At 42.8% G+C, this 115343-nt stretch carries 107 protein-coding genes and 1 pseudogene; 31 read left to right on the top strand and 77 right to left on the bottom strand.

Translation table 11 applies throughout. From position 1 onward, the window contains the following. Positions 1–151: 151 nt before the first annotated feature. The 9 genes from N646_RS04325 to N646_RS04365 form a co-directional block, all read right to left on the bottom strand. A complete protein-coding gene (locus N646_RS04325) occupies positions 152–424 on the bottom strand; it encodes a nicotinamide mononucleotide transporter (RefSeq protein WP_005462157.1) in 273 nt (90 codons plus the stop codon). A gap of 147 nt (positions 425–571) precedes the next feature. Then, positions 572–1474: a DUF7014 domain-containing protein gene (locus N646_RS04330; RefSeq protein WP_017821988.1), complete on the bottom strand. Its 903-nt coding sequence runs from the start codon at positions 1472–1474 to the stop codon at positions 572–574. Positions 1475–1619: 145 nt separating this feature from the next. Further along, on the bottom strand, positions 1620–2717 hold the full coding sequence (locus N646_RS04335; RefSeq protein WP_017821986.1) for a hypothetical protein: 1098 nt from the start codon (positions 2715–2717) through the stop codon (positions 1620–1622). Between the two features lie 135 nt (positions 2718–2852). Next, positions 2853–3239 carry a hypothetical protein gene (locus tag N646_RS24680; RefSeq protein ID WP_017821984.1) on the bottom strand — a complete coding sequence of 129 codons (387 nt, stop codon included), beginning with the start codon at positions 3237–3239 and terminating at the stop codon, positions 2853–2855. 140 nt (positions 3240–3379) lie between these two features. After that, entirely contained in the window at positions 3380–4918 is a 1539-nt protein-coding gene (locus N646_RS04345; protein ID WP_017821982.1) for a hypothetical protein, read from the bottom strand. Positions 4919–6045: 1127 nt separating this feature from the next. Further along, positions 6046–7002: a hypothetical protein gene (locus N646_RS04350; RefSeq protein ID WP_017822019.1), complete on the bottom strand. Its 957-nt coding sequence runs from the start codon at positions 7000–7002 to the stop codon at positions 6046–6048. 294 nt (positions 7003–7296) lie between these two features. After that, positions 7297–7656, bottom strand: a complete 360-nt coding sequence (locus N646_RS04355) for a hypothetical protein (RefSeq protein WP_021033957.1) — start codon at positions 7654–7656, stop codon at positions 7297–7299. A 134-nt stretch (positions 7657–7790) separates the two neighbouring features. Further along, on the bottom strand, positions 7791–8132 hold the full coding sequence (locus tag N646_RS04360) for an SH3 domain-containing protein (RefSeq protein WP_021033958.1): 342 nt from the start codon (positions 8130–8132) through the stop codon (positions 7791–7793). 148 nt (positions 8133–8280) lie between these two features. Beyond that, a complete protein-coding gene (locus N646_RS04365) occupies positions 8281–8553 on the bottom strand; it encodes a nicotinamide mononucleotide transporter (RefSeq protein WP_005462157.1) in 273 nt (90 codons plus the stop codon). A 194-nt stretch (positions 8554–8747) separates the two neighbouring features. Between N646_RS04365 and N646_RS04370 the strand changes: the two genes are divergently transcribed. Then, positions 8748–9032, top strand: a complete 285-nt coding sequence (locus N646_RS04370; protein WP_005487956.1) for a type II toxin-antitoxin system TacA family antitoxin — start codon at positions 8748–8750, stop codon at positions 9030–9032. Beyond that, on the top strand, positions 9029–9307 hold the full coding sequence (locus N646_RS04375) for a type II toxin-antitoxin system RelE/ParE family toxin (RefSeq protein WP_005377065.1): 279 nt from the start codon (positions 9029–9031) through the stop codon (positions 9305–9307). Before N646_RS04370 ends, N646_RS04375 begins: the two co-directional genes overlap by 4 nt. Positions 9308–9452: 145 nt before the next feature. Here the strand turns inward: N646_RS04375 and N646_RS04380 are convergent, their stop codons facing one another. From N646_RS04380 to N646_RS04415, 8 genes are all read right to left on the bottom strand, one after another. Then, complete coding sequence (locus tag N646_RS04380; RefSeq protein ID WP_017820438.1) at positions 9453–9773, bottom strand: hypothetical protein; 321 nt, start codon at positions 9771–9773, stop codon at positions 9453–9455. Positions 9774–10395: 622 nt separating this feature from the next. Beyond that, positions 10396–11085 (bottom strand): hypothetical protein, encoded by a 690-nt coding sequence (locus N646_RS04385; RefSeq protein ID WP_017822012.1) that lies wholly within the window; start codon positions 11083–11085, stop codon positions 10396–10398. Positions 11086–11768: 683 nt separating this feature from the next. Beyond that, complete coding sequence (locus N646_RS24915) at positions 11769–12071, bottom strand: hypothetical protein (RefSeq protein ID WP_069508824.1); 303 nt, start codon at positions 12069–12071, stop codon at positions 11769–11771. Positions 12072–12957: 886 nt separating this feature from the next. Then, the gene (locus tag N646_RS04395) at positions 12958–13230 is read right to left on the bottom strand and encodes a nicotinamide mononucleotide transporter (protein ID WP_005462157.1); all 273 of its coding nucleotides are present in this window, start codon (positions 13228–13230) and stop codon (positions 12958–12960) included. A 144-nt stretch (positions 13231–13374) separates the two neighbouring features. Continuing rightward, complete coding sequence (locus N646_RS04400; protein WP_017822010.1) at positions 13375–13782, bottom strand: hypothetical protein; 408 nt, start codon at positions 13780–13782, stop codon at positions 13375–13377. A gap of 136 nt (positions 13783–13918) precedes the next feature. Continuing rightward, positions 13919–14419 carry a GNAT family N-acetyltransferase gene (locus N646_RS04405; protein ID WP_025594746.1) on the bottom strand — a complete coding sequence of 167 codons (501 nt, stop codon included), beginning with the start codon at positions 14417–14419 and terminating at the stop codon, positions 13919–13921. Between the two features lie 145 nt (positions 14420–14564). Next, a complete protein-coding gene (locus N646_RS04410) occupies positions 14565–15209 on the bottom strand; it encodes a glutathione S-transferase family protein (protein ID WP_017822007.1) in 645 nt (214 codons plus the stop codon). Between the two features lie 164 nt (positions 15210–15373). After that, positions 15374–15850: a GNAT family N-acetyltransferase gene (locus N646_RS04415; protein ID WP_017822005.1), complete on the bottom strand. Its 477-nt coding sequence runs from the start codon at positions 15848–15850 to the stop codon at positions 15374–15376. A gap of 194 nt (positions 15851–16044) precedes the next feature. On the opposite strand from N646_RS04415, the gene N646_RS04420 reads away from it, so the two are divergent. After that, positions 16045–16293, top strand: coding sequence for a type II toxin-antitoxin system Phd/YefM family antitoxin (locus N646_RS04420; RefSeq protein WP_005377003.1), 249 nt, complete (start codon positions 16045–16047; stop codon positions 16291–16293). Then, positions 16283–16573: a type II toxin-antitoxin system RelE family toxin gene (locus tag N646_RS04425; protein ID WP_005377002.1), complete on the top strand. Its 291-nt coding sequence runs from the start codon at positions 16283–16285 to the stop codon at positions 16571–16573. Before N646_RS04420 ends, N646_RS04425 begins: the two co-directional genes overlap by 11 nt. Before the next feature lie 136 nt (positions 16574–16709). On the opposite strand, the gene N646_RS04430 is transcribed toward N646_RS04425, so the two are convergent. From N646_RS04430 to N646_RS04445, 4 genes are all read right to left on the bottom strand, one after another. Continuing rightward, on the bottom strand, positions 16710–17039 hold the full coding sequence (locus N646_RS04430) for a hypothetical protein (RefSeq protein WP_017822015.1): 330 nt from the start codon (positions 17037–17039) through the stop codon (positions 16710–16712). A 306-nt stretch (positions 17040–17345) separates the two neighbouring features. Beyond that, the gene (locus N646_RS04435; protein WP_017822016.1) at positions 17346–17816 is read right to left on the bottom strand and encodes a GNAT family N-acetyltransferase; all 471 of its coding nucleotides are present in this window, start codon (positions 17814–17816) and stop codon (positions 17346–17348) included. A 135-nt stretch (positions 17817–17951) separates the two neighbouring features. Next, entirely contained in the window at positions 17952–18590 is a 639-nt protein-coding gene (locus N646_RS04440) for an EcsC family protein (protein WP_005483174.1), read from the bottom strand. A 787-nt stretch (positions 18591–19377) separates the two neighbouring features. Continuing rightward, on the bottom strand, positions 19378–19911 hold the full coding sequence (locus N646_RS04445) for a cysteine hydrolase family protein (RefSeq protein WP_017822000.1): 534 nt from the start codon (positions 19909–19911) through the stop codon (positions 19378–19380). A gap of 246 nt (positions 19912–20157) precedes the next feature. Here N646_RS04445 and N646_RS04450 point away from each other — a divergent pair, with 246 nt between their 5' ends. Further along, the gene (locus N646_RS04450) at positions 20158–21093 is read left to right on the top strand and encodes a hypothetical protein (RefSeq protein ID WP_017821998.1); all 936 of its coding nucleotides are present in this window, start codon (positions 20158–20160) and stop codon (positions 21091–21093) included. Positions 21094–21275: 182 nt separating this feature from the next. On the opposite strand, the gene N646_RS04455 is transcribed toward N646_RS04450, so the two are convergent. Then, positions 21276–21758 carry a DUF2314 domain-containing protein gene (locus N646_RS04455; protein ID WP_017821996.1) on the bottom strand — a complete coding sequence of 161 codons (483 nt, stop codon included), beginning with the start codon at positions 21756–21758 and terminating at the stop codon, positions 21276–21278. A 246-nt stretch (positions 21759–22004) separates the two neighbouring features. Here N646_RS04455 and N646_RS24220 point away from each other — a divergent pair, with 246 nt between their 5' ends. Further along, positions 22005–22328, top strand: a complete 324-nt coding sequence (locus N646_RS24220; protein ID WP_102949758.1) for a hypothetical protein — start codon at positions 22005–22007, stop codon at positions 22326–22328. A gap of 197 nt (positions 22329–22525) precedes the next feature. Here N646_RS24220 and N646_RS04465 read toward each other — a convergent pair whose 3' ends face one another. The 3 genes from N646_RS04465 to N646_RS04475 all read right to left on the bottom strand — a co-directional run bounded on the left by N646_RS04465 (position 22526) and on the right by N646_RS04475 (position 25521). Then, positions 22526–22825, bottom strand: a complete 300-nt coding sequence (locus N646_RS04465; RefSeq protein ID WP_017821992.1) for a hypothetical protein — start codon at positions 22823–22825, stop codon at positions 22526–22528. Between the two features lie 114 nt (positions 22826–22939). Continuing rightward, positions 22940–23761: an HNH endonuclease gene (locus N646_RS04470; protein ID WP_017821991.1), complete on the bottom strand. Its 822-nt coding sequence runs from the start codon at positions 23759–23761 to the stop codon at positions 22940–22942. A gap of 1154 nt (positions 23762–24915) precedes the next feature. Continuing rightward, positions 24916–25521: a hypothetical protein gene (locus N646_RS04475; protein WP_017822041.1), complete on the bottom strand. Its 606-nt coding sequence runs from the start codon at positions 25519–25521 to the stop codon at positions 24916–24918. A gap of 203 nt (positions 25522–25724) precedes the next feature. Between N646_RS04475 and N646_RS04480 the strand changes: the two genes are divergently transcribed. Continuing rightward, a complete protein-coding gene (locus N646_RS04480) occupies positions 25725–25973 on the top strand; it encodes a type II toxin-antitoxin system Phd/YefM family antitoxin (protein WP_005377003.1) in 249 nt (82 codons plus the stop codon). Further along, positions 25963–26253: a type II toxin-antitoxin system RelE family toxin gene (locus N646_RS04485; RefSeq protein ID WP_005377002.1), complete on the top strand. Its 291-nt coding sequence runs from the start codon at positions 25963–25965 to the stop codon at positions 26251–26253. Before N646_RS04480 ends, N646_RS04485 begins: the two co-directional genes overlap by 11 nt. A gap of 40 nt (positions 26254–26293) precedes the next feature. Here N646_RS04485 and N646_RS04490 read toward each other — a convergent pair whose 3' ends face one another. The 5 genes from N646_RS04490 to N646_RS04510 form a co-directional block, all read right to left on the bottom strand. After that, on the bottom strand, positions 26294–27025 hold the full coding sequence (locus tag N646_RS04490) for an IS3 family transposase (protein ID WP_431188248.1): 732 nt from the start codon (positions 27023–27025) through the stop codon (positions 26294–26296). Between the two features lie 47 nt (positions 27026–27072). Further along, on the bottom strand, positions 27073–27381 hold the full coding sequence (locus N646_RS04495) for a transposase (RefSeq protein ID WP_004413754.1): 309 nt from the start codon (positions 27379–27381) through the stop codon (positions 27073–27075). 213 nt (positions 27382–27594) lie between these two features. Next, positions 27595–28014, bottom strand: a complete 420-nt coding sequence (locus N646_RS04500; protein ID WP_017822044.1) for a GNAT family N-acetyltransferase — start codon at positions 28012–28014, stop codon at positions 27595–27597. Positions 28015–28170: 156 nt separating this feature from the next. Continuing rightward, a complete protein-coding gene (locus N646_RS04505) occupies positions 28171–28491 on the bottom strand; it encodes a hypothetical protein (protein WP_017820438.1) in 321 nt (106 codons plus the stop codon). A gap of 148 nt (positions 28492–28639) precedes the next feature. Continuing rightward, a complete protein-coding gene (locus tag N646_RS04510) occupies positions 28640–29182 on the bottom strand; it encodes a GNAT family N-acetyltransferase (RefSeq protein ID WP_017820439.1) in 543 nt (180 codons plus the stop codon). 239 nt (positions 29183–29421) lie between these two features. On the opposite strand from N646_RS04510, the gene N646_RS04515 reads away from it, so the two are divergent. Further along, positions 29422–30384 carry an integron integrase gene (locus N646_RS04515; RefSeq protein ID WP_017636093.1) on the top strand — a complete coding sequence of 321 codons (963 nt, stop codon included), beginning with the start codon at positions 29422–29424 and terminating at the stop codon, positions 30382–30384. Positions 30385–30427: 43 nt separating this feature from the next. Here the strand turns inward: N646_RS04515 and N646_RS04520 are convergent, their stop codons facing one another. The 8 genes from N646_RS04520 to N646_RS04555 all read right to left on the bottom strand — a co-directional run bounded on the left by N646_RS04520 (position 30428) and on the right by N646_RS04555 (position 38316). Next, the gene (locus tag N646_RS04520; protein WP_017820440.1) at positions 30428–30901 is read right to left on the bottom strand and encodes a DUF2947 domain-containing protein; all 474 of its coding nucleotides are present in this window, start codon (positions 30899–30901) and stop codon (positions 30428–30430) included. A gap of 13 nt (positions 30902–30914) precedes the next feature. Next, on the bottom strand, positions 30915–31502 hold the full coding sequence (locus N646_RS04525) for an HD domain-containing protein (protein ID WP_005376917.1): 588 nt from the start codon (positions 31500–31502) through the stop codon (positions 30915–30917). A gap of 1 nt (position 31503) precedes the next feature. Then, on the bottom strand, positions 31504–32088 hold the full coding sequence (gene rimJ / locus N646_RS04530; protein ID WP_017820441.1) for a ribosomal protein S5-alanine N-acetyltransferase: 585 nt from the start codon (positions 32086–32088) through the stop codon (positions 31504–31506). A 36-nt stretch (positions 32089–32124) separates the two neighbouring features. Further along, positions 32125–33669: a transcriptional regulator TyrR gene (gene tyrR, locus N646_RS04535; RefSeq protein ID WP_017820442.1), complete on the bottom strand. Its 1545-nt coding sequence runs from the start codon at positions 33667–33669 to the stop codon at positions 32125–32127. A gap of 100 nt (positions 33670–33769) precedes the next feature. Beyond that, complete coding sequence (locus N646_RS04540; RefSeq protein WP_005388274.1) at positions 33770–34810, bottom strand: YcjF family protein; 1041 nt, start codon at positions 34808–34810, stop codon at positions 33770–33772. Next, complete coding sequence (locus N646_RS04545) at positions 34807–36183, bottom strand: YcjX family GTP-binding protein (protein ID WP_017820443.1); 1377 nt, start codon at positions 36181–36183, stop codon at positions 34807–34809. Before N646_RS04545 ends, N646_RS04540 begins: the two co-directional genes overlap by 4 nt. A 255-nt stretch (positions 36184–36438) precedes the next feature. Further along, positions 36439–36624 carry a hypothetical protein gene (locus N646_RS04550; RefSeq protein ID WP_005376906.1) on the bottom strand — a complete coding sequence of 62 codons (186 nt, stop codon included), beginning with the start codon at positions 36622–36624 and terminating at the stop codon, positions 36439–36441. Positions 36625–36798: 174 nt separating this feature from the next. Continuing rightward, positions 36799–38316: a fumarate hydratase gene (locus N646_RS04555; RefSeq protein WP_017820444.1), complete on the bottom strand. Its 1518-nt coding sequence runs from the start codon at positions 38314–38316 to the stop codon at positions 36799–36801. Positions 38317–38586: 270 nt separating this feature from the next. Here N646_RS04555 and pabB point away from each other — a divergent pair, with 270 nt between their 5' ends. After that, the gene (gene pabB, locus N646_RS04560) at positions 38587–39951 is read left to right on the top strand and encodes an aminodeoxychorismate synthase component I (RefSeq protein WP_017820445.1); all 1365 of its coding nucleotides are present in this window, start codon (positions 38587–38589) and stop codon (positions 39949–39951) included. A gap of 365 nt (positions 39952–40316) precedes the next feature. On the opposite strand, the gene N646_RS04565 is transcribed toward pabB, so the two are convergent. Both N646_RS04565 and N646_RS04570 read right to left on the bottom strand, forming a co-directional pair. Continuing rightward, positions 40317–42017: an ATP-binding protein gene (locus N646_RS04565; protein WP_017820446.1), complete on the bottom strand. Its 1701-nt coding sequence runs from the start codon at positions 42015–42017 to the stop codon at positions 40317–40319. A gap of 7 nt (positions 42018–42024) precedes the next feature. Beyond that, positions 42025–42564: a heme NO-binding domain-containing protein gene (locus N646_RS04570; RefSeq protein ID WP_005388282.1), complete on the bottom strand. Its 540-nt coding sequence runs from the start codon at positions 42562–42564 to the stop codon at positions 42025–42027. Positions 42565–42795: 231 nt separating this feature from the next. Between N646_RS04570 and N646_RS04575 the strand changes: the two genes are divergently transcribed. The 5 genes from N646_RS04575 to N646_RS04595 all read left to right on the top strand — a co-directional run bounded on the left by N646_RS04575 (position 42796) and on the right by N646_RS04595 (position 48942). After that, positions 42796–43395, top strand: a complete 600-nt coding sequence (locus N646_RS04575; RefSeq protein ID WP_005376901.1) for a CoA pyrophosphatase — start codon at positions 42796–42798, stop codon at positions 43393–43395. Positions 43396–43740: 345 nt separating this feature from the next. Continuing rightward, a complete protein-coding gene (locus tag N646_RS04580) occupies positions 43741–44994 on the top strand; it encodes an aromatic amino acid transport family protein (RefSeq protein WP_005388284.1) in 1254 nt (417 codons plus the stop codon). A 97-nt stretch (positions 44995–45091) separates the two neighbouring features. Further along, complete coding sequence (locus N646_RS04585) at positions 45092–46453, top strand: L-serine ammonia-lyase (RefSeq protein ID WP_005376899.1); 1362 nt, start codon at positions 45092–45094, stop codon at positions 46451–46453. A 211-nt stretch (positions 46454–46664) separates the two neighbouring features. Beyond that, positions 46665–48380 (top strand): cyclic di-GMP phosphodiesterase TpdA, encoded by a 1716-nt coding sequence (gene tpdA / locus N646_RS04590; protein WP_017820447.1) that lies wholly within the window; start codon positions 46665–46667, stop codon positions 48378–48380. Between the two features lie 94 nt (positions 48381–48474). Continuing rightward, positions 48475–48942 (top strand): GNAT family N-acetyltransferase, encoded by a 468-nt coding sequence (locus tag N646_RS04595; RefSeq protein ID WP_017820448.1) that lies wholly within the window; start codon positions 48475–48477, stop codon positions 48940–48942. An 89-nt stretch (positions 48943–49031) separates the two neighbouring features. Here N646_RS04595 and queD read toward each other — a convergent pair whose 3' ends face one another. The 4 genes from queD to N646_RS04615 form a co-directional block, all read right to left on the bottom strand. Then, the gene (gene queD / locus N646_RS04600) at positions 49032–49367 is read right to left on the bottom strand and encodes a 6-carboxytetrahydropterin synthase QueD (protein ID WP_021033965.1); all 336 of its coding nucleotides are present in this window, start codon (positions 49365–49367) and stop codon (positions 49032–49034) included. A 625-nt stretch (positions 49368–49992) separates the two neighbouring features. Beyond that, on the bottom strand, positions 49993–50910 hold the full coding sequence (locus tag N646_RS23275) for a hypothetical protein (protein ID WP_017820450.1): 918 nt from the start codon (positions 50908–50910) through the stop codon (positions 49993–49995). Positions 50911–50930: 20 nt separating this feature from the next. Continuing rightward, entirely contained in the window at positions 50931–55718 is a 4788-nt protein-coding gene (locus tag N646_RS04610; RefSeq protein ID WP_017820451.1) for a PAS domain S-box protein, read from the bottom strand. Continuing rightward, positions 55718–56920 (bottom strand): EAL domain-containing response regulator, encoded by a 1203-nt coding sequence (locus N646_RS04615; RefSeq protein WP_017820452.1) that lies wholly within the window; start codon positions 56918–56920, stop codon positions 55718–55720. Before N646_RS04615 ends, N646_RS04610 begins: the two co-directional genes overlap by 1 nt. A 380-nt stretch (positions 56921–57300) precedes the next feature. Between N646_RS04615 and N646_RS04620 the strand changes: the two genes are divergently transcribed. Next, positions 57301–58926, top strand: a complete 1626-nt coding sequence (locus N646_RS04620) for a methyl-accepting chemotaxis protein (RefSeq protein WP_017820453.1) — start codon at positions 57301–57303, stop codon at positions 58924–58926. Between the two features lie 189 nt (positions 58927–59115). Then, on the top strand, positions 59116–60516 hold the full coding sequence (gene asnS, locus N646_RS04625; protein WP_017820454.1) for an asparagine--tRNA ligase: 1401 nt from the start codon (positions 59116–59118) through the stop codon (positions 60514–60516). 90 nt (positions 60517–60606) lie between these two features. On the opposite strand, the gene N646_RS04630 is transcribed toward asnS, so the two are convergent. Next, a complete protein-coding gene (locus N646_RS04630) occupies positions 60607–60831 on the bottom strand; it encodes a hypothetical protein (RefSeq protein ID WP_017636102.1) in 225 nt (74 codons plus the stop codon). Between the two features lie 98 nt (positions 60832–60929). Further along, entirely contained in the window at positions 60930–62321 is a 1392-nt protein-coding gene (locus N646_RS04635) for an aminotransferase-like domain-containing protein (protein ID WP_017820455.1), read from the bottom strand. A gap of 259 nt (positions 62322–62580) precedes the next feature. On the opposite strand from N646_RS04635, the gene N646_RS04640 reads away from it, so the two are divergent. From N646_RS04640 to N646_RS04650, 3 genes are all read left to right on the top strand, one after another. Continuing rightward, positions 62581–62820, top strand: a complete 240-nt coding sequence (locus N646_RS04640) for a hypothetical protein (protein WP_017820456.1) — start codon at positions 62581–62583, stop codon at positions 62818–62820. Positions 62821–63065: 245 nt separating this feature from the next. Further along, the gene (locus N646_RS04645) at positions 63066–63365 is read left to right on the top strand and encodes a hypothetical protein (protein WP_005376885.1); all 300 of its coding nucleotides are present in this window, start codon (positions 63066–63068) and stop codon (positions 63363–63365) included. A gap of 331 nt (positions 63366–63696) precedes the next feature. Continuing rightward, positions 63697–64887, top strand: coding sequence for an amino acid aminotransferase (locus N646_RS04650; RefSeq protein WP_017636105.1), 1191 nt, complete (start codon positions 63697–63699; stop codon positions 64885–64887). Between the two features lie 89 nt (positions 64888–64976). Here N646_RS04650 and N646_RS04655 read toward each other — a convergent pair whose 3' ends face one another. Next, positions 64977–65618: an outer membrane beta-barrel protein gene (locus N646_RS04655; protein WP_017820457.1), complete on the bottom strand. Its 642-nt coding sequence runs from the start codon at positions 65616–65618 to the stop codon at positions 64977–64979. 314 nt (positions 65619–65932) lie between these two features. Between N646_RS04655 and N646_RS04660 the strand changes: the two genes are divergently transcribed. Together N646_RS04660 and N646_RS04665 are read left to right on the top strand one after the other, a co-directional pair. Then, complete coding sequence (locus tag N646_RS04660; protein ID WP_017636107.1) at positions 65933–67822, top strand: DUF294 nucleotidyltransferase-like domain-containing protein; 1890 nt, start codon at positions 65933–65935, stop codon at positions 67820–67822. 8 nt (positions 67823–67830) lie between these two features. Continuing rightward, complete coding sequence (locus N646_RS04665) at positions 67831–68550, top strand: 3'-5' exonuclease (protein ID WP_017820458.1); 720 nt, start codon at positions 67831–67833, stop codon at positions 68548–68550. Positions 68551–68619: 69 nt separating this feature from the next. Here the strand turns inward: N646_RS04665 and N646_RS04670 are convergent, their stop codons facing one another. Further along, positions 68620–70503, bottom strand: a complete 1884-nt coding sequence (locus N646_RS04670) for a methyl-accepting chemotaxis protein (protein ID WP_005376880.1) — start codon at positions 70501–70503, stop codon at positions 68620–68622. Between the two features lie 231 nt (positions 70504–70734). Next, on the bottom strand, positions 70735–72306 hold the full coding sequence (locus N646_RS04675; RefSeq protein ID WP_005376879.1) for a BCCT family transporter: 1572 nt from the start codon (positions 72304–72306) through the stop codon (positions 70735–70737). A 387-nt stretch (positions 72307–72693) separates the two neighbouring features. Between N646_RS04675 and N646_RS04680 the strand changes: the two genes are divergently transcribed. Beyond that, entirely contained in the window at positions 72694–73170 is a 477-nt protein-coding gene (locus tag N646_RS04680) for a MarR family winged helix-turn-helix transcriptional regulator (protein ID WP_005376877.1), read from the top strand. Between the two features lie 40 nt (positions 73171–73210). On the opposite strand, the gene N646_RS04685 is transcribed toward N646_RS04680, so the two are convergent. The 6 genes from N646_RS04685 to N646_RS04710 all read right to left on the bottom strand — a co-directional run bounded on the left by N646_RS04685 (position 73211) and on the right by N646_RS04710 (position 79213). Continuing rightward, the gene (locus N646_RS04685; RefSeq protein WP_005376875.1) at positions 73211–73849 is read right to left on the bottom strand and encodes a response regulator; all 639 of its coding nucleotides are present in this window, start codon (positions 73847–73849) and stop codon (positions 73211–73213) included. After that, positions 73842–75197: a cache domain-containing protein gene (locus N646_RS04690; RefSeq protein WP_005376873.1), complete on the bottom strand. Its 1356-nt coding sequence runs from the start codon at positions 75195–75197 to the stop codon at positions 73842–73844. Before N646_RS04690 ends, N646_RS04685 begins: the two co-directional genes overlap by 8 nt. A 151-nt stretch (positions 75198–75348) precedes the next feature. Next, entirely contained in the window at positions 75349–76635 is a 1287-nt protein-coding gene (locus N646_RS04695) for a TRAP transporter large permease (protein ID WP_005376871.1), read from the bottom strand. 12 nt (positions 76636–76647) lie between these two features. Continuing rightward, the gene (locus N646_RS04700) at positions 76648–77187 is read right to left on the bottom strand and encodes a TRAP transporter small permease subunit (protein ID WP_005376869.1); all 540 of its coding nucleotides are present in this window, start codon (positions 77185–77187) and stop codon (positions 76648–76650) included. Positions 77188–77302: 115 nt separating this feature from the next. Beyond that, the gene (locus N646_RS04705; protein WP_017636112.1) at positions 77303–78394 is read right to left on the bottom strand and encodes a TRAP transporter substrate-binding protein; all 1092 of its coding nucleotides are present in this window, start codon (positions 78392–78394) and stop codon (positions 77303–77305) included. Positions 78395–78808: 414 nt separating this feature from the next. After that, positions 78809–79213 (bottom strand): hypothetical protein, encoded by a 405-nt coding sequence (locus N646_RS04710; RefSeq protein WP_005376863.1) that lies wholly within the window; start codon positions 79211–79213, stop codon positions 78809–78811. A gap of 273 nt (positions 79214–79486) precedes the next feature. On the opposite strand from N646_RS04710, the gene N646_RS04715 reads away from it, so the two are divergent. Further along, positions 79487–80152 (top strand): DUF2982 domain-containing protein, encoded by a 666-nt coding sequence (locus tag N646_RS04715; RefSeq protein ID WP_005386825.1) that lies wholly within the window; start codon positions 79487–79489, stop codon positions 80150–80152. Between the two features lie 18 nt (positions 80153–80170). On the opposite strand, the gene N646_RS04720 is transcribed toward N646_RS04715, so the two are convergent. The 15 genes and pseudogenes from N646_RS04720 to nrfB form a co-directional block, all read right to left on the bottom strand. Continuing rightward, entirely contained in the window at positions 80171–80827 is a 657-nt protein-coding gene (locus tag N646_RS04720; protein WP_005386824.1) for an MBL fold metallo-hydrolase, read from the bottom strand. A gap of 129 nt (positions 80828–80956) precedes the next feature. Then, entirely contained in the window at positions 80957–81505 is a 549-nt protein-coding gene (locus N646_RS04725; RefSeq protein ID WP_017820459.1) for a DUF882 domain-containing protein, read from the bottom strand. A 166-nt stretch (positions 81506–81671) separates the two neighbouring features. Continuing rightward, positions 81672–83234, bottom strand: a complete 1563-nt coding sequence (locus N646_RS04730) for a L,D-transpeptidase family protein (RefSeq protein ID WP_021033969.1) — start codon at positions 83232–83234, stop codon at positions 81672–81674. Positions 83235–83366: 132 nt separating this feature from the next. Then, positions 83367–84449 (bottom strand): DUF1513 domain-containing protein, encoded by a 1083-nt coding sequence (locus tag N646_RS04735; RefSeq protein ID WP_017820460.1) that lies wholly within the window; start codon positions 84447–84449, stop codon positions 83367–83369. Next, on the bottom strand, positions 84430–85467 hold the full coding sequence (locus N646_RS04740; RefSeq protein ID WP_017820461.1) for an imelysin family protein: 1038 nt from the start codon (positions 85465–85467) through the stop codon (positions 84430–84432). The genes N646_RS04735 and N646_RS04740 overlap by 20 nt, the downstream gene beginning before the upstream one ends. Positions 85468–85477: 10 nt before the next feature. Next, positions 85478–86859 (bottom strand): annotated as a pseudogene (locus tag N646_RS04745) (di-heme oxidoreductase family protein). Between the two features lie 92 nt (positions 86860–86951). Next, a complete protein-coding gene (locus tag N646_RS04750) occupies positions 86952–88214 on the bottom strand; it encodes an imelysin family protein (RefSeq protein WP_017820462.1) in 1263 nt (420 codons plus the stop codon). Positions 88215–88388: 174 nt separating this feature from the next. Continuing rightward, the gene (locus N646_RS04755) at positions 88389–88985 is read right to left on the bottom strand and encodes a GTP cyclohydrolase II (protein WP_025767283.1); all 597 of its coding nucleotides are present in this window, start codon (positions 88983–88985) and stop codon (positions 88389–88391) included. Positions 88986–89256: 271 nt separating this feature from the next. Next, the gene (locus N646_RS24785; protein ID WP_020480909.1) at positions 89257–89433 is read right to left on the bottom strand and encodes a hypothetical protein; all 177 of its coding nucleotides are present in this window, start codon (positions 89431–89433) and stop codon (positions 89257–89259) included. Between the two features lie 145 nt (positions 89434–89578). Continuing rightward, positions 89579–89989 (bottom strand): heme lyase NrfEFG subunit NrfF, encoded by a 411-nt coding sequence (gene nrfF, locus N646_RS04765; RefSeq protein ID WP_017820463.1) that lies wholly within the window; start codon positions 89987–89989, stop codon positions 89579–89581. Then, positions 89976–90509: a DsbE family thiol:disulfide interchange protein gene (locus N646_RS04770; RefSeq protein ID WP_017820464.1), complete on the bottom strand. Its 534-nt coding sequence runs from the start codon at positions 90507–90509 to the stop codon at positions 89976–89978. The genes nrfF and N646_RS04770 overlap by 14 nt, the downstream gene beginning before the upstream one ends. Continuing rightward, the gene (locus tag N646_RS04775; RefSeq protein WP_017820465.1) at positions 90487–92394 is read right to left on the bottom strand and encodes a heme lyase CcmF/NrfE family subunit; all 1908 of its coding nucleotides are present in this window, start codon (positions 92392–92394) and stop codon (positions 90487–90489) included. Before N646_RS04775 ends, N646_RS04770 begins: the two co-directional genes overlap by 23 nt. A gap of 9 nt (positions 92395–92403) precedes the next feature. Further along, a complete protein-coding gene (nrfD, locus tag N646_RS04780) occupies positions 92404–93375 on the bottom strand; it encodes a cytochrome c nitrite reductase subunit NrfD (RefSeq protein ID WP_017820466.1) in 972 nt (323 codons plus the stop codon). Then, positions 93372–94058: a cytochrome c nitrite reductase Fe-S protein gene (gene nrfC, locus N646_RS04785; RefSeq protein ID WP_017820467.1), complete on the bottom strand. Its 687-nt coding sequence runs from the start codon at positions 94056–94058 to the stop codon at positions 93372–93374. Before nrfC ends, nrfD begins: the two co-directional genes overlap by 4 nt. A gap of 1 nt (position 94059) precedes the next feature. Continuing rightward, a complete protein-coding gene (nrfB, locus tag N646_RS04790; RefSeq protein ID WP_017820468.1) occupies positions 94060–94662 on the bottom strand; it encodes a cytochrome c nitrite reductase pentaheme subunit in 603 nt (200 codons plus the stop codon). A 449-nt stretch (positions 94663–95111) separates the two neighbouring features. On the opposite strand from nrfB, the gene nrfA reads away from it, so the two are divergent. Further along, positions 95112–96539: an ammonia-forming nitrite reductase cytochrome c552 subunit gene (gene nrfA, locus N646_RS04795; protein WP_021033971.1), complete on the top strand. Its 1428-nt coding sequence runs from the start codon at positions 95112–95114 to the stop codon at positions 96537–96539. 126 nt (positions 96540–96665) lie between these two features. On the opposite strand, the gene N646_RS04800 is transcribed toward nrfA, so the two are convergent. The 3 genes from N646_RS04800 to gyrA all read right to left on the bottom strand — a co-directional run bounded on the left by N646_RS04800 (position 96666) and on the right by gyrA (position 100721). Further along, positions 96666–97220 carry a hypothetical protein gene (locus N646_RS04800; protein ID WP_017820469.1) on the bottom strand — a complete coding sequence of 185 codons (555 nt, stop codon included), beginning with the start codon at positions 97218–97220 and terminating at the stop codon, positions 96666–96668. A gap of 42 nt (positions 97221–97262) precedes the next feature. After that, a complete protein-coding gene (locus N646_RS04805; protein ID WP_017636127.1) occupies positions 97263–97886 on the bottom strand; it encodes a TPR domain-containing protein in 624 nt (207 codons plus the stop codon). Between the two features lie 123 nt (positions 97887–98009). Then, on the bottom strand, positions 98010–100721 hold the full coding sequence (gene gyrA / locus N646_RS04810) for a DNA topoisomerase (ATP-hydrolyzing) subunit A (protein WP_017636128.1): 2712 nt from the start codon (positions 100719–100721) through the stop codon (positions 98010–98012). A 475-nt stretch (positions 100722–101196) separates the two neighbouring features. Here gyrA and ubiG point away from each other — a divergent pair, with 475 nt between their 5' ends. The 4 genes from ubiG (at position 101197) to yfaE (ending at position 106186) form a co-directional block, all read left to right on the top strand. Continuing rightward, on the top strand, positions 101197–101904 hold the full coding sequence (ubiG, locus tag N646_RS04815) for a bifunctional 2-polyprenyl-6-hydroxyphenol methylase/3-demethylubiquinol 3-O-methyltransferase UbiG (protein ID WP_017636129.1): 708 nt from the start codon (positions 101197–101199) through the stop codon (positions 101902–101904). Between the two features lie 501 nt (positions 101905–102405). After that, a complete protein-coding gene (nrdA, locus tag N646_RS04820) occupies positions 102406–104688 on the top strand; it encodes a class 1a ribonucleoside-diphosphate reductase subunit alpha (protein ID WP_017820470.1) in 2283 nt (760 codons plus the stop codon). A gap of 83 nt (positions 104689–104771) precedes the next feature. Further along, the gene (nrdB, locus tag N646_RS04825; protein WP_005376818.1) at positions 104772–105905 is read left to right on the top strand and encodes a class Ia ribonucleoside-diphosphate reductase subunit beta; all 1134 of its coding nucleotides are present in this window, start codon (positions 104772–104774) and stop codon (positions 105903–105905) included. Continuing rightward, positions 105905–106186, top strand: a complete 282-nt coding sequence (gene yfaE / locus N646_RS04830; RefSeq protein WP_005376817.1) for a class I ribonucleotide reductase maintenance protein YfaE — start codon at positions 105905–105907, stop codon at positions 106184–106186. The genes nrdB and yfaE overlap by 1 nt, the downstream gene beginning before the upstream one ends. A 96-nt stretch (positions 106187–106282) precedes the next feature. Here yfaE and N646_RS04835 read toward each other — a convergent pair whose 3' ends face one another. Next, positions 106283–107515, bottom strand: a complete 1233-nt coding sequence (locus N646_RS04835) for a CinA family nicotinamide mononucleotide deamidase-related protein (RefSeq protein ID WP_017820471.1) — start codon at positions 107513–107515, stop codon at positions 106283–106285. A 191-nt stretch (positions 107516–107706) separates the two neighbouring features. Here N646_RS04835 and N646_RS04840 point away from each other — a divergent pair, with 191 nt between their 5' ends. Both N646_RS04840 and N646_RS04845 read left to right on the top strand, forming a co-directional pair. Continuing rightward, positions 107707–108609, top strand: a complete 903-nt coding sequence (locus N646_RS04840) for a DUF3943 domain-containing protein (RefSeq protein ID WP_031777259.1) — start codon at positions 107707–107709, stop codon at positions 108607–108609. Positions 108610–108830: 221 nt separating this feature from the next. After that, positions 108831–109343, top strand: coding sequence for a glycine cleavage system protein R (locus N646_RS04845; RefSeq protein ID WP_005376814.1), 513 nt, complete (start codon positions 108831–108833; stop codon positions 109341–109343). A gap of 77 nt (positions 109344–109420) precedes the next feature. On the opposite strand, the gene nspC is transcribed toward N646_RS04845, so the two are convergent. The 3 genes from nspC to N646_RS04860 form a co-directional block, all read right to left on the bottom strand. Further along, entirely contained in the window at positions 109421–110554 is a 1134-nt protein-coding gene (gene nspC / locus N646_RS04850; protein WP_017820473.1) for a carboxynorspermidine decarboxylase, read from the bottom strand. A gap of 103 nt (positions 110555–110657) precedes the next feature. Beyond that, on the bottom strand, positions 110658–111902 hold the full coding sequence (locus N646_RS04855; RefSeq protein ID WP_012841628.1) for a carboxynorspermidine synthase: 1245 nt from the start codon (positions 111900–111902) through the stop codon (positions 110658–110660). 18 nt (positions 111903–111920) lie between these two features. Next, entirely contained in the window at positions 111921–114797 is a 2877-nt protein-coding gene (locus tag N646_RS04860) for a pyridoxal phosphate-dependent class III aminotransferase (RefSeq protein WP_017820474.1), read from the bottom strand. Between the last annotated feature and the right edge of the window lie 546 nt (positions 114798–115343).

Below are 115343 nucleotides of genomic sequence, written 5' to 3' on the forward strand. Positions count from 1 at the left end.
CTTTGAAATGCAAGTAAACATAACGCCCTGTTAAGGGGTGAGCAACGCAATACAAAAGCCGCCGCATACCACCTTAACCACTAAACGCAACGCATATTGAAAATGCCACGCGTTGCGAATCCCTCTTGAACAGTTTGTTATGTGCGAACTTCTAGCTTGTAGATGACTGCTCAGCAACACTAACTTTAGGCTCTTTCTCTGGCGTCGACCATTTGATGATTGCTCTAAGGTTCATTGAGAAAAAGATGATATTTGCAATTATCATTGCCACACTGCCAGTAAGATAACCAACTGCTACCCAACTAGTGTTACCGCACATCATTAAGATGAAACCGATTTTGTTCTTATTTCCAATTTGCCAAATTGCAAGAAACGTAAGTACCATTGCAACCCAGTCGATTCCATAGTACTGAAAATATTCCATTTTTCCTCCAAGCACATAACGCCCGCTTAAGTGGTGAGCAACGCAATGCCGAAGCTACCGCATTCCACCTTAAACACTAAACGCAACGCATGGTAAAAATGCCACGCGTTGCGAATCCGTCTTGAAGCGTTTGTTATATGACGGTTTCTAGTATGCCTCGTCACATAGAAGCAAGATTGCTGAAGCCACAGCATTAATCGAATATTTGGCAACGTGTTCAGGGACATTCTTGTCGTCTAAACCAGCGCCATGCGAGTAGCTCAATCGATTTCGTATGGTTGCTATCAACATAATTGGCTGTTCCCAAAATGAATCGAGGTTCGAACTAGTGATAATAGTCTTAAGCAATACTCCAGCAGTATCTTTATCTGAAAATTTGTATTTATTTCTAGCACAAATTACTTTCATCGTACTTTCCAAAGCACTACAACACTTGGTAACACTATCTCGATACTTTCCTTTTCGATATTCATCTAATGCAAGCATGAATTCCTCATTAGCATTCAATAAGTCTGGCTTTCTCAACAATGCTAAGGCAGGCTCGACCGCTGTATTGTGAAGAACATCGCTATCTTTACGTATTATTTTTGGAAATTCTCTAATTTGTCTAGCTTTTGCAGGCGAACCATAAAAGTAGGTATCTACCTCTTCCCATACAGTATCCGTCAAGTAATATGGTAAATCATCAACTGCAAAGAACTCGTTAATGTGTTTTATAAAAACACATTCATCTCCTGACCGTTTGAAACTTTGAGTTTGAAATAGATACTCAATAGAATCTAGCAAATGAGCATCATCACATTGAAGTATATAGTTATATACATCATCTTCGATTCCAATACCTTGATATGCATTTGGGGACAATACTGATTTACCATGTAAATATGAAAGTTTCTTATGGAGCTCGCGAAGTACGTCATAAAATGAGTTATCAGTAAAATCTTTCACTAACATCACGAAACGTTGCCTAAAGGTCTCCGATATGGGTTTTAAAGGCTCTTTATCGCTGCGTTTTCTTCTTGAGAACACGTCAAAAATATTGCCTAGCACTGTTTTTCCTCTTAGTCATATAACGCCCAATTAAGGTGTGAAGCACGCGACCACAACACTTAATTTGACCACCGTAAACACTAAACTTACCCCCAAGAAAAAATGCCAAGCGTGCTGAATCACTCTTAAATTGTTTGTTATATCTCTACACCATAGTGATAAGACGCAACTTCTTGCTATCGGGCTGATATTCAAGCGATACCATTAGTCGTATTACTTCACCAAATGAGTTGGATTTCTCAACAAGAATATTAAATTTAGATACATTGTGCTCCTTCAGATAAGCCAGATTATAAAAATAGTTATAAACTAGTCGTTGTTTAATTAGAATTTCTAACTCACGCCTATCAAAGTGGAAGAGCTCCGACTTCTTCATCCGACCTTTCTTATGCTCTTTTAGATAACCAAGCTTGCTATCTTCGATTTCAATTTCAAGTTCATCAATTGGTAGTAAAGTGGTTGAGATAGCATTTATCGAAAAATCGGTGTCTCGAGCAAAAACACCTTGAACGGGACGTTCTATCTTATATGTAAGAAACACTCCATCTAGGTCTTCGTTAATGCTAACTACAGTATACCCATGTTCTTCAAAGGAGTAACCGAGTGTATTTATGTTTTCAGCATCGTCTTCATCTGCTGCATGGGATAATATAATTTTTTTCTTATGTTTGATAAATGACTTAGCTAAAGTAAAAGAAGCGTATGTTTTCATAAATGACGCATAAGTGACATCAATATAGCCAGTATAAGGCTTATATGTACTTAACCCTTCATCTAGTATTTTACGCATAGAGGGTGACAGATTATTTATATAAACGAAAAAGTATTGATTACCGTATTGGTAAGTAGAGTCATTTCTTTTTTTTATACTTGCCCAGAGTTCATGACACAACTTCGATTGACTAATCTGACCACCATGATCTAAATAGTCGCCGACTAAAACACTATGGCTACTTCTGGAATCAAAAAACGGTAAAACCTTATCGATCACATCATAACCATACCAATAGCTATCAATTTGCTCACTATCAAATACCAGTATAATTTCTTCTTTGTCCGTTGAAGGCGTTAAACAATTTCTCAGGTCTTTATAGTTAACGTTTTTAGACTTCAATATTTCAACAGTTTTACCCAACAGCCTGTTAATTTCACTATTTATAACCTTTGTATCTAGGTTAAAGGTTCTTTTCATGACTTCGAGCAGAACATGCTCTCTGGCATTTAATGTATGTATTGATTCCACTAAACCTCCCGTGAGATATAACGCCCTGTTAAGGGGTGAGCAACGCAATACCGAAGCTGCCGCATACCACCTTAACCACTATAACTAACGCATAGTAAAAATGCCTCACGTTGCGAATCCCTCTTGAACAGTTTGTTATGTACGTACTTTACTCAGTATCAGATACTTCTCGGCACATTCAGAAAACAAAGTATATGGATTCATACTATTCCCATAGTTTTGAAACAATAGATCCCCACTTTCTATCCGAGCACTTACCTCTCGCTTTGTAAGTCCACTCGCTTCAGACGCAGTTAACCCCTCAAAAATCACGTATTGCTCATCTAGTATATATTCTCCACTTAATAGACGTTTTTCGATCTTGACCTCAAAGTAGTTTCTACCCTGTTTTTCAAACAGCTTAACTTCTAAGTTACAAGATAACTTGTCGCTATTCAGATAAGTTCCAATAAGTCCGTCGTTAGGTTCAGCAAGTACAGATGTCGATAAAAGCCCCAAGAGAAGATAGCTTACTTTCTTCACATTACCTCCTAGTACATAACGCCCTGTTAAGGTGTGAGCAACGCAATACCGAAGCTACCGTATACCATCTTAAACACTAAACGCAACGCATCGTAAAAATGCCAAGCGTTGCGAATCACTCTTAAACAGTTTGTTATGTTTTAATTTTTGCGTGTATGTGATTTAATCGAAACCACCAATTGCCATATCAAAGTTGCATACATGATATAGAATAAAAGACTTATAAACTCAATACCTTTATGAAGAAATTTCGAGAACGGCATAAAGCTTATCGCGACATTATTAAAAAAACCAACCACGCTCGATATTTGCGAATTAAAGTCAGGGTAAATTTTATATAGGTAATTATTTTCATATGAAAATATGACAGCTTGAAATATTAAAGACAAGATAACAATTAAAAATGCAGGTCGAAAGTAACTTCTACCAAATTTGGATATTTTATCATTAAGGGAGAATACCAATTTCTCTTGAGACCATGGTTCTTCTTCCATGTCATTTTTATACCTTTCCATTTCTAAAGAAAAGTACTTATTTGCCTCTATATGGTTTCCCACTTTATCAAATGAGTGTTTTATTATTCTTAGCGTTTCTCTATTTGTATTATTGGATGAAAGACTTACATTTAAAAAGTTAGGCATTTCTTTCAAATTTGCGTTTTCTAAATCCAAACCAGAATTAAAAATTGCATTCCTAAAATTAACAAAGGACAAAAATGTAACATACTTGAATGTTGTAGGGTTTTCACTTTCATAACCTAACTTACAGCATTCAAAACCAGCAAAGTCGCTAAATATACTTTTAAAGAAATTAACTTCCTCTATTTCAGAGCGGTACATATCAAATATTTTACTAAAGTTTGAATTTATAACATTCAATTTCTTTATTTTATTTTCTTTGAATTCAAACTTAGAATCAAATTCAACATTTTCAATGGTAACTTCCTCAACAAAAAGGTTATTAAGTATAAACTTAGATTTTATCGTGCTATCAGCGATAGTTAACTTATTAACCCTCTGTTTAAATAATACCGAATTTTTAAATAGAGAGTTATTTACAACAATTCCATTAAGATTTATTTCATTATTAAACTTGCAATCGTGAAAGACAGAGTAGTTAGATTCATCAAATAAATTAAACTGATTACTAAAACTAACATCACCCTTAAAACTGCAATTTTGATACAACACTTGGTTTACATTACCCAGTATTTTCAATGGGAACACAGTCCACTCTTTAATAAAATCACAGTCTTGAAAGAATGATTCGAAATCCCCCAAATCAAAATAAATATACATAAACTGGCAGTAATTAAAATGTGCACCTTTCAACTTTTTTAACAGTTTAAAATAGTCAAAGTGGTCACGACTATCTCGCTCTGGAAACTTAATATGGTCAAACACTATGATTTGATCACGAACAAATTTCTCAACGACCTCAGACTCCAACTCATCTTTCAAAAAATCTCTAAAATCATCTCTCGACACAGCTGGTGCAGTAAATGAAAGATTATATACTTGGTCTAAAATGTAAGTGACAAGCTCGTCATAAAATCTTGATAATAAGGAATTATTATGGAAATCGGTACTATAACTATTTTTTCCACAATGTAGAGGACAGTCGGATTGTTCTTGCATAACAGAATTGTTACATCCATCAACTGCGCATTGATTATCCACAATTTTCTCCATACATAATTTTTAAAACATAACGCCGCATTAAGTGGTGAGCAACGCAGACCACTGAGCTTAAAGTATGATGCCGTAAACACAGAAACTAAAGCAAACCAAAAATGCCAAGCGTTGGGAATCCGTCTTAAATGCTTTGTTAGGCTTAAGCTTGCTACTTGTGTTGAGCTTTAATTAAAACAGGTAATATATGGCCATTTCGGTTGACACTAACCTGTTTGATGTTAAATTGCCGCTGTATTTTAGATTTTAGAGGAGGGTCTATGTTAACCCAACTTTTGGTCTGCCCTTTGTATTCTGTAATTGGGAATAGGGCCTAGTTTAACTAGTAAACATTGGCCGAGTAACCCTTTAGAATACTTACAGCATAAATACTCGGCCAACTTCTAAATCTACCTCGCGTTTCCTACGCTAGCACAATTCAAACAATAACCTTTTTAAGCCTAACGCCTTGCTAAGGTGTGAGTAACGCAATACAAAAGCTACCGCACAGCGCCTTAATCACATAAGCCACCGCAAAGTAAAAATGCCACGCGTTACGAATCACTCTTAAGCAATTTGTTAGTACATGCGCTACTTCTATTTATGCGCTCCAAGATATTGAAAACTGAGATGATATGAAAGGCTTTGAACACTGAAGTGAGACGGGCAGCTACAAAACTTTACCCCGATTGAAAGACGAAAGTTGGCTAGAAGAAAAACGCACTGAACTGCCCTACTTTCACTTGCTTCAAATTAGAAAAGGATTCTTTCCTCGTACTTCAACCGCCACAACAAAAGTAATCAAGGTTCTCTCAAAAGCCACCACGAAAATGAAGAAGCACCAAAGAAATAGGCTAAGAGTTAGAAGCCGTAAACGATGAAATCAAAGCGAACACTTCGCATATAGTGCCACCGGAAAGAACGTGAAAGGCACTAACTGAAAGGTGTAAATACGAGCGCCAAAACAGATAAACACCAAAACTTATGACCTTTGATGTCAAACCCGTACTAACGCCGCATTAAGGTGTGAGCAACGCTACCACGAGACCAAACCATACCACCGTAAACACAAAACCCAACGATGGAATGAAAAATGCCACGCGTTGCGAATCACTCTTAAATGCTTTGTTATGCATTTAGTCAAATAGGTCACCGTTGGTTTGTTCGAGCGCTTCCAAGTGGGACACAATAAGTTTTGGTCGTTTCGCTGCAATTCGACCTTTTTCATCTAAACGGCTAACGGTACCGACTAGCTTACAGCGCAAAAACAGAAGAGGTTTATATTTAACGACACTACCCACATCAGGATAAGCAGTAAGAATGTGCCCTAAATATTTAAAGCCTAAGGAGTTGGATGTTTTATTTTCCCTCGTAACTTCACCTTCAATCACAACCGTTGCACCGTGCACTAGCTCAGGTAAAACTAAAACTTCATCGTCATCTTCACTGTCATCCTTACAGAAGATTGCTTTGTCTTGTTTACCAATAGTAACTTCGTCCTTAATCCCATCGCTGTATGTCCCAATTTTTAACGAGCGTCCTTCAGCTATATTACGAGCTAATTCTTCTAGCAATTTTGAGTTGGAATCTAGATAAAGATCTAACGCAGGCTTTGGAACATATATGTACTCCCCTCTATTGTTGGGAATACCGATAAGTTCGTTATTATTTTTAAACTTAAGGTTGGACAGATCTTTTTTACCCGTTTCTCCTAGATGTTTGCTGATTCGTGCAAACCACTTTAACCCATCTAGTGCTTTCGAGAATATTGAGGTGAAGCCGAAGTTCTCAAAATCTTTCTCAGCCATTTTTGACGCAGCTTTACTAAAATAAGCGGTCGCAACAACCCCAAGTCCAGCTTGTGCCCACCCAGCAACTGTTTCTGGAACTAGAGCTTCCCAAGAACCCTTTTGGACCCTCATCGGAATTTCAAAATCAATATGCTTCAAGTCTGGTGCTTGTTTAGAAATAAGCTCTCTAATTGCTCCATCATATGCGAGTAGAGCTTTAGCTTGTCTTCTAGCATCCATTAACCCATTTTCTACTAACTCACCATCGTACTTTATATAACCTAAGTACTTTTCTTGTTCCATTGTTAAACCTCAAAGTCATACTGATTTGAGACTGATATAGCAACGAACCAAAGTAGCAGCTATACATCAGAGTCATAGAGCAAAATCGCCTTTATGATACTACTTTTGTATAAAATTGAGCGCAATAATAGAAGCGTGATGCGCTCTGCGAATTGTGATGATAGCGCTTAAAATGCATAACGCCCTGTTAAGGGGTGAGCAACGCAATACAAAAGCTGCCGCATACCACCTTAATCACTAAATTCAACGCATAGTAAAAATGCCACGCGTTGCGAATCCCTCTTGAACAGTTTGTTATGTACGTAGTTTAAAATGAACACCTGAGCTTTCAAATTCTATGCTCCCAAAGCCACCTACCACCTTAAAATATGATTGGTTCTTTTCAAAGTAGTCGATGTTTCCGTAGTCTTTTGAACCGTCAAGGTCTATGGTCGGCTGCATATCATTTTGATTCAAGAGCCCATTAATACTTAAAACACCCTCAAAAAGAAGAGACCCCAAGCGATAGCAAGTATGCTCACCTATTTTTGGAGCTTCATAATATTTAGACTCAGGCCAGATGCTAAACTCTAGTTCAATTTCAAAAGTTTGATCATTGTAGTGCCAACCCAAAACAAATGAATCCTGAAGGTCTACACCTACGAGAAAATCCATATTTTTCTCCAAGTACATAACGCCTTGTTAAGGTGTGAGGCACGCAATACTAATGTTTCCGCATAACACCTTAACCACTAAAGCCCACGCATAATAAAAATGCCACGCGTGCGGAATCACTCTTGAACAATTTGTTATGTACGTTGTACCGAGCGCACTCGTACCCAACCAATTTCACCCGTTGACCTCGAGACTCGATACCACTCATTGAGTTCAAACTGCACTGATAGCTTTTCACCAATGACTGTATTGAGCTCAACATTGTCATAGTCATAACGCAAAATACCTTCTGAGATTCCTTCAATCTTTTCGATATATTGAACTGGAGCCCAACCCTGCATACCTTCACTACTGGTTATAAAGATCCAATTGGGAAACTCGTCGTCAATTGCACCGAGAGCTACTTTATCACCTTGTTTCAAATAAAACGGATTGGGATATTCTGAGACGTGTTTTTCCGTAGCTACTACTTCCATATTTTCTCCAAAGTACATAACGCCCTGTTAAGGGGTGAGCAACGCAATACAAAAGCCGCCGCATACCACCTTAACCACTAAACGCAACGCATATTGAAAATGCCACGCGTTGCGAATCCCTCTTGAACAGTTTGTTATGTGCGAACTTCTAGCTTGTAGATGACTGCTCAGCAACACTAACTTTAGGCTCTTTCTCTGGCGTCGACCATTTGATGATTGCTCTAAGGTTCATTGAGAAAAAGATGATATTTGCAATTATCATTGCCACACTGCCAGTAAGATAACCAACTGCTACCCAACTAGTGTTACCGCACATCATTAAGATGAAACCGATTTTGTTCTTATTTCCAATTTGCCAAATTGCAAGAAACGTAAGTACCATTGCAACCCAGTCGATTCCATAGTACTGAAAATATTCCATTTTTCCTCCAAGCACATAACGCCCAATTAAGGTGTGAGGCACGCAATACGATGCCCCCGCATACCACCTTATTCACTTAAACCAACGCATAGTAAAAATGCCACGCGTGCCGAATCACTCTTAAATTGTTTGTTAGTTGCCCATCTCAAAGCCTAGTGCTAACATTTGTACACACACCAACAAAGGAATAAATCATGGACACTAGAATTCAATTTCGTGTTGATGAAGAAACAAAACGCCTAGCTCAACAAATGGCTGAGAGCCAAGGTCGCACTCTGAGTGACGCATGCCGTGAACTTACTGAGCAACTTGCTGAACAACAAAGAAAAACATTGTCTCACGATGCATGGCTAACTGAACAAGTAAATCTAGCATTTGAGAAGTTTGACTCAGGAAAGTCCGTTTTCGTTGAGCACCAAAATGCTAAATCTCGAATGGAAGAGCGCAAAGCCAGAATCCGTAATCGAGGTAAGCAATGATTTTATGGGAAGAAGAGTCACTTAATGATCGTGAAAAGATCTTCGAGTTTCTCTATGACTTCAACCCTGATGCGGCAGAAAAAACTGACAACCTCATTGAAGCAAAAGTAGAAAACTTGCTTGAACAACCTTTAATGGGCGTACAACGAGATGGTATCCGCGGACGATTACTCATTATTCCTGAGATTTCGATGATTATCTCTTACTGGGTCGAGGGAGATATCATCCGAGTTATGCGTGTACTCCACCAGAAACAAAAATTCCCTACGGATTGATTGCTTCCTCTGGGGAACTAACGCCCAATTAAGGGGTGAGCAACGCTACCACCTAAACCTGAAGCATTGTGCCATAAACACTATATTTGAAATAGAAGCAAAAATGCCAAGCGTTGGGAATCCCTCTTAAATTGTTTGTTATAACTCAGTATTCTGACTGCAATTTCTTATGTAGCTTCAATATATCCGCCGCAATTTTGCTCGCTGTTTTATTTTGGATCTTAGTCATTGTATGAGCGACAGCACCTTCAACCATTTTGCCTTCAAAGTTAGTTCTAGGACCACTTTTAGTCATACGTTCTTGTATTGAACGCCAGTCACCAAGCAACTCTTCGGGAAAGTGAATATCTAAAAGACTTGAAGTCGCCTCATTGGCACTAAGCAAGCGACTTCTCGCATCTCCAGCTCCAATACACAACTCTTCTACTGCATCATCAATACGACATTTAACATATTGGTATTTCATGTATAAATTTCCTCGGAACTTGGATGAGTTATAACGCCCTGTTAAGGGGTGAGCAACGCAATACCAATGCCGCCGCATACCACCTTAATCACTTAAACCAACGCATAGTGAAGATGCCACGCGTTGCGAATCCCTCTTGAACAGTTTGTTAACTGAGCGCCTTTCAGTTTTCGCCGATTTTTCAGCCACTTTCGCCAAAGCTCGTTTTGCTAATTAATGATTAGCAAAGCTAACTCAAATATGTGTTTAACAAAAAAATTACCGTTGATCTTTAGTTTGAAATGCGTCTCACAACACCATACTTCGGCGATGTAAGTGCGCCGAACTAATCGCGAACGCCTTATATTATTAGAAGGCTTTATGCCGCCTTTCACATCAGTAAGCTTAAGTACCAAACTGAAATTAGTCGCATTACCTCAGCTAAGGAAACCGACCGAACACGCTAAACCTCCGAACCTAGAAACCGTATCAATGTGCTTTCGTATTTTCTGTGCCAGTTAACGCCCTGTTAAGGTGTGAGCAACGCAATACCGATGTTGCAGCAGACCACCTTAAACACTAAACGCAACGCATAGTAAAAATGCCACGCGTTGCGAATCACTCTTAAACAGATTGTTATAAGTTAATCCGCAATAGCTATAGCAATTGAAATGTCATCGCTACTATAGTCACCAAAATCTACTAGCCATGCATTCTTTGGGTTACCTGGAGTAAGCGGATTTTCGCCAGGATTAAACTCCAAACCTATTGCTGCGTGATTCCACAAAAGGTCTTTTAAATAGCTAATATACGATTCAATTGTATTTTTTGAGCTTGCGTACTTTTGCTTATACCTTGAAATATGTGAGTCATAATCTTCAGAAAATGGTTTCGGTATATGCATAAAGTCACCACATTTTTTGTAAATCTTAATCAACTCACCATGGGTAGCTTTAATGTCTTTGCGCTGAATTTGATGTAAGCCATCGCTAAATTGGCTCTGACCTAAAGGAATTGGCATAAAGTGAGGACTAATAGAGTTAAGTTTCTGTAGGATAACTCTCGCATTCCAGTCCTTTGTAAAATCACCATTGATGTCACTTTCTTCACCTTCAATTCGTCTAAATTCTTTATATCTATTTTTGTCGCATAAAACAGAGCTAAAGCAAACTTGTTCGACAATTTTTCTTAATTGAAGAAAGCAGAACTCAGCATCCAGCGGAGGTAAAGAGCTTTTTTCTGAATGTTTAGAAAGGCATTCATCCACAGCTCTAATCCTCACTTTGACTTCAAGCATCATAGACTGATAAATCTGATATGGTTGAACTTTCATGACTATCTCACTTTAACTTATAACGCCTTGCTAAGGTGTGAGTAACGCAATACAAAAGCTACCGCACAGCGCCTTAATCACCATAAGCCACCGCAAAGTAAAAATGCCACGCGTTACGAATCACTCTTAAGCAATTTGTTAGTACATGCGCTACTTCTATTTATGCGCTCCAAGATATTGAAAAGTGGCATGATATGAAAGACTTTGAACACTGAAGTGAGACGGGCAGCTACAAAACTTAAACTCGGTTAAGAGACGAGAGTTAGCTAGAAGAAAAACGTAATGAACTGCCCTACTTTCACTGGTTTCAAATTAGAAAAGGATTTTTTCCTCGTACTTCAACAGCCACACCAAAAATAATCATGGTTCTCTCAAAAGCCACCACAAAAGTGAAGAAGCACCAAAGAAATAGGCTAAGAGTTAGAAACCGTAAACGGTGAAATCAAAGCGAACACTCCGCATATAGTGCCACCGGAAAGAACGTGAAAGGCACTAACTGAAAGGTGTAAAGACGAGCGCCAAAACAGATAAATACTAAAACTTAGACTTTTAATGCTAAAACCGTACTAACGCCCAGTTAAGGGGTGAAGCACGCAATACCGATGTTGCCGCATAGCACTTCAACACCGAAACCAACGCATACCCAAAATGCCACGCGTGCTGAATCCCTCTTGAACTGTTTGTTATGTTCGTAGCTTTTGTAACCCTTGTATTGCTCGGTTGGTCGAATCTATTAAGTCTGTACGCTTCAGTTTCGTTCGAATAGCCAAAGCTTCAATAAACTGCTTTTCAGCGAGTTCATAGTTACCAAGCTCCACGTTTAATTTACCCAAGTGTTGTAAACTGAAACTCAAAGAAAGCACACAACCGTAATCTTGGCTTTGTAAGTATGCTCTTTCAGCACCACCCATATCACCTGCGTATTGCAACGCAATACCCGAAATATGAGTAGACCAAAACTTGTGCTTATCGCTAGATGTAGACATTTGGACTTTGGAAGCTAGCCAATAAGCCAAACTACAAAACCCTATAACACGCAAACAATCGGCTACTAAAATTTGCTGCCACTCTAGCTTTTCTGTTTCGCCTAACACCTTAAATTTTAAGCATTTGTAAATAGTTAAAGCAAGTTTATGGAAAACGCTGAAAGTTACCCTATCCCTTTGATAGCCCACCATTTCCTCCAAGAACATAACGCCTTGCTAAGGTGTGAGTAACGCAATACAAAAGCTACCGCACAGCGCCTTAATCACCATAAGCCACCGCATAGTAAAAAATGCCACGCGTTACGAATCACTCTTAAGCAATTTGTTAGTACATGCGCTACTTCTATTTATGCGCTCCAAGATATTGAAAACTGGCATGATATGAAAGGCTTTGAACACTGAAGTGAGACGGGCAGCTACAAAACTTAATTCCAATTGAAAGACGAAAGTTGGCTAGAAGAAAAACGCACTGAACTCCCCTACTTTTACTAACTTCAAATTAGAAAAGGATTCGTTCCTCGCACTTCGACGGCAACACCAAAGAAAGACAATTCTGACTTAGTAAAAACCACGAAAGAGAAGAAGCGCCACAGAAATAGGCTAAGAGTTAGAAACCGTAAATGGTGAAACCAAAGCAAACACTCCGCATATAGTGCCACCGGAAAGAACGTGAAAGGTACAAACTGAAAGGTGTAAAGACGAGCGCAAAAACAGATAAACACCAAAACTTATGACCTTTGATTTCAAACCCGTACTAACGCCCTGTTAAGGGGTGAGCAACGCAATACAAAAGCCGCCGCATACCACCTTAACCACTAAACGCAACGCATATTGAAAATGCCACGCGTTGCGAATCCCTCTTGAACAGTTTGTTATGTGCGAACTTCTAGCTTGTAGATGACTGCTCAGCAACACTAACTTTAGGCTCTTTCTCTGGCGTCGACCATTTGATGATTGCTCTAAGGTTCATTGAGAAAAAGATGATATTTGCAATTATCATTGCCACACTGCCAGTAAGATAACCAACTGCTACCCAACTAGTGTTACCGCACATCATTAAGATGAAACCGATTTTGTTCTTATTTCCAATTTGCCAAATTGCAAGAAACGTAAGTACCATTGCAACCCAGTCGATTCCATAGTACTGAAAATATTCCATTTTTCCTCCAAGCACATAACGCTCTGTTAAGGGGTGAGCAACGCATTACCGAAGCAGAAGCAAACCACCTTAATCACTAAAACCAACGCATAGTGAAAATGCCACGCGTTGCGAATCCCTCTTAAACAGTTTGTTAGCTGTGTTTTACAACACGAGCTTTGCCCCCAGCATACCGAGTACTGCGATAGCTACCATCGTAAACCAAAGGTAAATCAGAAAAGATAGGCATAACGAAAATAAACCTCTCACAGCTTTATCTAAGTTTGCATCTTCATCGTGCTGTAAAAAATACGCTAGTTCTGCTGTAGGTATTGATCCAGCAGAACTCTTAAATTTGAGCTTTAACATCATCAGGCCCATTGAGATTGGAAGACTAGATGCTAGTAAAATAATTCCCACCGAAATCCAGACACTCTCGGGGAATTCATTACCTAAAACTACTGCTGCCCCGAACAACACTAAAAGCATTCCCAGAAAGCCCTTGAAAGATGACAACAACGAGTCTCTTGTTTTTATATACAGCCAGAATAGCGGCTTATCGTATTTTCTCATTTTTTCCTTAAACAGCTAACGCCGCGTTAAGGGGCAGCAACGCGCTACCACCAAACTTCAACTTACCACCATAAACACAAATACCAAGATTTGAGCCAAACTCGCTACGCGTTGACTGTCCCTCTTGAACGCCTTGTTATATGCGTGCTTGAGTAGATAACGTAACCAGTTCATCACTGTCGTAAAGTTGATCACTGGACTCAATCATACCCAATTTTTTAAGCAGACTTATTGATGCCCGGTTTTCAATTACAGCGACACCATGAACTTCAGAAACTATGCTAGTTTCTAGTGTGAAGTTTAAAACAGCCTTTGACGCTTCAAAAGCATAGCCTTTGCCTTGAAATTCAGGAAGTAAGCCGTACCTAATATCAGAAAATTTTGTATTAGGAATTTGCTCTACACCCGCATAACCTATTTTTACGGTCGGCTCGTCTTTTAAGGAAATAATGAATGTCCCGAAACCTTTCTCCCAGTGACCAACTTTCTCAGGCACGTAGTTCTCAATGTACTCTAAACTAAATGGCTTACCACCAGGTAAGTAACGAGTTGTTACTTCACACGTTAAAAGCTTTGTATATATTTCAATATCTTCCAAAGCTACAGGTGTAAGTTCTAACCTTTCTGTTTCGATCATTGAACCATCCATTTTCACCGAAAGCATATAACGCCTTGTTAAGGTGTGAGGCACGCAATACCGAAGCTGACGCATAACACCTTAACCGCTAAAACCAACGCATAGCAAAAATGCCACGCGTGCCGAATCACTCTTAAACAATTTGTTATGAGTATGACTCAAAGTGTGTGAGATCAACCTCCTCAAAATCACATACAGCTCTTATTACTGAATTGCGACAGAGGCGTTTCAGATAATCCGATAAGTGCTGATAACTCTCCACATGCGCCTCTTCTGGTAGCCACCCTGCTAACATGAACAGAAAGTAGTCGCATGCAGTTAACTCATTTCCGATTAAGTATTCATGTTGCTTAAGTTGCTCATCAAGAATGGATAACACTTCCATAATGCGATAGTTTTGAGCCGAGACTATATCTGAAGCACCTAATTCACTAGTTGTGTGACGCTTTGGGTAATAGCGAATCATTAATTCTGACTGTAGCGTATTGTTAAGAAATGCTAACCATTGAAAGAATAAAGGACGCTTGGCATCACCCAATGCTGGCATTAACCCTGAGTCAGGGTGTAATTCACAAATATGAATACAGATCGCAACACTTTCAAAAACCGCCTGCCCATCGATAATCAGAGTTGGAATACGACCCGCAGGGTTCAATCTGAGATAGTCTTTCTTTTTGTGGGATTGAGCCTTCTTGTCTACCAACAACAATTCAAAGTCAGCTTTCACATGCTGCAATAGAAAGTGTGGTGCCAAACTCGCGTTGTTTGGATAGTAGTAAAGCTTGAACAAGTTAGGCTCCTTGCCTGTAATTCTGGGGGTACTCATAACGCCTTGTTAAGGGGTGAGCAACGCAATACTGATGCCGCCGCATAACGCCTTAATCACTAAAATCAACGCATAGTGAAAATGCCACGCGTTGCGAATCCCTCTTGAACAATTTGTTATACGATTTCTCACAACGAGCGCTGAAACTGACCATTTTGGGCTTTGAAACCTAATTTTTCAAACAGAGCTTTAGACCGAAAGTTACCTTTATCAATGTCTGCATACAATATTTCAATACCCAAAGATTTTGCGTGAGAAAATAACAAACTGAGGGCTTCCGACATATAGCCTTGTCGCCAATATGATGAATTAAGTAAGCATCCAACCTCACATGAATGACCACAATCACTAAAACTATGTAAACCACAAGTTCCGATAACTTTGTTGGTCGATTGCTCTAAAACTGCCCATTCCAACGATTCACCCAACTTTTCTAATTGGACGACGCTTTCCAACATCTGAAATATCGTATCTTTCGATGGAAAAACCGGATCTGAGGCAAATTCCATTGTTTGAATATCACCATAAATTTCAAACAAGTCATCAGAATCATCCATTTGAATTGACCTCAAAACAACCCTACTTCCGTGTAAATCAGGCTTCATTTTTCTCCTTAATCGTATAACGCCTTGCTAAGGTGTGAGCAACGCAATACCTTAGCCTCCGCATAATACCTTAAACACATAAACCGACACATAGTAAAAATGCCACGAGTTGCGAATCACTCTTAAGCAACTTGTTATACCGCTTGGTTGAGGCTAAAATGACCAACATAAAAACCACTTAAGAGACCGATTATATGACCACTAGAATTTTAGCCGATGTTGCTGCAAGCATTACTGAGTTGAAAGCTAACCCTATGAAAGTTGCAACTAGTGCTTACGGCGAACCTGTTGCTGTATTAAACCGAAATGAACCAGCATTTTATTGCGTGCCTGCCGAAGCGTACGAAATGATGATGGACAGACTCGAAGATCTGGAACTACTAGCTATCGCTAAAGAGCGTGAATCTGAAGAGAGCATTTCGGTAAATATTGATGACCTATAAACTCGACTTTAAAAAGAGTGCACTCAAAGAGTGGAAAAAGCTTGGCTCTACTCTGCAACAACAATTTAAGAAAAAGCTAATCGAGCGCTTAGATAACCCACATGTTCCGGCTTCAAAGCTTTCTGGAGCTGACAACATGTATAAAATTAAGTTGCGTCAATCGGGCTACCGTCTCGTCTACAAAGTTGAAGACGATGTCATCATTGTAACCGTCTTAGCAGTTGGAAAACGCGAACGTAGCGATGTTTACCGTAAAGCCATGAAAAGGTTAGATGATTGATTGCGGTATAACGCCCTGTTAAGGTGTGAGCAACGCAATACCGAAGCTTCCGCCTACCACCTTAACCACTAAACACAACGCATAGTAAAAATGCCACGCGTTGCGAATCACTCTTAAACAGATTGTTAGGTTTTTGTCATGACGGATAATATTTACCGTCTGTTTTTCTTACATAATTGCTAGGATAATAATGACCGTCTGCTTTTCTAGAAAAGTACGAAGGGTAATATCTACCATCACTTTTTCTACTCCAATTTTTCGGATAATAATGTCCATCAGCTTTTCGTAAGAAGTCCTTCGGATAGTAGTTACCATTAGCCTTTCGGTTCCAGTCGCTTGGATAATATTGCCCATTGGCTTTTCTCGATGTTTTACCGGTCAAATATGGTTGAATCTCCATCATTACCTCAGGGAAGGTAAATGCTAAATACTGAATTTGATTATTAAACTGTTTGACTAATTCCATTTTTCATCCTTTATGAATCTAACACCTTATTAAAGTGCAAATAAACCACCCAAGATACTGAATAGTATACAATTTACTGTAAGAAACCAACGAAGTAAAACGGGCGATAGAAGTAATATACGACTTTGAACTGAGTGGCACTCACACCAACATAGCAGAAGTGCTTTCCGCATGTAGCAGCAAAGACCTAACGCCGCGTTAAGTGGTGAGCAACGCTACCACTTAACCTAAATCATTGTGCCGTAATCACTAAATTCAAAGCAAACCGAAAATGCCAAGCGTTGGGAATCCGTCTTAAACGCTTTGTTAGCTGCGAAGCTTTTTGGAGAGCAGGTTCTGTTTTGATTCGAATCCGGCGCTAGTATAAAAACCGATAGCTCCTGTGTTATTTGACCAAACATGCAGGTCAACTGAACTAGCACCAAGAGCACTAGCCCACTTAGAAAAGTAAGAAACTAGCCCTGTAGCTACACCCAGCTTTCGAGCTTCGCTAGAAACGATTAACTCTTCAATATATCCATACGTTCGTGATTGCGTCCAACGACGCTCTTTAACGTCAGCGAGATTCCCCAATAAAGCTCCGACTACCTTTCCATCGTGCTCGCTAACAATAAGCAACTGATTTTCATCAGATAGAATATCTTGAAGCTCAGTTTCATTTAGTACATCTTCAGTTTTGCGAACAACATCTGGGGCTAAGTCTGAGTTGTGCTCGTTCTCGGCTATGAAAAGGCTAACCAACACATCTAAATCTTTGATTTTGGCTACACGAACCATAAATTTTCTCCAAGCAGCTAACGCCCTGTTAAGGTGTGAGCAACGCAATACCGAAGTTCCCGCAGACCACCATAAACACAAAACGCAACGCATAGCAAAAATGCCAAGCGTTGCGAATCGCTCTTAAACAGATTGTTAGGCAAATTCAGGGAGCGCGATAAATGTGTCGCGAGCCATATTTCCGATGGTATTGGTTGTTACTGAGTCAAAGGTAGCTCCAACGATACCTCCGACCAACGGAATTGCTTTACCTAAATTTATAGCCCCTTTTTCCCCAAACTTAGTTAGTAACCTAAAACCTACAGCCTGATTAATTTTAGTTATTGTTTTCCCACTAATACTCTTAATCGCATTTTCTGTAAGCTTTCTACCAACTACAATACCTATATCTTTGAGGATATCTTTAGCCGCATTGCCAGTCAGACATGCATAAACCATCGCTTTGACACGATCGTCTTTCAAGTCGTGCCCCCCCATATGAGCAATTGCAGCTATCATTCGGATTTGTACGTACATAACGCTCGTTATGTTGGCTGGTAAAGTTACTGGCATTGTTATCAAACCACCTAACCCCGTGAGGAAGCCTGAAGTGCCTGCTTTTGTATTTTGCCAACGAATTAATGAGTTTGCTTGGCTTATTGGATCACTTGATTCTTTCATGTAGCTCAATGCTAGTTCTTGGGCAGAATCTAAACCAGCTACACCGTTGATCGCCTTGTCGTATGCCCAATCTAGGGCCTGCATTATCTTATTTTCAGTTAATTCTTGAGACACCTTTTGTAACCTCAGGTTTATTAGCAATTATTCATGTGAAAAATACCATACGATAAATACAGAAGCATAAAATCAAAGATGAAAAGTGTGATTTGTAGCATATGATTGAATATGCCTAACGCCTTGCTAAGGTGTGAGTAACGCAATACAAAAGCTACCGCACAGCGCCTTAATCACCATAAGCCACCGCAAAGTAAAAATGCCACGCGTTACGAATCACTCTTAAGCAATTTGTTAGTACATGCGCTACTTCTATTTATGCGCTCCAAGATATTGAAAACCGAGATGATATGAAAGGCTTTGAACACTGAAGTGAGACGGGCAGCTACAAAACTTTACCCCGATTGAAAGACGAAAGTTGGCTAGAAGAAAAACGCACTGAACTGCCCTATTTTCACTTGCTTTAAATTAAAAAAGGATTCTTTCCTCGTCACTCAACAGCCACACCAAAAGTAATCACGGTTCTCTCAAAAACCACCACGAAAATGAAGAAGCACCAAAGAAATAGGCTCAGAGTTAGAAGCCGTAAACGGTGAAATCAAAGCGAACACTCCGCATATAGTGCCACCGGAAAGAACGTGAAAGGCACTAACTGAAAGGTGTAAAGACGAGCGCCAAAACAGATAAACACCAAAACCTATGACCTTTGATGCCAAACCCGTACTAACGCCCAATTAAGGTGTGAAGCGCGCAACCACGACACTCAATTTAACCACCGTAATCACCAAACTTAAACCAAACTAAAAATGCCAAGCGTGCTGAATCACTCTTAAATTGCTTGTTAGCCCTATGCCCAAAGGTTGCACGCCTCTACCGCTTCGATTTTAACACCGAAACTAGAAATGCTAGGTAACGTGTCATTGTGGTGCTCTCGAATTTGAGCCCCACTGGCGTGCTCCTTATCATGAGTTGTGTGAGCATCCGAAACCAAAGTTACGGGGTAGCCTAAACCTGCAGCTCTGCGAATGGTGGTATCAACGCAAAACTCTGAGGCGTAGCCACACACAATTAAGCTATCTACATCGAGTTCATTCAAAACACTTTGAAGATTAGTATTCAAGAAAGAGTCTGGTGTTGTTTTGCGAACGAAATGGTCACCAGTTTGTGTAATTAAGCTCGACTGCAATGACCAACCAGCGCTTTCATATTCAATAACAGATTTAGGTTGCTCGTGCCGAACAAAGATAACTGGGACAGACTTAGCACGCGCCAATTTCGTAACTTCATTAATTTTGGTGAGTACGATTTGTGACTCAAATGGTTGAGGTTCCGGGTCGAACAGAATCGACTGAACATCAATAACTAATACTGCAGATTTCATTGTTTTCCTCTGATAGGGCTAACGCCCTGTTAAGGTGTGAGCAACGCAATACCGATGCCGCCGCATACCGCCTTAAACACTAAACGCAACGCATAACAAAAATGCCAAGCGTTGCGAATCACTCTTAAACAGTTTGTTATGTGTATTGGTTGATATAAATCATATCAATTTTATTACCTAGATGAGTAGAATGCCGCTCCTTTTATTCGCAGAACAAGTAGAAGACTCAAGGCAGCTCTATTCACCATGAAAAGAAACATAATCACAATTGCTTTTATCGCATCATTAACTGGTTGTATGGCAACACAACAAGCAACCAAATCAGCAATAACACCGACTAACAGCGTTAGCTCACAACCAGCTACAACGTGTGTGTATGAAAGTATGCCAGGAGCTGAGTTTTCGTACACTGGCGAGTCCAAGTACTTCTCCCTTTACTTTGAAGACGATCAAGGTTATCTCGGTAGAAGTAATATTGGAGAAACGCTAAAAGGTAAAAAGTTTAAATTCTCTGGAAATTTAAAACCTGACCATAAAGCGTTTAATAAGTATCCCAAAGTATTAAACATCCAAGGTAAGGACTATTCATTTGATAGTAATGTTTCAACTGCTGTTATGTTTGAAGGTTGCTCTACCGCCCTATGGTTCAAAGGACATGTTAACTACAACGCATTGATAGAAAAAAAAGGCTTTGAAAAAACTAATGCCTCGCCCTTTGATGCCAATGACTTAGCCTACGCGTATGGCACAGAAAATGTAAAGGAAGCCAGCTACGAACCAATAATCACAACAGATGAATTTGCAGATTCCTCTACGATTAAAACTGAATATCAAGATCGAATACTCCTACGTACATGGTCTAATGGCAAGCTGACTAGGAAACCCAAAGTATTCCAAGTATACGCTGATCTGCTATTTCTAAATGATTGGGGGCACATCCGCACCGCTCGCACGAAAGATGGAAAAGTGCATGAGTTAACCAGAATTGACACCGATGTTGACTGTAGTGGAAGCTTTGGTTGCTCTTTGACTGAAACTGTCGGCGTAACATTGCCTCTTTCAATGCTAGAGAAAAACCCTAATGGGTTTGAAATTAAGTTTTATGGGACTAGAGAGCAAGTAGTCTCCATCAGTAGCTACCATGTCAAAACCCTCCTCGCAGGAATTAGTCAAATTAAGTAAATCCTAGCTTTACTGTATTGAGCAGACCGAGATTAAGGTCTGCTCAGACACATAACGCCTTGTTAAGGTGTGAGGCACGCAATACAGAAGCCTCCGCATACCACCTTAACCACTAAACCTAACGCATGGTAAAAATGCCACGCGTGCCGAATCACTCTTGAACAATTTGTTATGTTGTGGACTCAAGGCAGAGGCATCCATTCTTTTACGCCTACATACTGGTCATATTTGTCTTGTTCGTCTTTTGTTTTTTGGTCTCTGATGTAACGCATTGAAAATCCACCATACATTGAACCACTGTTATTCAGAGACCAATCTACGATATCTTCATCTGAAACTGAGTACGCTTCACCGACGACAATATGACCTAACTGAGGGAGTGTTTCAAAAGCTTGAACCACGAAAGACTTTGAATCTACATCTACCACCATGAACCATAAGTAAGCACCTTGTTCTGGGAAGTATACTTTTACAAGAGCAAAACTAGATGCAAGCTCAGGTTTAGACAATAGGTCGCGAAAGGATCCTATGCTCGCTTTAGCTTCGATAATTGTCCTCTGCCATAAAAGGTCATTGGATAAAACTGGATTACTCTTCACTTCGTCACCCGAAAAACTTAAACCTGAATGTAGAATTGATACCAATAGTAGTAACCAATATTTCATTGTTAGCCTCAAACAACATAACGCCCTGCTAAGGGGTGAGCAACGCAATACGAAAGCCACCGCAAACCACCTTAATCACTAAAATCAACGCATAGTAAAAATGCCACGCGTTGCGAATCCCTCTTGAGCAGTTTGTTAGTCGCGAGGCACCGAGCGACAATTTTAAGCCGAACCAAACTTTGCAAACAACAAACTTTATGTGCTTTGATGCATTTAAATCAGGCGTAGTCTCAAAGCGACTACTCAATGAAACCACTTGGAACAAACAACGCCGTAGAAAACGGACTGACAACACCAAAAAACGCTTTTGGAAAACCAATCTCACAGTGCGGACTTTCAACAAAGTCACTCAAACCAAGTGGAACTTACCACACCAGAGAAAACGCCTTTTCAGCGAGTAGATCAGCTTTTGAACCAACAAACTCACCGAGCAGAGTTGCAACCAAAAACAGACTCTCGATTGCCCTGTTATGTCAGCACCAAAGAACAAAAAAACCGCTAGGACAATTGCAAAACTTTGTACTTAAAACAGCTGAAAATGAGTTTGGACCAACAACAATAAAGCTGTAAACCGAACAACAAGCAGCCAAATTTTGAGCTTAGAAACATGATTTTGACAGCTAGCTTTTTCTGGCGACTAACGCCCTGTTAAGGGGTGAGCAACGCAATGCCGAAGTTCCCGCATACCGCCTTAAACACTAAAACCAACGCATAGTGAAAATGCCACGCGTTGCGAATCCCTCTTGAACAGTTTGTTAGAGCGCAACTCAAAGGTTGAACAGAACTTTCAAAAGAGAATTTACCAAGGAAGAGATCCCTAGAAAGAGAACTACTGGCAAACCTATCGCTATTATCAGTTTAAACTCGACAAACTGACCTACCACAGCATCACCATATCTACCTCCCAGAAACTTTCTCGATTCGTCTCCTACCGTAGATTTGACTTCATCTGTGACCGTCTTGCGATCTTTACCGATAAATTCTTTGAACAACATAAAGCCAAAGGGAGCGATAATAATGCCGGTGATAAGATATGAAATGTATTCAATTATGTCCGTCATATTCATTATTCTTCTCCTGCGCTCTAACGCCGCATTAAGGTGTGAGCGACGCATGGCTATACTTGAGCGAAGCGAAACTGCCAAGCGTTGCGAATCACTCTTAAATGCTTTGTTAGCACTTTATCTCGCTTGGTAGATAAACTCTCGATGGTACTTTAAGTACTGAGCTGTTTCTTTACTCAAGCTGCGAAGTTTTAAACTTTGCTCAACATTCAATGCCGTTAGCGCTGAAGGGTCTAGTGATTCGGAAATTAAAATTTTCCCATTCTCATCAAAACTAATCATGCCACTATCGAACAAGGTATCCAGATTTGGTGTCAGCAACAAGCCATTGTAAGGATCTAATCGTTCTTCATTTGAAGAATCACGCCAAGGTTTTATATGCGAAGCTTTTAAGAGCCCAACTTGCTCGCACCCAGTTACAGAACATCTTTTCCAAAGGTCGATTAAGGTTTTTCGATACTTACCCTGTCCCCTGCGACTACTAACTAAACGCTCCACTTCTGTTTCAGTAAGTTTATCAAGTTCACCACTTGCTTTAGCGTCTGCTATTTCGTCTTCTGGGTTTCTCAAGTAGAGTGGCTTTAATTCTGACAAACGAATCAAAAAAGAGCGCATGGATTCTTTTGTTTGAAACCCAAATGGGATTCCAAATGGTATAGGCAGCTCCCCTCGGTTGAGTCTTTTAGGAAACTTGCGCATGCTAGACTTGTGATTCAATGAACCTGTAGTCTCTACTCCATCGAGCAAAGCTAGTTCATTTTTGTAGAATTCTGCACGAGGATGGATCACTAACCCCGAAGGTTTCGCTCCAGCCTGTTTATTAATGTAAACGTATTGTTTTAGCGATGGTAAAAAGAACTGAATCGCATATTTAACTTCATGCCTTTCAGTAGCTTTGAACTCACTCAATACTTCTTCCATTTCTTTTAATGTGATCATTTACCAACTCTCGAAAGTGCTAACGCCCAATTAAGGGGTGAGTAACGCAACACCAATGCTACCGAAAACCACCTTAACCACTAAAATTAACGCATAGTAAAAATGCCACGCGTTACGAATCCCTCTTGAATTGTTTGTTAGTACGCTGCCCTTAAAGCCTTTGGCACACACCAAGATATTGAAATATAGCACGAAAATTATGGCTTAAAACGCTGAAGCCAAACAGACAACTACCAAACTTGAACTCAATTTCAAAACCCAAGCTGGCGAGAAGAAAAACTTGCTTAACTGACCTATTTTCACCGTTTTCAAATTAGCAAAGGATACGGACTTCGAAACTGAACGGCAGCGCCAAAGAAACTCAGTGTTTGACAAAAATGTTCCAGCATCAAAGAAATCACACCAAAGAAATAGCCAAAAAGTTAGAAACCGTAAACGGTAAATTCACAGCGAACACTCCGCATATAGTGCCACCGGAAAGATCGTGAAAGGCACAATGTTTCAGGTGTAAAGCAAAGCAGAGAAACCGGTAAACTCTGAAAATTTTAACTTTTGATGCCAACCCCGTACTAACGCCCTGTTAAGGGGTGAGCAACGCAATACCAATGCCGCCGCATACCACCTTAATCACTTAAACCAACGCATAGTGAAGATGCCACGCGTTGCGAATCCCTCTTGAACAGTTTGTTAACTGAGCGCCTTTCAGTTTTCGCCGATTTTTCAGCCACTTTCGCCAAAGCTCGTTTTGCTAATTAATGATTAGCAAAGCTAACTCAAATATGTGTTTAACAAAAAAATTACCGTTGATCTTTAGTTTGAAATGCGTCTCACAACACCATACTTCGGCGATGTAAGTGCGCCGAACTAATCGCGAACGCCTTATATTATTAGAAGGCTTTATGCCGCCTTTCACATCAGTAAGCTTAAGTACCAAACTGAAATTAGTCGCATTACCTCAGCTAAGGAAACCGACCGAACACGCTAAACCTCCGAACCTAGAAACCGTATCAATGTGCTTTCGTATTTTCTGTGCCAGTTAACGCCCAATTAAGGTGTGACCCACGCGACCACGATACTAAAATTAGACGCCGTAAACACTAAACTTAACCCAAACTCAAAATGCCAAGCGTGGGGAATCACTCTTAAATTGTTTGTTATGCGTGTGCCTGAGCCTTCAAAGAATCTAGCATTTTCTGCTGAAACTCTTTTCGCATTATTTCTCTTTCTTCGTTCTCATGAAGAACCAACAAGAATGTTTGCCGATCACCCCACTCTTCTACTTTACGCTTTGGCAAACCACCTAATTCTCTAAGTTTCTCAGACATTTGAATGGCTAATAAACCTAAAGCAGCATATTTCGTTGCTCTCGCCTCATAAAATTCCGCAAAATCAGGAGGTGTAGCAGCATAATCACTTACAGCTGAGATATATGAATTAGCTTCGTGAACCAATTGAGGTAGGTTTAACAAATCGTAGAGTAAATCCTGGGGAAGTATTTTCCAATCAACCTCAAGTTCTAACGGAATAAAGCTTGGGGTTTTCGAGTGATAGTAAGTGTATCCATTCTGATCTTCGGTGCCATCATCAGTGACGACTTCACGACAACCGACTATAAACTGCTCGATACTACTCGTGACAATAATTGCAAGGTAGTACGTTTCTGCTGCTTTTGACTTTTTCGCAGCAACAGACTCTTTGAGGATAGTTAAAAGAAAACCGACCAAACCGCCTAAAATGACAACAATTAATTTCTCAAACACGATAATCCTCTAGTCGATAAAACGCATAACGCCTTGCTAAGGTGTGAGCAACGCAATACCTTAGCCTCCGCATAATACCTTAAACACATAAACCGACACATAGTAAAAATGCCACGGGTTGCGAATCACTCTTAAGCAACTTGTTATACCGCTTGGTTGAGGCTAAAATGACCAACATAAAAACCACTTAAGAGACCGATTATATGACCACTAGAATTTTAGCCGATGTTGCTGCAAGCATTACTGAGTTGAAAGCTAACCCTATGAAAGTTGCAACTAGTGCTTACGGCGAACCTGTTGCTGTATTAAACCGAAATGAACCAGCATTTTATTGCGTGCCTGCCGAAGCGTACGAAATGATGATGGACAGACTCGAAGATCTGGAACTACTAGCTATCGCTAAAGAGCGTGAATCTGAAGAGAGCATTTCGGTAAATATTGATGACCTATAAACTCGACTTTAAAAAGAGTGCACTCAAAGAGTGGAAAAAGCTTGGCTCTACTCTGCAACAACAATTTAAGAAAAAGCTAATCGAGCGCTTAGATAACCCACATGTTCCGGCTTCAAAGCTTTCTGGAGCTGACAACATGTATAAAATTAAGTTGCGTCAATCGGGCTACCGTCTCGTCTACAAAGTTGAAGACGATGTCATCATTGTAACCGTCTTAGCAGTTGGAAAACGCGAACGTAGCGATGTTTACCGTAAAGCCATGAAAAGGTTAGATGATTGATTGCGGTTGGTGTACCCCACAAAAAGTAGACAGTACATAACTACATACTTTCGTACTCAACTGGGCTGACCTGCCCCAACGCTGAGTGTCTTCTTCTGCGATTGTAAAATACCTCGATGTATTCGAAGATGCCCATTCGGGCTTCTTCGACAGTTTGATAGTCTTCTGCGTATATCAGTTCGACTTTCAGTCGACTGTAGAACGACTCCATCACCGCATTATCCCAGCAGTTACCCTGCCGACTCATGCTCGGTACACCTCCATGCTTACGCATGAAGTCTTGATATTTGTAGGCTCTGTATTGTACACCACGGTCTGAGTGGATAATGACGCCCTTAGGCGGCTTACGTGACTCAAACGCCATTTTTAGAGCGTTAGTGATTAGCTCGACGGTCATCGTTGTCCCAAGCGACCAACCCACAATGCGTCTTGAATGCAAGTCCATCACTGTCGCTAAGAAGAGCCAACGGCTCTTCACCCAGATATACGTAATGTCCGTAACCCATTTCTGATTTGGCGTCTCAGACTCAAAGTCTCTACGCAGTAAATTGTCGGCAACATTCGTCATAGCAGCCACATAATTCACGCAGCAGGCATAGCCTGCTTCGTTGAGCTCTTCGGCTATTCGCACTGAGCCGTAACGTGCCCGATATTGGGCAAAGGTACACATGACGAGCTGTTCAAAGCGCTCTCGCCGCTTTGAACGCTCACTCGGCGTATGATGGCACCACTTATAATAGCCGCCCCGACTCACTTCTAAGGTGCGGCACATTAAGCTAATGGAATACTCACCGACATAGCTTTCGATGAACTCGTACTTCACTCTTGCTGCTTCGCGAAGTACGCCGAGACCTTTTTTAGGAATTCCATTTCATCTTTGAGTCGCTTGTTCTCGCGCCTTAGCGCCCGAAGCTCTTCGGACTCTTTCTTCGAGTAATCGACACCGTCTAAGGTGTTAAACTGTTTATCAGATAGGCGTGTGAACTGGCGCTTCCAGTTTCGGATCTGCTGGGCACTGATGCCCAGCTCCTTGGCAACGGAAACGGCTGTTCGGCCAGGAAGACTGGCCAAGCGGACTGCTTCTTTGCGGAACTCTTCGGTGTACGCTGGATTACGATGTTTAGCCATAAATCACCTCTCAATTAGACCCTAGATCTAACTTAGTAAAGTGTCTACTAAACGTGGGGTACTCGGCGGTATAACGCCGCGTTAAGTAGTGAGCGACGCCTACACCTTACCTAAACAACTACACCGTAAACACAAAACTCAACTTGAACTGAGAATGCCACGCGTTGCGAATCTGCCTTAAACGCTTTGTTATAAGCAAAATAGCACCGATGTCTAGCTGCTCTTTAATTGCTCAACCTCCGATAACACCCAAGCACTATGATGATGTTCAAAACCTATTTTTGGATAATAACCTTCAGCTTGCGGTGCCGATAATAAAATAACCTTACAGCTTGGAGTTAGTTGCTTTTTAGTAATCAATATTAAATTTTTTCCGATACCACTAGATTGAACACTTTCATCGACGGCTAGATCAGAAAGGTAGCAACAATAATGAAAGTCAGTCACCGAACGTGCAATCCCGATGAGCTGGTTGTTAAACCATGCAGTAACAACTAGATTAGCATTTTCCAACATACCTTGAATTGTAAGGTTGTCATCAAGCGGTCTACGTACACCAAGTGATGTTTTTTCTAACAATTCAATAAACTGTACCGCTGTAATTGGACAGTTAACTTTATACTCAATTTCCATTTGATACCCTTTGAATCTGACTTTGCTTATAACGCCCAATTAAGGGGTGAGCAACGCTACCACCTAAACCTGAAGCATTGTGCCATAAACACTATATTTGAAATAGAAGCAAAAATGCCAAGCGTTGGGAATCCCTCTTAAATTGTTTGTTATAACTCAGTATTCTGACTGCAATTTCTTATGTAGCTTCAATATATCCGCCGCAATTTTGCTCGCTGTTTTATTTTGGATCTTAGTCATTGTATGAGCGACAGCACCTTCAACCATTTTGCCTTCAAAGTTAGTTCTAGGACCACTTTTAGTCATACGTTCTTGTATTGAACGCCAGTCACCAAGCAACTCTTCGGGAAAGTGAATATCTAAAAGACTTGAAGTCGCCTCATTGGCACTAAGCAAGCGACTTCTCGCATCTCCAGCTCCAATACACAACTCTTCTACTGCATCATCAATACGACATTTAACATATTGGTATTTCATGTATAAATTTCCTCGGAACTTGGATGAGTTATAACGCCCGCTTAAGTGGTGAGCAACGCAATACCGATGTTTCCGCATACCACCTAAATCACTAAATTTGCCGCAAACCACAAATGCCACGCGTTGCGAATCCGTCTTAAAGCGTTTGTTAGGCTTCTAGCTCACGATATAGCACTAAGCAATTGTATTCTTTGCCGAATTCTATTTCTTGATCGATAGCTCGAATTTGCGTAAAACCTTGTCTGTACCAGAACCTAAAAGCAGAAATGTTTTCTGCATAAACATTTAAACCTACGTTGTGTAAATTTGCGTACTCACAGGCTACGGCGATAACACTACTAACTATTTCTGAACCCAAGCCTTTACCTTTAAAACTCGGTAGAATTGTTAACATAGGAAGCCAAAGTGTGCCAGTTGACGGAGCATGAAACTCCATCTGTATGTAACCAACCACTTGACCTTTCTTTGTGCTAATTTTTCTTAGGTAAAATGCACCTTGCTCGTCAGATAATTTTGACTTGTTGCTTTCAGCTATTAATTTTTCATACTCGGTGATAGACCATTCCCTAAACGTTGGGTCCATTGCTTTTACATTTAAGTTACTGTCAAAGATTGACTTGGCTAGCTCCGCCTCATCACTTGAAAACTCAGTGAAAACCAAATTTTTGGATTCCCATTGTGGTATCAACACTAACAACTTCCTCCTTGAAGCCTAACGCTTTCTATACGGCGATTTGCCGTTTTTCTGGCAGGCTACCGCCTTCTTTCTTATCAAAAGCGCTATCAATCGTAGCACTTATATGCATGAAACAAATAGAAAAACAGTATGAATATGTGTGGTGGCGCGCGCAATTAGGCGGCGCACAGCACGCTAATTTCAAAAGTGGTGATACATTAACGGAGCTGTATAAATAAACAGGTTAATTTATCATGAAAAGTCAGTTTTTACTTAGTGTAAAAGAGCACATGCTTACTCGTCATTATGCGAATAAAACTATCGAAAGTTATCTATTTTGGATAAAACGTTTTATCACTTTTCACCAGCTCGCCCACCCATCAACACTAGCAGAAGATGATGTCATTCAATTTCTGAGTTACTTAGCGGTAGAAGAAAAAGTTGCGGTAAAAACGCAAGCTTTGGCGCTGAACTCAATATCATTTTTATATCGTGATTATTTTAAAACCCCACTATCACTTGATATGAGATTTCAGAAATCCTTGACCGAAAAGAAACTTCCCGTTGTGTTAACCAGGGAGGAGATCCGAAGATTCGTTCAGCATATCGACCCGAGGTATAGACTCCATATTCAGCTACTTTACGGCTCCGGGCTTCGAGTTATGGAATGTTTACGCTTAAGAGTTCAAGACATCGATTATGATTATGGTGCAGTTCGCGTTTGGCAAGGAAAAGGAGGTAAAAATCGTACAGTCACATTAGCCAAAGAACTACATGAACCACTCAAAGCTCAAGTTAATTTAGCAAGAAACTACTACTTTAAAGATAGGCACATGCCTGGTTATGCGGGCGTATATATCTCTGAAGGTTTACGACGTAAATACCCAAAAGCGGAGCTAGATTTTAACTGGCACTTTTTGTTTCCATCAACAAAGTTAAGCGCAGATCGAGACACTGGTGAACTCAGAAGGCATCATATCAATGAAAGCGCAATACAAAGAGCGGTAAAGCGCGCGGCAAGCGACGCAAGCATTGAGAAAACTGTAACTTGCCACACACTAAGACACAGTTTTGCCACGCATTTATTGGAATCTGGCGCAGACATTAGAACTGTTCAGGAACAATTAGGGCATACTGATGTAAAAACCACGCAAATCTATACTCACGTTATCGAGCGCGGGGCTGGTGGTGTGTTGAGTCCATTATCCAGCCTTTAGAAAAACAAAGCCACCTCGAAAGGTGGCTTTGTTTTATAACTCTTTATTGACGAACACCGAGTTTCACATTGCCTTTTGAATCAAACCAAAGTGCTTGCGAACGGCGACGTCCTATTAGTATCGGACCATCGTCATAAAAGAGAAAGTTCTTCCAGTGCTTTTTAAAAATAGACCATTTCGTTTCGATGACATTGTACTTCTCGTAGCAAAAGTAAACGGTTACATCGTCTTGCCAATCGATATGTGCCTCAGCTTCCACTGGCATGTCAGGATCGTCCGACTCCCACGCAGCCATCCAATCCACAGTTTCAGACCAATTCGCCTCATTCATTGGCCAGTCTTGGGAACTAAGTCTATCCATATCAGGGCTTTGAGCACTGATATTTTCTTTCCAAAATTGTGCTGAGCGGGCTTGGCTCATCGGCTTAATAAAAGCCAAATCTTCTTCTGGCACAGGCATCGACTGATGCGTAAAAATCCATTTTCTTTGGTATTCGTCCAAAGGCAAATAAGACATTCAGTCTCCTTTATTACGATTTCAGCCAACCTTTCTCTGTGGCTTCTTCAATCAACTCTTTCGCTTTGTCCCATAAGGTAACAGAGCCAAATTCAATTCGTTTATTAATGGTAAGTGCTTGTTCGCGTGAGACACCATGTTCCTTCCAACTCTGACCATTATTATGGTAGTTCAAGAGCATTGGAATTAACCGATCGAGTGCTTTTGCATACTTAGCATCATCGGTCTGCGCGGCTTCAAATTCATGCCAAAGCGCCAATAGCTCTTGCTCCTGATCGCTGGGTAACATACCAAACAAGCGCTCTGCGGCTCTGATTTCTTTTTCTGCTTGCTCTTGAGACGCAGCAGTATCATAAACAAAGGTATCGCCCGCGTCGATCTCTACTACGTCATGTATCAATAACATTTTCATCACTCGGCAAATATCAACAGGTGCATTCGCATGCTCTTCCATCAATATTGCCATCAGTGCGACATGCCAACTATGCTCACCACTATTTTCGAGGCGCCCTTCAGCACTTTTAACTCGAGTTCGGCGCAAAATGCTTTTGAGTTTATCGAGCTCGATTACAAGTGCTAACTGCTTTTCCAATCGTTCCATACTATCGCCCTTCTGGCTGCCAATTCGGATTAATAAGCGACGTTAGAACGTGGTCTTGCCACTCACCATTAATCAAAAGGTAATCTTTTGCATACCCTTCTCGGTTGAACCCTACATGCTCTAGCACAGATTCACTGCGTTTATTGTGAGGCATGTAGCCAGCTTGAATACGATGCAGTTTCTGAACGTTAAACATGTAGTCGCAAGCCATGGTTAATCCACGACGCATATAACCATGCCCTTGCGCTTTTTCAGCGAGAGAATATCCGACGTTACAAGAATAAAAAGGAAAACGACTCAAACTACTAAAGGATATCGTACCTAGCATTTCACCCGAAGAGGCTCTGACTAAAAGGCAATAATACCCCAATCCCATTCGATGCAGCTCATTGAGCTTGATAAGCTTTTGCAACCAACCGTTCACTGAGAAAAAAGCCTCTTCACGTTTCGGTTCAAACGGTTTCAGGTATTCTCGGTTGGCTTGAAAATATTCGGCAATCATATCTGCGTCAACGATTTCAGCGGTACGAAGAAGCAAGTCACCGTCCAACTTATGAACGGCGATAGATGAGCTGTTATCTTCCATTACAAATGATTAATTCCGTCTTTTCGTTCAATTCGATTAATTCTTACGTATACCGTAATCACGCAGTTTATTAGCGATTGAGGTATGCGATACATTCAAGCGCTTAGCAAGCTTGCGGCTTGATGGGAATGACTGATACAAACGTTCCAGAACTTGAGATTCATAATCACGCATGATCTCATCCAAAGAACCGTCGATGTTAAGCGTTGCACTACCAGCGCCGACTGACTGAGGCTGAGGTAAATTGAAGTGATCCGCGTTTAGTATATCACCATCCATTTCCGTGAGCGCTCGAAGAACCATGTTATCCAGCTGGCGCATGTTTCCTGGCCACTGATAATTTGCAAGGGCATCAACTAGACCATCATCAAACTCTGGCTTATCAATCCCAAGCTGTTGAGCATGTTTCGCCACAAACAACTCAAGCAATGGTGCAACGTCGTTTGAGCGCTTACGTAACGGAGGAATGCTGAGCGTAAGTACGTTGAGACGATAATACAAATCTTCACGGAACATTCCTGCTTCAGAAAGCTCGGCAAGGTTATGTTTTGTTGAAGCGATGATACGAACATCGACATGCATCTCATCTTCTGCACCGACACGACGGAAATTACCATCCTGTAGAAAACGTAACAGCTTGATTTGAAGGTGCGAACTCATTTCACCGATTTCATCAAGAAATACCGTGCCGCCATTTGCTTGCTCAAAGATGCCTTTGTGGCCTTGTTCATGATTGAATGAACCCGGCGCATGACCAAAAAGTTCGGTTTCTGCTACATCGTCAGGCATCGAAGCACAACTCAAAACAAGGAATGGCTTGCTCGCGCGGCTAGAACGGCTGTGGCAAGCTTTAGCAAGCATTTCTTTACCAGTCCCCGTTTCGCCCTCAATCAACAATGGTTGGTCAAGCACAGACAGCTTTTTAGCTTGGTTCATTAGTGCTTTATGACGGTTCGATATACCAACAAAGTGCTCAAAACCCAGAGGATTATGCAGCGGTAGTGCTTCTTCAATTCTGGCAACTTGCTGACTAGAGCGAATCGTCATTAGAGTACTCGCTAGAGTCGAGTTTTGCGCTTCGTCTCGGATATAAACGGGCATCAACTCTAGAACATAGTCCAAGCCATCAATCACAAGGTTTTCCCGCGTTCGACCATTAACACCTTCAGACCAACGAGAGAAACGAACACTTGGTAACAAAGCACCGATTTGAGTACCAATCACTTCTTGCTTGTGAAGGCCAAGCAATGAAAGTGCAGACATGTTTGCCATGTCTACGGCACCTTTAAGATCAATGGCAAAAACCGGATCGGGCAAGTTATCAACTAACGAGAGCAGCTCCGTATTGTGGCGCTCCATCGGCATAAACTGGATTTTACGTACGTCTTTCACCCCCGGAATACGGCGGATTTCAGCCATCAGCTCACTAAACGTATCAAAATCAATATCTGGGCAATTCAAATAGATAATACCGCTAATATCGATTTCGATACCACGCAAGTCGATGCTTTTAGACGCTAAAATATCGAGCAGTTCTCGGGTCAAGCCGAGTCGATCTTCACATAAGACTTCAAGACGCACTTAAAATATCCCAATTCACAACTGTCAGGAAAAGTTGACAGTAGTTTCTATCATGCTTGGAATGGCGTCAAGCAATCCTATCCATCAAAGTTGATATTCGTTACGGTTTCATCGTAATTGATGCAACTTTCGCCGCCACTGCCTTGCGTATGGTGCCCAACTTAACCTGACGGTCAGGATACCAGGGTAGTGGACGCAATAAGGTCATCGCTTTCAAGCCCAAACGTGCCGTTAGAATACCAACACCTAGTCCCTGCCCCGCACGAGCAGAAACTTTGCCAGCAAGATCCATCGACATCAAATCCATACTGGCATCAATAGCGAGCTCACTGGCACCAGCCGCCGCCATATTGACAAATACCGCTCTTAGTAACTTGATGCGAGATGCATAACCTAGCTCTACCCCATATACCTTGGAGAGGTTGTCGATCATTTTGAAATTTCGCCAAGCCACCAGCAACATATCAGCGGCAGCCAGAGGGCTCACGGCGACTAGGGCCGCACACTCGGTTGCGTGCTGTGATACGATTTTCGTTGCCAACTTGTCTTGTTGGCTCACAACCATCGAGTCATACATATCAAGAATTTCAGCGTCACTATGAGCAGGGTTAATACTGTTCTGCCAACGATCAAAGCCCGGATTCTCTGCCATCACACCACTTTGTTCTGCTACGGTTTCGCAAAAGGCTTTCCCTTTCCCAACGCTCTCACTATTAACAAGTGCTTCTGCTTCTTCTTGAACACTAAAATGATTTCGTAGTTTTCGCAGTTTCCAAAGCTCTTTACCCATAGCTCCTAAACCAAGCGAAGCGATCGCAGCAATAAACCCCGTCCAGCTTAAGGCTAGCCAATCAGAAGCCTGAATTGCGGTTATAACCGAGTCCACCGCTTGCCAGCCAACCAGACCAGCAAAAGTTGCAAATGCGCCAGTCGCGAGCCATTTTCTGCCCGATTTTGGACGAATGACATGCTCGAGTTGCAATTCCTGTTCGGTCTCCTGGTGCGCTTCTTTAACTTCAACAGGTACAAATGTTTCTTTTTCGCCGAATGTTTGCTGCGCCGTCAACTCCGGTTGATTCGATTGCTGCTCTTTTTCCATTACCTTTTCAGAGAAAACTTGTTTTTGCTTCAACTCACTCATTTCAATTTATCTCCAATCAGGTAATCCAATGCTTTGTCTAAGCGTATGTGCTTCATTGGCTCATCATTCGGTGAGGGCATCGGACGAAACGACGTAAAATCAAACCCGTTGTTTTGCCAATACGCTGCATTTGGTAGCTTTTTCGGCACCTCTCCGGGAAACATAGTCATCGGCTCACCACCCAATGTTGTTCCTTGTAACGCCGGGATGGTCTTATCTCCAGAGGAAATAAACCCCGTCGTGGTTGCTTGGATGGAAGCGATACTCATGCAGCTCATCTCAATATTCTCGTAGGCTGCCGTTTGCCACGCTGGATGCACCATTTGTTGGAGCAGAGACACCAAATTTGGGTGCTGATCGGGCGTGATATGATCCGCTTTTGTAGCAGCAAACAACACTTTGTCGATTTTTGGTGAGAACAAACGACGCAAAAAGCTACTACGACCATAACGGAAGCTATGCATGATCTGTTCTAGCGCTTGGCGCATGTCGTAAAACGCTTCATCACCAGCATTGAGAGGCTGCAAACAATCCACCAGTACAATCTGGCGATCGAAGGTCGCAAAATGATGCTTATAAAACGCTTTCACGACTTTCTGTTGGTATTCCTGAAAACGGGCTTCTAGCATCGCTAAGTTACTGCCCTTGGGCGCTTTGCTTTCTGAATCAACACGACACGGGAAAAACTGTAGCACCGGCGCGCCTGCTAGCTCACCAGGTAATACAAAGCGGCCAGGCTGAACCCAATGAAGGCCAGAGTCTTTACAAGAATGAAGGTACTCTGTGTATGTGTGTGCAACTTTCTCAAGTAGTTTATCATTCACTTCTGCAAAGAGATCCACTTTCTCCAGTTCAGAAAGCCAAGCTTTGGCTAAATCGCCACGCTGGCCTTTAAGTGCATCAAACTGAGTTTGCGACCACGTTGCAAAGTCCATGTCCAATAAAGGCAGGTCGAGCAACCACTCTCCTGGATAGTCGATAATATCAACATTTAAAATTGCGGTTTTACTCAACAGCTTTTTCGTAGTTTTATTTGGTTTGTACTTGAGCGCTAAGCGAATCTCACTCACATCACGTGTCGGTACTGGCCACTGAGGTGGAGTGGCATGAATTTGGCTCATCGCCTCATCGTAAGCAAAGCGTGGCACCATCATATTCGATTGAGGCTCACGCTTCGCCCCAATAAGGCGCTTATCTCTAGCCGCAGTCAAAAGAGGCAAATTGTCATGGGTTGCAGTATGAAGAAGCTGATTCACTAATGACGTGATGAATGCCGTCTTACCGGCACGAGAAAGTCCGGTGACAGCAATTCGAACATTAGAGTCCATACCTCTGTTGATAAAGTCATTAACTTCTTTCTTTATTCTCTTCATTACGCTTCTTTATCTTACTCCACTTTAAAACAACGTTGTCAGCGACTTCGAATTTCGAGCTATGAATACTGTTCTATCCCGAATCCTATGAGTTTAACTTTATATACCTTAATAAAAGATGAACAAAACATCCGGCTTAATGCTGTGTTAAAAAAGAAAAGCCCCTGAGTGGTTCAGAGGCTTACTTAATCTACAGCATTAGTAACTCTATATGCGCTGATTACTATGTTAAACAGGAACCCGCTTTCTTTAAGCCTAGTCGTCTTCGATTAACTTATAGATAACAAATAGAGCGATTTCTAAAATCAACCACAACACACATGTGATGGTCACGTACTTTTCATCAAAGATGCTGATACCGTGAAGAATCAAGTCATAGCCAACAAAGCCACCTATCACTACAGCAAGAATAATTTGTAGAATCTGAATAAAACGAGGCATGCCGTCTCCTAATTATTGTTCGCATAACGTTTGATTGCTATGCCTAAAGGTTTATATCCTTAATTATATAGACAAAAAGTGCAGGTTTCGCTGCACTTTTGTCAATTGTTTGCTAGGTAAATCAGCACCTTGTCACATTCTCTCTACTGAGACGCAGCAAGATTGCCCTTTGCCTTATGCTTCCATCTCTTGAATTTTCACTTTCCAAGTGTCTGGACCAATTTGGTGCGCGTTAACACCATTTGAGTCGACAGCCACTGTTACTGGCATATCTTCAACTTCAAATTCGTAAATCGCTTCCATACCTAAATCTTCAAATGCGACAACGCGAGCTTTCTTGATCGCTTTCGCCACCAAGTACGCAGCGCCACCGACAGCCATTAGGTAAACCGCTTTGTGATTCTTGATAGATTCAACCGTTGCAGGGCCACGCTCAGCTTTACCGATCATGCCCATGATGCCGGTCTTTTCTAGCATCATGTCGGTGAATTTATCCATACGCGTAGATGTTGTTGGGCCAGCAGGACCAACGACTTCATCACCAACTGCATCGACAGGGCCTACGTAGTAAATGAACTTACCGTTTAGATCTACGCCTTCAGGTAGACCTTCACCGTTATCTAGCATGCCTTGAATACGTTTATGCGCAGCATCACGACCAGTCAGAATTTTACCTGATAGAAGAACCGTTTCGCCTGTCTTCCACTCTTGTACTTCTTCTTTAGTAATTGTGTCTAAGTTTACGCGACGCGTATTTTCGCCCGCTTCCCAAGTGATATCTGGCCAATCTTCTAGTTTAGGTGGTGCTAGCTCTGCTGGGCCGCTACCATCAAGCGTGAAGTGTACGTGACGAGTCGCCGCACAGTTCGGGATCAAACAAACAGGCTTAGAAGCCGCGTGCGTTGGCGCAGTTTTGATTTTAACGTCGACAACAGTCGTCAAACCGCCAAGACCTTGCGCACCGATACCAAGTTTGTTCACGCGATTGAAGATATCCAAACGAAGCTCTTCTTCTGCGTTTTGTGGACCACGGTCGATAAGCTCTTGAATATCGATGTGTTCCATTAGAGATTCTTTTGCCAATACCGCTGCTTTTTCAGCCGTACCGCCGATACCAATGCCAAGCATGCCAGGAGGACACCAGCCCGCCCCCATAGTTGGTAGCGTTTTTTCTACCCACTCAGCAATATCGTCAGATGGGTTTAGCATCACCATCTTAGTTTTGTTTTCGCTACCGCCGCCCTTCGCAGCGATCTGAATTTCAACTTTATCGCCCGGAACCATGTTGATATGTACGACGGCAGGCGTGTTGTCTTTGGTATTAATACGTTTACCAGCAGGGTCCATAAGTACTGACGCACGCAACGGGTTATCAGGGTTCGTGTACGCTTGTCGAACACCTTCATCTACCATCTGCTGAACCGTCATGTCGGTCGAATCCCATTGCACGCCCATACCGATGTTGACGAAACACGTCACAATACCAGTATCCTGACAAATTGGACGGTGACCTTCTGCGGACATTCGGGAGTTAATTAGGATCTGAGCAATCGCGTCTTTCGCGGCTTGACTCTCTTCGCGGTGATAGGCTTTTTCAAGAGCTTGAACAAAGTCTAGCGGGTGGTAGTAAGAAATATACTGTAGCGCATCAGCGACACTGCTGATCACATCCTGCTTGCGTATTACCGTCATTACATGCCTCGTTATAGTTATGCTTCCATTATTGGCTTAGCTTCAATCGTGTTTGTTGAGCTTATTGCTCTTTTGAGCTTCGTTTTTTATAAACAATTGTCGAACGGCTGATATCGACACACGAAATGCTGAAGTTGCCTACTTGTAAACCATCTCAAAACCCTATGAATAGAGGGAGTTTGGCTACACAGAGGAATATGATACTCTTGCTGCCCATGACATGCCATGCAGTGAACGATCTCTTTGTCACAAATTACACAAATGAACAACATGGACAATCAATTCATTGATTTTAAAGCGTTGGAATACGCACCAGAGTTTGCTCTTCACCTTTTTTCTCGCATTCAACACCTACCTTGGGCGATGTTGCTGCGTTCTGCATCAAAAACGCATATCGATAGCCGCTTCGATGTGTTGGTCGCCAACCCGATTGCAACGTTAGAAACCACTGCCGACAACACACAAGTTGAAACGCCATCGAATGCCTATTCAACTCAAGATGACCCATTCACGCTGCTTCATCAATTGCAAGAACAGTGGCTTCCTCACGTAGAGTTAAATAAAGAATTGGATTTGCCTTTTGTTGGTGGTGCGCTCGGTTACTTCAGTTACGATTTAGGTCGCCGCGTAGAAACGATGCCAGAAGTGGCAGAAAAAGATCTCAACACGCCGGATATGGCGGTAGGTCTGTATGAATGGGCCGTTGTTGTTGACCACAAGCTTAAAAAAGCATGCCTAGTTGGTCAGAATATCGAGCAAGCTTGGCAGTGGTTAAACGAGCAAAAAGCAGAACAAACCGTTGACTTCGCTTTGTCTGGTGCTTGGCAGTCAAACATGACGAAAGAGAGCTACGCTACTCGCTTTGACAAGGTGCAAGAATACTTGTTGAGCGGTGACTGTTATCAGATAAATTTGGCGCAGCGCTTTAACGCACCGTATCAAGGCAGCGAGTGGCAAGCGTATCTGAAATTGGAGTCCGCCAACCAAGCGCCATTCTCAGCGTTTATCCGTATGCCTGAGTCTTCGATTTTGAGTATCTCTCCAGAGCGCTTTTTAGAGCTCAAAGATCGCGTCATTGAAACAAAACCAATCAAAGGTACTCGCCCACGCAGCGAAGATCCAACGAAAGATAACGCTAATGCCCATGACTTGCAGACAGCGGAAAAAGATCAGGCAGAAAACCTGATGATTGTCGATTTGCTGCGTAATGATATTGGTCGAGTTGCATCACCGGGTAGCGTCCACGTGCCAAAGTTGTTCGATATTGAAAGCTTCCCTGCCGTGCATCATTTGGTGAGCACCATTCGTGCAAATTTGGATGAACAATACGCTCCTGCGGATTTGCTGCGAGCGTGTTTTCCAGGCGGTTCAATTACGGGAGCACCTAAAGTTCGCGCAATGCAGATTATTGAAGAACTGGAGCCGCATCGACGCAGCGCGTATTGCGGCAGTATTGGCTACATTTCACGCCATGGTCGTATGGACACCAGCATTACTATCCGAACTCTTGTAGCGGAAAAAAACAAACTTTACGCTTGGGCTGGCGGCGGCGTCGTGGCAGATAGCGATTGCGCCTCTGAGTATCAAGAAACGTTGGATAAGCTTTCAAAGATTTTGCCAGCGCTGCAATCGTAGGTTTCAACAGCACACAACGCCGCTTTAATGCTATTGACGAAAACAATCTAAAACGCCTCCAGAACGGATAATGCCGCTCATTTAACAGCGAGTGGCATATTTCTGTATCTCATCACCCTGCACAGCGACGAAGGAGCGTGATACAGGTTCTTCTATTCAAGCACTTTGTGGTCAAATTTGTTTCATTACCCGCTCATCGTGTTGCTACTAGATTCTTAGTCTCGCCAAGGCTCGCTAGAATGACCCAAAAAACATCGTTAAACGAGCGGCATTATCCAGTTTGGTGCGTTTTTTTGTGTGTTTTATTTGCATGTACTTTAGCTTTTAGCCGTTGGCCAACAAACATACTTTTTAAGAGGCAGCGTCTACTGCTCAAGCCACTTACACATAATCTGTTCGATATCGGTTGCGGTGTACGGCTTAGTGAGTATGTCGTCCATGCCTGAATCAATGCACTTTTGACGCTCTTCGATGGTAGTGCCAGCGGTTAATGCAATAATAGGATGAGTAAAGCCACGCTCTCTCAGATACATCGTCGCCTCATAACCATCCATTTCTGGCATTCGGCAGTCCATGAATATCAGTTCGTAGTCTTTACTTTTCACCGCTTCTAATGCTTCTTTTCCGTTGGCTTTTAAATCAGGTGTAATGTCGAGTTTTTTCAGCATTTGAGTAACAATGACTTGATTCATTCTGATGTCATCAACCACTAATATTGAGCGTCCTGCTAAATCGCTTCGCTCTATAGTGACCAATTCCCCCTCTGCTGTGCCTTGTGCTTGCCCTTCCTCAAGAGGAATAGCAACTTTAAAAGTTGTCCCTTTGCGCTCTTCACTCTCAAAGCTAATTTGACCTTGCATCAAATCCACGAGGTTTTTACAAATCGCGAGACCTAAACCTGAGCCTTCAAAGCTGCGTTTCGCCGAGCGATCAACTTGGACAAATGGATCAAAGAGTGACGGCTGTGCTTTTATTGGGATGCCAATACCAGTGTCTTCAACCTCAAAATAAGCCGTGCCGTTAAGCCATTCCACCCGTAACACGACACCACCCAAGTGAGTAAACTTAATCGCGTTTCCCACCAAGTTAACCAAAATTTGTGTAATGCGCTCTAAGTCACCGACTAAAAACTCAGGGATCCCCAGCTTTTTGTCGATAGAGAAATGGATGCGTTTTTCCGCAGCCTTAGCGGCAAATACACCCATGATGGCTTTTTCAAGCTCCTCCCAGGCAAAAACTTTATGTATGATTTCCATCATACCGGCATTCATCTTACTGAAATCAAGAAGATCATTAATGATCACTCTCAATAAGTCCCCTGATTGAGTCAGATTGCTCAAGTATTGACGCTGCTCTTCTTCTAATTGGGTTCGACTCAATAACTCCGCACTACCCAATACGCCATTGAGAGGAGTTCGCAGCTCATGGTTAATCATGGCGACAAACTCCTTCGTCGCTTTTTCTGATTCCTCAGCCCGCTTTCTCAGCTCGACCTCTCGCTCTAAACTTAAGTGTCGACCAATAACACCATGAACTAAGTCAGACACGAGCTCCATCTGTTTGGAAATAAAAGACTGATCGATTTGATCTTGCAACACAGAGAAAATCAACTCCCCAACCGTTTCCCCATCAATGATAACTGGCAAATGCAAATTCTCTCCCTGCCAATTAGGAGTGGTGAAAATCTCGTTGTTATGACGAAGCTGTATGTGACCAAAGTGATGACGACGCAATGAGCTCAGCTTTGTAGCGTCAAGAAACAAGTAAGCCGCAGAAATGATCGAGTTAGAAGTAAGCTGCTCAATAAAGCTCGCTATCATTGCTTCATCGAACGTGCTCGATAAAAAAGTACGACCGAACTTAATCAACGTCGCATCAATTTGCTCTTCAAACTCAAACTTACGAAGATCCTTTTTAGATTTCAGCTCTAGCTTTTTCAATGCAACACTGAGTTGCTGGTTGGATTCATATAACTCTAAGCTTTTCTGTTCCAACAGCTGCTCAGCTGCTTTTCTTGATGCAACTTCTCGTTTGAGTTTCCTTTCTAATGAGGAACTTCCCGTCATATCGTTCTTATTGAGCCTCTAACCAAAAACGTACTTTGCTACCATCTTCTGACTGATTTTGATGTTTGATATGAACTACCTCACCAAAATGTGCAGCACAACCTTTTATCAACCCTAAGCATACGTGAGACATACATCTTGCGCTGTGGTAGTCAAATACCAATTGGGATTGGTTTTCACTAATGAAATCAAATTGCGGAGGGTTAGCATCAGGATAGAGCTTCTTAACTTCGACATGAATAAAGTCTTCAACATGGCGAACAAATTGAAACGTCGTTTCACACTGTTGCAAACTAGCGTGACTAGGAATGGAGCGAAGTAAATTCAAAAAAACGCACTCTCCAAACACTTCTTGCAGTTGCTCGGGGGGAACACCAGATACTTTACTGAGATTCACGATCAACTTAACCAAATCTTTGTGATCGTAACTACCAACAGCGGTGTAAACACCTTCATCGTTAGAAAGGTCGAGAACTTGGTCTAACACATCAAGACCGAATTTCTCTTCTACTAACTCCATGAACTCGGTGAAAATAATCCCTTTCATTGGCCAATACTTGCCCTATAGTGACGTCCTAAAATAAAGAATGGTGTATAACCTTATAAGTTTCAAATTAATATGTTCAAGCAGAGTGAGACACACAACACAAAGAGGGAAAGTGCTGGCGAGTGCTTTAATGCGAATGTTTTATTTGGTAACCAGTAACGATAACGACATACGCTTTGTCGTCTTTGAGTATAATAAATAATGGTTAGGCACGATAAATAAGGACTCAGTTTGGTTATCGACAAAACTCATTTACTACAGAACTTTCAATTTCGGCTTCCAACGGGCTACCACAAAGAGTCCCTTGCACGACTGAAATGGATGAAAGAAAAGTCCCTGAGAGATGCGGCAGTCTTAATCGGTTTTGTGGAACGCGATGACGGGTTACAAGTCATTCTGACTAAGCGCGCAGCCCACTTACGCCATCATCCGGGACAAATCAGCTTTCCCGGTGGCAAATATGAGCAGGAAGATATTCAGCTCGTGAATACCGCTTTAAGGGAAACCAAAGAAGAAGTTGGGATAGAAGATGAGCATATTCATGTGTTTGGTCAACTGCCTACACTACCAACGATTAGTCAGTTTAATGTGACGCCTTTTTTGGCTTTTGTTTCTCCGGAATATAAAACGCATATTGACCCAAATGAAGTAGAGTCAGTTTTTGAGGTTCCTGCCAACCATATTCTGAACCCCAAAAAATTGTATAGCACCAAATTTGACCTAAAAAGAAGCAGTCATCGTGTATTTGCTATCCCATATAGACAGCATTTCATCTGGGGCATGACGGCACAAATTATCGAATCAATGCAAAAACATATTATTTCACATTAAACAGTTGTTGATATCGGTGCTTTTATAGGCGCGATCATTATGCGCATCAATATTAATAAAACGTTGCTTCATAAACATTCATTCACATTAGATTAATTTTCCATTTTCACCGCAAACGCTTGCGGTGAAATAAATTTATACAAACAGCCCTATTGATAAGTTTTTCTAATTTTACTCATTAGCAGAAATCACGAGTAGCACATCATTTTCGTGATAAAAAGCAGGTTTTTGACATATCATTCAATAAGCGTAAGCAATAAATGATTTAGATCTAATTTTCCTAGTGTAAAATCTTGCAAAATTACTCCCGACTTATTTCCTGTTCCCAAAATGAGTAACTAAAAAATGAATACAACTACTTCTGCGGTTTCTACCGCACAATCGTCTAGTAAGTTTTCTTACAAAGACTTTACCTGGTGTCTGTCCCTTTTTGGTACGGCAGTAGGTGCAGGTGTACTGTTCCTTCCTATTAAAGCAGGTGCAGGTGGCTTCTGGCCATTAGTAATCCTAGCCCTAATCGCAGCACCAATGACTTGGTTCGCACACAAATCTTTAGCTCGTTTCGTTCTTTCTGCGAAAAACCCTGAAGCGGACATCACCGACACAGTAGAAGAGCACTTTGGTAAGACTGGCGCAAACCTTATTACGTTCGCTTACTTCTTCGCTATCTACCCAATCGTACTTATCTACGGTGTTGGTATCACAAACACAGTTGACTCTTTCCTAGTTAACCAAATGGGCATGGAATCTATTCCTCGCTGGCTACTTTCTGGTGCACTTATTGCTGCAATGACAGCAGGCGTAGTATTCGGTAAAGAGCTTATGCTGAAAGCAACTTCAGCAATGGTTTACCCTCTCGTGTTCATCCTACTAGCACTGTCTGTATACCTAATTCCTGGTTGGAACACTTCAATGATGGAAGTGTCACCTGACTGGGGTGCAATGCCAGCTATCGTTTGGCTAGCAATCCCTGTTATTGTGTTCTCTTTCAACCACAGCCCAATCATTTCTCAGTTCTCTAAAGAGCAACGTCGTGTATATGGTGATGACGCAGTTAAGAAAACTGACGCTATCACTGGTGGCGCAGCAATGATGCTGATGGGCTTTGTTATGTTCTTCGTTTTCTCTGTTGTACTTTCTCTGTCTCCAGAGCAACTAGCAACAGCGCAAGAGCAAAACATCTCTGTTCTTTCTTACCTAGCAAACGTGCATGAATCTCCACTGATCTCTTACATGGGTCCATTGGTTGCTTTCGCAGCGATCACCTCTAGCTACTTTGGCCACTTCTTGGGTGCGCACGAAGGTCTAGTTGGTCTAGTGAAATCTCGTTCAAAATCACCAGTAAGTAAGATCGAGAAGATGTCTCTAATCTTCATTGTAATCACAACTTGGATCGTTGCTATCGTTAACCCAAGCATCCTAGGTATGATTGAAACAATGGGTGCACCGATGATTGCGGCAATCCTATTCTTGATGCCAATCTTCGCAATGCAAAAAGTTCCTGCGATGGCTAAGTACAAAACTTCAGCACCTGTGCAAATTTTCACAGCAATCTGTGGTCTTGCTGCAATTAGTTCTGTAATCTACGGCGCTCTTTAATCATCTCTGCCCAGTGCAGTATGATTAATCCAAAAATATAACGATAAAATTAAGCCTCCCAACTCCCCTTGGGAGGCTTTCTTCTGAGGTAATCGATATGATTAGTGTTTTTGATATCTATAAAATCGGTGTTGGACCTTCAAGCTCACACACTGTAGGCCCAATGAAAGCGGGTAAAGAGTTTATTGATGATCTTCGTGCAATGGGAAAACTGCGCGACATCACTAAAATCACCGTTGACGTTTATGGATCACTATCACTGACAGGGAAAGGTCACCACACAGATATTGCTATCATCATGGGTCTTGCAGGCAACACTCCTGAGAAAGTTGATATCGATTCTATCCCGGGCTTTATCGCTCGTGTAGAAGAAACTGAACGCCTTCCTGTTGGCATGCACTGTCACACAGTATCGTTCCCACGTGAAGGTGGAATGAACTTCCACAAAACAAACCTAGAGCTACACGAAAACGGCATGCAGATCCACGCTTGGATTGATGACGAAAAGGCGTACTCAAAAACTTACTACTCTATCGGCGGTGGTTTCATCGTTGATGAAGAAAATTTCGGTAAAGAAGCTGAAAACCCAGTAAAAGTACCTTACCCGTTTACAACGGCAGAGGAACTGGTTAACCAATGCCACGAAAGTGGATTGTCCATCAGCGCACTAACCATGAAGAATGAGCATGCGCTTCATTCAGATGAAGAAACTCGTACTTATTTCGCAAACATCTGGCGCACAATGCGCGAGTGTATGGATCGCGGTATGAATGAAGAAGGTATTTTGCCTGGTCCACTGCGTGTGCCTCGCCGTGCAGCAGCACTTCGCCAGCAGCTACTTACTTCAGAAAAGACAACAAACGACCCAATGTCTGTTGTTGATTGGGTAAACATGTTTGCTTTCGCAGTAAACGAAGAGAACGCAGCAGGTGGCCGCGTTGTTACAGCACCAACTAACGGTGCGTGTGGCATCATCCCTGCGGTACTGGCTTACTACGATAAGTTCATCCAAACTGTGACTGAAAAAGATTACATCCGTTACTTTGCAGCTTCTGGCGCAATCGGTGGTCTTTACAAGCGTAACGCGTCGATCTCTGGTGCAGAGGTTGGCTGTCAGGGTGAAGTTGGCGTGGCATGTTCTATGGCAGCAGCAGGCCTTGCTGAGCTTATGGGTGGTAGCCCAGAGCAAGTATGTATGGCAGCAGAAATCGCAATGGAGCACAACTTAGGTCTAACGTGTGACCCAGTTGCAGGTCAGGTTCAGGTTCCATGTATCGAGCGTAACGGTATTGCGGCAGTAAAAGCAATCAACTCTACTCGTATGGCACTACGTCGCTCTTCAGCTCCAACTGTTTCTCTAGATAAGGTTATCGAAACCATGCTAGAAACAGGTAAAGACATGAACGCGAAATACCGCGAAACATCTCAAGGTGGTCTAGCAATCAAAGTGATTTGCTAACACGCCTTTCTGAATACCAATCAAAACCCGAGTTTATGCTCGGGTTTTTTTATACCCCAAAAACCCAGGAGAATGCGTTATCAGGACAAGTAAAAAAAACCTAAAACGTTGAATATATCCAAATATTATGGATATCTCAGTAAAAAATCACATCTCTTCCCTAGCTTTATTGATAACGTAGCCAAAAATTAAACTTGGAGCACATCAACACATGATTAGGTTTGAAATTGGAAACCAAATCTGCGTTTGCTTGTCCGAAAACGAAATATCTCTAGAGCTCAATCAGTCACTCCACCACTCCATTCCTGTCAACCCAAATGAGTACGCCATTCTGTCAACTATCGCCACATACGGCAGTTTAAATACGCCGATTAGTCAGCGGTTAATAGAAAGCAAAATCACTCAACAATACAAAATGACACTGCCTGAAAATGGCTTTAAAAACGCGGTGGCCGCTCTAAGAAAGAAATTTCGCAAGCTCACGGAAGAACATTTAACCACTAACAAAAACATTATCGAAAACATTCACCGGACCGGATACTTCATCCCTTTTACTATGCAAAACAACCATCAGAATGGCATCGAACATCAACAGAAGATCAATCAATACACAACCAATAGTCTTCGCAAAGCGCTTCGTATTTGCCTGCGTAATAAAAAGATCTATTCAGAAGCAATGTGGGTTGTGTTGATCACTGCGATCATTTTCTTTGCTATCTGTTACTACGCGATAAACAGCATCGTTAAACATAATTATCTGGATAACGCCTTCGAAATTGCAGAGAACCTTTCCCGTAGGAGTTGCTTTGCTAATGAAAGCGAACTGAAGTCACTATTTGATAATGTGAAGTTGGTGGAATCGAGCATGATGCTAGATCGTTTCAATATTCGATGCTTAGTCACTCCAGAAACCGTTGTCCCTGTCAGCAAAAAAGCCTTTGAAGAGTGGAGTAACAATAACAATTACACGACCCAATCATTTGACTTAAATAACGCAACCGTTTTGGTTCGTGTTAAAAACATTAACTTATCCGACAATGTTGAAAATCATATTTCACGTTTTTTTCTTTCCGGTATGAAGCTATCAACGAATACCGGAACGTCGTTAGAGATTGGTAACACCAATGAACGCTTCTTCAATTATCACGTAAAGAATAGTGGCTATAAAGAGGTGTATTACATCTCTGGACCGTTTCAAAGTATCATTCTACTGAGCTTACTTTTTCTCATTATACTGCGTCACCGCTCCCTACAAGCCTTTATGGCTTACTTGTGCGCAATTCGACAATTCAAAATAAAACTGGAGCCGATTTATAACACTTCGGCACAAAAGATTGTGCACTACGAAGCCCTCTCCCGGTTTAAGGTAAAAAATACGCAACGGTTTATTGAAACACTGATCCGCAATGGATTGCTGCTAACTCATACCTTACTGGTGATTGATTCCATCTACACCAAACAAAAAGCGTTGCCCATCCCTATCAGCATTAACGTTTGTCCTTCTTTGCTGCGAGGGCGTAACTTTTCAATCCTATATAGAGAGCTATCTAATCGGGATTGCCGTTTGCTGACAATCGAAATCACAGAAAATGCATCGATGTATTATACCTCTGAGATTTATGGCAATGTCGCGAAACTAAAAGCACTGGATTGTAAAATCAGTATTGATGACTTTGGCACCGGCAATAATAATGTGGCGCTTATCAGCAAGCTGAATCCTGACTACCTCAAAATCGACCGAGAATTTGTTATTGGCCTAAAATCTGATGATAAAAAGATAGAAACCTTGCGTCAGTTAATTGCTATGGGCAATACGTATCGCTGCACGGTCATTGTTGAAGGCGTAGAAACGGCAGACAGTGCTCACTTACTCACAACATTGGGCGCCTATATTCACCAAGGTTATTATTACCCTCTTCATTGCTAGCTTTTCTTCACTCGGTTAGTTACTTAAAATAGATTTAATACTCTATAAAAACTCGTGGTGGCATAACGGTATGCCGCCAATTTGTGATTGAGCGATGATTGCGATTAAACCCACCAAACTGAAAGATTTTTCAAGTTTGATGCAATTGGATGTGCAAGAAGAGCAAAAAGGATTTTTTACACCGTTTGAAATGGCTTATCAAAAACGTAGTAAGTCAGAGGCGTTCTTTACGATTTATTCTGATGATCTATTAGTAGGCTACCTTGTTATCGATAAAGGTTTCTCCCAACATGCGCCGTTTGCTAAACGATACGAACTGGAGCTTAAGTACTTGATGATTGATCAACGTTTCCAACGTCAAGGGGTTGGGAGTGAGGCATTGCGTAAACTGTTCCTTTATGCATATACCATTAACCCTAAAAGCACCTCTCTTTGCGCCACTGTCCCACAAAGTCAGCAATACGCTATCAGTTTTCTTGATGCGTGCGGATTCATTAATACAGAGGAAACAACATTGGGTGATAATGAAAAAGAATGGATTCTACGACACCCATTAAGCTAGCTGGTGAAGCATAATCAAAATTGGGCCATTCAGACACAACAAAGGCAAGCTTCTCGCTTGCCTTTGTTTAATGCTCAATAGAAAGTGACTTATTCGCCTTTGTAAATACAACCCGCTGTGCACGTTTCTTTGATTTCGACTTTACTTAGCAGTGGTAAGCTTGGCTTAAGCTGCTGCCAAATCCATTTTGCTAACACTTCGCTAGTCGGGTTCTCTAACCCTTCAATGTCGTTTAGGTAGTAATGGTCTAAGCGATTGTAAATTGGTTTAAATGCAGCTTTGATCTCTGCAAAATCCACTACCCAACCTGTATGTGGATCAACTTCACCTTCTACATAAAGACGAACAAGGAAAGAGTGTCCGTGCAAACGACCACACTTGTGACCTTCTGGTACGTGTGGCAAATGGTGTGCTGCTTCGAACATAAACTCTTTGTATATTTCAGATGTATAAGATGACAACTTAGTAAACCTCTGTTTTAAATGACTTTTCACACCGCGATTTGAGTATTAATACGTCTCGATAGAAACACTCACATACACGCTGTATTTCTCATACTCCTCGATGTACAAAAAATCCTAATGATGGAGCAGAGAGCGATAAATAACGACACGGTTATTATCCTTAGCACAGAACCAACGTGCAAGCTTTCTAAAAGTAAGTTCATGACAAAAAGAACTCTCAATGCAACCCATTTAGTAGATACTAGTTATTCTTTCTTCATATCACCAGTCATACTCAAGGACGATAACTGGCTATTGGCATCGTGCTTACATTGAACACTTTAGAACGTCTCATTGTATTCAAAAGTACCCATACGAGTTTTTCTATATGCAATCAGACAACTTCAGCTTAAAATTATCGTAGGTTACCAACGGCTAACAAATACACCCAGTCGATCACGCGAGTTGATTAGTGTTAATAAATTAGTCCTAGTTCGTAAAGAACGCCGACAAACCAGAAGCTATCGAAAAAATATAAATTAAAAAGAAAATTATATGAAACATGCTGTCGAGATATTAATTAATAAAAATTATAACATCTCTATTCTTATTGAGCGTATTTTATAGCTTCAATAACTGTATCGTCTAAGTTTTTATTATATAAATGTTTCTTACATCCGATTTTAACCTGAAGCTCTAAATTAGATATGTTTTTGTACAAATCATGGTATAGATTATTAAAATCCATAGTGTTTATATCATGAACCAATATAGTAAAGATGCTATCATTTAGTCTGGCTATATAATTATCACCTCTTTGAAAATTTTTTAAAATTTCACATAAATTGTATAAATTACTCTTATAAGAATCTCCACTCTCATCCAATATACCCAGTGCATCAATAGCAATTATATATAATGGAACACCAACGGTTCTGACATCGCTCTGCTCTTTTTCTAAAAATATAGACCAACCTAATCTATTAAAAAAACCAGTCTCAGCGTCCTTAAACTGACTTGGGAGGTGATACATTTGTCTACTCGCCGCGGTATTTCTCTCTATTTCCATACACAGCATGTTAGACAAAAGCTTTGAAATAAGCTCTACCGTGGCTTGCCCATCAGATGGAATAGATTTATGAACTGCAGTATCTATAGCACACAATGTTCCAAACAACTCCCCATCAGGGTAACAGATAGGGATTCCAACATAAGAGCAAATACTTAGCTGTTGGTTTATAGGTGCACATTTGTAATTTTCAATAGCTTGCACAGAAGGAGCCCACCTAGGCCCGTTACCTTGTACCATTCGGCTACAAATCGAATCGCTCCAAACCAACGTCGATAGCTCCTTAATATTGTACTTGTCGCTTTCTACCTGCAAAATGATCCAATCTTCTTCATTTTTTCTTGTTAACATCCAGGCGCCAAATCCATACTTTTTATGAAGATACTTCAGTGTAAAGCGACTAGCTTCTTCGAAGGAGTCGAAAGGAGCTTGATCTATCGTATTTGAGTTAAACATCCATATCTCCTAAAGGAACGCTAAATTATATTCTCTTGCATTAACTGGCTCTCAACCTGTTTAATGAGCTGCTTTATCTCTCTCATAAGAGAGTCAACTTTCCTAGCATTGACGTAGTTTTCTTCTAACCTTTTGAATAAAAACCCTAATGACAATACCCCACTTGATGTAGCCGCGCCCTTAGCTCCATGAGCAAGGTTTCTCACTAGTTCAAGGTTAGCCTCTTTAATGGCAGCTTCTAGCTTCTCTATGTCTCGAACAATATTATCCCAAAACATTGAGAGCACTGCTTTCTGCATCTCCACATTGTCAGACCCGATAACGGCAGATAGATGATCATAATCGATCAATTTAGAGAAATTAGCCTTCTCAATTGAATTCATATGCGATGTTTCAATCAACTTTGTATCACTCTTGTTTCTTAATGTTTTTCCCCTTAAGCGTAACGACAGCACTTTATTCAACGTTTTTAACTCCACAGGTTTAGTTATGTAGTCATCCATACCGGCTTCTAAACAATGCTCAGCCTCACCTAACATTGCATTAGCGGTAAGGGCGATAATTAGTGTTCTCCCCTCGCCCCTCATTTCCTCTACTCGCCTTATTTCTGATGTCAACTCAAATCCATCCATCCTTGGCATATGACAATCTGTTAATACTAAGTCATAATCTCCCTCTGACCATCGTTCAAAAGCTTCTTTTCCATCAGAAGCCATATCATAACTGAAACCAAGATGGTCCAGCTGTTGAGATAGAACTAACTGGTTAGTCGGTTGATCTTCAGCACAAAGTATAGTGATGCCACTTTTATCCTTATCATTCGAATCAAACTGACAATTATCTTTACCATAAAGGCACTCAGACCAATCAAAGTCAGGGCTTTCTTTTCCAGATAACACCGCAAGGGCCGCAATAAAATCACTGGGTTTGAAAGGATGTGTACCAATCACATACTTATTAGGTTTAATATAACCTTTAATTGCTGTTGGATTATCTATGACTTCTAAAACACGGAATTTACTATTTTCATCTAATTGGTTTGCTTGGTCACCAATATAAATAATGCTCGACTCACTCTGATTCGTTAATTTTTCAATCTCATCAAAAATATCTGCCACTTTGAGGTCCAAAAGCATTTTTCTGACAATATGAGATAAGTTTTCATCATCGATTTTTAATACAACTTTAAAACTCGATAGTTCATAACTGTAGAGTGCTGGCGAGGATTCATTAGGCTCTGCGGGAATGGAGAATGAAAAACAGCTTCCGTAACCAAGCTTGCTTGAAACTTCTATTTGTCCTCCCATAAGCTCAACAAAGGATCTGCTAATACTAAGCCCTAAACCTGTACCTCCAAATTTTCGTGTAGTTGAGCTGTCCGCTTGAACGAAAGGAGTAAAGAGTCGAGACACTTGCTCTGGGCTCATTCCTACTCCGTTATCGTCAACTGAAATTCTTAAACTATTGTTTTGATAACTTACACATAATTTGATAACTCCTTTTTTCTCTTCGCTACTTGTAAATTTGATAGCGTTACCTAACAAATTTAGAAGGACTTGACGAATTCTAACGGTGTCTAGCAGTAGTTCTTGAGGAATTGTATTTTCGAAATAAAGATACAAACCGATACCTTTCTGATGAGCATTAACCCATAAGGCATCTAGGGTTTTTTCAATTAAACTAAGAATATTTACAGTGGTAAGGTCAAGCTCGATTTTTCCTGACTCTATTTTTGAAAAGTCTAATATGTCGTTTATTATCTCTAGCAAAGAAAACGATGAATCACGTATTGTACGAACCATACTGTGCTGGTCTGTACTCAGATTTGTTTCTTTAAGTAAATCAACCATACCGATTACACCATTCATAGGCGTACGTATTTCATGACTCATGGTAGCGAGAAAACGAGACTTCGCAGCATTAGCCTGTTTTGCCGATAAGGTTTCACGCTCTAAAGCAGCTTGAGCATCCTTCTCATCAGTGATATCCACGTTAACTCCAAAAACCATCTCATCACCAGATTCTTTGTCGAAGACAACATCTCCAGCCGCTTTTATCCACCGAATTTGATCTGTATCTTGATTAATTATTCTAAACTCAGCGTTGAATACTTCCTTGGTTTCTAGAGATTTAGTAAAGGCATTTGTTGCTTGTTCGTAATCGTCTGGATGTATTGCTCCTTCCCAATCTTTTACTGAAAGCTTAGTGCCTTTTTGGACGCCATAAAGCTCATACATCTTATCGTCCCACTTAAAAACTCCTGATTCCGTGTTCAGCACCCAATTGCTAATTCCTCCTGCATCTGAAGCTAGGCGCATACCCCTTAATAACTCATCTCTAGATCTTTTCGCCGATCGAAGCTCTTTCTCAATTTTCTTCCGATTAGATATATCTTCTATTACTGATATAAAATATTTAGGTTGATTATCATCGTCTAAAACAGCCGATACAGAAACCGTAGCCCAAAATATTCCTTTTTCTTTACTAAGATATCGCTTGTCTATTGAAAAACTACGCTTTTTACCTTCAATTAATAAAGACATCATTGCTCGACTTTTGTTGAGGTCGTCGAGATGAGTAACCTCTTCTACTGACATACAAAGTAATTGCTTTTCACTGTAGCCAAATATGTCACACATTTTATCGTTAACTTCGATGAAACTTCCCTCTAAACTAACACGACAAATTCCTACAGCGGCTTGGCTAAAAGCGGCTCTGTAGATAACTTCTCGTTCACGTAGTTCGTTTTGAAGCATTAATTCTCGTTGCTTTGTATCCTCTTGACTAGTTATATCTTTTATAATCCCAACAAACACTTGAGAGTCATCAACCTTAGTTTCTCCTACAGATATCTCTATTGGAAAAACACGTCCTGACTTATGCAAACCTTTAACTTTTCTTGGAGTTCCAATTAACTTCTTATCACCAGTAAACAAAAACTTACGAATATATTCATCATGTTCATGAGCATAACTCGATGGCATAAGTATAGAAACATTCTCTCCGATTAGTTCTTCTCTAACACGTCCAAATATAAGTTCAGTTGATCGATTAATATCTAATACAATTCCATTTTTGTCGATAACAACGGTGCCATCTAAAGCGGTATCAAATACCGTTCTTAATCGAGTCTCAGACTCTCTAGCTTCTTTTGTTCTAGTTTGTATTTCTCTTTCCAGCTTAATCTTTGTCTCTTCTTCACGTCTTTTTATCTCTGTTATATCAGTAATGATACCAATGAAATGTGTGATTTTATTTTCATCATCAAAAACTGGGTCAATTCTTAAATTATTGTAGAATAATGTTCCATCTTTACGGTAGTTCCGCAAAATAACAGATATAGATGAGTTGTTTTTTAGAGCCTCACGTATCGCCTCCAAACCATCTTGTTCTTTATCGTCACCTTGTAAAAATCGACAGTTTCTACCAAGAACTTCCTCTTTAGAATAACCTGTAAGAATTTCAAAAGCTCTATTTGCAAAAATAATTGGATAATCTTCCCGATTAATATCAGTAACAATTATTCCTGATGCTGTAGAGTCTATTGCTTTACTCTGAATATCTAACAAAAACTTTTGTTCATCCGTTTCTTTCGTCAGCCTTTCTCTTTCGATAACAATTTCTTTTAAATTATTAAGCTCTGCTACCATAACCGCTAGTTCATTTTTACCGTAAATAGCAGGAAGCTCTATATTCTTCTCTCCACTTGCTAATCGCTTAATACTCAGCGCTAAGGCACTTAGCGGACGAGCAATCTGTTTGCCCAAATAGAATGATACTAGTAAAATCAAACCCAAAATTAGTATTGAAAGAAGCAATGTATTTTTAAAAAGGGAGTCAGACTCGTAAAATGCTTCATCAACACCAACACGAATCATTGCAGACCAACCCAGACCAGGGTAATCATAAGCACCACTGGTATGTGCGTAACCTGTAACTTGTTGCACTTGTTTTCGAAAATGTCTTGAAATATTAGACCCACTGAGCCCTGCGACCGCCAGTCTTGCTCCCTCGACACCATTATTTGCTAGATTCAAACGACTTAAGACACTAAAATCTCGTGTATATCTTGACTTACTCTGTCCAACAGGATCATAGTCCACGATAATTCTTCCTTGATCATCAAGGATGGTTAGCTCTGCACTTTGCAGCCCTCGGCTTGAAAGTAGCTCATATGTTTCCTCAACTATCTTTTCGACCGCGCTAAAATCGACGACATTTACCCAAAGTCCTATACTTTGACCATTAGCGTTGCGAATAACTGATGCAAAAAGCATATCGAAAGAGTTAGAGTCATTATCAATCAAATATCGATTCGGACCCGTTACATAACTGCTTTCTGGTTGCTCTGGCTCAAGCGTAAGACCATTCATAGCCTCTTGAAACCAGATGCTATCACGTATTTTACTAGGGCTTATATCAAGATCTATGAGTTCCTTTCCAAAAGGATTTTCAGAGTTGCTAGCTAAAACATTTCCATTAGAATCAAATATTATTACTCGTCTATACACCTTATAATTTCTTACAAAATCATTTAGGTTATCTATAACTTTAGGACTGAGAGCGTTTTTGTCTAAATAATTCACTTCAAATTGACCTAAAGAAAGTTTAAAAGCCTGTACATCGTGATATCGTTCAAATAAATTTCTCTCTATTAGTCTAATTAATAAAGTGGCTTCCCTTTCTATATTTGTTAAAGTGGTATCCTGAAGAATATCTTTACCTTTCCAAGAAACAAATGTAACCGCACTTAGCATAACCAAACTTAATATAAAAAATAATAAAGGTAACTTAATAGAAAACTTCATTAACGACTCTCACTATTAAAGTTAAATTCATTAATTACATTTATTATTTCACTAGACTTAGTTGGTCTGTAATAAAAATATCCCTGTCCTATTTCACAACCCTTACTAATTAGAAACTCCTCCACCTCAATGCTTTCAATACCTTCTGCAACAACTGACATTCCTAGCGCTTTTCCCATTGCTATACTTTGCTCAACAATCGCAGCAGACTTAATGTTAGTGAGACAGTTAAAAACAAACTCTTTATCTATTTTTATTTCATTAAATGGGATCGTATGTAACTTAGCTATTGATGAGTACCCAGTACCAAAGTCATCGATAGATAACTTAAATTTCATAATTCTCAACCTGAGCATTTGAGTATCGACAATAGTCGGGCTGGAGCTTATTGCTGTTTCAGTTAACTCACAAATAATGTTTTCATGTGGAATACCATACTTATCAACCGTTCTACAGAGCCAATTGGGAAAGTCATTATTTTCTAAAACTTTCCCTGATATATTAAACGCATATGTTAGATCACAAAAAGAGTCATAGTTTTCTGATATTTCTTTCAAGGCCTTATCAATAACATTCTTCGTAAGATCAAGTATGATAGAAGGAGACCTTTCTGCTGTGGGAATAAAACTATCCGGTGGGATCAATGAACCTTGGTCATCACTAATTCGTGCTAAAATTTCTACACCTTTCATCTTTCTTGACGCCAGATCTACTTGAGGTTGAAAGTAAGCTTCAATTTTCTGTGCTTCTAGGTATTTAACTAGTTCATCTTCAGGCAGTTCGAAAAGTTGTGTTTCTGTACGTTTAAGAGTGGGTAACGCTTCAATTCCCTCTATGATATTTTGAACCACTTTAAACGTTATAGGTTTTTCTACACACCCTATAATGTTCAAGTCATAAAAGCGCGCTAAGTTAGATGTAGATGCTAAGATTTCTTGTTCTTCACTACTAATGATTATGACAGCACCTGGAAACTTCATAGTACCTAAAAACATCAGGACCTCGAAGCCATCCTCTACTGGCATATTCAAGTCACAAAAAATTACGTCGAATTCGTCAAACGCCACAAGCTCCTTTGCTTTCTTGCCATTTTCAGCTTCTAAAACTTTCTTTATACCTAAGTTATTCAAACAGATCGTTAATGTTTTCCTGACCACTGGCTGATCGTCAACTACGAGTATCTTATATTCTGAAGTTTTCACGCTATCCTCCCCTTCAGAAAGATGTGAGCCACTAACTACAAGTACTTCACTTCTATCAATTTTCAGTGTAGATGCGAGCAACGGTTTATGCCAAAATTACGCGTGATTACATGTGCTGCTCTCAAAAATGACGTATGTTTTGGTTCAACTTTACTAAATACAAACGCAACAAAACGTGGAGGGCTCTCAGCGCAAGTAATCAAAACTTTTGTCTCGGCGTCGTATTTTTGTCACGCGCCAAACATTTGATTACACAGCACTCACATCACAATTACATATCCCCAACATGTGTGGGGTCACAATCATTCATTTCGTTGTTCGCAGTGCGCATTTGTGCACATTAATATTGTGCAGTTCGTTCCAATTACACTTATAAATTTATGCGCTCAACTATCACTTTTAAGCTCTTACTGGCGTTAATTGCTGTCTTCAGCTGCGTTCTAGCTGCCTCTACGGCTTACCAATACCATCAACAAAAAACCTTAATCAATGATGTTCTTAGTGAACAACTCCATGATAAGGCTAGTAATTATTTCGACAGCCTAAATATGATGATGCTTACGGGCACCATGTCGCAAAAAGAAACCTTACGTCAAAAGGCCCTGGCCCAAGAAGGCATTGAAGCAGTTCGCGTGTTGCGAGCTGACGCTGTGACCAAACTTTACGGACCTGGGCAACAAAACCAGCAGCCTGTCGATGATATTGATCAACGAGCGTTGAATGGTGAACTGGTGATTGAACCAATCTCAGCCGATTGGGGCAAAGGGTTAGTAGTCGCGCTACCAATGAAGTCGAGCGAAAATTACCGTGGCACCAACTGCGTTTCTTGCCACGTTGCACCAGCAGGAGAAGTGTTGGGCGCGATTCGCTTGGAATACAACATGAATCATGTCAATTCAATGATCAGTAAACAGGCAATGTTTGCGATGGGAATAATGGCCGTAATCGCATTTGTGGGCTTCATCATAACGTTGAGTTTGATTCAAAAAATCATTGTACGACCAATTCAAAGAACGTCGAAATTCATGTCGAATGTGAGCCATAGCAAAGATCTATCTCAACGACTTATGCATCACCAACAGGATGAAGTGGGCCAACTTTCTACAGCCATCAATTCATTCATGGACACGGTCTCCGAAAGCTTAGAACGTGTGCAAGACACCTCTCACTCACTTGCCGACTCCGCGAGTAAACTAACTGCTGTCGCGCAGTCCACAGATAAAGCGGCCAATAACCAACAGCTAGAGACCAACGAAGTACAAAGTAATATCACCGATATGTTGCAGCAACAAACTGCGGTTGAGGACTCGACTAACAACGCTACTGTTTTGGTCAATCACACCGTTGATGTCGCCACTCATAGTGCAAGCCAAGCACACAATGTAAGTGAAGACATCAAACAACTAGTGAGTAACATTGATACTGTACGGGAAAAAATCAGCTCTCTAAACCAAAGAACCGAAGAAGTGTCGTCCATTCTTGTGGTTATTAAGGGTATTGCAGAACAAACCAATCTGCTCGCGTTGAATGCTGCTATTGAAGCCGCCCGTGCCGGAGAGCAAGGACGCGGTTTTGCGGTCGTCGCGGAAGAAGTACGTAACCTGGCTTCTAGGACGGCTGAAGCCACTGGTAATATTGAACATATCATTTCTCAATTCCAGCAAGGAAGTGAAGAGTCATTAACTTCTGTTGATACCGTCTGCCAGTTTGCTCATCAACGCTCTGTCGATGTCGAGGCACTATCAGCCACAATGCATAACGTTGTTGACGAGATGCGCCAAGTGCTCAGACATGCAGAAGATATCCAAAACCAGACGCAAACCACATCTGATGTAAGTCAGCATATTCAATCTAAAATAGATGTGATCACACTGCATGCTAACGACACATCGCAATCAGCATCGCACACGCGTGATATTAGTGTTGATTTAGAGCATCTATCCGAACGTTTAGAGCAATTACTAAACCAATTCACACTTTCAGAGCACAAAAGAGTGAATAAATAGAGAGATTCTCCCCATCAAAACGAATATAAAGGTTGATGCGAGCGAATTGACAGGTAATATGTCTCGTTGAATCTGTAAAATGCTACCCAACTCAGCGCTTAGCTTGTTTTTTGAACAAAAATGTTATTAGACAAGTACTTTAAGTAAGCGTTGAGTTGAATTTTTACCTCAATGGAGAATATTGAAAACATGACTTACGCGCCTGTATCAGACGTATTGAAAGGTCAGCTAGCAGTAGACAGCGAAGTGACTGTTCGTGGCTGGATCCGTTCACGTCGTGATTCCAAAGCTGGAATCTCTTTCCTTGCCATATATGACGGCTCTTGTTTCGACCCGATTCAGGCCGTGGTCCCAAATAATCTTAATAATTACGAAGACGAAGTATTAAAGCTAACGACTGGCTGCTCTGTTGAAGTAACTGGTAAGATTGTTGAATCTCCTGCAAAGGGTCAAGACTTCGAACTTGCTGCCACTGACGTTAAAGTGGTTGGTTGGGTTGAAGATGCTGAAACTTACCCAATGGCAAAAACTCGTCACTCAATCGAGTACCTACGTGAAGTTGCGCACCTACGTCCGCGCACAAACGTAATCGGTGCAGTAGCACGTGTACGTAACTGTCTATCTCAAGCGATCCATCGCTTCTACCACGAGCAAGGTTACTTCTGGGTATCTGCGCCACTAATCACTGCTTCAGATGCTGAAGGTGCTGGTGAAATGTTCCGCGTATCTACGCTAGACATGGAAAACCTACCTCGCACTGAAGAAGGCAAAGTAGATTACAACGAAGATTTCTTCGGTAAAGAAACGTTCCTAACTGTATCTGGTCAGCTAAACGCAGAAGCTTACGCTTGTGCGCTAAGCAAAGTTTACACTTTCGGCCCTACTTTCCGAGCTGAAAACTCAAACACAAGCCGCCACCTAGCAGAATTCTGGATGGTTGAGCCTGAAGTTGCGTTCGCAGAACTGGATGATGTAGCGAAACTGGCTGAAGACATGCTCAAGTACGTGTTTAAAGCAGTGCTTGCAGAGTGTCGTGATGACCTTGAATTCTTCGCTCAACGCATCGACAAAGAAGCAATCACTCGTCTAGAGCAGTTCGTTTCTTCTGACTTCGCGCAGGTTGACTACACTGACGCAATCCAGATTCTTCTTGATTCAGGTCGTGACTTCGAATTCCCAGTTGAATGGGGTATCGATATGTCTTCTGAGCACGAGCGTTTCCTTGCTGAAGAACACTTTAAAGCACCTGTAATCGTTAAGAACTACCCGAAAGACATTAAAGCATTCTACATGCGTGCTAACGATGACGGTAAAACAGTTGCAGCGATGGACGTTCTAGCACCGGGCATCGGCGAAATCATCGGTGGTTCTCAGCGTGAAGAGCGCCTAGACATTCTAGATGCACGTATGCGTGAAGTGGGTATCGATCCTGAACACATGAGCTGGTATCGCGACCTACGTAAATACGGTACAGTGCCACACGCAGGCTTCGGTCTAGGCTTCGAGCGCCTAGTATCTTACGTAACTGGTATGGGCAACGTTCGTGACGTGATCCCATTCCCACGTACTCCTCGCTCTGCGAACTTCTAATCACTTTTTAGTGATATGGAATTAAAAAGACCTCCCATGTGGAGGTCTTTTATTTGTACGAATGATTTTCTAGCAACCGGTGTATGCACTCTAGTTGTTATTTTCGTCGTCATCCTCATCTGCTCGCGCTGCGTATTTTACTCCAACCACACACAAGCCAAACATCACAAATGGGATAACGGCAGCAGTGTATTCCGTCCAAACCATATGAGAAAAAGATTTCGCCAATATCAAGTGTGCAAACACCAACAAAAATGCGCTAAAAATAGCAACACCCATCAACCTAAGTTCATGCTTTACCAACTGCTTTTTCATTACGGCTCCTAACCTAAATGGTTGTCTGCCCATGATTGAAACACAGCTTCGGTATCGTCCACTGATACAGTTTGAGCAAAAAACAGGTAAACAGTTGGCTAATGAAGTAATTCTCCGACCGTCTTCACGGCTTGTTCTAATTCATCATTTACAGGTAACGATGTATTAAGCCTCAGGTAGCTCTCATAATTTGGAGCGACAGAAAACAACTGACCAAATGCTACAGTGATGTTCGCTTCCAATAACTTTTGATAAATCGCTTTTCCGCACTTTGTTTTCGGCAGTTCTATCCAAAGAAAATAGCCGCCTTCCGGTTGTGTGTAACGAATCGATTGGGGAAAGTACTTATCAACCAGTTCAATAAACGCCAATTGCCGCTGCTCAAGATTCTTTCGCAGTTTTCTAAGATGGCTATCATAACTTTCGTTTTGCAAGTAATGCGCGATACCCTGCTGGATTGGTGCACTGCCTGACAACGTCGAGATAAGTTGCAGCTTTTGAAGTTGCTCATTGAAGCGTTTGTTTACCACCCAGCCCAGCCTATAGCCAGGGCAAAGGCTTTTTGAAAATGATCCACAATGCAACACGCGCTCTTGTGTATCAAAAGCTTTAAGTGAGCTTGGTTTTTTTTCAGAAAAATAAAGCTCTGAATACACATCATCTTCGATCAAGTACACATCGTATTTATCAGCCAGTTCGACGATACGTTGCTTCTGCCCGTCACTTAATAAGGTTCCTGTTGGATTGTGAAAGTTAGTCATTAACCAACATGCGCGAACATCATTGTCGGCAAAAGTCGCTTCAATTTGATCCACTGAATGTCCAGTTAACGGATCCACCGTTATTTCTATCGCCTTTAGACCTAAACGTTCAATCGCTTGAAGTGCGCCATAAAACGTCGGTGATTCAACTACAACAGTATCTCCAGGCTGGGTCACGGCCTGAAGGCTCAAATTCAACGCTTCTAATGCGCCAGAAGTAACGACAATATCATCATGGGTAAACACCATACCTTGTTGGATGTACCGTTGAGCAATCAAACGGCGTAGAGACTCACAGCCCGGCGGCAAGTTATCCAATAACGTCTCTGCCCCCATCTTCCTGCCCGAGCTGGCTAGGTTGCGGTTTAGCGCTTCTAATGGGAACAATGCTGGGTCTGGAAACGCGGAGCCAAACTTCACCGCATTCGGTGTGGCCTGATTTTTGAGGTAGTCGTAAAGTTCATCGTTGATGCTAGAGCGATAAACGGAAGTGGCTGGAGAACTCGGTTCGAAGCGGTCCAACTCCGCAGTCACAAAGTATCCAGACTGAGGTTTCGCAGCGACCCAACCTTGTGCTTCGAGCAGCTGATAAGCTTGTAATACCGTACCTGCGCTGACAGAATGGTTTCGGCTTGTTACACGCACTGATGGCAGCTTTTCCCCTGCTCTCCATGTATTTTGCTGAATCTGCGTTTTGAACAGCTCAGCCAGTTGACGGTATCGGTTCATGTTTCCCTCATTTCACTTACAGCCGCACCATAGCATACTTCGCGCCAGCATTCTGATATGGGAGTATTCAATTTAGCAACGTAATTTATCAAGTTTATCAATAGATATTTCAGCCACGAAGTGAGCGTTTATATCCCATACTTTGACCGTTACACACATATTGCCTCACATCTTTGCAATACCTAAAAGCCAAGGTTTTACGTTGGACTGAGTGCGTTAAACTCACTTCGAACTACTGTCTTTAAATCAGGAGGAAGCGATGAAAGTTTTTACAATGGACGATCTCTCGTATCGCGGAAAACATGGAAAACATAAAGGTGTACATAGTTGGGACCATCCTGGCAGTACCACCCCTTATTATTGGCATCCTGATTGGCTGCATATCGCTGAAGATGCTTTGGGTGAACACAAAAAGGCTGACCTTGAAGTCCCTGATGGAGAAACAGCGACAGAAGAGCATGCAAAAGCGGCGATTCTCAAACACTTGAATGACGAGTAGTTTAGGCTCTATCACCGTTCAAGAATAGCATTAGGTAGGCGAATCCATCGTTGTATGCTTTAAACACAAATAAAGCTAAAACCTGCCAAATAGTAAATTCTTCTGAATGAGAAGTACGCATCTTCTATAGCGTTCAAAGGGCAAAATAAGTCGATTGTTATCACATTAATTTTCATTACATCTGTTACATTTAAATAGTAATGGTGATGCACACCTCAACTCATGGATTATGAGAGAAAACAATAATGGCGAAATACAACGAAGAAGATATTAAATACAAAGGTGAATCCAACGGCGTACATTCTTGGAGCTCTCCTTCCGGCCAACCTTATTACTGGCACCCAGATTGGCTACACGTTGCGGAAGATGCGACGGGTACGCATCCGAAGCAAAAACTTGAAGTTGAAAAGACAGAAGTACCAACCGAAAAGCACGCATTAAAAGCGATCTTAAAGCATATGAACGACTGGGCGACTGAAAAACTTTCTTCTAACCCTGACATCGAAACCAATGCGGTTGAGTCGGAAATCAATCTGAAGAAATAACCCCCACCGATATCCATACTCTAACAGTAAACGCTCCACCTTTGGTGGGGCGTTTTTGTCTCAACAAATCCTCACTAGACAATTATAAACGTGTTAACGCAAAGCACTGAATTGAAACGATTGGGATGTGTGCAAAACTTCTCCAACCATGGCATAAATGCCCTTCAAACTCTGTGCCTACCAAACGTTTTCATGGCAAAAACTTTAGTTATGTTAGAATTCTGTTTCAAATCGCAACTTTTTTAGGTTTTCTTTTCAGTAACGGTTGTAACCAATATTGCTGAAAGGTATAAATGTTAGCACACCCCTTCGATTAACATGGATGAAGATTATGTTTGAAAAAGTAGTTGCCGCTCCGGCTGACCCTATTCTTGGCCTTACTGAAGAGTTTAAAAAAGATGCTCGCGCAGACAAAATTAACCTTGGCGTAGGTATTTACAAAAACGAGCAAGGCGAAACTCCCGTTCTTGCGACAGTAAAGAAAGCTGAAGCAGCACTTGTTGAAACTGAAAAAACCAAATCTTACCTAACCATCGAAGGCACAGCAGAGTACGGCATTGCAGTGCAAAAACTGCTTTTCGGCTCTGATGCAGAAATTGTAAACGAAAAACGCGCTAAAACAGCTCAAGCTCCGGGTGGTACTGGTGCACTACGTGTTGCCGGCGAGTTTATTAAACGTCAACTAGGCGATGTAAAGATCTGGATCAGCAACCCAACATGGGCGAACCACAACGGCGTATTTACTGCTGCTGGTATCGAAACGGCACAATACAGCTACTACAATGCTGAAACAAAAGACAAAGACTTCGATGCGATGCTAAATGATCTGCAATCTGCATCTGAAGGCGACATCGTGCTTCTACACGGCTGCTGTCACAACCCTACAGGGATCGATCCTACGGCTGAAGAATGGGAAACATTGGCGAAACTTGTCGCAGAGAAGAAATTGCTTCCTCTGTTCGACTTCGCCTACCAAGGCTTTGCTAAAGGTGTGGAAGAAGATGCTGCAGGTCTTCGTACTTTTGCTAAATACAACAAAGAAATCCTAGTCGCGAGCTCTTTCTCGAAAAACTTTGGCCTATACAATGAACGCGTAGGTGCCTTCACGTTAGTAGCTGAGTCAGAAGAAGTCGCAACAACCGCTTTTTCTCAAGTTAAAGCCATTATTCGCTCTATCTACTCTAACCCACCTGCACACGGCAGCGCTGTCGTGACTCACATTCTTGGCAACGCCGAAATGCGTGCGGAATGGGAAGCTGAAGTAGCAGAAATGCGTGACCGCATTCAAGAAATGCGTGAACTGTTTGTAGCGACACTAAAAGCAGAGGGTGTGGACGCAGACTTTAGTTTCATCGAACGTCAAAATGGTATGTTCTCTTTCTCTGGTCTTTCTAAAGAGCAAGTTAACCGCCTTAAAGAAGAGTTCGGTATTTACATTGTCGGTTCTGGCCGAATCAGTGTTGCTGGTATGACGAAGTCAAATATGGGCCCTCTATGTAAAGGCATTGCAGCGGTTTTATAATCGACTGTCGCATACTTTATTAAAAGGAAAGGTCAGCATAAGCTGACCTTTTTTGTTTTAACTTAACGCCAAAAACGAACCCGTCCGATCTAGTAGACAAACTTCAAACTCAGCCCTACTTCATTGACGTAATCTGAGCTTTCACCGCTGTAATCAGTATCTCTAAACTGATAAAAAAGACCAGTGCCGATGACTTTATGCCATTGGTAGTTAAGACCGATCTTAAAATTGTTCTCATCAACGATATCACTACGGTTCAACTCCACTTCAGCTGTCGCAATAAGCTTTTCACTGAGCAAGTAATTCACCCCAACAGTTACAGCTTGAATCAATTCGCTATCGGAAGACAACGTATTATCCGTTTTGTCGTCCGTCGCTTTCGCTTTGATTGCGCCTATTCCATATAGCCCGTAGATATCGAATTGCTCTGTAACTCCATAACGGTAACCACCACCAAACAAAAGGCGGTCAATGCGAAGAGTAAAATCATCCGGATGGAAAAACTGCGCTGAGTAATCAACATTAAACAACCAGTTCTCAGTAAACAAATAGTTACCACCGAGTCCAACTGTGGTCGCATTAGAGTTATCTAACCATTCTTCGTTTGTCGTTCCGGCACCAACATCCAAATGAATGTGTTCGTACCCAAATTTTTCTGCTTGGTCCATGACCGCTGCGCTTGATATCGCCGGCAAAGCAGCTAAAGAAACAAGCAATAAATTTCTCACCATTCGACTTCCTTTCATGAGAATTATCTAAACACTGTATTCCATCGCCTGAGCTACTTGGCTCAAGAAGAATAGCTTAATCTAAAGACGTGATAACGATCTGAAACAGCCAAAGATCTAATCAGTCATCACGAAGAAAACATATCGACGACGTCTTTTTCAATTGAGGTGACCATATAGTAGTAAAAATGAAGCTCCCTTATCGTGCGATATGTCAGAATCTTATGACTGAGCACGAAAATCGCGGTTCAGATAAGACTCTGTTTTAAAACTAAGTTAAGATTACTTTATTATTTGCGAACTAAAAGGCGCCTTCGATGGATGCAGAACTTCTCGAGATTTACAACTTTCTCGCCAAGTATCCCCCGTTCAATGAACTCCCTGAAGAAACACTAAACAAGGTGACAGAGAGTGTCGAAATCTCGTACTACCGAGAAGATACCCCCATCATCCATTTTGGAGACTATATCCAAGATTTATACGTGGTGCGAAGCGGTGTTGTTGAAGTTTATCGACGCAAAGGTGAGCTGTATAACCGCCTTGACGAAGGTGACCTATTTGGCCAGATGGGCATGCTCACCAATAACAAAGTCCGCTTTCCGGTAAAAGCCATTGAGGATACCCTGCTCTACTGTATTCCTGGTGACATTTTCCAAGAAATTTACGATAACTTTGATTCCTTTGCGGATTTTGTTGAAGTTGAAAATAGCGCTCGTTTACGCCAAGCCATTTCAGAAAACAAAGACGCCAATGACCTGACGACGTCGAAAGTGAAAACCTTGCTGACTGGCGATGCTCATACGATTGATCGTGGTCAGACAATCCAGCAAGCCGCGCAGCAAATGGCGAATGACAACGTATCGGCTTTACTTATCGTCGACCCAGATTTCGTTCGTGACGAAGACGATCCACAGTCCCCAGTACTTGGTATCATTACTGACCGTGATTTGTGTACCCGTGTGTTAGCTGAAGGTTTGTCCCCACAGGACGATGTGTCCAGTGTGATGACCACGGAGGTCATGTCTCTTGACCACAACGCTTACATCTATGAAGCAATGTTAACGATGCTGCGTTACAACGTACATCACCTACCAGTGGTAAAAAACCAATTACCAATCGGTATTATCGAAACAACCGACATTGTTCGTTATGAATCTCAGAATTCGTTGTTGTTGGTGAGTAGTATTTTCCAACAACAGACTATCGAAGATTTAGCCGTTGTTGCCGAAGAAGTGAAAAGCAGCTTCGTGCGTCTGGTCAATGAAGATGCCAACTCTCACATGGTGGGTAGCGCGATGTCGGTCATTGGACGAAGCTTCAAACAGCGTCTGCTAGAAATGGCAGAAGAAGAGCTTGGCCCACCGCCAATTCCTTATTGTTTCCTTGCACTTGGCTCAATGGGGCGAGATGAGCAACTGTTGGTGACTGACCAAGATAACGCCATCATTCTAGATGAGACTTATCAAGAGGAGAAACATGGTAAATACTTCGAAGCCCTAGCAAAATACGTCAGCGATGGGTTAGATGCCTGTGGCTACAAATATTGCACAGGCGATATTATGGCAACCAACCCACTATGGCGCATGACTCGTTCAGAGTGGGAAGAGTGTTTTGCTGACTGGATTGATAACCCGAACCCGAAAGCACTACTCAACGCCTCCATCTTTTTCGATTTGGATGGCGTCTATGGCCGCTTAAAATGGGCAGAACAGTTAACCAGCTTTATTGTTCGTCGCGCTCGAAAGAACAACCGCTTCTTAGCGTGTTTGGCTCGTAACGCACTAAACAGAACACCACCTCTGGGCTTCTTTAAAGACTTCGTGATGGAAAAAGATGGCAGACACAACAACTCCATCAACCTCAAACGTCGCGGTACTGCTCCTCTGGTCGACTTAATTCGTGTTCACTCTCTGGCAGTTGGCTCACGTGCACAGAACTCGTTTGAGCGTCTCGACGACATCATTGACGCTGGCATTTTGCCAAAAGGTCGAGCACAAGACTTAAAAGACGCGTTAGAGTTTATTTCCATGGTGCGTATTCGTCACCAAGCGACGGACGTGGAACTAGGCATTGATCCTGATAACAATATCGAACCGGAAAACCTCTCTGAGTTTGAACGTCGCAACCTAAAGGATGCATTCCAGATCCTAAGCAATGGTCAAAATTTCCTTAAGTTCCGCTACCAAGCGAACAAGAGCTTTAAGTGAGGTTTAGCATGATTAAAAAGCTCTTTCAGAAGCCAACCATTCAGTGGCCAACGAAGTTTGAACAAAAGCTGGAGATGGCGAAGGATGAGAATTTAATTGCGTTTTATAGCAACAAGCCGCCTGCTCCAGAAACACCGTTATCTGAGGTGGAGTTCGTGGCGTTAGATTTCGAAACGACGGGTTTGAATCCTGAAAAACATGACATCATTACTATTGGTTTAGTGCCGTTTAACCTGAAGCGAATTTTCCTACGTAACTCGCGTCATTGGAAGGTACGTCCACAGCGTGCACTCGATGAAGACTCAGTCATTATACACGGTATTACTCACAGCGAATTGATCGATGCGCCTGACTTAGGCGATATCTTAAGCGAGCTGCTACCATGCTTAAGCGGGAAAATCATTGTTGTTCATTACCGTCGTATCGAGAGAGAGTTTCTGGATAAAGCGCTCAAAAGCCGTTTAGGGGAAGGTATTGAGTTTCCTGTTTTAGATACGCTGCACCTTGAAGAAACGATTCAACAGAAACGTTCAGGCTCTCTCTGGAAGCGTTTAAAAGGGAAAAAACCAGAATCGGTTCGGCTAGCGCAATCTCGACGCCGTTATGGGCTGCCAGACTATACGCCTCACCATGCATTAACCGATGCAATTGCTACCGCAGAGCTACTGCAAGCGCAAATCGCCCATCATTACAGTGAAGAGCAACCCATCAGTGAGTTCTGGCTGTAATATACTTCACGCTTAATAGCGATCAGAAAAGGAGCCAGATGGCTCCTTTTTACTTAGCTTGAGACAAGATTACAGCTTAAAGCGTTGAATCTCTTGTTCAAGTTCGTGTGATAGCTCAGACAGGTGAGCAGCTTGTTCTGCTGCTTGATGAGCTTCGACTGACAACTCGTTAGACACGTCACGAATACCTTCAGTGTTACGAGTGATCTCTGTGGTTACCGATGCTTGCTCTTCTGCTGCTGAAGCAATCTGCGTTGCCATATCACTGATACGCTCAACAGCAGTGTGGATTTGCGTCAAGCTCGCTGCAGCCGCATTGGCATCATCAACACTGGTATCAGCTAGACGACGACTGTCACCCATAATACCGACCGCTTTGGCCGTTGTGCCTTGTAGCATCTCGATAGTTTCTTGAATCTCTTGCGTTGAAGCATGAGTACGTTGGCTCAATACGCGGACTTCATCTGCAACCACAGCAAAACCACGGCCTTGCTCACCTGCACGTGCCGCTTCGATCGCCGCGTTAAGTGCAAGTAGGTTCGTTTGCTCTGCAATGCCTTGAATCGTTGATAGAATCGTATTGATGCTATTTCCGTGTGCTTCTAGCTCTTGAATCACATCAGTAGCAACTTGAACTTCTTGCGCTAAGTTCTGAATAGAGCCTTGCGTTTGAGTTACTTGGCTTGAACCGTGTGAACAAGCTTGAACCGCTTCTTCTGAGTTACTTGCCGTGCTATCAGCATTACCTGCAATTTCTTGTGTCGCTGCTGCCATTTCGTTCACGGCCGTCGCCACCATGTTGATTTCATCTTGCTGGTAAGAGATACGCTGACTACGCTCCTCAGCTTGCTGTGCTGTCGTGCGTGCTTGCTCTGAAAGCGCAGAAGATACGTGGCTAAGCTTAGTAACCATTGTGTGCATGTTGCCAACAAAACGGTTGAAGTTTTCCGCCAGTTTACCTACTTCATCATCACTGCGTGGTTCTAGGCGTTGCGTTAAGTCACCTTCACCAGATGCAATTTCTTCCAGTGCATTTGATACGCGGTTCAAGTCACGGAACAAGAAACCAACTAGCCAAGAAACTGCAAGAATAACCACAATCGTGATCGCCACAGCAGTAAACAATAGATCTCGTAGCAATACCGCATGACCTGCTTCTTCTGTTGCGCGATCCATTTCAATCGCAAACATCCAATGCGTACCAGGAACTTTATTGAAGTAGTAAAGCTTCTCTTTTCCTTTGATTACCGTATCTTCGATACGACCTTCATCGGCGGCGCGCTCAATTGCCTCTTCTGAAAAATCTTTTAGAACACTGGTGATAGGCTTAAGCGTCAAGCTTTTATCTGGATGCGCTAAGAAGGTGCCTTCATTCATGTCGATTAGCATCGCATGCGCGTTTTCACCTGCATCTAAGTTAATCACATCGCTGATAAGCTGATCGATCAGTACGTCCGCACCAACAACACCAACAAACTGACCATTTTTCATTACTGGCTCAGCAATGGTCACAAGTAGTGCATTCGTGATTGCGTCTTGATATGCGGCTGTGATGATTTGCTTACCCGCGGCATCAGCATCCTTGTACCAAGGACGTGTGCGAGGGTCATAATCAGCACGGTTACGCTCCGGATGAGAGCGGTACATATCACCGTTTGGTGTACCAAGGAAGATGTCATCGAAGCCACCAGCCTTGCGAGCTTGTTGTAGGAAAGGAACAACGTCTTGCTCGGTCGAGTAGTCGTTGAACGCAGTGGCAATATCTTTACGGATATTGACCCAATCAGAAATTCCCTCTGACGCAGTAGTACTAAGACTTTGCGCACGTGAATAGACACCTGAACGAGTCTGATCAAATAATTGACCAGCCGACAACCAAGTAAGTGCTGTTGCCATCACAACAACAGCAGAAAGGCTTGCGCCTATAAGCTTTTGTTTTAATGATAATTTCATATTTATAGTTTTTTGAGTTGGGAGAACAGTTAAGGTGCATGAATATTACACACTTTTTTACGACTATTCACTAATTTTTAAAAAACAAAATAGCACATTAACTCTTTGTAAAATATGAACTTTCATGTGTCATTTTTTTGTCTCGAGCGTCATAAAAACCGCACAAAAAAAGCCAGCAAATTGCTGGCCTTTTGATTAATTGTTAGTCAAACGGTTTTATAAAATGCCGAATTACTGACGCTCAGTTCGCATACCCATCAATAAGCTCACACACATTGCAAGCAGAATGAAGGTAAATGGCAGTGCTGTAGAAATGGCACCAGCCTGAAGAGCTTGAACCGCCTCGGAGCCACCAATCCATAGCAGAGCAACCGCAATTGCACCTTCCATGAATGCCCAGAAGACACGTTGAAGTACAGGTGCATCGACTTTACCACCTGCCGTGATACTGTCGATAACAAGTGAACCAGAGTCAGAAGACGTAATGAAGAACACAAGTACCAGCACAACAGCGATGATAGAAAGCATGCTACCAAATGGAAGAACATCAAACATTTGGAACATAGCAAGTGATACGTCAGTCAAGCCATTTGTGCCCAGCTCACCTACTTTATCAACAACTTGCTCGATCGCCAGGCCACCAAATACAGACATCCAAACAACGGTAACCGCAGTTGGAACCAGTAGAACTGCTGTGATGAACTCGCGAACGGTACGACCACGAGAAACACGCGCGATGAACATGCCTACGAATGGCGACCATGAAATCCACCAAGCCCAGTAGAACACTGTCCAGCCTTGGAACCAAGCTTCGTCCGTACGACCAAACGGGTTACTTAGTGGGATGATATTCTCTACATATGCCATAAGTGTGGTTGGAATCGAACCTAGGCTCGCCGCCCAACCGATAAGACCAACAAGGAGAAGTAACAAGAACGCCACAACCATGTTGATGTTACTAATGACTTTAACACCACCATCGATGCCGCGTACGACTGAAACAACAGCAAGTAAAGTCACCACGGTAATAACGACGATTTGCAGACCTAGGCCTGGCTCAACACCAAATACGTGATGAATACCACTTGCTGCTTGCTGCGCACCTAAACCTAGGGATGTAGCAAGACCAAATAAAGTCGCAAGCACAGCCAGAATGTCCACAATGTGGCCAGCCCAACCCCATGCACGATCACCCAGAAGTGGGTAGAAGATCGAACGCATAGATAGCGGTAAACCTTTGTTGTAGGCAAAGAATGCTAAAGAAAGTGCTACAACACCGTAAATTGCCCATGGGTGAAGGCCCCAGTGGAACATCGTTGCACCCAGTGCCAATCTCGCGGCTTCTGGTGTATTTGCCTCAACACCAAGTGGCGTTTCATACCAACCGGTGAAGTAAGCGACAGGTTCTGCAACACTCCAGAACATTAAACCGATACCCATACCAGCTGCAAATAGCATTGCAAGCCATGACATAAACGAGTAATCGGCAACAGCGTCTTTACCACCTAGTCGAATCTTACCCATTGGTGAGACGATAAGCGCCAAACAGAAAATAACGAAAATGTTACCTGCAATAATGAACAACCAATCGAATGAACCAATAATTTTCCACTTCAGCCCATCAAGTGCCGTCTTTGCGGTATGTGCATCTAGAACTAATGCAGCGACAAGAAACAGCGCAATTAAACCTGCACTAATACCAAAAACTGGGTTATGAACATCAAAACCCCATTTTTGAACGTTGTCCTGACCTACCGTATAGTCGGTACTATCGATACTGTACTTATCTATACCCTTTGTCATCGTTCCTCTCTATTTTTGTAGTGTTTTTACGTACCAAACAAAAAAATCTTTCGAACACGATACGTTTTGCATTCCGTGAAGGCGCAAGATCCTATCATTTGACACGTTTTTGTCTATCTTTTTGCTATTAAAAAATCCAATAACTTACTTTTCACTGTGTGATTACGGCCTTTGATAGAACAAATCACTACTACAATAGTTAGACCACAAACATTTATTGCTATAATAATTTTAGCTCTTCTTATTTTGTCGAAAAGGCGCGACAAAATGGTATTGAGGACACGGCGTAAAATTGTAGGGGTAATTTTTGATTTCCCCCCTTTAAATAAGGGCGCATTTAAGTTAGTGTCGCCTCGATAAATGTTCCCTACAGACTGGATGAATAAATTGGAAAAGTACGAAGAAGTATTGGTCTCGATTCGTCAGATCATCCGCGCTATTGATTTACATTCTAAAAAGCTGAGCAAAGAGTCTGGATTGACTGCTCCACAGTTGATTTTGATGCGCGCTATCAATGACTTAGATAACGTGACGATTAAACAGTTGTCTAGCCACACTAACATGAGCCAAGCGACCGCAACGACCATTCTAGATAGACTAGAACGAGGCCAGTTTGTTGAGCGTCAGCGCAGTGTTCAAGACAAGCGTAAAGTGCATGCTGTACTTACGAGCAAGGGCCAAGAAGCTTTAAAACAAGCACCAACGCCGCTGCAAGAGCACTTCATTAATCGATTCCAAAAATTGGAAGAATGGGAGCAATCCCTTCTACTATCTTCCGTTCAACGCATCTCGACGATGATGAATGCAGAGGACATCGATGTTGCTCCAATGCTAGAGCTTGGTAGCATTACCAAAGCCGATTAGTTTCGCTCCCACGTGCTCGCTTTTTGCGGGCACTACTCTCCTACTCAGTCAACCCAGTTTCAAACGCATATTTTGCTAACTCTGCCGTCGAATGTAAGTCCAACTTGTGCTTAATGTTATGGCGATGCGTCTCTACCGTTCGATAACTAATATTGAGTAAAGTGGCGATTTTCTTGCTGCTGTTTCCTTGAGCAACCAATTTAAGTACCGCTTCTTCCCTGCGGCTGAGAGGATTCGTTTTTTGCGTGGCAGGCACCACTTCTTGGGTAAAGAGTGTTTGTGTGACGGACTCACAGAAATACGTCGAGCCTTGGTTCACCGTTTTTATTGCTTGCACCATTTTCTCGGCCGAGATTTCCTTGAGCATATATCCTACGGCACCAGCTTGCATGACCTTCATGATGTACTCGCGATTATCGTGCATGGTCAACATAAGTATTTTGCTCTCTGGACGCGCTTCTTTAATTACACCTGTCGCTTCAATACCGTTCATTATTGGCATGCTGATATCCATCAATATGACGTCCGGTTGCAAGTGCTTTGCGACCTCTATCGCTTCCAAGCCATTACTTGCTGTACCCACCACTTCGATGTCAGGCTCTAACTCCAAACGAGCCATGAAGCCATCCAATACTACTTGATGATCATCGACAATCACTACACTAATCGGTTTATCCATAAACTATTTCATCCAAATTAAGCAGCACAGTAATCTCTGTTCCCAAGCCAAGCTCACTCATTAGCTCAAATTCACCACCGATGAACTCTACACGCTCTTGCATGTTCCTTAACCCAATCCCTTGTTGGTGCACTGCATGGTTAACCACAAATCCAACCCCATCGTCACGTATGAGTAATTGCAGCATATTGCCCATTTTTTGCAAAGTAACCGTTACTTTTTTCGCTCGCGCATGTTTTTCAATGTTATTCAAAGACTCCTGAGCGACGCGATATAGCGTCGTTGCGACTTCCGAAGTCAGTTTGTGCTGCTGAGTATCGAAATTGCTCTCGATATCAATCCCAGAATGGGAATGAAAATCCTGTAGCAAGGTCGTCAGTGCTGCTTCTAAACCGATATCATCGAGGGCGCTTGGACGGAGCTGATGAGAAATATGCCGCACCTCATTTATCGCGGTGACGAGCGATCGTTGTGATTTATCTAAGTGGGATTTGAGTTTTTCGTCTTCAAGTCTATGACTCATTAAGTCTAAATGACATTTACTGGAGACTAACAACTGATTGATTCCATCGTGCAGTTCTCGCGCTAAATGCTTTTTCTCATCTTCTTGGAACATCACGGTTTTATGTGCCAATTCTTTCAGGTTCTTATCAGCGAGGCGATGCTCGTGCAGATTGATCGCCAAAGTGAGAACAATGATTACAGCAACGGTCACCGCTAAGATCACGACGACTGAGAAAAATGTCGTTTCGATATTTTTGTTCACTGCCGCGCGCATATTGGCGACTTCTCGGCTGACATCCTCAATATACAGCCCAGTCCCTATCATCCATTCCCACTTATCGAGCCATGCAGCGTAACTAAGCTTAGGGACAACTTCACCTGTAGATGGCTTTTGCCACAGGTACTGATGAAATCCACCACCTGATTGCGCTTGATACAATAAAGCTTCGATTAAGCGATCGCCATTTTCGTCTTCAAGATAGAGTAAGTTTTCCCCGACAAGCTCCGGAAGAACTGGGTGTACAAGGTTGGTACCATATTTATCATAAGCAAAAAAATAGCCGTCCGACCCATAACTCAAACGATTTAAAATCGCTTTCACACGCGTTTTGGCAACACTCTCTTCTAAAGTCGGATCGTTGTAGATGTAAGAAATGGAGTCAAAAGCGACGTCGACCGTATCTTTCAGCGCCGCTTCTTTTGATTGGATCAAGTTTTGATGAAAGATCTCCACCTCCCTTTTGCCAAGGGTCTTGGTTTGATAGATAGAGATCCAGCTGATACTCGCTGACACCAATACCACGGGTATCAGTGTCAGCAGAATTAACTTTGCTTTGAGAGGCATCCCTTCCCTCCATGAAACGCTGCCTTTACAGCTTACTATCTTAGCAGTACAAACGAATCGATTGTGTCTGCATAGACATAATTAACAGCTTAACAACTTGTCTCAAAAGGTAAAAACTCTCAGTTCACAAAATCTCTTTATTATCGAGTGATTAACTCATACCGTAAAAACCTGGGAAAAACAGCAAAGACGCCAACACAACAATCTGAATCGCGATGAATGGCATCACACCTTTGTAGATATCTCGCGTAGTAACCCCTGCTGGAGCGACACCTTTTAGATAGAACAAACTAAAGCCAAATGGCGGTGTGAGGAACGACGTCTGCAAGTTCATCGCAATAAGAATCGCAAACCACGTCATATTAATACCCATCAATTCAGCGACTGGCGCAATAATTGGCACGATGATAAAACAGATTTCAACGAAGTCGATAAAGAAACCTAAAATCAGAATCACCACCATGGTAATAATAAGGAATCCCCACTTTTCACCCGGCAGTTCTAACATCCACTCTTCAACTAAATAATCACCACCAGTGTAGGTAAATGCCATTGAGAAGGCGGTCGCACCAAGTAAGATCGCAAAGACCATTGCGGTTACTTTCACTGTCTCTTTTGATGCATCATAAATCATCGACCAACTAAACTGTTTATACAATAGCGATAAAATTATCGCACCTGCACCGCCCAGTGCCGCTGACTCTGTTGGTGTTGCAATCCCTGCAAAGATGGAGCCCAATACCACGATGATCAATGCTAACGGTGGCAATACAGCTTTCAGTGCGGTGAGCACTTCTTGTTTACGACTGATCGACTCATCGCGCTCTATCGCCTGTGCGGCTTGAGGGTTCAACTTCGCGTAGATGAGAATGTAGATCACATAGGCGCCAACAAGTGTAATACCGGGCCAGATCGCAGCTTGAAATAGGTCCCCTACCGGTACGCCAAGTACATCACCCAACAAGATCAACACGATAGAAGGTGGGATAATTTGGCCCAACGTGCCAGACGCACAAATAGTCCCACACGCTAAACCTTTGTCGTAATTGTACTTGAGCATCACAGGAAGAGATATTAAGCCCATCGCAACAACTGATGCGCCTACCACACCCGTTGAAGCGGCAAGCAATGCGCCAACTAACACGGTAGAAATAGCGATACCACCGCGAACGCCACCGAACAAACGCCCCATTGATTCTAGTAGCTGTTCAGCAAGCTTCGTTTTCTGTAGCACTAGCCCCATAAAAACGAACAGCGGTACGGCCATTAGCACCGTATTTTCCATAATGGACTGAATTCGATATGGCATAAAAGCAAACATCTCGATGCCTTCAGCCCAAACACCAAAAATCAGCGCGATACCACCAAAAGTAAAGGCAACGGGAAATCCCAATAGAAGCGCAAAGAGCGCAACAAAAAACATCACTATACCGATCATAATGACTTCCTTTTACGACTTACCGTTATTACCGGCATAGATGAGATGAGGGTTGACAATTTTGTTGATTGAATGAAGTAACAATCCAATACCACTCACCGCCATAAAGAAAAATGACAGCGGAATCATCGCTTTGATAATCCAACGATATGGTAAGCCACCTGGGTCACCAGACGTCTCGCCTAACGCGTAACTTTCCTTGGCGAAATCAATACCAAACCAAGCTACCAGTAGGCAAAAAGGGAATAAGAAAAATAGTGTGCCTATGATGTCGATGATGGATTGTGCTTTGTAAGATAAGCGTTCATAAAAAATGTCGACGCGAACATGGCCACCGGACTTAATTGCGTAAGGCACACCAAGCAAGAACACGGCAGAGAATAGATGCCATTCCATTTCTTGGAATGCGATAGACACATCATTAAACACGTAACGCATGACAACGTCGTACACAACGTTTGCTAACAACAAAATAAACAGGATGCTGGATAACCATCCGAGAAAATCGCTAAAGCGGTTAAATAATCGCTCAATATAAATAAGACTTCTCATTCCGAACTCCGTGGAACGTTTAGATGCGCTCCGCTATGGTGCGGAGCATTCATTATGAAGTTTTCTTGGGCTTCGATAGCAGGCTAAACCTCTTGGCATCGCCTGCTTCATAACGTTATTGTTGAGCTTGACTGTTTAAGTACGCTCGGTGCGAAATATCTGACCATGGTCGAACTTGATTCATATAGTTCGCTTGCGACTCTTGAATCTCTTTCGCCAAAGCATCTTTTTCTGCATGTTCTTTCAACAAACGATCGTTTGCTTCTCGCAACGCAGCTACGACTTCAGGTGGGAAATCTTTTACTTCAACATTTGGGTATTCAGACTTAATAGATGCCCAGTTTTTGCCGCTTTCGTGTTTCGATTGCGTGTACATATCGTAAGCGGCCGTTTTCATGGCTACTTGCAAAATCGCTTTTAGATCATCAGGTAGACGGTTCCAGGTGCGCTTGTTAACGAGGAACTGAAGCTCAGTCGCTGGCTCATGCCAACCTGTGTAGTAGTAAGGCGCGATTTTGTGGAAGCCCATACGTAGATCCAGCGATGGACCAACCCATTCCAAGGCATCAATTGTGCGACGCTCTAGAGAAGTATATAGCTCACCAGGGGCGATATTCGTTGGCTTGGCACCTAACTCAGCCAAAATCTCACCAGCAAACCCTGGGATACGCATTTTCAAACCCTGTAAGTCCTCGACGGACTTGATCTCTTTTTGGAACCACCCCCCCATCTGAGTATCGGTATTACCCCCAGGGAAAGACATCAAGTTATGTGGAGAGTACACTTTTTCCATCAGCTCCATACCACCGCCGTAGTAAAACCATGCATACTGCTCAGTTGGCAACATACCGAAGGGCATAGAAGTGAAGTAAAGTGTGTTTGGAACCTTACCCTTCCAGTAATAAGACGCTGAGTGACCCATGTCATACTGACCCGACTTAACCATATCAAACACCCCAAAAGGCGCTTTATGCTTGTTTGCGGAATCAATGCGGATTTGCAAACGTCCGTTGGACATCTCTTCCGCCATTTTGGCCATGTTTTTTGTGGTATCACCAAAAATTGGGAAATTAGGCCCCCAAGTTTCAGCAAGCTTTAAACGATAGACTTTTTCAGCAGCGTTTACAGAAGTCGCTGCGAGTGCCATCGCGGCAGCGACAGCGGTGGTTTTGAGCACTCGTTTTAAAGATTTTTGGATTAGACTCATCGTTCACGTCCTTTATCACCAAGGTTATTGTTGTCATCCATTTCATTAGGATTGGCTGTATTCGGTATAAAAGATGTAACAATGTTGTCTAATGCGAAATGGGCATGAACACGGAAGCGAGTAATTCATCAATAAGGCATTAGCCTAAGGTATTACGTACAAGTACGTAGGATAATCGTCATGACAAAAGACTGTTAATAGCAAAATCAATAAATTATATTTTTATCTATGAATAAAAATAAAAAACAATACGTACGTATTTTTCTGCCAAAAAATTTACATAGTATTTAAGAAAATGTGACAAACCACTTATTGGCAGTGTTAAAGTCAGTACTTAATGCATTATTTCCAATACCAAGATAAAAAAATACCTCGGCATCGGCCGAGGTATTCAATCCAGAACGGTAGCGGTAATTAAACTGCTTTGTAGATAACTTTGTTACCTGCTAACTGCTCTTTTTGAACTAGGTTTTCTTCAAGAAGCTTCTTTAGTGCGCCAGTAGCCCATGATGCCGCTTTAGTATCTTCTTGACCTGCAGCTAGACCGATGCCTTTAGGGTTAATACCTTCAGCATTCGCCATAACGATGTCTAATACTTGTTGTTGCTTAGGAGTAAGGGCAACATCAACTGTTTTCACTGCAGCTACTTTTTTATCAGCTACTACTTTCTCCGCAACAGCTTTTTCAGCAACAGAAGGTGCTACTGCTTTTTCCGCAACAGGCTTCACTGCTTTAGGTGCTGCAGCTAAGTTTGCTACTGTCGCTTTAATGCGTTTTTGCAGTTTCATCTGCACTTTACGCTTATGAGCAAGTCTCATTGAATATTTCTCCAGTTCACTGCATCTCAGCAGGGATGAAAATTTGAAGCGCGTTTTATACCAAAATTCACAAGCAATTTGTAGGTTTTAGCGGCGAAACGCGATGAAAAATGCGCTCAAAGCATAGAACGTCTACTATTTAATCAGATATTTTATGAACGGATTTATTGAATACTGGGTATAAAAACAGAGGTTTGTTTTATTTTAAATGCAAATCAATGCACATAAAGCTACCCACTTATTTTTGGACAAGTATTCGATGAGGTTATAAGCATGGAAACGCTGCACCTAACAAATTCACATTTCAAACCCGACTCCCCTATCAACAGAATACTTTTGTTGCTCGTTGCACTCATCACTTTGTTTTTGGTTGCCATTTCTCCGGGATGGAAGCAAGCCATGTTGTCGGTCATTTTGATGTCTGCAATCGTTGGTTTCGCCATCTTGATGATTAAGAAAAGCCAAGTCACTTTTACGCTGACAGCTTCTCACTTTCAGCAACACCTTTTTAAAGGAGGTTGGGTCGTCCGATGGCGAAATATTGAGTCAATCGGTATTTGTAGCTACCAACAGGAAGGGTGGCACCAACCGCTACCTTGGATCGGTATTCGTCTAAAACACTACTCACCCTACTTAAATTCAATCTGCCCTCGTATAGCGACAGAAATTCTCCTCAGCCAGCGAGCACTGCTTTACTTAGGCGCGAAACAAAATCAGTGTGAAGATAAGTTTGAGGATATAGTGCTTGACCCTAAACCGTATATAAACAGAGATGGGATTGAGTACAAAGGTTTGTTAGCGATGCTCGCCAACCGGATGAAGTATCAGAGAGGCTTTTATGGCTACGATCTATTTATATCAGCAAGTGATCTAGATCGTGAGGCTGAGGATTTTGTGGGACTGACTCGGCGATACTTAGCTGCCGCCGAGCCAGAATAATGCTTAGTACACGCACTTTTAGTAAAGCGGCATCTCGTCAGCAACGAACGGGTTAGTTTTACGCTCATGACCGAAAGTCGATTGAGGGCCGTGACCAGGGACAAACGTGACATCACTGCCTAAAGGCCACAATTTCTCTTTGATAGAACTAATCAACGTATTGAAATCACCTTGTGGGAAGTCAGTTCGACCAATGCTACCGTTAAACAAAACGTCACCCACAAACGCTAAACGCGCTTCTTCACTGTAAAGCACAACGTGACCAGGTGTATGACCAGGTGTGTGGAATACGTTCAGCACTTGATTACCGAAAGTGACAGTGTCACCCTCACTTAGCCATTGGTGCGGTTCAAACGCTTCTGTCAGTGGGAAACCAAACATTTGGCTCTGACCTTCCAAACCTTGCAACCAGAAGTTATCTGCCTTGTGAGGACCAACAATCTCTGTACCGCCAAGCAGTGCAGACAGCGGCTCCGTGCCACCTACGTGGTCCAAGTGACCGTGTGTTAGCACTAGGTTTACCACGTCAACACCCAGCTCTTTGATAAGCATAGCGAGCTGCTTTTCATCGCCGCCTGGGTCAACCACAATGCCTTTCATGGTTTCGTCACACCAGACAATAGAACAGTTTTGAGAGAAAGATGTTACTGGAACAACTTGGTATTTCAGAGCCATAGATAACCTATACCGAATAAATTTGCGTGAAAACTGCCGCAACTATGACACTAAGGCCTAGCGACTTCAAGCTTTGAACTGTGGGTAATCGACGACGTTCTGAGACTAGAAACCTTGTCTCAACTGGCACTACCAGGAACGAACAGCACCCGTATCGATATGAACAAAGTTACTGCGTGGATAATAACCCACGCCACCGGCTTTTAGGCTTAATGCAGCATCACGAACCGTTGAAAGCTTCACGCCGTCTAAACGGAAATCAATGGCCTTTCCTTCCATGTGCATGCTCTTTTTCGCTACACGAGAAGACCCGTTGCGCAGCGAGGCGTTAGTGGCAGGAGAACGGTAACCTGAAATGACGATCACCTCTGCTTCTGTACCAATTAACTTTTGAATTTGACTTATTTGATCGAACAAGCGTCTATCCATGGGATGAACCTCATTTCGTCGATGGTCTCGACAAAACTCATTCAGCCTTTGCAGTTCATCATTAATGTATCGTTTTCCATCGAAATAGCATGTTTCGAGGATCTCTCCAGTATTAAGGTTGTTCATCGCCAGCGCACGTGGCTCGTCAGGGAGTGAAGCCCAAGAAAATGATGGCAGGGCAGACGCCAACACCACACCACCAGCGGTCATTTTAAGGAAATCTCGGCGGGAAAAGTTACGACTTACCATTTCAAAATACAGTGCTCAACAACTAGACAAGTCGTGGACATTAACCAAACACATTTGTCACGTCAAATGCATAAAATGCTCCATCTTGATTTTCAGATGCAGTAATTATTGATTAATTATTGAACGAAAAGAGAATTCTTCGTTTTGTAAATTTTCCTTAAAGATTTCAACTGCGGTGATCGTACTTATAGATATCATCACGGTAGTAAAGCGTTCCCTCTTCCAACCATGCTGTTTGATAAATGATGTGTACTTGAATGCGCTCTCCCAAAGGAACTGACGTGTTAGACCGACGAGAACTTTCTCGCTTTTTCGCTAAACGTTCTTCCAGCCCCTGAGTTTTGAACAGAAGTTCTGCTAACTGGTCTGCATGTTCTACACGAACACATCCTGAGCTGAATGCGCGTCTGTCCTGTTCAAACAAGTTCTTACTTGGCGTGTCATGCAAATAAATAGCTTGTGGGTTAGGCATATTGAACTTGTACAATCCCAGTGCATTTTGTAAGCCCGACGCCTGTCGCATACGATAAGGAAATGTTCTCGGATTCACCGTTGCCCAATTGATGGTTGTAGGGTCAATAATTTCGTTCGAAGTCCAAGACCGAATGATTTGAATGTTATGGTTAATCAAATACATCGGATTACGTTTTACTTTAGGAATAATGTCTTTAACCATGATAGTCCAAGGCACGTTCCAAGTTGGGTTGAGAATAACTGAATCCAATGCCACCGACATGATGGGTGTTTTTCTTGATGCTCTCCCTACCACAACTTTAGACTCAAACAAGGGTTGACCGTCATGCCAATACGTGACTTCGTATCCAGGCACGTTAACAAAGACAACATTATCCCTTTCTTTCGACCAAATTCTTGAACGCTCAGAATTCAACGCCAGCAGATGCAATCGCTCTTGAGGAGAAAAGTTGATCCACCGAATGGTATTCGGGCCGATAACGCCATCTTCTTTCAAACCATGAATACGCTGGAACTCTTTTATCGCAAGCTCTAATTGTTCGTCATATTCTTCAGTGACTAAATCCAAGTAAGAAACATCTACGCCTACGATCTCCATTCGCTCAATCAATAGGGGTCTGTTTTCTAATATATCGCCAACACGTGCTAGCCCAGTTTGTTGATAGGCAGGATATTGGTACTGAGAATGTTCCGATAGCGAAGAATAGGCGGAGTAGAAAGCATCATCTGTTTGTAATGGAGACCGGAGACTTGCCAAAAACTGACCAAGTTTGCCAACCGTAATCTCATTACTCAGAACCGATAAAGTATCGATGCTAGGAGCGGGTAACGTAACATGGGCTTTGTCTGTAAATAGCCAATTAATCCCTTCTTCGGGGAGTTGCTCAAGATAACTAAGGTACATCAAGAGTGAATCTGTCATCACTAAATCGAAGTCGAGATTATCTCCCTGCCACCTTACTTGGTTTATCCGGTGAAGTTGATTTTCGAATTCATCGGTGACATCCGCAAGTGCAACCAGGTTTACTTGAAAAAGAAACTGCTCAATATCACTTTCATTTTCCCAGTTCAAACGGTAATTGGTGCTTTGATACAGTTGATCAATCACCTCTGGATAATGGATCATTTTTTCTACAGACAGCTTTTGTACCGCTCCCTCTTGCTCGACTTGCGCTGAAGCTTCGAGAGAAACGACGGTGGAAAAGCTGCAAAACGGCACCAGAAGTGCCGTCATGATTAAAACCCTAGCAAACACTGAAATGATCCTTGCGCTACTTGCCATAATAAAAAGTATGGCAAATATCTCACAGCTTGCAGGTTTAAAATTAAGAATCTGATGCCGAAAACGACAACAAAACTCTCTATAAGTAATTACTCAATGATCTTTCTAGATAATTCTCGACCAATGGTTGTCCCATTGCACTCCGCTTGCGAAGGTACTTTTTGACTCTTCAGGCCTTTGCTCTACCACTTTTCCCGCCCCAGAGCTGACTCGGAACTCATCGCCATAGACCACAACACCGGAGGCATCTGGTAACGCACTTAGCTCGACCAATTTGCCCGTAGATTTAGACCATATACCATAACAACTGCCCGGAGGCGAAGTGGCTAAGATCCATTCATCGGTTGCTGCAATACTCGCAACGTAGTGATTGAAACGCGCCCACTCTTCAGGCTCAGCTTGAAGATCTTGCATTTCACCACCACGCGTGTGCATGGCGATCAAGGCTGGATACTCATCCGGCTCACCACGATATTGCTGCCCACAAAGCACGGTTTCCGCACCATCATGGGCTAAGTGGCGAATACTCAACTTGTGATCCGGTAAAGAAACCTGATCCAGCAACGCACCATCTTGTGAAAGATAACTTAAGCTCGGTTTCATCGTTTCAAGGTTCAGTGGTTCACGGCCGTTGGTGTGTACGCCACCGACGCCAATCGCTAGTGCGCCGTCAGGCATCATGATCACTTCATGCGGGCCAAGGCCAAAACCTGTTAACTCATCGATTTTTTGATATTGCTTCTGCACATCATAAACACCAATGATCCCGCGACTTGTCCCCCTCTCCCCTTCTGTGGCAAATAGCAATGTGCCGTCATGGGAGTAAACGCCATGCCCATAGAAATGGCGATTTGGCTTTGCTAGTTGCAGTTTGATCATCTGCCCTGAGCGATAATCAAATACCATGAAGAAAGTACCTGGTCGACGACCAAAAACTACGGCGTGGCCTTGTTGGTTGGTTGCTACACCGTGACCACGCTCAGGAATCGGCAATGAAGATAGCGGCATACCATGCTCATCCGCTACCACCGCTGCATATTTATCTCGGCCAATGATAGAGCAGCCGATCAACGCAGGCTCACGTGAGCTTGTTGAAGCACAACCAAATGGCATCATAGGTGTAGCCGCCCCGAATAGAGCGGCTTTCAGTAAGTTTCGGCGGGTTTGATCAGTCACCATCGGTTGCATTAAATCCTATAACCACGCCAAGCTCGATCGCCACTTCTTCGTGAATCAGGTACTTCAATTGCTCTAGCTTATTGTACTGAGCGAGCACCATGCGATAGCCTTCTTTTGTTTGTAGTGCAGCAAACAAGCTCTTATCTTCTGGCCAAGTTTCTAACGCCATTTCAAACTGATGAACAACACGGTCTGCGAGATCTTCATGGCCTTGCTCTCTTAGTAGCGCATCTAGACCATTCCCGTTAGCAAAGTACAACGCTTCCATCCCTTGAAGGTTGGCTTTTAAGTTTGAAAGCGAGGTCTCTGAACGCCACGATTCTGAGAAATACGGGCGAGGCTTGCCAATCTTCGCTAGCGGTCGACTCAACTTCTTCATGCTGTATTCAAGCTGATTAGAGAGCAGTGAAATGTACTCAGATTCCCATTCCGTCATCTCTAGCGATTTCCAAGGATTCTCTGCCCAAGAATCCGCAATGATCTGCGCTTTGTTATCGAGGTTTTCTGCAATCGAAACGCCTGTCGCACAAGTATTGTTGTTGCTAGATAAGGTCGACGCTTTATCGTAAAGCAGCCATTCCAGTGCCCCTAAACCTTGCACGGTGACACTTTGGGTGGAAATATCTTCTGCACTCCAAGCTTGATCAGATTTCGTCAGTACAGACATCTTACGACCAGTGGTGTTCTTTTTATCTGGCCAAAACTGAACATTCCAGCTTTGCTCCAACGCCATAGCAGGGCCACGTTCTTGACCTTGTAACGCCATCCACGCAAGCATAGTTTGATGCCATTGCTGTTTTACTTGTGCATCATCTTTCGACTCTGATGCGCAGTAATCCGCGAAGCGCTGTTCAAGTTCTGTGGTTTGCGCTAAAAACGTCTGAGCTGATTGAAACTCGACCTCGTACACGCTTTGAGAAATATGACTTGTACTCTCAGGCTTGGCAGAGCTCGAACCGATGGTCGATTGGCAACCAACCAAACTTAACGTTGCGGCAATCGCACTCACTAATAGTGTTTTTTTCATGGTTGCTTCCTTATAGAGAATTCAGAAACGCAATCAATGCGTCACGTTCTTTTTGTTCAGTGCTAAGACGTTTTGTTTCGCCGTTTCAGCTTCGCCGCCGTGCCACAACACCGCTTCCATCAGGTTACGAGCGCGGCCATCATGTAGAAAGTAAGTGTGTCCGTTTACTTCTTCGGTATAACCAATGCCCCATAGCGGTGCTGTTCGCCACTCGCGGCCGTTTGCTTGATATTCCGGACGGTTATCGGCTAAGCCTTCACCCATGTCATGCAAAAGCATGTCGGTGTATGGGTGGATAAGCTGCTCAGAAAGCGCTGGTAACTCTGGTCGTTTCGCCGTTTTAACACTGGTCTTGTGGCAGCTTTCACAGCCAGACGCAGCAAAGATTTGCTGACCAAGTTTCACGTTAGGGTCATTGATATTACGGCGAATAGGTACAGCTAAGTGCTGGCTGTAAAACTCTACGAAGTCGAGAATATTTTCACTCACTTCTGGTTTGCCGCCATTTGGCATGTCGTCACAAATGCTTTGTTTCGAGGTACAGTTTTCATTTGGGAATAAATGGCTCGTAAGACCCACATCACCATTAAATGCTGCTGCATTTTGCTGCATTAGCGTCGGTTGTCCTGCTTTCCAGCCAAAACGACCAATCGAGAAGTCGTCCTTCTCAATATCCCACACCTTATTGACTTTGCCTGAGATACCGTCTTTGTCGGCATCTTGTTCATCAACCCAAGCAAGTAGCGTTTCGTCGGGAATACTCTCTAACAAACCAAGGCCGATCATTGGCGGTGCCACGCGTGCTGAGAACTCGGTATCAGGGTGCATATCGCCGTAACCCAGATCGGTAATGTTCAAATGAGGTTTTCTTAGCGTCACCGTCGTACCGTCTTTAAATTTCACTGGGACATCGGTGTAAGTGATTTCGATTTTGCCTTCTGGCGTTTGATCCTGCAGGGCGAAATCTTGAAGCTGACCACCATAAGTCGGCTCAGGTATGCCACCGTCTTTGATGTAGGCTTTCTTTTGTTCTGGCGTCATCGCAGGAATGCTTAAGCGCACTAACATAGACACGGCATGTAAATCATCTTTCTCTGGCGGATGACCACGACCGTCTTTGATGTGACAGTTCTGACAACCATTGGTGTTAAAAAGCGGACCTAGGCCATCACGAGCGTCTGTTGACGCTGGCGCTTGTACCCAAGGGTTGCGGAAAAAGCTGTTACCCACACTAAAATCTAGGCGTTTGCTCATCGGCAGGTTGGCAGCAGGAAGAGAATAGGCATTCGCGCCATCTTTTTTAACACTGGTTTTGCCACCAGACTTAACATCGTAAGCCATGGCAGAAGAAGAAAGGATCGCGGCTAGCGCAGAAATTAGGTATGGCTTCATATCATTGCTCTACATAGACAACAAGGGTGATAACAACGAGCTCAAACGTCAAAAGGGCTCACAAAGAGCCCTTATTTATTATGGTTTTCTTATTAAAACTCGTGGTCAGCAGTATCAGGGCTTAGGCTGTCGATGCCGACAATGCTTGCCGCACGCTCAATCGCACCGGTTTGTGCTACCAACGACATGATGGTGTCGTTTACTAGCGCGTTGCCTTGTGCGTTACCCGCTGCAATAAGTTGGTCAAAGTGCTGGTTGTTCTTCTCTGCAGAAGTCACTAGCTCACCAACTTGGCTACGTGTTGTATCAAACTGCTTTTGAATGTCGGTCGCGGCTCTCTTATCTTTTTGAGCAACAAGATCAGCAATACTTGGACCAGATAGCTCTTTGCCGTTTACACCTTTGTATGTACCTGTGTAAACGTTGTAGATGCCTTGCTCGTTGTAGTAGTGAGAATTATGCGTGTTGTCTGAGAAACAATCGTGCTCGTCTTCAGTTGAGTTCGCTTCTAGTGCCACTTTCATGCGCTCACCCGCTAGCTCACCTAGAGAAAGAGAACCCATGCCGAATAGCATCTTACGTAGACCATTGTCCGCTGAGTCGTTCAGTAGCTCTTCACGGTAGTTACCTTTTACTTCAGCAGACCACTGCTTTTCCATCCACTCAAGGTCTTGAACCAGTAGATCAGCGGCTGCTTTTAGGTACTCTCCACGACGATCACAATGACCATTCGTACACTCAGAGCCAACGACGAAATCAGTGTAAGCACGTTGACCTGCACCCGCGTTAGTGCCGTTTAGGTCTTGACCCCAAAGCAAGAATTCAATCGCGTGGTAACCTGATGCAACGTTTGCCTCAGAACCGCCTACTTCGTTTAGATCCGCTAGCAATTCTGGAGTGATTTTTGAAACGTCCAGTTTAGAAGCACCGATCTGCAGACTTGTGTTCGCGATGATGTTGGCAGCAGCGCCCTCGTTACCCAATTCGTATTGGTAATCAGCCGCTACGTAGTCAATCAAACCTTCATCAAGTGGCCACGCGTTTAACTGACCTTCCCAATCATCAACAATCGCGTTACCAAAACGGAAAACTTCAGACTGTTGGTAAGGCACGCGAGAATCTAGCCAAGCTTGTTTTACTTCTTCAAGCTTTTTCGCTGATGGTGATTGTAGAAATTCGTCGATTTTCACATCAAGCGCTTTCGCTGTTGTTACTGAATCAGCAAATACAGCATGGGCAACGTCCGCGTAATGTTCGACTACTTGTTGTTTAGTTACTGTGGCAGCAACGGTAGAACCACTGGCAATGAGGAGTGATGCAGCAATAGATTGGACTAAAACTTTTTTTGCATTCATCTGAAGCATCCTTGTTGAGCTTTTCAATTATCGTATTGGTAGTGCTAATTATTCTTATTTGCACTTTAGTCTCGAGATAATACAAATTTACAATTTATTTGCAACTCCAGATACAAAAAAACCTCATAAAAATGAGGTTTTTCACAGACTTTATTGTCAGTTTTATCTTTAGGATTAAACCTTTAGGTCATGTTTTCCGTGAGAGACTTTTGCCTTCAGATAATTTTCGTTGCCATCTTTGATATGTGCAGAGGTATTGACAACCTCGCCAATTTCAATTCCGTACTCAGATAACTCACGGATTTTCTTAGGGTTGTTCGTCACGAGGCGGATCTTATTCACGCCTAAAGCTTCTAGCATTTGTGCTGCTTCTGTGAAATCACGCAGGTCATCATCAAAGCCCAAATGGTTGTTAGCTTCGTACGTGTTCATGCCCTGGCTTTGTAAGCGGTATGCATCGATCTTATTGTACAAGCCAATACCACGACCTTCCTGACGGAGATACAAGATGATACCACCGGACTCGCCCATGCGATTGATCGTCTCTTCTAGTTGCTCACCACAGTCACAGCGTGAAGAGTGGAACACATCGCCTGTCAAACACTCAGAGTGCATACGAACTAAAGGCATGTCCTGAGTTTGGTCCGCTTGTTTAAAGATAATAGCAACATGCTCTTTGTCTGTCTTCAGACCATGGAAAGACAGAATTTCGGCATCAATGTTACTTTTTGCCCCGACTTTAAAATCTACTCTGGCACGTACTTCCGCCATATCTATACTCACTCGATTTATTGCTTGATGCGCTTGATGCGTTTTCGTTATTGCATTCATGGGATTTACTCGTTGCTCTTCAACTATGGGGACTGATACCGCATTTTGCAATATAGAGATCACAATTGAGGGCAGTTATCCACTCAAGACAGCAAAAGAGAAACACTCTCCAACTGAACAATTGTTATATTATAACAATTTAAAAAAACTACAATAAAAAACCCCAGACAAATTTTGTCTGGGGTTTCAAGAAGGTCGTTTGGTCTATCTTTTAATGGGTCTGACTGCGCTTCCAAACGGCGAGTTCAATCCAAACTGCTTCGAGTTCTTGGATTTCCTCGTCGGTCAACACGGCGAGCGTTGAAGTAACTTGAGGCAGGTTCGGTGATTGCAATGCACGAATCTGCGAATAGAAGTCTTTTTTAAGTTGTAATATAACTGAATCCACTGCGTGCACCTATGTCGTTCTTTATTACTTATCCAGCTCAAAATTTTTATTTTCTTTATACTGGAAACTTCATAAATTCGGAAAAATGATAACATTCTGCTTGTTAAGTGCACAATTTATTTTTAATAGTGGAATAACGGTCACATTAATTACGCTTCACCATTCGGATCGAACATAAGACAAAAAAGATCAAAAATAGCACAGGAAAGATCCACAACAGCGCCGTGGAATAATTTAATGGTGGTTGATACAGAACAATATTCCCATAACGAGCAACTAGATAGTCCTTTATTTCTTGATCTGAGCTGCCTTCATTGGCCATCGTATACACTTTCAACCTCAGGTCTTTAGCTGCTTGTGCATTAGACTCGACAAGGTTTTGGTTTTGACACTGCGGGCAGCGTAATGTCTTGGCTAACGAGGTTGCGCGCTGTTGCACTTCAACAGAATGAAACTCAAACAGATCAACATTCTGCTCTAAATCCGCACTTCTCGTGAAAGGGGAAAATAGTGTAAATAGGATTAATGTGAGGAGAAGATTATTAAATCGAAACATTCAAATATCCTGAAAATATATCGTTCCATTTCTCTGCCGTTAACTCTCCACGATATTTGATCAATATACGACCATTTTGATCAATCAAGTAAGTTTCTGGTGTTCCTATAACGCCTAGCTCCACAGCGAGCTTTCCATTAGGGTCACTAATTACTTCAATATATGGATTTCGTTTAGAGCTCAAATATTCACGAGCGGCTTGTTTTTGATCTCTATAATTCAGCCCAATAATAGGCACACCGAGTTCTGCTAACTGCAATAATTCTTCATGCTCTCGTTTGCATACTCCGCACCAAGATGCCCAAACATTCAATAATTTATATCCGTCGCTTTTGAACAACTGCTCAGAAACCATGTCATCAGAGATCAGAGAAGTAGAGCGAAAATTAGGTGTCTCTAAATTTCGTTGTGGGGACAATTCAACATGTGGTCGCTCAGACAAAGCCACCGCAGTTACTACAGCAAACACGGCAACAGCCACAACGAGACCTGCGAGTTTAAGCGTATTTCTCGATCGCATTGATAGCCTCTCTCCTTTTCTTTAGGCCGGTTAATAGCGCACCAAACACAGCTAGTAGCCCGCCAGACCATATCCACCAAATACCTGCGCGGTACTGAACTTTAATCGCATAAGCATGAGTGTCGACTTTGTCACCCAATGTCACGTAATAATCACCATGCCATAGTGAACGAATCGCGGGCTCGGTCATATTCATCACTCGCACAGGATAATGACGCTTTTGCGGGTTGAAATTGAGCATGCGGCAATCTTCCAAGTGCAAGGTGATCTGTCCTTGTTCCGCGGTATAGTTCGGCCCCACCAGCCATTCGATACCATGATAATCGATAGTGATCCCCGCCCTTTGTTGAGAACTGCCGGGGTCGACACGTAAATTGTATTCATAAGAGTAGTGACTATTGAATACAGCCCCACTCACCGCCAGTGCAAAACCGATATGTGCCATCACGATTGGCATGAGTTTACGCTTATTGGAACAGCGAAACAGCATAACGAGATGCGCCACAATCACCCAAGTAGCCAACGTTATGGTTAACAATACTTCGAAATGCAGTGCATTCACTGAGAACATAAACCCGATCCCAGAGACTAGAGATAACGCGATACTGATCGCGATATCAGCGCTTACACTCAGCACTGTGCCTTTTGTCCATTTCAGCACCGGCATCAAAGCTAAAGCAATCAGAGCCAGTATGCTTAATGGGAAGATCAGACTATTAAAGTAAGGCGCGCCAACTGAAATGTTCCCTAAGCCGAGCAGTTGATAAACCATCGGATAAAAAGTGCCAAGAAAAACGATGGCAGTCGCAACAACCAGCAGCCCTTTGGCGATGTAAGCAGTGTAAGCTCGGCTCGTTAGAGATTGAAGTTTAAAACGAGGGAGTTGTTCTCCTCGCAAAATCAATACGCCAAAAGTGATGATGACAAGCAAGCTCAATACACCAAGCAGCACCAAACCTTTAGTTGGGTCCACCGCAAAAGCATGCACTGAAGTCAGCACACCAGAGCGCACCACGAATGTCCCTAAAATGCTTAGGCTGAACGTAGCAAACGCCAGTGCGTAGGTGCTCCAAATTGCGCCTCTGCTGCGTGTTGCGACAACACCGCTGTGCAACAAAGCAGTACCAGTAAGCCAAGGTAGTAAAGAAGCGTTCTCCACAGGGTCCCAAAACCACCAGCCGCCCCACCCTAGCTCATTGTACGCCCACCATGATCCCACCAAGATACCCATCGTGAGCGTTCCCCATGCAAAAAACGCTGCGCTTCGAGCAACCACATACCAATCGCTCATCGGTTGTTTACCCAATAGCGCCGCTAATGCAAAAGCTAATATTGCTGCGTAACCGACATAACCGAGATAAAGCAATGGTGGATGAATGATAAGCCCAACGTCTTGCAACATTGGATTTAGATCTCGCCCTTCCGAAGCCAATAATTGGGCATATTCGAACGGGTTAGAGGTCATTAACGTGAACCATGCAAACGTCCCAATCAGAACGTTCATGATTCCTAAACAGTCACCAGTATATTGGGCGTTGAGCGGTGACTTAAATGCAATAAACGACGCCCATAAACTCAAGGTTACGACCCAAAACAACATGGAGCCTTGGTGCCCGCCCCAAGCGGCAGCAATTTTGAATGCTACGGGAAGTTGACTGTTTGAATGCGTAACAACATATTCCAACGCGAAGTTGTCTTGCACGAAGCAGACGATCAGAAGTGCTAAACAAATGATGGAAGCTAAGCTAATGATGTGGGACATCGCGACTTGATGCGGCAATGTCGCCTTCTTACCCATAGCACGACGTAGCCAATGCAGCAACGATGCACAAGTCGATGTTACAGCCACCAATATCAGTAAGAAGAACCCTAGCTCAGCCTCCATTTTTCCCCCTTACACTATGGTCATTTGACCGGCATAGAGAATGAAAGTACGTAGCATAAGTACGCCAACCAAGCTCAACGTCGTGACCACAAAAACGTAACTGCCTTTGTGGCGCACTTCTGAAGGCGTTAACCAATTGAGAGTCAAAGGCGTAATCATGCCGATGAACACTACGCCAACCCAGAACCATTGAGCCCAGAATCCACTCGAAATAGCATTCCAAGCCGCGACTTCGTTCTGACCACCGCTGAAGATCAATCCAGTAAAGAAGGTCACTAAGACAAACAACTCAAACAACACTACTGGGCGTTCAAATCCGTGCACCCAAGACACACTTGGGCTGCTGGTCGACTCTTTAAACACCAAGATGCCGAACATCAAGCATGCCGCTGCACCCGAGGACAAACTAGAGAACAGGAACAAGATTGGCAGTACTGGATTGTTTAGCATTGGGTAAGTCTTCAACGCAGACAATAGAAAGCCAGTGTACGCTGCAAGTACGATGGCTAAGAAGCCCAAGAATAATTCAATTGCGTTGTTGGCTTTCCCCGCCTTAATCAAAATGCCATCGGCAAAATCCAGCAGTTTGCTTGGTAACTTCCCTTCACAGAAGCTGATGATTTGATGGCGGAAGATAACGCCAATCCAAACAAACAGCACTAGCATGTACACTTGGAACAAGATCACGCCCATCGACATCACAGACGTTGGGTTGTAGTAGATCATGATCTTCCAGAACTCTAAAGGCTTGGTTAAATGGAAAATCAAAATTACCAACCCAGCAATGATGCCAAATGGTGCGAGCCAAGCCATCGCTTTCATGATGCCGTTGTTTGCGGGATCACCTTCAATCACTTTGCGTTTTAAATAGATAGAAATAATCACCGCACCCGCTGACATCCCAGCAAGGAATAAGTAAATCGCGATGATCCAATCCCAGACTAACGAGTCAAAGTGGAATGCACTTTCGAAGCCGTTCATGATGACACCTCCCCTTTGCTATGCGGAATTTTGTACAGTTTAGGTTGCGTACCTAAATGCGATTTATAGCGATAGACAACATGGCTTTCGATAGCTTTGCTCACCTCGCTAGTTGGGTCATTTAAATCACCAAAGATGAGTGCTTTTGTTGGGCAAGATTCCACGCAAGCTGGCTGCTTACCTTGCGCTAGGTTGGTATCACGGCAGAAGTTACATTTATCCGCAGAGTGATCGACTGGATTAAAGAAGCGCACTTGGTAAGGGCAAGCAGCAAGGCAATAACCACATCCGACACATTTCTCTTTGTGTACATCCACGATGCCGGTCGCTTCATCTTTGTATGCAGCGCCTGTTGGACAAACGTATACACATGGTGGGTTATCACAGTGCTGACAGGATTCACGAGTAAACTGGTATTCCACATCTGGGAACTCGCCAATCGGTTCACTGCGATGAATTTTAAGTCGCGTTACGCCTTCAGGGACTTTATTTACTTCGCGACAAGCATCGGTACAAGCGGTACAGCCAATGCAGGCATTTTCATCATGAACCATACCCATGCGTTTCGCTTGTTCACGGTTGCTGGCATAAAGAGAGGAGCTAACAACGGAAGTGCCTGCAACGCCTGTAGTTAAAATCAACGCGCCGCTGCCGGCTAAAAAGTTTCTTCTCGAACATTTCATGCTATCTCTCCTCTTCTTTGGCAAGTTCAGGTTCGACGGCAAATTCAGAGTGACAATCCACACACTGCTTGATCAGTTGTTTTCTGTCGTACGACAACGCTTTGGTTTTCGCTGCGTGTACATCGTGGCAATTTGAACAAGTGAGGTTTTTGGCGTGCACATCGTGTGTCCAGTGGATTTCTCTCAGCTGTGTCGGTGCGTGGCAATCCACACATTGGCTGTTGGCTTTAAGAATCATGCTTGGATCAAGGAACACTTTGTCGTGTACCTCTTTCGATTGCGCGGCAGAAAACTTAATCACATCAGGCGCGCCCTCACGATGGTCGGGACCAATGTTGCTATGGCAATTGGTGCAATTAAGTTGCTTCCCTTGGCTGAGTAGAGCTTGCGGGTCATGCGAAAGGTTCAGAGTCTCTTTTGCATCCTTATGACATTGCAGACACTTGTAGTCACGGTCACGGATCAACTCGACTTGATGACGCTCAGCTTGAGCACCTTCAATCGGCTCTGAAGAAGTCGCATGGGCGGCGATGGAGAAACCATAGATGGCAAAGACGAAGAGAAGTTTCAGCATTGTCTCTATGGTCAATTTTATATTGCCCATATTGTTCTTTCCTTAGCTCGATAATAATTGATAACTATTCTCAATTATTTATTTGAGCGACAATTAATTTCCTCTGAAGATATTTTTTAGATCTTCAAATGACATCAATTCTTATTTCGGAAAGCCACAACGCTAAACCTATATTTATAATACCTCTATTATTCATAAGGGGTAGAAACGCCTGCTCAAAAAGCGAACTAAATCACCCTATTTTTAAAAAGGTTAAAACCCAAAGCATTGCAGAACAATGACTTAACAACTACCACTTTAGAGGTATATAAATTCAAACATGACTGAGATCACTGGTGTAAATTGATCTAAAACAAGACAAGATTCACTCACTATTTCATCTATCCAATTAAGCAATATTATTAATCGTAGATCTCCAGTTCTTATTTGGAATAGCTCCTCACAACGCTGCTAATAAAAACGAATATGGAGATAACACTGTGAGCATAAAACACTGGATGAGCGCACCTATTGCGGTTGCGACCTTATTCGCCAGCCAATTATTTTTGGTTGACGCTCCGTTAGCGGCAGAAGAGAAGGATTTTATCGATCCTCGTAACGATGTCTTTGAACAGAACCACCCTGATCAATACCATTCTTGGAAAGCAACATCCGAAAGTGAGCACATTGAAGATGCTCTAAGTGAAGACCCAAACATGGTTATCCTGTGGGCAGGTTATGGCTTCGCGAAAGACTACAACAAAGCGCGCGGTCACTTTTACGCAATTGATGATGTTCGTCAAACCTTACGTACCGGCGCACCGACTGATGAAAAATCCGGCCCTATGCCGATGGCGTGCTGGAGCTGTAAAAGCCCAGACGTTGCTCGCGTGATTGATGAACGTGGTGAAGACGGTTATTTCGAAGGTAAATGGGCACGCTTAGGCTCAGAAATCGTCAACCCTATCGGTTGTTCCGATTGCCACAACACAGGCTCTGAAGCCTTCAAGAAAGGCGAACCTGCGCTAGCACTGACTCGCCCATACGTCGAGCGTGCTTTTGATACTATTGGTAAAAACTTTGATGAACAGTCTCGCCTAGATAAGCAAGCATCGGTCTGCGCTCAATGTCACGTTGAATACTACTTCACCGGCCCAACTAAAGCGGTTAAATTCCCATGGGATATGGGCACCACCGTTAATGACATGGAGAAATACTACGACGCGTTGAATTTCAAAGATTGGACGCATGCCGTATCTAAAGCGCCGATGCTAAAAGCGCAACATCCAGGTTTCGAAACTTGGAGAGCGGGTATTCATGGTAAAAATAAAGTGGTGTGTGTGGACTGCCACATGCCTAAAGTGACCAAAGAAGACGGTACGGTGTACACAGACCACAAAGTGGGTAACCCATTTGATCGTTTTGAAGACACCTGTGCGCAATGCCATACCCAAACTAAAGAGCAGCTACAAGGCATCGTTTCGACTCGCAAAGCGCAAGTACTGAACATGAAGCTAACCGCCGAGAAGCAAATCGTAGCGGCACACTTTGAAGCAGGCGCAGCGTGGAAAGCAGGTGCTACAGAAGCAGAGATGGAGCCTATCCTACAAGATATTCGCCACGCACAATGGCGTTGGGACTACGCGATTGCTTCTCACGGTGTTCACATGCATGCCCCTGAGGTAGCACTTGAAGTACTAGGTACTGCAGTTGATCGCGCCGCTGACGCCCGTACCAAGTTGGTTCGTTTACTGGCCACCAAAGGCATTACTGACCCTGTTCAAATTCCAGATATCTCGACCAAAGCCAAAGCACAACAAGCATTGGGCATGGATATGGATAAGATGAACGCAGACAAGAAACACTTCCTAGAAACAGTAGCGCCAGAGTGGGATAAAGCAGCAGCTGAACGCGAAGCCACGTATTAGTCTAACAAGCAGAGGTAAACCTATAGATACAACAAGGGGCGTACTGAACGCCCCTTTTCTTTATTTCTTTCTTTGTTATCTTTATCTCTTCACCCTCGATTCTTTCGAGAGTAAAAATCGAATGTACTAACGACGAGGAAGCCTCGGTCTAGGTTGAATATTTGGACGTGCTTTAGGCATCTGCACATTTGGACGAGCAACTGGGCGCTGGATCTTCGTTTCCGGTAATGCTTTTCTTTGTTGAACCTTTTCTTTTACCGCTTTGCCTTGTAAAGCCGCTGGCTCAATACGCTCCGGACGATTCTCCCATTTGGTTTGAATCTCTTGTTTTTGCTCGTCAGGCAATGATTGCCAATGATCGTCGAGTTGGCGTTTCATGTTATCGATATTGGCGGACATATCATCGTCTTTCCAATCCTCGACTTTGTCTTTGATGGATTGCTGTTGGTCTTCATCTAAACCATTCCACCACTCTTCCAGTTTCTCTTTGTATTCGTCGTCGTTGTCGCAACAACCCGGATAGTAATAAATCCAGTAGTCGTCATGATCGTACCACCACGGATCGTAATAACCTGAAGAATAATAAACCGAAGAGGAAGAACCAGAATGATCGGAAGAGCTACAACCCGCCAATACAGAGCCGCACAGCAAAACCAATATGCTTAGTGCCTTATTTTTCATTCGTTGCCCACCTTTCCCTCTACTGCTTATTAAATTGTACGCTTACAACAGCTCTTTTGCTTTGTTGATAGAGTTAATGATTTGCACTCTATCTAAATTTGGATCATTAGAATCTAATAATAGTACCCAGGCATCAATCGCTTCCTGAAATCGGAATGACAGAAAATGATCATTTGCGATCAAAGACAAAGCGGCTTCATTGTGCGGTTCTATCTGCAAAGCTTGCTCCAAAAGCAAGCTAACTTCTTGCGTCATTGATTGCTGGTGAATGTAGTACAAGGTCGTCGCTTTTGCGGCAAGTTGCGTGGCACTGACTGGCTCAGTCAGTTGGATCGCGTAATCAAAACAAATCAGCGCGCCATCAAATTCCCCCTCTAGTAGGTAGCCCTGCCCGAGTTGGAACCACAATTCAGCGTTGTTCGGATCTTCACGCAACTGGTCTTGAATCTCTTTCATGATGTCACGAGCAGTCATCATTCGTGACATTTCCGCTTGTATTGATTTAGGCGGAGTTTGATGCAGCAATAAGAAACTGGCACTCGTCACGACAAGTACTAACAGGCAAAAGCCAAACCATTGAGCAGGTTTAACTTTTGATGCACTCAGTGATAAGAGTACGATAAACAGCCCCATCAGAGTGATGGCAGCGAAAAACCAAACAGACATAACACGTCCTGTAAACAAAGATAACGTCAGTGTACGCATTTCTTACTTTAAATGCGTTGATACAGATACAAAAAAGCCGAGCAACTAAGGCTCGGCTTTTCATATCAGGATAACGATGTAAGATTACTCTTCGTTACCTTCCTCTGCATCATCAGCAGCTGGAGCGTCTTGCTGCGTATTTTCGTCTGTTGACTCTAACGCTTCTGCATCTTCATCAGCAGGCAGCTCTTCATCATCAACTTCTTCAATACGTTGCAAACCAACAACTGATTCATCTTCCGCAGTACGGATAAGCGTTACACCTTGTGTGTTACGACCAACTTGGCTAACTTCACCCACACGAGTACGTACTAACGTGCCAGCGTCGGTGATCATCATCATTTCATCACCTTCAACAACCTGGATAGCACCAACTACCGGGCCATTTCGCTCAGAAACTTTGATAGAAACTACACCTTGAGTGCCACGACCTTTTGTCGGGTACTCGCTAAGTGCTGTACGTTTACCATAACCGTTTTCTGTAACCGTTAGGATGTCGCCTTCGTGCGAAGGAACAATAAGTGATACAACTTGGTCATTTTCAGCCAGTTTCATACCACGAACACCAGAGGCGGTACGACCCATAGGACGAACACCTTTAAACTTGATCTCTGGCTGACCATTCTCATCAAGAACTGGTTTACCATTTTCATCAAGTACTGGAATCTCTTCTGCTTCTTTAAAGCGAACCACTTTACCCGCTTTAGAGAACAGCATGATTTCGTTTTCGCCGTTTGTGATATCCACACCGATTAACGAATCGTCTTCACGTAGGTTCACAGCGATTAGGCCGTTTGAACGTACGTTTGCAAACTGGTTCAACGGCGTTTTCTTAACCGTACCGTCACCTGTTGCCATGAAGATGAATTTGTCTTCAGAGAATTCATCAACACGCAGAATCGCGGTAATGCGCTCACCTTCTTCTAATGGAAGGATGTTCACAATTGGCTTACCACGCGCAGTACGGCTCGCTAGAGGCAATTGGTAAACTTTCAGGCGGTATGTCTTACCACGAGTAGAGAAACACAAGATGTTATCGTGGGTATTCGCCACTAGAAGACGCTCGATATGGTCTTCATCTTTCATCTTAGTCGCACTCTTACCTTTACCACCACGGCGCTGTGACTCGTAGTCGCTCAGTACTTGGTACTTAACGTAACCACCGTGAGATAGAGTAACAACAACGTCTTCACGTGCGATCAGCTCTTCCATGTCAATATCATGGCTCGCAGCTGTGATTTCTGTACGACGAGCGTCACCAAAGCCGTCACGAACCGCTTCAAGTTCCTCACGGATAACTTCCATCAAACGCTCAGTGCTCGCAAGGATATGCATGAGTTCAGCGATTTCTTCTAGAAGTGTTTTGTATTCGCCTAGAATCTTCTCGTGTTCTAGACCTGTTAGTTTATGTAAACGTAGATCTAGGATAGCTTGTGCTTGTTGCTCAGTCAGGAAGTACTGACCATCACGAATACCGTATTCAGGCTCTAGCCATTCAGGGCGCGCAGCATCTGTACCAGCACGCTCTAGCATTGCTGAAACGTTGCCTAAATCCCAACCACGAGCGATAAGACCCGCTTTTGCTTCAGCCGGTGTAGGTGCCTTACGGATAAGCTCAATGATTTCATCAATGTTAGCAAGCGCTAGAGCTAAACCTTCAAGGATATGAGCACGTTCACGCGCTTTACGCAGTTCGAAGATAGTACGACGTGTCACAACTTCACGACGGTGATCAACGAAGCACTTCAGCATATCTTTTAGGTTGAATAGCTGTGGCTGGCCATTGTTTAGGGCCACCATGTTGATACCGAAAGTGGTTTGCAGCTGAGTCTGAGCGTAAAGGTTGTTTAGAACTACTTCGCCCACAGCATCGCGCTTACACTCAATAACAATGCGCATACCGTCTTTATCTGACTCGTCGCGCAGCGCACTGATGCCTTCTACTTTCTTATCTTTAACTAGCTCAGCGATCTTTTCGATCAAGCGAGCTTTGTTCACCTGGTAAGGAATTTCAGTGACGATAATGGTCTCTTTACCATTCTTCTCCACTTCGATGTCCGCTTTCGAACGCATGTAGATTTTGCCACGACCTGTTTTGTACGCGTCTACAATGCCTTTACGACCGCTGATAAGCGCCGCCGTTGGGAAATCAGGACCAGGAATGTAATCCATTAGTTCATCAATAGTGATTTCTTCATTATTGATGTATGCAAGACAGCCATCAATCACTTCGCCAAGGTTATGAGGCGGGATGTTGGTTGCCATACCTACTGCGATACCAGAAGCACCGTTAACCAATAGGTTTGGAATTTTAGTTGGAAGAACCGCTGGGATCTGCTCAGTACCGTCGTAGTTTGGTACGTAGTCTACGGTTTCTTTGTCTAGGTCAGCCAATAGTTCATGGGCAATTTTTGCCATTCGAACTTCGGTGTAACGCATTGCCGCAGCAGAGTCGCCATCGATCGAGCCAAAGTTACCTTGACCATCGACCAGCATGTAACGAAGCGAGAACGGCTGAGCCATACGTACGATTGTGTCGTACACAGCACTATCACCGTGTGGGTGATATTTACCGATTACGTCGCCGACAACACGGGCTGATTTTTTATATGGTTTGTTCCAATCGTTGCCTAGTACGTTCATCGCGAATAAAACGCGGCGGTGTACTGGTTTTAGGCCATCACGCACATCTGGAAGAGCACGACCCACGATGACTGACATCGCATAGTCTAGGTATGAACCTCTAAGCTCATCTTCAATGTTTACGGGCGTGATCTCTTTAGCTAAATCGCTCATAGAGCCATTATCCCTCTATTATCTGATCGTAATTACGATACGTGTAAGGTGCAAAAATATAACACACAATTCATCACTTCGGCATCACTTTCCCTCTCCTTTTATCAGGTTGTGAGCTTGGTTATGAATCAAATGTCGAGAATTTGCACACTCATCCCATATCTTTCTGATTAGTGGTTATATTTCGGTCAATATTGAGCAAAATCGGACCCTTTACGCGGAAAAGCGAGGTAAATTCCTTTAACCACACAACGCGAAAATGCAGGTTTTAGAGTTATTGTCACTGGCACCAGTTCAAGGATGAAGCAAAAACAATAGTTAGCGCTTTACAAATTACAGGCACCTGTCTCGATTGCCGCGCCAGTGAACTCTGTCATTGTCCCTTAACTAAGCACATCGAGGTTGTTTGGGTGTAAAACGTTAGAGTATACTGGCGCCCTCTAAAGGACTCAGATTGAATGCAATAAAACCAATTATGACTAAAGCACAAAACGTCGACCCAAGTGAAATTAAGAAATTCGAGGACATGGCTTCTCGATGGTGGGATTTAGAAGGCGAGTTTAAGCCGCTTCATCAAATTAACCCACTTCGTTTGAACTATGTACTTGAAAAAGCAAATGGCTTGTTTGGCAAGCGAACACTTGATGTCGGCTGTGGTGGTGGCATTCTTGCTGAAAGCATGGCAAAAGAAGGCGCTATTGTGACGGGGCTTGATATGGGTAAAGAACCATTAGAAGTCGCGCGACTACATGCATTAGAAACAGGCACTCAACTGACCTACATTCAGAGCACAATAGAAGACCACGCTATAGAAAACGCAGGAACTTACGATGTCGTGACTTGTATGGAGATGCTTGAACACGTTCCAGATCCTCTCTCCGTTATCCGCTCTTGTGCTGCGCTAGTCAAACCCGGTGGTCACGTGTTTTTCTCAACTTTGAACCGAAACATTAAGTCGTACTTATTTGCTATTGTCGGTGCTGAGAAGCTTCTTAAGATTGTTCCTGAAGGCACTCATGAGCACGATAAGTTTATCAAGCCAGCCGAAATGATGAAGATGATAGACCAAACTGACCTGACGGAAATGGGCATTACTGGGCTTCATTACAACCCTCTAAATGATAGCTACAAACTCGGTCGTAATGTAGATGTAAACTACATCGTTCATACTAAAAAATACTGAACGCTGTTGCGTTAAAAAATGTGTTTTGTGATTGACATTTTTTAAAGAAAATGAATCGGAAGCGGTAGCACAAAGTTGCCGCTTTTTTTGTCTTTTTATGGCTAAAATTCGTGCTCTAGATTCCATTTTGACCAAGCCATTTTTCGTAGATAAAAACGGCCAAAGATCAAGGAAAATATTTTTGCATGCGGTTATTTCTAAACCGATCTCGAAACCGTACTTTTAACCATTCAAGTCTGCCCTTTTCTCATCGGTTAGTGTTCACTTACTGATTTTTTTCATTTTGTCAGTTATCCACAAGTCATCCCCGATCTGTACCTTGATAAATCAGTGTAATAGCACTATCTTGTAACCCGCAAACAAATGAACCCCTATATGTTGTGTTTAAGCGACAATATATAGATAGACTTTGATCACAAAGCCGCCGCAAGCTTTACTCATATTGCACATAAACAAACAAAAATACGGCTTTTATCAGTTTTCTTAGGGAAATAAAGCAGAATGAACCAACAACTTACCGTCACCAAGCGTGATGGCCGTAAAGAAAGTATCGATCTGGATAAAATCCACCGCGTTATCACTTGGGCTGCAGAAGGTCTAGATAATGTTTCGGTTTCTCAAGTAGAACTTCGCGCTCACATCCAGTTTTACGACGGCATCACAACGACAGATATTCACGAGACAATCATCAAGTCTGCGGCAGACCTGATCTCTGAAGAGACTCCGGATTACCAATACCTAGCTGCTCGCCTAGCGGTATTCCATCTGCGTAAAAAAGCGTATGGCCAATACGAGCCACCAACGCTTTATGATCACGTGTCTCGCCTCGTCGATATGGGTAAGTACGATCAACATATTCTAGAAGACTACACGAAAGCAGAACTCGACGAACTTGATGCGTACCTCGACCATAAACGCGACCTAAACTTCTCATACGCGGCAGTTAAGCAGCTAGAGGGTAAGTACTTCGTACAGAACCGTGTTACGGGCCAAATTTACGAAAGTGCTCAGTTCTTATACATCCTTGTAGCAGCGTGCTTATTTGCGAAGTATCCAAAAGCGACGCGTCTTGATTACATCAAACGTTTCTACGATGCGACATCGACATTTAAGATTTCTCTACCTACGCCAATTATGTCTGGCGTGCGTACCCCTACTCGCCAGTTCAGCTCATGTGTTCTGATCGAGTGTGGCGACAGTCTTGATTCTATTAACGCAACAGCAAGCTCAATTGTTCGTTATGTATCTCAGCGCGCTGGTATTGGTATCAACGCAGGTCGTATCCGTGCATTAGGCTCAGAGATTCGCGGTGGTGAAGCATTCCACACTGGTTGTATTCCGTTCTACAAGTACTTCCAAACAGCAGTAAAATGTTGTTCACAAGGTGGTGTACGTGGTGGCGCAGCTACTGTGTTCTACCCAATGTGGCACGGTGAAGCACGCTCACTAATGGTACTTAAGAACAACCGTGGTGTTGAAGAAAACCGTGTTCGTCACATGGACTACGGTGTTCAGTTAAACAAACTGATGTACCAACGTTTAGTTGAAGGCGGCAATATTACGCTATTCTCACCATCTGATGTACCTGGTCTGTACGACGCATTCTTCGAAAACCAAGAAGAGTTTGAGCGTCTATACGTGAAGTACGAGAACGATCCTTCAATCAAGAAAGAAACGGTTAAAGCGATTGAAATGTTCACTCTGCTAATGCAAGAGCGTGCATCAACGGGTCGTATCTACATCCAGAACGTGGACCACTGTAATACTCACAGCCCATTTGATTCTGAAGTCGCTCCAGTTCGTCAGTCGAACCTATGTTTAGAAATCGCACTGCCAACGAAACCATTAACTAACGTTGAAGATGACTCAGGCGAGATCGCACTGTGTACGCTTTCTGCATTCAACTTAGGTGCTATCAAGTCTCTAGATGATTTCGAAGAGCTATCCGATCTTGTTGTTCGTGCGTTAGATGCACTGCTTGATTACCAAGATTACCCTCTACCAGCGGCATACAAATCGACTATGAACCGTCGTACGCTAGGTGTTGGTGTGATTAACTTTGCTTACTACTTAGCGAAGAATGGCGTGAAATACTCTGACGGTAGCGCGAACGGCCTAACTCACCGTACGTTCGAAGCAATACAGTACTACCTATTGAAAGCATCTGTAGCACTGGCGAAAGAACAAGGTAAGTGTCCTTCATTCGACGAGACGAACTACGCGAAAGGCTTACTGCCGATTGATACGTATAAGAAAGATATCGATCTAATTTGTGACGAAGCGCTGCACTACGACTGGGACAGCCTACGTAAAGAAATTATGGAGCACGGCCTACGTAACTCAACACTGACTGCACTAATGCCTTCTGAGACTTCTTCTCAGATTTCAAACGCAACTAACGGTATTGAGCCACCACGTGGTTACGTTTCAGTAAAAGCTTCGAAAGACGGTATCCTGAAGCAAGTTGTACCTGAGTTCACAGAACTTAAAGACAGCTATGAACTGCTTTGGAATATCGGTTCGAACGACGGTTATCTACACCTTGTGGGTATTATGCAGAAGTTTGTTGACCAAGCTATCTCTGCTAATACTAACTACGACCCGTCACGTTACGAGACTGGCAAGGTTCCAATGAAGAAACTACTTCAAGACCTGCTAACAGCGTATAAGTTTGGTGTGAAAACGCTTTACTACCACAACACTCGTGATGGTGCGAAAGATGAACAGAAAGACGCTGTTCAACCACAAGATGACGATTGTGCTGGCGGCGGTTGTAAGATTTAATCTTCCCGTACCTAGCGAACCCGTAAAGACAGACTATCGATAACCTCCCCCTTACGGGGAGGTTTAAAAGGAATTGAGGCATTATGGCTTACAGTACTTTTAACCAAAAAAAGAATGACCAATTGAAGGAACCAATGTTCCTAGGTCAATCAGTAAACGTTGCACGTTACGACCAACAAAAGTTTGAGATTTTCGAAAAACTTATCGAGAAACAACTTTCTTTCTTCTGGCGTCCAGAAGAAGTAGACGTATCTAGCGACCGTATCGATTACAACAAACTGCCAGATCACGAGAAGCACATCTTCATCTCTAACTTGAAGTACCAAACGCTTCTTGACTCTATCCAAGGCCGCAGCCCTAACGTGGCACTGCTGCCGCTTGTGTCTCTGCCAGAACTAGAGACTTGGATTGAGACTTGGTCTTTCTCTGAAACGATTCACTCTCGTTCTTACACACACATTATTCGTAACATCGTGAACGACCCTGCGGTGGTGTTTGATGATATCGTTGAGAACGAGCACATTCTGAAGCGTGCAAAAGACATCGCGCACTACTACGACGATTTGATTCAAGCGACGAATGATTACCATCGCTACGGTGAAGGTGAGCATGTCCTTAACGGTGAAACGGTTAAGGTTAGTCTGTACGATCTTAAGAAGAAGCTGTACATCTGTCTGATGTCTGTTAACGCATTAGAAGCTATTCGTTTTTACGTAAGTTTCGCATGCTCTTTCGCTTTCGCAGAACGCGAACTAATGGAAGGTAACGCGAAAATCATCAAGCTGATCGCTCGTGACGAAGCACTTCACTTAAACGGCACGCAGCACATGATCAACCTGCTACGTAACGGTCAAGATGACTTCACTTTCATGCAAATCGCAGAAGAGGCAAAACAGGACTGTTTTGACCTATTCAAAGAAGCGGCTGAGCAAGAAAAAGAGTGGGCAGAGTATCTATTCAAAGATGGCTCTATGATCGGTCTAAACAAAGACATCCTAAGCCAATACGTTGAATACATCACAAATATTCGTATGCAAGCGGTAGGTCTACCAGCAGCGTATCCAGAAGCAACAACCAACCCAATTCCATGGATTAACGCTTGGTTGTCTTCAGATAACGTTCAAGTTGCGCCTCAAGAAGCAGAAATCTCTTCTTACCTTGTGGGTCAAATTGACAATGAAGTTCGCGCAGATGACTTCGAAGGATTCGAGCTGTAATGGCAACACTCAAAATCAACAAACTGATCAGCATTGAATCCAACCCTTCCAATACGATTTTGGAAACAATGGAGCAAGCTGGCCTATTACCAGAATACAACTGCCGTGATGGGCACTGCGGCGCCTGTCGCTGCAAATTGGAGTCTGGTGAAGTGGAGTATGTTGGTTTTGCCATGGCTTACACACAAAGTGATGAAATATTACCTTGTATCTGTAAAGCAAAATCAGATTTGTCACTTAGCGGCGTTAACTACGCGATGAAAGAAAAGCAGCGCGCATAACGTTGACTCGACGGTATAAAATGCAAAAGCCAAGGTAATCACCTTGGCTTTTTTGTCTCTGTGTATTGTCTCTCAGACTACTGTATAGAGCTTTGGTTATAAAGCACTGCTCGGGAGGTGCATCTCTTTAACTTTCTCTAAAAATGCATAATGCGCAAACATCGGTTTACGTTCTAGGTAGCGACGCAACAAGTCTAGTGCTGCCGTGCTGATCACTTTAACTTGATCACTGCGCTGATACTTTTTCGAGAGTTTATATAACGCTCCCCACTCGCCTGACGGTGTCGATAAAGCGACGGAAAAAACGCCCTCTTCAATATGGCCAGTGACGAGTGATAAATCCGTCCCACACTTCTCTCGCGTAGCACCAGCCAGAGCAAACGTTTCTGCTAATGGATCTCCGCTGTTGGCCATCGCTTGAGTCAGGCTCGGTAGTATCCAACCATGCCCTAGTTGTTTTTCAGCGTTTTCATCACCGTTTAGCCAGTACGTTAAGTATCCTCCGCTACTTTTTTCGGAGGTCGACACTGTTAGTCCTTTATCGACCAACAACTGGCCGACATTTTCAACCATAGGTAAATCAATACTAACGGTATTACTCTCAAGGTGTTTATTAATTATCTGTACTAGTTTCAAACGCTGTTCAATCTGATCTGAAGGACCAAAAAGTTTCACTTCAATAAAAGGCAAGTAAGAGCGATACCCTAGCTCATAGTCTTGAGGAAGTTTTAGCTGATCTAGCTTATCTGAAATACCGGATTCAGATAGACCAAACGTGTAGATTCGACTACAACATGAACCTTGAACATCGGGAAACACTCTTCTCAGATCGGGAAGAATTTGCGTCTCTGCCATGAGCTTAAATTCACTTGGTACACCCGGTGTGAAATAAAAAATGGCATCATTAATCAGCATTTTGAAACCGCAAGCAGTGCCTATCGGGTTGTCCAATATCTCTGCCGTTTCTGGCAGCATTGCTTGCTTTAAATTACTGTCCGGCATAGGGATGCCACGTCGAGCATACAAACTTTCTAGATGCTGCAACCACTCTTTGAATAGCACCAGTTTACAATCGGCGGCTCTCGCGGCGGCGGCAGCACTCATGTCATCCGTTGTAGGGCCTAAACCACCATTAACAATAACCACATCGTTGTTAAAGCTGAGCATTAAAAACTCTTCAACCAAACTCGATAGGCTATCACCAACCGTTGAGCGCTTTGTTAAGCCAAATCCATGTTGATAAAACAGGCTAGACAACCATGCCGCATTAGTATCAACAATATCACCGTGGAGGACTTCCTCACCAGTACTAAGCATTGCTATTTTCACAACTGACTCCTGAACGTAAGCACAATCCTATTTTCGTTATAGCGCTTATTTTTCTTTTTATTTGGACAAATCTCGCCGAGGTTTGTTGGGACTAAATAAGGGTCAAGTGTTTAAATGATTGATGTTTTGAGGGATAATTACGAGCCCGAACATACACCATTAACTCGGAGACCTTTGTGTCAAAATCATCCATGTTCAAGACGACTCTAACAGGCCTTTGCTTGGCTTCGTCAGCGCTTGCGCACGCAAGTCACTATGACCTAAGCCGTCATACAGAGTTTTCTTACACACCTGATTGTTTGTCAGGTTACTGCGAAACGACGACTCTGTACACCTTCGAGGCTCAAAATCGCGGTGTTATGTATGAACAGAATAGTGATGATTCGCTAAACCTTGACGCAGGGCTTCAGCCTAAACATCTCATCATCCCTCAAGATAAAGACTGGGATTATCTGATGGGTCAAACCTACACCATTCTAGGTCTCAGTATCGCGACCGTAGGCATGATGACTTTTCTTCCAGAAAGTATCACCAAATGGGACGAAGAAGACCGAGACATGAGTAAGTTGGGGCAAAAGTGGAAAGATAATGTCTCTGACGGCCCCGTTTGGGATCGCGATGAACATGTCCTCAACTACATCATGCACCCATATTTTGGCGGTGTTTACTACACGGCAGCACGTCACGCTGGCTATAATGAATTTCAGTCGTTTTTGTACTCCGCAACTATGTCGACGTTCTTTTGGGAGTATGGCGTGGAGGCGTTCGCAGAAGTACCATCTTGGCAGGATATTTTTATCACACCATTCTTTGGTGCTGTTGTTGGTGAAATGATGTTAACGGCTGAGCAAGACATTATTGCAAACGGCGGCGAAGTTATGGGCTCTGAAACCGCAGGTGATGTTTCGCTCTTCTTCTTAAACCCTGTTGGACATATTCATTATTGGGTAACTGATGCATGGGGCGGTAGTGCAGAACTACAATTCAATTCATCACCTTGGTTTGGAAACCAAGATGTTGCAAAATTCGCCATGGACGCAGGCGCAAACTACGACAGTCAATTTTATGGTGTCGAGTTAAAAGTAACCTTCTAATCCTAAGTTGATACTCGGTAAAAAGCAGCCTTACGATGGCTGCTTTTTTGTGCTCTGAACATTGTTTTAATTATTTGCATCACGAATTAGTGTTAAAAATTGACTTTCATCAAACATTACCCGCCCTTAGCACCTACACTAAATAAAAGGATTTATTCCAATAACTTAAGTAGCACGTTTATTCGTACTGCGTCCAAACCTTGATTCCAGGAGGGGACATTATGAACACCGTATTTATTGTTAATTTTGTCGGACAAGCGTCACCCGCCACGATTAAAGAGCTCGCTGCAATCACACACGAAAACGGCGGGAAATGGCTGATCAGCAAAGTAAACTTTATCGAAGACCAAGTTGCAGGTGTCATCAAAGTAGAGCTTCCAAGAGAAAATGCCGACATCGTTAAACAAGCGTTCTCTTCTTGTCAGACTCTTGTTGTTAGGTTCGTCGACTCTGAGCCTCACTCATATCGTGAAGACACTATCTTCCAACTTCGTTTAGATGCCAACGATAGAGCGGGTATTGTGAATGAAATTACTCACGTTCTCGATAATCAAGGTATCTCAATTTTAGATATGGATTGTCAGCGTGTATTCATTGCAGGAGGCGGAGGGGTAAGCTCTAGCTTATTCAGCGCTAAAATGGCGATAAAACTACCTAGCGAGCTAGAAATTGAAGACATAGCCAATGAGTTAGAATCTCTGAGTGAAGACACTCGTGTAATTGTAGAAAGCTAACTGCATACCTTTAACGCTTCCCCAATAAAAAGAGCAGCAATTCAGCTGCTCTTTGTCGTTCTAATACTCAATACGTTTTATATCACTGACCACTGAGACAGTGAACGTTTGAAATCAGAGTAGTCAAATTCATTCAGTTTTTGAATGTCACCATTCGAGCGTTCACAGTAGACCGACGGCATACGTAGACCGTTAAACCAGTTCAGTTTCACCATGGTGTAACCGGCACTATCTAGAATATGCAGACGCTGTCCTATCTCTAGAGGCTGTTCGAAGTTCGCCACGCAGAACTGGTCTCCAGCCAAACAAGAGCACGAGCCGATCACATACTCGTGTTCACCATTTTCAGATGCTTCAAGAATTGACGCTGGCTCATTGTAGATCAACGTATCTAAGCGGTGAGCTTCTGTGGCTGAATCGACAATCGCCGTCTTCTTTACGTTCTCAACGATATCAACCACAGTGACCACTAGGTCAGTCGTCTTGGTAATGATCGCTTCGCCCGGTTCTAGGTACATTTGCACGCCGTGTTTTTCAGCAAACGCTTTCAGCGCTAGGCCAAGCTTTTCGATGTCATAACCCGGCCATGTGAAGAACACGCCGCCGCCCATGCTTACCCAGTCCAGCTTATCTAGGTACTCGCCAAACTGAGCTGAAATAGCATCGAGTAAGCCGATAAACGCATCCACGTCTTTGTTCTCACAGTTCATGTGGAACATTACGCCATCAATACCATCAAAAATTTCCGGTTTGATGTGATCAGCCTGAACACCAAGACGAGAGAATTGACGCGCTGGGTTTGCTAAGTCTTGCCCTGCATAGCTCACACCTGGGTTTAGGCGCAAGCCAATCGATGCTTTGCCTTCGACAATATGACGATAAGCCGCTAGCTGTGACTGAGAGTTAAAGATCATCTTGTCACAGATGTCCGCCACATCGCGAACGTCATCTTCGCTGTAACCCACACTGTATGCGTGTGTCTCACCACCGAACGTTTCGTAGCCAAGCTTCACTTCAAACGGGCCAGAACTTGTTGTTCCGTCTAGGTAAGGCTTGATGATGTCGAATACACCCCATGTTGAGAAGCACTTCAGTGCTAATACAAGCTTCACACCAGAGATGTCTTTTAGCTGTTTTGCTTTCTCTAGGTTCTCAATCAGCTTGTCTTCATTGATCATGAAGTATGGCGTTTTTAGTTCGTTTTGTTGCATTTTGATACCTTACGTCCCTTCGCCTTAGCAAAGACACTATAAAATCGAACAAAGCCGACGCAAGTGCATCGGCTTAAACGTACAAATAAGAGTCGCTAAATTCTTACTTCAATTTATGGATAACAGGTTGTCCTGGCTCCAGTTCTTGAACATGCCAATCTAGACCAATAGATGGCATGGTTTCTAGGAATGGGTCTGGATCTAGCTGCTCCATGTTGAACACGCCTTTGTCTGCCCATTTGCCACGGAAGAACTGCAAAGCCGCAGTGATCGCTGGTACGCCAGTGGTGTATGAGATAGCTTGGTGTTCAACATCTTCGTATGCGACTTCGTGATCAGCGTTGTTGTAAATAAATACACTGCGCTCTTTACCATCTTTCTTACCTTGAACCCAAGTACCGATACACGTTAGGCCAGTGTAGCCTGGCGCGAGTGATGTTGGATCTGGTAGTAGTGCTTTTAGCACGTGCAAAGGTTGAACAACCGTACCGTCATGAAGCGTTAGTGGATCTGGGCTGAGTAGACCGATGTCGCGCATCACATTGAAGTAGTTTAGGTAACGGTCACCAAAGCCCATCCAGAATTCGATGCGTTTCGCAGGGATGAACTCTTGCATAGATCGAACTTCGTCGTGCGCCATTGAGTACACTTTGTGTGAACCACAATTCGGGAATTCAAACTCAAGCATACGTGAGTGACAAGGTACTTGTTTCCACTCGCCGTTTTCCCAGTAGAACGAATCGCCTTGAATCTCAAGCATGTTCGTTTCTGGATCAAAGTTAGTTGCGAACTTCTTACCGTGGTCGCCTGCGTTTACATCCATTACGTCGATAGTATCGATTTCATCGAACAGATGTTTCACTGCGTATGCGGCAAACACCGATACTACGCCCGGATCGAAACCAGCACCAAGAATACCTGTAATGCCCGCTTCTTCAAACTTCTCACGGTAACCCCACTGCCAATCGTAAGCTTGAGGTACTTGTTGGCCTTCAGAGCACAAATCAACCGCAACAGATGTATCAAGGTATGACACTTTAGCTTGGTAACATGCTTCCATAATAGACATGTTCACCCAAGGAGGACCTGCGTTGATCACTAAGTCAGGTTGTACTTCTTTAATTAAAGCAACTAAAGAATCTACGTCGTCCGCGTTTACCGCTCGCGCTTCTAATTTCTTAGTTGAATCTTTCAGATTGTTTTTCTTCTGAATCGATTCGATGATTTTCTCACACTTACCTACGGTACGTGATGCGATTGTGATATCACCCAGAACGTCGTTGTTTTGTGCTGCTTTATGTGCAACTACCCAGCCAACGCCGCCTGCACCAATCTGTAGAATTGCCATAGTTTTCCGTTACCTTTGTTAAACTAGCTCTGCCGCTAGCGTATTGATTTTTGAGAGCAAAGATTCAAAGTCCGCCGTCGTCAGACACGGGTTCAAAATCGTAAATTTCAATGCAGTTTTATCGTCGACAATGGTTTCACCCAATACCGCGATACCGCGTGTTAACGCTTCTAAGCGCAACGTTTTGTTCAGTTCATCAAGATCCGCTGATTCATGTGTCGCTCGGAACAGAACCGTAGATAGTGATGGTTCAGCCAACAACTCAAAGTGTTTGTTATCTCGAATCATGTCCGCCACTTCAAGCGTCTGTTCAAGCAAATGATCATACATATCGCCTAGTGCTTTTGGCCCTACGCTTTGCATCGTCATAAACACTTTGAGCGCATCAAAACGCTTAGTTGTCGCAATAGACTTATCCACCAAGTTCGGTAGTTCGTCGTGTTCGCGGTTCAAATAGTCTGCATGGTGAAGCAGGAATTTAAAGTTAGACTTGTCATTTACCAATAGCGCACCACAACTGATGGTTTGGTAAAACAGCTTATGGAAGTCTACGCTGATGGAATGTGCACGCTCACAACCTTTCAGACGCGCTTTTTGGCTACTTAGAATCAGAGCTCCACCGTATGCACCGTCGACGTGCATCCACATGTCATGTTTCGCTGCCATATCGGCGATAAAGTCTAAGTCATCAATAGCACCGTGGTCCGTTGTGCCCGCTGTGCCAACAATGGCAAATGGGATCAAACCTTCTGCTTTGGCCTGATTGAGAACTTCGTCTAATTTAGTGACATCCATCGTTCCATCGGCATTAGCATCGACAGTCATGACCGCTTTTTCACCCAGCCCCATCCAAGACGCTGATTTTTGAACCGTGAAGTGGGATTTTTTTGAACATACAATACGTAGCTTGTCTGCGTATTCAGGAAGGCCAAGCTTTTGAATTGAGTGTGCACTGAGTTTGTCAGCAATCCAGTCACGCGCTAACATCAAGCCCATTTGGTTACTTTGCGTGCCGCCGCTCGTGAAGATACCGTCCGCTTTTTCACCTAACTCATATTTATCGCATAGCCAGTTCACAACTTTCTGTTCAACATAAGTCGCTGATGAAGCTTGATCCCATGAGTCCATAGACTGGTTCAAAGCCGCAATCATTGCCTCTGCCGCAATCGCTGGCATCAAAGGTGGAGTATGCAGGTGAGCAATACAATCTGGATGTTGAGTAAAAATTGCGTTTTTCGCGACCAGCTCAGCAGCATCGTCGATAACGGTTTTAAGAGGCGCATTTCCATTATCAAGATCAACGTCGTGAATCGCTGCTTCCAATGCTTTTGGATCCATACCTGAATACGGTGCAGCCACTTGTTCAAACACTGACTTCATTGCCGTAGTAGTGTGATTCATCACCGAAGCAAATTCATTGCTGCCCATCTCTCCAGTGTGGATGAAATGCTTCTTCCATTCATCTTGTGGCTGAATTTCGATGTGACTACCGCCAGCGGCTAAAATCGCGTCTTCAAATACACGTAAAGCAAAGTCGATTTGCTCAAACGAGATGATAAGAGGAGGAAGGAAACGAATTACTGCGCCTTCGCGTCCACCTTTCTCAACGATCAAGCCACGCTCGAGTGCTGCGCGTTGAATAGAAAGTGTGAGTTCACTATCCGCTTGAGGTTCACCAAATTTATTGAGCTCACCGTTTGGAGTTTTAATCTCCACGCCTAGCATCAAACCTTTGCCACGAACCTCTGCGATACAGTTCACACGCTTTTGAATACTTTCAAGGCCGTAGCGCAAGTACTGACCCGCAATATTGGCATGCTCAACAAGATTATCACGTTGGATAATTTCTAATGCTTTCGCACCAGAGACCATGGCTAACTGGTTACCACGAAATGTACCTGTGTGCTCGCCCGGCTTCCATGTATCATGTTGCTTGTTGATAACCAATAGCGACATTGGTAATCCACCACCAATTGCTTTTGATAAACACAGAATATCTGGAACAATGCCCGACTCTTCGAACGCGAAATTGTAGCCAGTTTTACCAACACCACACTGGATCTCATCGAAGATCAGTAAGATACCGTGTTCATCACAAATACGACGTAACTCTCGTAGCCAGAATGCTGGCGCAGGAACAACACCACCCTCACCTTGCACTGGCTCCACGATAATCGCGGCAGGCTTCATAATGCCTGACTCATCATCGTTTAAAAGACGATCGATATAGCGAATACTTGCTTTCGCACCTTCATCACCGCCAAGCCCAAAAGGACAACGCAGGTTGTATGGGAAAGGCATAAAGTGCACATCCGACATCAAACCAGTTCGACGAGCTTTCGTGCCTAAGTTACCCATCATCCCCATCGTACCATTAGTCATACCATGGTATGCGCCGCGGAAGGCAAACATAGTGTTGCGACCGGTAGTCTGTTTCGCGAGCTTGATAGCAGCTTCAACCGCATCAGCTCCAGACGGGCCACAAAATTGGATAACGCTGTTCTCGCTTAACTCTTGAGGAAGAAAAGACTTAACAGATTGAATAAACGTCGTTTTTGCTGATGTTGCAATATCTAGCGTCTGATATGGCAGTCCTGAATCTAATTGCTCTTTCAGAGCTTGGTTTATTTCAGGATGGTTATACCCCAAAGCTAGAGTGCCTGCCCCAGCAAGGCAGTCTAGAAAGATCTGTCCACGCGTATCTTCAACCAAGCACCCAAAGGCTTGTTTAATTGCGATCGGCAAACGACGTGGATAAGAACGTACTTCAGATTCATGCTCAGCCTGATCAATCAATACTTGATCTGGCGTTAAGTCATACGTTCCCTCAACGATAGGAACCTGAGACGAAAAAATGTTTGCGATATTGCTATCGACTTCAAAGGCAGTGCTCATACTACATAATCCCTTGAATTATAATAATTCTGTATCCTGTATTAATAATCATTAGAATGAAATTACAGGAGGTGTGAATACCCCTCCGCATTTGTCAGTGCATAAATGACAAATACAGATCATCCGCCACGATACTCGCGACTTTATATGTAAAAGGGATTAATCAAGGTTCTGTAATGCACCCGTTTTGTAAAACAGGACATTTCGGCAGTATGAAGCTGATTAGTGTGTGTTTATTCAAAGGTTTCAATGTTGGGTTTCCCATTAATATGCCGCGTTTACAGCATTAGTATCCCGTCTATCGACAAAAGGCTTTGCCGATACCTACCCTACGCAGTGTCACAATCAGCTTGAATGGTCACTACGCGTATCCCCCAGAGATCAAACGTTGTTAATTACGCTCCGAGATTGCGCGCGAATTTATCACAAAATAAAATCTTCTGGCAACGATTTTTCATATTAGTAACAGTGATGTAAATCACAACAAAACATACCCCATCGTAACTCGCATGTTCATATTCATGAGCTATGCTTTTCTGCTTCTCT

It is taken from the genome of Vibrio alginolyticus NBRC 15630 = ATCC 17749, from assembly GCF_000354175.2.
Classification (GTDB): Bacteria; Pseudomonadota; Gammaproteobacteria; order Enterobacterales; family Vibrionaceae; genus Vibrio; species Vibrio alginolyticus.

Excerpts from the sequence above, each read along its gene's own strand:
- N646_RS04325 (WP_005462157.1), bottom strand. The coding sequence starts at position 424 with ATGGAATATTTTCAGTACTATGGAATCGACTGGGTTGCAATGGTACTT.
- N646_RS04350 (WP_017822019.1), bottom strand. The coding sequence starts at position 7,002 with ATGGAACAAGAAAAGTACTTAGGTTATATAAAGTACGATGGTGAGTTA.
- N646_RS04355 (WP_021033957.1), bottom strand. The coding sequence starts at position 7,656 with ATGGATTTTCTCGTAGGTGTAGACCTTCAGGATTCATTTGTTTTGGGT.
- N646_RS04360 (WP_021033958.1), bottom strand. The coding sequence starts at position 8,132 with ATGGAAGTAGTAGCTACGGAAAAACACGTCTCAGAATATCCCAATCCG.
- N646_RS04365 (WP_005462157.1), bottom strand. The coding sequence starts at position 8,553 with ATGGAATATTTTCAGTACTATGGAATCGACTGGGTTGCAATGGTACTT.
- N646_RS04370 (WP_005487956.1), top strand. The coding sequence starts at position 8,748 with ATGGACACTAGAATTCAATTTCGTGTTGATGAAGAAACAAAACGCCTA.
- N646_RS04375 (WP_005377065.1), top strand. The coding sequence starts at position 9,029 with ATGATTTTATGGGAAGAAGAGTCACTTAATGATCGTGAAAAGATCTTC.
- N646_RS04380 (WP_017820438.1), bottom strand. The coding sequence starts at position 9,773 with ATGAAATACCAATATGTTAAATGTCGTATTGATGATGCAGTAGAAGAG.
- N646_RS04385 (WP_017822012.1), bottom strand. The coding sequence starts at position 11,085 with ATGAAAGTTCAACCATATCAGATTTATCAGTCTATGATGCTTGAAGTC.
- N646_RS24915 (WP_069508824.1), bottom strand. The coding sequence starts at position 12,071 with ATGTCTACATCTAGCGATAAGCACAAGTTTTGGTCTACTCATATTTCG.
- N646_RS04395 (WP_005462157.1), bottom strand. The coding sequence starts at position 13,230 with ATGGAATATTTTCAGTACTATGGAATCGACTGGGTTGCAATGGTACTT.
- N646_RS04400 (WP_017822010.1), bottom strand. The coding sequence starts at position 13,782 with ATGAGAAAATACGATAAGCCGCTATTCTGGCTGTATATAAAAACAAGA.
- N646_RS04405 (WP_025594746.1), bottom strand. The coding sequence starts at position 14,419 with ATGATCGAAACAGAAAGGTTAGAACTTACACCTGTAGCTTTGGAAGAT.
- N646_RS04415 (WP_017822005.1), bottom strand. The coding sequence starts at position 15,850 with ATGAAGCCTGATTTACACGGAAGTAGGGTTGTTTTGAGGTCAATTCAA.
- N646_RS04420 (WP_005377003.1), top strand. The coding sequence starts at position 16,045 with ATGACCACTAGAATTTTAGCCGATGTTGCTGCAAGCATTACTGAGTTG.
- N646_RS04425 (WP_005377002.1), top strand. The coding sequence starts at position 16,283 with ATGACCTATAAACTCGACTTTAAAAAGAGTGCACTCAAAGAGTGGAAA.
- N646_RS04430 (WP_017822015.1), bottom strand. The coding sequence starts at position 17,039 with ATGGAATTAGTCAAACAGTTTAATAATCAAATTCAGTATTTAGCATTT.
- N646_RS04435 (WP_017822016.1), bottom strand. The coding sequence starts at position 17,816 with ATGGTTCGTGTAGCCAAAATCAAAGATTTAGATGTGTTGGTTAGCCTT.
- N646_RS04445 (WP_017822000.1), bottom strand. The coding sequence starts at position 19,911 with ATGAAATCTGCAGTATTAGTTATTGATGTTCAGTCGATTCTGTTCGAC.
- N646_RS04450 (WP_017821998.1), top strand. The coding sequence starts at position 20,158 with ATGAAAAGAAACATAATCACAATTGCTTTTATCGCATCATTAACTGGT.
- N646_RS04455 (WP_017821996.1), bottom strand. The coding sequence starts at position 21,758 with ATGAAATATTGGTTACTACTATTGGTATCAATTCTACATTCAGGTTTA.
- N646_RS24220 (WP_102949758.1), top strand. The coding sequence starts at position 22,005 with ATGAAACCACTTGGAACAAACAACGCCGTAGAAAACGGACTGACAACA.
- N646_RS04465 (WP_017821992.1), bottom strand. The coding sequence starts at position 22,825 with ATGAATATGACGGACATAATTGAATACATTTCATATCTTATCACCGGC.
- N646_RS04470 (WP_017821991.1), bottom strand. The coding sequence starts at position 23,761 with ATGATCACATTAAAAGAAATGGAAGAAGTATTGAGTGAGTTCAAAGCT.
- N646_RS04480 (WP_005377003.1), top strand. The coding sequence starts at position 25,725 with ATGACCACTAGAATTTTAGCCGATGTTGCTGCAAGCATTACTGAGTTG.
- N646_RS04485 (WP_005377002.1), top strand. The coding sequence starts at position 25,963 with ATGACCTATAAACTCGACTTTAAAAAGAGTGCACTCAAAGAGTGGAAA.
- N646_RS04490 (WP_431188248.1), bottom strand. The coding sequence starts at position 27,025 with ATGTGCCGCACCTTAGAAGTGAGTCGGGGCGGCTATTATAAGTGGTGC.
- N646_RS04495 (WP_004413754.1), bottom strand. The coding sequence starts at position 27,381 with ATGGCTAAACATCGTAATCCAGCGTACACCGAAGAGTTCCGCAAAGAA.
- N646_RS04500 (WP_017822044.1), bottom strand. The coding sequence starts at position 28,014 with ATGGAAATTGAGTATAAAGTTAACTGTCCAATTACAGCGGTACAGTTT.
- N646_RS04505 (WP_017820438.1), bottom strand. The coding sequence starts at position 28,491 with ATGAAATACCAATATGTTAAATGTCGTATTGATGATGCAGTAGAAGAG.
- N646_RS04515 (WP_017636093.1), top strand. The coding sequence starts at position 29,422 with ATGAAAAGTCAGTTTTTACTTAGTGTAAAAGAGCACATGCTTACTCGT.
- N646_RS04520 (WP_017820440.1), bottom strand. The coding sequence starts at position 30,901 with ATGTCTTATTTGCCTTTGGACGAATACCAAAGAAAATGGATTTTTACG.
- N646_RS04525 (WP_005376917.1), bottom strand. The coding sequence starts at position 31,502 with ATGGAACGATTGGAAAAGCAGTTAGCACTTGTAATCGAGCTCGATAAA.
- rimJ (WP_017820441.1), bottom strand. The coding sequence starts at position 32,088 with ATGGAAGATAACAGCTCATCTATCGCCGTTCATAAGTTGGACGGTGAC.
- N646_RS04540 (WP_005388274.1), bottom strand. The coding sequence starts at position 34,810 with ATGAGTGAGTTGAAGCAAAAACAAGTTTTCTCTGAAAAGGTAATGGAA.
- N646_RS04545 (WP_017820443.1), bottom strand. The coding sequence starts at position 36,183 with ATGAAGAGAATAAAGAAAGAAGTTAATGACTTTATCAACAGAGGTATG.
- N646_RS04550 (WP_005376906.1), bottom strand. The coding sequence starts at position 36,624 with ATGCCTCGTTTTATTCAGATTCTACAAATTATTCTTGCTGTAGTGATA.
- N646_RS04555 (WP_017820444.1), bottom strand. The coding sequence starts at position 38,316 with ATGACGGTAATACGCAAGCAGGATGTGATCAGCAGTGTCGCTGATGCG.
- pabB (WP_017820445.1), top strand. The coding sequence starts at position 38,587 with ATGGACAATCAATTCATTGATTTTAAAGCGTTGGAATACGCACCAGAG.
- N646_RS04565 (WP_017820446.1), bottom strand. The coding sequence starts at position 42,017 with ATGACGGGAAGTTCCTCATTAGAAAGGAAACTCAAACGAGAAGTTGCA.
- N646_RS04570 (WP_005388282.1), bottom strand. The coding sequence starts at position 42,564 with ATGAAAGGGATTATTTTCACCGAGTTCATGGAGTTAGTAGAAGAGAAA.
- N646_RS04580 (WP_005388284.1), top strand. The coding sequence starts at position 43,741 with ATGAATACAACTACTTCTGCGGTTTCTACCGCACAATCGTCTAGTAAG.
- N646_RS04585 (WP_005376899.1), top strand. The coding sequence starts at position 45,092 with ATGATTAGTGTTTTTGATATCTATAAAATCGGTGTTGGACCTTCAAGC.
- tpdA (WP_017820447.1), top strand. The coding sequence starts at position 46,665 with ATGATTAGGTTTGAAATTGGAAACCAAATCTGCGTTTGCTTGTCCGAA.
- N646_RS04595 (WP_017820448.1), top strand. The coding sequence starts at position 48,475 with ATGATTGCGATTAAACCCACCAAACTGAAAGATTTTTCAAGTTTGATG.
- queD (WP_021033965.1), bottom strand. The coding sequence starts at position 49,367 with ATGTTCGAAGCAGCACACCATTTGCCACACGTACCAGAAGGTCACAAG.
- N646_RS23275 (WP_017820450.1), bottom strand. The coding sequence starts at position 50,910 with ATGTTTAACTCAAATACGATAGATCAAGCTCCTTTCGACTCCTTCGAA.
- N646_RS04610 (WP_017820451.1), bottom strand. The coding sequence starts at position 55,718 with ATGAAGTTTTCTATTAAGTTACCTTTATTATTTTTTATATTAAGTTTG.
- N646_RS04620 (WP_017820453.1), top strand. The coding sequence starts at position 57,301 with ATGCGCTCAACTATCACTTTTAAGCTCTTACTGGCGTTAATTGCTGTC.
- asnS (WP_017820454.1), top strand. The coding sequence starts at position 59,116 with ATGACTTACGCGCCTGTATCAGACGTATTGAAAGGTCAGCTAGCAGTA.
- N646_RS04630 (WP_017636102.1), bottom strand. The coding sequence starts at position 60,831 with ATGAAAAAGCAGTTGGTAAAGCATGAACTTAGGTTGATGGGTGTTGCT.
- N646_RS04635 (WP_017820455.1), bottom strand. The coding sequence starts at position 62,321 with ATGAACCGATACCGTCAACTGGCTGAGCTGTTCAAAACGCAGATTCAG.
- N646_RS04640 (WP_017820456.1), top strand. The coding sequence starts at position 62,581 with ATGAAAGTTTTTACAATGGACGATCTCTCGTATCGCGGAAAACATGGA.
- N646_RS04645 (WP_005376885.1), top strand. The coding sequence starts at position 63,066 with ATGGCGAAATACAACGAAGAAGATATTAAATACAAAGGTGAATCCAAC.
- N646_RS04650 (WP_017636105.1), top strand. The coding sequence starts at position 63,697 with ATGTTTGAAAAAGTAGTTGCCGCTCCGGCTGACCCTATTCTTGGCCTT.
- N646_RS04655 (WP_017820457.1), bottom strand. The coding sequence starts at position 65,618 with ATGGTGAGAAATTTATTGCTTGTTTCTTTAGCTGCTTTGCCGGCGATA.
- N646_RS04660 (WP_017636107.1), top strand. The coding sequence starts at position 65,933 with ATGGATGCAGAACTTCTCGAGATTTACAACTTTCTCGCCAAGTATCCC.
- N646_RS04665 (WP_017820458.1), top strand. The coding sequence starts at position 67,831 with ATGATTAAAAAGCTCTTTCAGAAGCCAACCATTCAGTGGCCAACGAAG.
- N646_RS04670 (WP_005376880.1), bottom strand. The coding sequence starts at position 70,503 with ATGAAATTATCATTAAAACAAAAGCTTATAGGCGCAAGCCTTTCTGCT.
- N646_RS04675 (WP_005376879.1), bottom strand. The coding sequence starts at position 72,306 with ATGACAAAGGGTATAGATAAGTACAGTATCGATAGTACCGACTATACG.
- N646_RS04685 (WP_005376875.1), bottom strand. The coding sequence starts at position 73,849 with ATGGATAAACCGATTAGTGTAGTGATTGTCGATGATCATCAAGTAGTA.
- N646_RS04690 (WP_005376873.1), bottom strand. The coding sequence starts at position 75,197 with ATGCCTCTCAAAGCAAAGTTAATTCTGCTGACACTGATACCCGTGGTA.
- N646_RS04695 (WP_005376871.1), bottom strand. The coding sequence starts at position 76,635 with ATGATCGGTATAGTGATGTTTTTTGTTGCGCTCTTTGCGCTTCTATTG.
- N646_RS04700 (WP_005376869.1), bottom strand. The coding sequence starts at position 77,187 with ATGAGAAGTCTTATTTATATTGAGCGATTATTTAACCGCTTTAGCGAT.
- N646_RS04705 (WP_017636112.1), bottom strand. The coding sequence starts at position 78,394 with ATGAGTCTAATCCAAAAATCTTTAAAACGAGTGCTCAAAACCACCGCT.
- N646_RS04710 (WP_005376863.1), bottom strand. The coding sequence starts at position 79,213 with ATGAGACTTGCTCATAAGCGTAAAGTGCAGATGAAACTGCAAAAACGC.
- N646_RS04715 (WP_005386825.1), top strand. The coding sequence starts at position 79,487 with ATGGAAACGCTGCACCTAACAAATTCACATTTCAAACCCGACTCCCCT.
- N646_RS04720 (WP_005386824.1), bottom strand. The coding sequence starts at position 80,827 with ATGGCTCTGAAATACCAAGTTGTTCCAGTAACATCTTTCTCTCAAAAC.
- N646_RS04725 (WP_017820459.1), bottom strand. The coding sequence starts at position 81,505 with ATGGTAAGTCGTAACTTTTCCCGCCGAGATTTCCTTAAAATGACCGCT.
- N646_RS04735 (WP_017820460.1), bottom strand. The coding sequence starts at position 84,449 with ATGCAACCGATGGTGACTGATCAAACCCGCCGAAACTTACTGAAAGCC.
- N646_RS04740 (WP_017820461.1), bottom strand. The coding sequence starts at position 85,467 with ATGAAAAAAACACTATTAGTGAGTGCGATTGCCGCAACGTTAAGTTTG.
- N646_RS04750 (WP_017820462.1), bottom strand. The coding sequence starts at position 88,214 with ATGAATGCAAAAAAAGTTTTAGTCCAATCTATTGCTGCATCACTCCTC.
- N646_RS04755 (WP_025767283.1), bottom strand. The coding sequence starts at position 88,985 with ATGGCGGAAGTACGTGCCAGAGTAGATTTTAAAGTCGGGGCAAAAAGT.
- nrfF (WP_017820463.1), bottom strand. The coding sequence starts at position 89,989 with ATGTTTCGATTTAATAATCTTCTCCTCACATTAATCCTATTTACACTA.
- N646_RS04770 (WP_017820464.1), bottom strand. The coding sequence starts at position 90,509 with ATGCGATCGAGAAATACGCTTAAACTCGCAGGTCTCGTTGTGGCTGTT.
- N646_RS04775 (WP_017820465.1), bottom strand. The coding sequence starts at position 92,394 with ATGGAGGCTGAGCTAGGGTTCTTCTTACTGATATTGGTGGCTGTAACA.
- nrfD (WP_017820466.1), bottom strand. The coding sequence starts at position 93,375 with ATGAACGGCTTCGAAAGTGCATTCCACTTTGACTCGTTAGTCTGGGAT.
- nrfC (WP_017820467.1), bottom strand. The coding sequence starts at position 94,058 with ATGAAATGTTCGAGAAGAAACTTTTTAGCCGGCAGCGGCGCGTTGATT.
- nrfB (WP_017820468.1), bottom strand. The coding sequence starts at position 94,662 with ATGGGCAATATAAAATTGACCATAGAGACAATGCTGAAACTTCTCTTC.
- N646_RS04800 (WP_017820469.1), bottom strand. The coding sequence starts at position 97,220 with ATGAAAAATAAGGCACTAAGCATATTGGTTTTGCTGTGCGGCTCTGTA.
- N646_RS04805 (WP_017636127.1), bottom strand. The coding sequence starts at position 97,886 with ATGTCTGTTTGGTTTTTCGCTGCCATCACTCTGATGGGGCTGTTTATC.
- gyrA (WP_017636128.1), bottom strand. The coding sequence starts at position 100,721 with ATGAGCGATTTAGCTAAAGAGATCACGCCCGTAAACATTGAAGATGAG.
- ubiG (WP_017636129.1), top strand. The coding sequence starts at position 101,197 with ATGACTAAAGCACAAAACGTCGACCCAAGTGAAATTAAGAAATTCGAG.
- nrdA (WP_017820470.1), top strand. The coding sequence starts at position 102,406 with ATGAACCAACAACTTACCGTCACCAAGCGTGATGGCCGTAAAGAAAGT.
- nrdB (WP_005376818.1), top strand. The coding sequence starts at position 104,772 with ATGGCTTACAGTACTTTTAACCAAAAAAAGAATGACCAATTGAAGGAA.
- yfaE (WP_005376817.1), top strand. The coding sequence starts at position 105,905 with ATGGCAACACTCAAAATCAACAAACTGATCAGCATTGAATCCAACCCT.
- N646_RS04840 (WP_031777259.1), top strand. The coding sequence starts at position 107,707 with ATGTTCAAGACGACTCTAACAGGCCTTTGCTTGGCTTCGTCAGCGCTT.
- N646_RS04845 (WP_005376814.1), top strand. The coding sequence starts at position 108,831 with ATGAACACCGTATTTATTGTTAATTTTGTCGGACAAGCGTCACCCGCC.
- nspC (WP_017820473.1), bottom strand. The coding sequence starts at position 110,554 with ATGCAACAAAACGAACTAAAAACGCCATACTTCATGATCAATGAAGAC.
- N646_RS04855 (WP_012841628.1), bottom strand. The coding sequence starts at position 111,902 with ATGGCAATTCTACAGATTGGTGCAGGCGGCGTTGGCTGGGTAGTTGCA.
- N646_RS04860 (WP_017820474.1), bottom strand. The coding sequence starts at position 114,797 with ATGAGCACTGCCTTTGAAGTCGATAGCAATATCGCAAACATTTTTTCG.